The organism is Mixta sp. BE291, from assembly GCF_031457955.1.
GTDB lineage: Bacteria > Pseudomonadota > Gammaproteobacteria > Enterobacterales > Enterobacteriaceae > Mixta.
This window is the reverse complement of the sequence record NZ_JAVDXN010000003.1, coordinates 461373-556072: the sequence shown is the minus strand read 5'-3', so window position 1 is coordinate 556072 and position 94700 is coordinate 461373. Positions and strand designations below refer to the sequence as shown.

The following is a 94700-nucleotide window of genomic DNA, read 5'->3' as shown; positions in this document are numbered from 1 at the left end:
CATCAGGGTAAAAGATTCGTTTGAGCACAAAGAATTTGCCTGGCGGCAAGAGCGCGGTGGTCCCACCTGACCCCATGCCGAACTCAGAAGTGAAATGCCGCAGCGCCGATGGTAGTGTGGGGCCTCCCCATGCGAGAGTAGGGAACTGCCAGGCATCAAATTTAGTGTGCTGATATGGCTCAGTTGGTAGAGCGCACCCTTGGTAAGGGTGAGGTCCCCAGTTCGACTCTGGGTATCAGCACCAGTTTTATCAGGGCGCACGATTGTGGCCCATGCTTGAAAAAAGCAACAGTTTAAATAAGTCGTCTTAGACAACTTATAAAAAGATTTGCCTGGCGGCTAGAGCGCGGTGGTCCCACCTGACCCCATGCCGAACTCAGTAGTGAAACGCCGTAGCGCCGATGGTAGTGTGGGGTCTCCCCATGCGAGAGTAGGGAACTGCCAGGCATCAAACAAACGACAGAGCCTCAGCGAAAGCTGGGGCTTTTTCGTGTCTGCGGCCTGAAAATTTTTTATCTGCCCAGTCAGGGCAGATGTCATAACAGATTTAATGAATAACCTGCGATAAAAACATACGCGTCCGCTCAGATTTAGGATGAGCAAAAAACTCTTCAGGCGGTGCCTGCTCAACAATTTCTCCGCGATCCATAAAGATCACGCGATCGGCAACGGTACGCGCAAATCCCATCTCATGCGTTACGCAAAGCATAGTCATACCATCCTCAGCCAGACCAATCATCGTATCCAGCACCTCTTTCACCATTTCCGGATCCAGCGCGGAAGTTGGCTCATCAAACAGCATAATTTTTGGCTTCATGCACAGCGAACGGGCAATCGCTACGCGCTGCTGCTGCCCGCCAGAAATTTGCCCTGGAAACTTATGTGCATGTTCTGCGATACGCACCCGCTCCAGATAGTGCATAGCCAGCGCCTCAGCCTCTTTTTTAGGCGTTTTGCGCACCCAAATGGGTGCAAGCGTACAGTTCTGCAGCACGGTCAGATGAGGGAAAAGATTAAAGTGTTGAAATACCATACCCACTTCCGTGCGCACCTTTTCAATATTGCGCAGATCGTCATTCAGATGAATGCCATCAACAATGATGCGACCTTGCTGATGCTCCTCAAGGTGGTTAATACAGCGAATGGTCGTGGATTTGCCGGAGCCGGAAGGGCCGCATAGCACGATGCGTTCACGGGGTTTCACCGTCAGGTTAATATCTTTCAGAACGTGAAACTGCCCATACCACTTATTCACATTTTCGAGCGTAATCATCGTAGCGGCAGAATGAGTAACTGATTTCATTAGAGTATCCTTTAGTGTGCTTTACGCCCGGTGTTGAAACGACTCTCAAGGTGCTGACTGTAACGCGACATACTGAAACAAAAGATCCAGTAAACCAGCGCGGCAAAAACGTAGCCTTCAGTCGACATGCCAAGCCAGGCGGGATCGACCGTGGCCTGCTGTACGCTGCTGAACAGATCAAATAAACCAATAATGATCACCAGGCTGGTATCCTTGAACAGGGCAATAATGGTATTTACCAGACCGGGGATGGTCAGTTTGAGAGCCTGCGGAAGAATGACCAGCAGCTGCGTTTTCCAGTAGCCAAGCGCTAAAGACTCCGCAGCCTCAGTTTGTCCTTTCGGTAACGCCTGCAGGCCGCCGCGCACTACCTCCGCGACATAAGCCGACTGGAACAAAATGACCCCGACCAGCGCCCGCACCAGCTTATCTATCGAGGTTCCCTCTGCCATAAACAGCGGCAACATAACGGATGACATAAACAGAACGGTAATCAGTGGAACGCCACGCCAGAATTCAATAAAAATTACTGACAGCGCCCGTACCACCGGCATGGTTGAGCGACGTCCCAGCGCCAGTAAAATACCCAGCGGTAAAGCACCGGCAATACCCACCGCCGCAATAATCAGCGTCAACGTTAAACCGCCCCACTGGCGGGTTTCCACCCGTTCCAGACCGAACAAACCACCATAGAGCATCAACCAGACAAACAGCGGATACACCACTGCCCAGACGGCAATATAGCTGCCGCGACGCGGCATGCGGCTGATAAACATGGGGATCAGTGAAAGCAGCCCAACAATTAACGCAACATTAATACGCCAGCGCAGCTCGTGCGGATAAAGGCCATACATAAACTGGCCAAAACGCGCATGAATAAAGACCCAGCAGGCGCCCTCTTTAGTGCAGTCGGCCCGGCTGTCGCCAAACCAGTTAGCCTGAAAAATCAGCCAGTTCAGAGCAGGTGGAATAACGCTCCATATAATCCATAAACAGAGCAACGTCAGCAGCGTATTAAACCAGCTGGAAAAGAGGTTTTTGCGTGCCCAGCGTGACATACGCGTGATGACATTGGGCGTAACGGGAGAAGCATCGTGTGTAGTCACTGTCATGATATGCCGTACCTTTTAACGCTCAACCAGGGCGATCTTGCGGTTGTAAATGTTCATAAGCAGCGAGATCAGCAGACTGATGGTCAGATAAACCGCCATCGTCATGGCAATCGTCTCTATTGCCTGGCCGGTCTGATTAAGTACCGTACCGGCAAACAGCGAAACCATATCGGGATAGCCAATAGCCGCCGCCAGCGAGGAGTTTTTAACAATATTCAGATACTGACTGGTAAGCGGAGGAATAATCACCCGCATCGCCTGCGGAATAATCACCTGCCGCAAGGTCACCGGATTGGGTAAACCCAACGACATGGCGGCTTCATTCTGCCCATGCGGCACTGACTGAATGCCGGAACGGATCACTTCAGCGATAAATGAAGACGTATAAATAGAGAGCGCCAGCGTTAGCGCTGCCAGTTCCGGTATCAGGACAAAGCCGCCACGAAAGTTAAAGCCGCGCAGTGCGGGAATATCCCAGTGCATAGCGGCACCAAACAGCAGATGAGCAACCACAGGAAAGCCAATCAGCATAGCCAACGCGGCGGGCCAGGTGCGGCGTAGCCGACCGGTTTTCAGCTGATAAGTGCGATTAAAACGAAACAGGGCGATGGTAACAATCACGGCTAACAGCAGGGCGGCGAGAAAGGGCAGCGTGCCTGAGGTATAGACGGGCCAGGGGATATATAGCCCTCGATTACTAACAAAAGCCAGATCGAAAGCGCTCAACGCCTGGCGCGGGCCGGGCAAATTACGCAGCACGGCGAAGTACCAGAAAAATATCTGCAGCAACGGCGGAATATTGCGGAAGGTCTCAATATAGAACGTGGATATTTTACGCAGCAGCCAGTTATCAGACAGACGCGCCAGGCCCATAAAAAAACCCAGAATGGACGCAAACACAATACAGAGCGCAGAGACCAACAGCGTATTGGTTAAGCCAACCAGGAAAACGCGGGCATAGGTATCGCCGCCGGAGTAGTCGATAAGGTGCTGAACAATCCCGAAGCCTGCGCTGCGTTCGAGAAAGCCGAAGCCGGAGGTAATGCCTCGGTTGGCCAGATTAATCACGGTGTTATGGATGAGATAACCCACCACGGAAAAAACCGCGAGCACGGCGACAATCTGGTAGAGCCAGGCGCGAACCGCAGGATTAGAGAATGAAAAGTCCCTTTTCACGGTTGGGCGTTGAGACATGATTGACCTCAGAAGCGAGAAGGCTGGCGAGGGCGCCATTGACGGCGCCCGTAGTGACTGCAGGCATTAACGTACCGGAGGTGCGTACTGGATACCGCCATCTTTCCAAAGCGCATTTTGCCCACGGGCAATCTTAAGCGCGCTATCTTTACCTACGTTGCGATCGAAACTCTCCTGATAGTTACCGACCTGTTTGATAATGTTATACGCCCACTTATTATCCAGCTTCAGATCCTTACCAAAATCGCCTTCCGCGCCCAGTAAATGCGCCATATCCGGCGTGGTGGGGTTAGCGGCCATTTGATCAACATTCTTCGAACTGATGCCCATCTCTTCGGCATTCAGCATGGCGTAGAACGACCATTTAACAATGGTGAACCAGTCATCATCACCGCGACGAACCAGAGGCCCCAGCGGCTCTTTTGAAATCACTTCCGGCAGCACGATAAACTCATCGGGCGCGCCGAGCTTGATACGCAGGGCGTACAGCTGTGATTGATCGGAAGCCAGCGTATCGCAGCGGCCGCTGTCGAGCGCCTTGGCTGACTCATCGGAGCGGTCAAAGGTCACCGGCGTATACTGCATCTTATTGGCTTTAAAATAGTCCGCCACGTTTAACTCGGTATCGGTACCGGCCTGAATACATACGGTTGCACCATCAAGCTCTTTGGCACTTTTCAGTCCGGCTTTGTTATGGGTCAGAAAGCCGATGCCGTCATAGTAGTTAACGCCTGCAAACAGGAAGCCCATACCGCCATCGCGTGAGGAGGTCCAGGTGGTATTGCGCGATAAAATGTCCACTTCGCCCGATTGCAGGGCAGTAAAACGCTCTTTAGCGGTGAGCGGGGTGTACTTCACCTTAGTGGCGTCGCCGAATAGCGCGGCGGCGGTAGCGCGGCACACATCGACATCCAAACCGGTAAATTTACCGCTGGCGTCCGCGTAGGAAAAGCCAGGCAGGCCATCGCTGATCCCGCACTGAATAAACCCTTTCTTTTTAATCGCATCAAGCGTAGTGCCTGCATGGGCCTGGTTGGCAACAGCCAGCAGCGACGCGGTAGCAAACAGAGCGGAAAGCATCATTTTATTCATAAATAATCCTGTGTGGCGTGATCGTATTGTTATGGGGTGACGAGCGCTTTTGCTGCGCTTTTCCTGTCTGTGGCGGTCAGCCATCCACAACTCTGCAAGGAAAGTGCCAGAGTTGCAGAATCCTGATTTTTTGTAGGGACGGTATTAATAACTGAAGGTGATGAAAAAGTTTGGTTACTATCGCGCACCAGTATGAGGCGGCGTAAGTCGCCGCGATCACAAAGAGTGCAAAGAGTTAGAAAGGATTGGCGGATTGTGAAGTGACGCGCACATTACGTGCCGCAGCCGATTGGGCATAAAAAAGCCCGCTAGCGTTTCCACTAACGGGCTGGTAACTATGGAGAGGTTACTGGTAGAGCGACGTCGCGCCTGCCGGTCGGGTTTTGAAACGGCGGTGCAGCCATAAATATTGGCTTGGCGCGCGCAGAATTTCCCGCTCGATGATTTTGTTCATATAGGCAGCGGCGGCCTGCTCATCGTCCAGCGGATAATCTTCCAGCTGCGGCTGAATCACCAGTTCATATCCCTGACCGCGTTCTTTACGGATCAGCACCACGGTGATCATGGCCGGTTTCGCCATGCGGGCCAGCATAAAGGTGCCGTTAGTGGTCGCCGCCTGCGGAACGGCAAACAGCGGAGCGAACACGCTGCCTTTCGGGCCGTAATCCTGATCGGGCGCGAACCAAACTGCTTCGCCTTGTTTCAGCGCTTTCACCATGCCACGCAGATCGCGGCGATCGATCATCGCCTTATTAGAACGGGTACGACCTTTGGTTTGCACCCATTCCATCAGCTTATTGTTATGCGGGCGGTACATCGCCATCATCGGCTGACACAGCCCCATGGTGCGACCGCCCAGCTCCAGCGACATAAAATGTACGCCGATAATCAGCGCGCCGCGTTTATTTTGCTGCGCCGCCTGCAAATTATGCAAACCGTTAACGGTAAACCAGCGTTTTACACGCGCGTCTGGCCAGAACCACGCCATGCCGGTTTCCATCAGGCCCATGCCCAACGATTCGAAATTATGAATAATGCGCTGCTCTAATTCACACGCGCTAAGGTCGGGAAAGCAGAGCTCTAAGTTACGTCGCGTAATACGCACCCGGCGCGGCAAAAAGCGCATCGAGGTGCGACCCATCCAAACGCCGAGGCGTTCGATCATAGGAAAAGGAAGCTGGACCAGCAGAAACAGGACGCCAAGACCGAACCAGGTAAGCCAATAGCGGGGGTGCAGCATATTCAGGGTAAAACGTGGTGATGATTTCATGACGCTCTCATATGCATAAAAAAAGGTGTAACGCATAAAGATGCCAATCAGTCGCGATACAGTTTTTCAGACAACGATCGTACACAGAAGTTAGGCCGGGCGGCCAAGATTTACAAAAACCGGACAATTCTTGAGATCCGGGCATTAAAAAAGGCGCATCCGGATGGAGCGCCTTTTTTCACAGCGTAGAAATTAATTCATGCCGTATTTTTTCAGTTTCTTACGCAGCGTGCCGCGGTTGATGCCCATCATCAGGGCTGCACGGGTCTGGTTGCCACGGGTATATTGCATCACCATGTCCAACAGAGGCTGCTCTACTTCAGCCAGTACCAGCTCATACAGATCATTAACATCCTGACCATTCAGTTGAGCAAAATAGTTCTTCAGTGCCTGTTTTACCGAATCACGCAGCGGCTTTTGCGTCACCTGATCCTGTGAGTTAACGGTAGAAACGGTCAGTACGTCAGAATTTACGCGTTGTTCGAACATAGTTCTGTCAGCTCTTTATTTCGTTTACGCAAGTTTTTCGAAGTATGCCTCCAACGCCTCCAGCTGTTCGCTGGCATCCTCAATGGCGTTGAATGTGCGCCGAAACTGGTCGTTTGGGGCGTTCTCCTGGAGATACCAGGAAACGTGTTTTCGTGCAATACGGTATCCCTTGCCGTGACCGTAAAAGTCGTGCAGTTCCCGTATGTGCCCGATGAGCAAGCGCCTCACTTCTGCCAGCGGCATGGGTGGGAGCAACTCCCCAGTGTCCAGATAATGCTGGATTTCCCGGAAGATCCACGGTCTTCCCTGAGCGGCGCGTCCTATCATCAGAGCATCAGCTCCCGTATAGTCGAGCACCGCCCTGGCCTTGTGCGGGTCAGTAATGTCTCCGTTCGCGATAACCGGAATGGAAACGTTCTGCTTAACTGTCCGAATGCTGTCGTATTCAGCGTTACCGTTGAACAAACAGGCACGGGTACGGCCATGAATGGTCAGGGCCTGGATACCACAACGTTCAGCCAATTGGGCAATTTCAGTGCAATTACGATTATCTCTATCCCAGCCGGTACGAATCTTTAAGGTAACCGGCACCTCTACGGCATTAACCACAGCGGTAAGAATATTCTTCACCACTTCTGGGTATTGCAGCAGCGCGGAGCCTGCCATCTTACGATTAACTTTTTTGGCCGGGCAGCCCATATTGATATCAATAACCTGAGCGCCGGATGCCACATTAATCCGGGCCGCTTCAGCCATTTCTTCAGGATCGCAACCGGCAATCTGCACGGCGCGAATTCCGGGCTCGTCACTATGTACCATACGCAAACGGGACTTATCGCTGGCCCAAACCTCTGGGTTCGACGACATCATCTCGGAAACGGCCATACCGGCTCCCATCTGATAACAGAGCGTTCTGAAGGGCCTGTCTGTAATACCGGCCATCGGAGCGGCTATCAGTTGATTACGGAGCTGGTGTTGTCCAATGCGCATGAAAGAAGTGACCGTATCTACTCGCAAGGCGGCGTATATTACGCATTTTTTACCGAAGATGAAAGGCCAAACTTTGAACAATCAACGGGTAAAAATCATGGAAAAGTGCTTTATCGCCTCGGTTTTTAGATATTATCCTTAATAAACAGGGTATTAAGAATTGATGGCGAAATTGTGAACTAATTTTTTTCTTATTTTGTGAGCCAGATAACACCCTAAAAGATAGCCGAGCAGGCCGCACAGAAGCGCCGGAGCACGCAATATGATGCATTTAACGCCATATCTTAGTGACTATTCAGTAACAACCATGCGTCCATGCAGCGGATGCACGGGGCGATTATTGCGTATGCCCAATGCGGCGCTGAACGCGTTGATCTGGGCGGCGGAAAGCTCAACCGGCTGGCGCAGGATCAGCCAGCGTACGCCTTCTGTACAGGGCGGCGTGGTTAACGAGCCACTGAAGCGGTAATAGCTTTTATTTTTTGGTAGTAACGAGGCGAGCGAGAATGCTGCTGTCAGCGGCACGGCGACGTTTATCTGCCTGGGCAAGTTCCGCAGCAGATATGCAATCGCGGTGTTGGCCTCGCCTTTCACAAACATCACGCCAACCACCGCCAGCTGGTTCTGGTCGTTACGATAAACAAAATGCGCCTCCAGCGGATAGCTTTTACCGTCAATTAAATTTTCCGAGGGCATATGGAAATGGCACTGCTGTAGCGTGAAATCCTGGTTATCGAGCCTGAGCTTATCGCCATCCGCCACGTTAATTTGAAGGGTATGCCCATTATGAACGAGGGCATTCTTCTTGGCTGTGAAAGAGAGAGAAAGGGGAGGAAGCTTGCCTTTGATCGCGTTGCGGATATTGATCGGCGACTGGTAAACCCCTTTTTCGCAGGCGGCAAACGCGGGATCCAGTTTGCTCCAGTTTTCCGGCGCAGATTCACCTGAATAGCCCCAGCAGGAGGCCGCTGGAATCGCGGCAGTCGGCATACCTAACAAGGCGAAAGGTAAGAGTAAATGTTGGGTTTTCATCACGTTACTATCCTTGTACGGTTGATCAGTTAGTTATTGAACTAACCACGCAACCGGATAGTAAAGCAAGGTACGATAGCGCAACGCGTCTTTAACGATTGCTAAAGACGCGCTGGCAGAAGGCTACTTGCGCTGCCCTGTGATGCGACACCACTCTTCTTTTTCCGCTACTGGATCAAGCGTAAAGCGTTCCGCGTAAGCTTCACACACGCTGTCCGCCTGGCTGGCAAGAATGCCTGACAGACCTAAATAGCCGCCCTGTTTCGGCAGAACGCCGATCAGCGGGGCCAGTTCGCGCAGCGGCCCGGCGAGGATGTTCGCTACCACCACATCTGCGCTCAGGTTGTCTGGCTGCTGGTGGGGCAGATAAAGCGATAAGCGCTCGGATACGCCGTTACGCTCCGCGTTATCGCGGCTGGCCTGAATCGCCTGCGGGTCAATATCAATCCCGATCGCCTGCGCAGCGCCAAGCTTGAGAGCGGCGATAGCGAGAATACCGGAGCCGCAGCCGAAATCGATCACGGTCTTGCCCTGCAGATCGAGCCCGTCGAGCCAGCTCAGACACATGGCGGTGGTGGGGTGCGTGCCGGTGCCGAAAGCAAGGCCCGGATCGAGCATGACGTTCACCGCATTGGGATCGGGCACATCACGCCAGCTGGGGCAGATCCATAAACGTTCGCCAAAACGCATCGGATGGAAGTTTTCCATCCATTCGCGTTCCCAGTCCTTGTCTTCGATCTGCTCGATCTTATGGCGAAATTCCTGACCCAGCAGCGGATCCTGTTCCAGCAGGCTCACCACTTCTGCCATATCGGTTTCGGCATCAAACAGGCCGATAGCATCGGTATCGCCCCACAGGCGCGTCTCGCCCGGCAGCGGTTCAAACACCGGCGTATCGTGGGTATCCTGGAAGGTTACCGACACGGCTCCCTGTTCCATTAACAGGTCACCCAGCGCTTCTGCATCCGCGCCGGTTGTGTTGATCTTAATTTGTATCCAGGGCATAGCGATTCTCTTTATTCATACAGTGAAGAGGCATCCGACGCGGAAGTCGAACGACCAAACAGGTTACCGATAATAAATGCCAGCAGGCTTAGCAGCAGGGCGGGCACGATAGGATGAAAGCCCGCCGGCTGCATTTTCAGCGTCTCCAACAGGGTATAACAACCCGCGCCGACAATCATGGCGCTCAGGGCGCCGGCGGCATTCGCTTTTTCCCAATAGAGGCCTAACACCAGCGGCCAGAGGAAAACCGCCTCCAGCCCGCCGAACGCCAGCAGATTCAGCCAGATCAGCATATCAGGCGGATTCCACGCCGCCAGCAACAACAGGATCCCCAGCACCAGCGTCACCATACCGGAGAGACGACGCAGGCGCGGCTCATTTTCTATCTGTTGCGGATAGAGACGCAGGTAGAGATCTTTAACGATCGTCGCGGAAGATTGCAGCAGCTGCGCATTGATCGTCGACATGATCGCTGCCATCGGCGCGGCCAGAAAGATCCCGGCGGCGAACGGCGGCAGAACGGTCAGCATCAAAGTAGGAATCACGCGATCCGGGATGGTCAGATCGGGCAGAATCGCCCGGCCCAGCGCGCCCGCCAGGTGCATGCCAAACACCAGCAACGAAACCACAATCGTGCCAAAGATAATGCCGCGATGCACCGCTTTACTGTCTTTATAGGAGATACAGCGTACCGCAGTATGCGGCAAGCCGATCACGCCAAAGCAGACCAGGACAATAAAGGAGGAGAGGAAGGTAGGCGTAATAATATTATCCACGCCCTGCGGCGTCACCAAACGCGCATCGATATGCTGCAACTTGTCGACGGCGGCATGCATCCCGCCCGCCGCATGGATAACGGCGAACAGTAACAAAAAGGTGCCGATTAACATCACCAGCCCCTGCATCGCATCGTTCAGCACGCTGGCGCGAAAGCCGCCGAAAGCGGTATAGAGCGCGATGGTGCCGCCAAAGATCAGCAGGCCGGTGTCGTAGGGGATCCCTGCGGCGGTTTCCAGCAGCCGTGCGCCGCCGATAAACTGCACGGTCATGGCCCCGATAAACGCCACCAGCAGGCTAATGCTGGCCAGCCAGACCACCAGCGTGCTGCGATAGCGCGCATAGAGCATATCGTTGAGCGTAACGGCATTATAACGCCGCGCCAGAATCGCGAATTTTTTACCCAGCACGCCCAGCGATAACCAAACGGCGGGCACCTGAATCATTGATAACAGTACCCAGCCCAGCCCATATTTGTAGGCGGCGCCCGGCCCGCCAATAAACGAGCTGGCGCTAATATAGGTGGTGGTCAGCGTCATCGCCAGCACGAAGCCGCCCATGGAGCGACCGCCAAGAAAATATTCGTTAAGGAAGTTTCCCTGGCGGCGCTTGCGCATGGCATAAACCGAGAGCAGGGCGATCAACAACAGGTAACCAAGCAGAGGAAGAATGACTTCAGTTTGCATCATCGTCCTCCAGCGGAATATCACGGAAGCAGAAGCGAATCATCAGCCAGCACAGGAAAATAAACAGCAGCGGCGCAAACAGGCAGGAAAGTTCAAACCAGCGCGGCAGGCCGGTCACGCCGGGCTGCATACCGCCCAGCCAGGCAGATAGCGCCCAGACAACAAGATAAGCCACTGTCAGCCAGAAGGACCAACGGGCCTCACGGTGTGCCTGAATAAAGCGCGGATCGATAAAAGTGCTTTTCATCATCAGCAAAACCAAAAAGAAAAAAGGCCGGACAAGCCGGCCTCAGACAGGGCAACAGGAAATTACTTCTCTGCCAGACCCAGCTTTTTCTCCAGATAGTGGATATTAGTACCACCGTGCTGGAAGTTTTCGTCGCACATGATCTTCATCTGCAGCTCGACGTTGGTTTTAATGCCGTCGATAATCAGTTCAGCCAGCGCGTTTTTCATGCGGGCAATCGCCACATCACGGTTTTCGCCGTAGGTGATCAGCTTACCGATCATGGAGTCGTAGTACGGCGGTACGGTATAACCGGCATAAATATGCGATTCCCAACGCACGCCAAAACCACCCGGCGCATGGAAGCGGGTGATTTTGCCCGGACTCGGCAGGAAGGTGTTAGGATCTTCCGCGTTAATACGGCACTCCACCGCGTGGCCTTTCACCACCACTTCTTCCTGCTTGATCGACAGCGGCTGACCGGCAGCAATACGCAGCTGCTCTTTGATCAGATCCACGCCGGTGATCATCTCGGTAACCGGATGCTCAACCTGAATACGGGTGTTCATCTCAATAAAGTAGAACTCACCGTTTTCATACAGGAACTCGAAGGTGCCTGCGCCGCGATAGCCGATCTCAACGCACGCCTGGGTGCAGCGCTCGCCGATATAACGGCGCATTTCTGCGGTAATGCCTGGCGCTGGCGCTTCTTCCACCACTTTCTGGTGACGACGCTGCATAGAACAGTCACGCTCAGCCAGATAGATGGCGTTGCCCTGACCGTCAGCCAGTACCTGAATCTCGATATGGCGCGGATTCTCGAGGTACTTCTCCATGTAGACCATGTCGTTGTTGAAAGCCGCTTTCGCTTCCGCACGCGTCATGTTGATGGAGGTTTCCAGATCTTTATCGCCACGGACCACGCGCATACCGCGTCCGCCGCCGCCGCCGGAGGCTTTGATGATCACCGGATAGCCGATGCGTTTCGCAAACGCCCGGTTCTTTTCCATATCATCGCCCAGCGGGCCGTCAGAGCCAGGTACGCACGGCACGCCCGCTTTTTTCATCGCGCCGATAGCCGAAACTTTATCGCCCATCAGACGAATCGTTTCGGCACGCGGACCGATGAAAATAAAGCCGGAGCGCTCAACCTGCTCGGCAAAATCGGCATTCTCAGACAGGAAGCCGTAGCCTGGGTGGATCGCCACCGCGCCGGTGATCTCCGCTGCGGAAATTAGCGCCGGAATATTCAGGTAGCTTTTAACGGACGGTGCCGGACCGATACAGACGGTTTCGTCAGCCAGCAGCACATGTTTTAAATCACGATCGGCGGTGGAGTGAACCGCAACGGTTTTGATGCCCAGTTCTTTACAGGCACGCAAAATACGCAGGGCAATCTCACCACGGTTGGCAATAACAATTTTATCCAGCATGGTTCGCCTCGTTATTCGATGACGACCAGCGGCTCGTCAAACTCAACAGGTTGACCGCTCTCGACCAGGATAGCTTTAACCACGCCCGCCTTGTCTGCTTCGATCTGGTTCATCATTTTCATGGCTTCAACGATGCACAGGGTATCGCCGATATTGACCTTCTGGCCCACTTCAACAAACGCTTTTGCGTCCGGGCTTGGGGTGCGGTAGAAGGTGCCAACCATCGGTGAGCGAACAATATGACCACTCAGTTCAGCGGCGGCCGGCGCTTCAATCGCTGGCGCGCTGGCTGGGGCAACGGCGGTAGCCAGCGCCGGCTGCGGAGCCGGTACGGCGTAAGCCTGTTGCATCATGGGATAAGGAGCGGCTGCAGGTGCGCGGCTGATACGAACTGATTCTTCGCCTTCAGAAATTTCAAGTTCGGCGATACCGGATTCTTCAACCAGTTCGATCAGTTTTTTAATCTTACGAATATCCATGAGTGTGGTTCCGTACTCTGTTTAATTTGATTTTGACAGGCGTTTTACTGCCGTTTGTAAAGCCCAGGCGTAACCGTCGACGCCAAGTCCACAGATTACACCGGCAGCAATATCAGAAAGCCAGGAATGGTGGCGGAAAGACTCGCGGGCATGCACATTGGTGATATGCACCTCGATAAAGGGAATAGCCACCGCCAGCAACGCATCACGTAGCGCTACGCTGGTATGAGTAAACGCCGCCGGGTTGATAATAATGTAATCAACGTTGTCTTTCGCCTCGTGAATACGATCAATCAGAACGTGTTCTGCATTCGACTGTAAATGGCTTAATTTCACATTCAGCGCGCTGGCCTGCGATGTCAGATCGTCTACGATCCCGGACAGCGTGGCGTGCCCATATTTGTCTGGCTCACGCGTCCCCAATAAATTGAGGTTGGGGCCATTCAAGAGCAGAATATGAAAATCATGCGCCATTTTGCTGCTATCTCCTGCAATAAGTGAGGCATCGCGTAAAATACCTCGTGAAAAGCCATTTGTCACCTTTCTGAAGTGAAAAAGAGCCTTACACAACAACCGAAGCCGGACATTATATCTATTTCGTTACTTTTCGCAGCTAAATACTGGTCGTATCTGCGGAGATTATCAACGCGAGCGGGGAAACTTTCCGTGGAGTTAAACAGATATGTGGGATGCGGCACAAATTATGCCGCTATTTCGGCCACCAACGGCGAAATTTCTTATAACGCCAGACTAGCAGGATAATGGCCAGTAAGGCGTAAATCAGCGGCTGCGGCGAAATGACTTTAACTGACCAGATATAATGTATTGGCGCCAGTATCGCGACCAGATAAACAAAATTATGCAGCGTTTGCCAGCGCGGCCCCAGTTTGCGCTGAAATTTCTGCAACGAGGTCACCGCCAGCGCCAGCAGGATCGCCCAGCTGATAATGCCCAGGGTTAAATAAGGACGTGAAATTAACTCTTTTCCCAGCAGCGACAGATTATTGAGACCCAGTTCTAACAGCGCATAGCTCACCAGATGCAGCGTGGCCCAGGCGAAACACCACAATCCCAGCAGGCGACGCACGCGCATCAGCAACGGCTGACGGCCATAGCGGGCCAACGGCGTCACCAGCAGCGTCGCGAGCAGGAACTTTAACGCCGTGCGGCCGGTAAAGTGCTGAATATCTTTCGCCGGATCGGCGCTAAACCCCGTGCCCTGCAGCACGGAGAAGATTAGCCACAGCAGGGGCAACAATCCTGCCAGATGCAGCAGGATTTTCAGGCCGGTTATCTGTTTTAATGTCAGGCGCACTCAATAATTCTCCCTTAAATCCAGCCCACGGTAGAGCGAGGCGACCTGATCTGCATAGCCGTTAAATAACAGCGTCGGCTGGCGTTTCACATCCAGAATGCCGCCGTTGCTGATAACGCGCTCGCTGGCCTGCGACCAACGCGGATGATCCACATGCGGATTAACGTTAGCAAAGAAACCGTACTCATCGGGCGCCAGTTGATTCCAGGTGGTCGGCGGCCGATCGCGCGTGAGCTTGATATGAACAATGGATTTAATGTTTTTAAAGCCATATTTCCACGGCACCGTCAGGCGGATCGGGGCACCGTTTTGCGGCGGCAGCGCTTTGCCATAAACGCCCGTGGTAAGCAGCGTCAGAGGATGCATCGCTTCATCCAGGCGTAGCCCTTCAACATAGGGATAATCCAGCCCGCCGCCAATAAAGCGATCCTTTTGCCCCGGCATCTGATCGGGCGCGTAAAGCGTTTGAAACGCGACATAGCGCGCATTGCTGGTGGGCTCGGCCGCTTTTAGCAACGCGCCCAGCTCAAAACCAATCCACGGGACCACCATCGACCAGGCTTCAACGCAGCGCATACGATAAATCCGCTGCTGCTGGGGAAAGCGTTTAAAAATATCATCCATATCCAGCGTCAGCGGTTTTGCCACTTCGCCGTCGATACGGATTTTCCAGTTCTCTGTTTGCAGCGTACCGGCGTTGGCGGCGGGATCCGCTTTATCCAGGCCGAATTCATAAAAATTATTGTAACCGCTGACCTTCTCTTCCGGCGTGAGCGGCAGGTCTGCCTGCCAGGCGTCAGGCTTGCTGAAATCCAGCGGACGACCGGCGGGCGCGGGCGGGCGATCGTTGCCCTTGAACCAGGAAAGCACGTCGGCACGCGCGCCTCCCGGAACGCTGAGCGCCGCCGCGCTGATACCCAGCGCCTTCAGCACCTGACGACGCTGCTGGTGGAAAATCGTTTCGGGGGTTACATCCGCTTCGGTTAGCTTATTCACCGGCTTCATGGCTTTACTCCTGTGCAGGCTCCCCGCGATACTGGCGGGGAGCAGATAACTAAGCATGAAGCAAAACGTCAATCCGGCGCGCGTTTTTACGTGAAAATATGAAATTTCCTGGGACTGTTTAGGCCTGCGCGATTTTTACCAGCGTGCGGCCGGTCACTTTGTTTTCCAGCAGACGCTGCGCAGCATCGGCGGCTTCCGCTAAGGTCACTTCCGTGGTGGCCTGCTGATAGAAGTGGGCCGGTACGGTTTTCACCAGGCGTTTCCAGGCTTCGATACGGCGCGCGGTGGGCGTCTGTACGGAATCAACGCCCTGCAAACGCACATTACGCAGAATAAACGGCATCACTGAGGTTGGTAGCGCAAAGCCACCCGCTAAACCGCAGGCAGCCACCACGCCAGAGTAGTGCATTTGCGCCAGCACACTGGCCAGCACCTTGTCGCCAACGGTGTCGATCGCCCCGGCCCAGCGCTGTTTCTCCAGCGGACGGCTTTCGCCGTTAAACTCGCTGCGCGGCAGGACATTCACGGCGCCAAGCTGACGCAGGTAATCACTATTGCTTTCCCGGCCGCTGACGGCGGTGACCTGATAGCCCAGCGCGCTAAGCAGCGCCACTGCCGTACTGCCTACGCCGCCGCTCGCGCCGGTAACCAGCACATCGCCTTTATCCGGTGTGATGCCGCCATCTTCCAGCGCCATAACGCACAGCATTGCCGTAAAACCGGCGGTGCCCAAAATCATCGCCTGACGCCCCGTGAGGCCTTCCGGCAGCGGCACCAGCCAATCGCCGTTAACCCGCGCCTGTTGCGCCAGGCCGCCCCAGTGGGTTTCACCGACGCCAAAACCGGTCAACAGCACCTGCTGGCCAACGTGAAAACGCGGATCCTCGCTGTGATGCACGCTTCCGGCAAAATCGATGCCGGGCACCATCGGAAACTGACGAATAATTTTGCCTTTACCGGTAATGGCCAGCGCATCTTTATAGTTGATGCCCGACCAGCTAACATCTACCGTCACGTTGCCCGGCGGCAGCTGCTGCGGCGAAATATCACTCAACGCTGCGCGGGAAACGCCGTCAGTTTGCTCAATCAGTAAAGCCTGCATGAGATTCTCCTGAATTTTGTTATTCAATAGTCACGATAAAGTCTATGGCAACTATACTCGCCGAAGGGAAGCTAAGGCTGACCCGCCGCAAATAAATTGCAGGCTATTGATTATTTTCGCGCTGGCGGCGCATAAACCTTCCGCATGTTTACCATCTGGCATCCCTTGTTATCGGGGTGGCGTGGTCATAACCGCAGTGAAAAAGGCACAGGGATGCGATTAACCACCAAACTTTCAGCGTTTGTGACGCTGCTTATCACTCTGGCCCTGGTGTTAATGCTGGTGGGCTGCACGCTGAGCTTTTTCTGGCTCCATAGCGAATGGGCGGAACAGCAGGTAGAAGCGTTAAGGACGGAGGTCGATCAGGCGCTGCTCACGCAAAGCCCCGACGAGCTGAAACCGTGGCTACAACGCACCATGCCGCTAATGGATATTGAGCGGCTGCAAATCCTCGGCAAAGAAGAGGCTGTGGTGACGCTCTCCCGTCGCCAGTATCCTTTATTAGAGGATGAGCCTAATCATTTTCATCGTTACGATTTGCCGCTGCTGCATCAGCAGGGCTGGCTATTACGCGTCGAGCGGCTTGATCCCGCCAACACCTGGTTTCGCTCTTTCATCGGCTCCTCAATGATTATTGCCATTGTGCTGGCGGCGGCCTTGATGCTGTTGCTGCTGGTGCCAACCCATCGCTGGCTATGGCGACAGCTTAAGGGAATGGAAAGTCTGGAGACGCGCGCCGAACGAATTATCGATGGCGAACGGCGCGGCATCGGCCGTGGCAATGTCAATGAATGGCCTTCAAAAGCCTCTACCGCCATCGATCTGCTGCTGGACGATTTACAGGAAGCGGGCGAGCAGCGTACGCGCATTGATACCTTAATCCGCGCCTTCACCGCTCAGGATGCGGCGACCGGCCTGAATAACCGCCTGTTTTTTGATAATCAGCTGGCGACGCTGTTAGAGGATCAGGAAAAAGTCGGCACGCACGGCGTGGTGATGATGATTCGCCTGCCTGATTTCGACAGCCTGAGTGAAAAATGGGGCAGCGGCGCGGTACAGGATTATCTCTTTTCGCTGGTGAATATGCTGTCAACCTTTGTGATGCGCTATTCCGGCGCGCTGCTGGCGCGCTATTTCCGCAGCGACTTTATGGTGCTGCTGCCGCACCGCACCTTAAAAGAGGCGGATGGCATCGCCGCTCAGCTGATTAAAGCGGTGGATGCGCTGCCGCCGACGGCGATGATTGACCGGGAAAACATGATTCATATCGGCATCAGCGCCTGGCGCAGCGGACAAACCACCCAGCAGGTGGTGGAGAGCGTGGAACAGGCCACGCGCCATGCCTCTTTGCTGGGCGGTAACACCTGGGTCACGGCGGAGGGCGCAGATGCCGACGGCGGTCGCGGCAGCGTGAAATGGCGTACGCTGCTGGAACATACGCTGAAGCGCGGCGGGCCACGGCTCTATCAGAAGCCCGCCGTGTTACGCGATGGGCGCGTGCATCACCGTGAAATGCTGCCGCGTATTTTTGACGACGAAAAAGAGCTGCTGGCCGCCGAATTTATGCCGCTGGTACAGCAGATGGGGCTGGCAGAGGCTTACGATCGTCAGCTTATGCAGCGCATAGTGGCGCTCTCCGCCTGCTGGCCGGATGAGACGCTGGCTTTCCCGCTCACGGTTGATTCGTTATTACAGCCCGCTTTTCAACGCAGCTTGCGCGATATGCTGCTGCAATGTACAAAATCGCAGCGGCAGCGTTTTTTATTTGAACTTGCTGAGGCGGAAGTGTGTCAACACTTCAATCGCCTGCAACCCGCGCTGCGGTTGCTTAAAGGTTTCGGCTGCCGTTTAGCGGTCAGCCAGGCGGGATTAACGGTGGTCAGCACCGCTTATATTACCCAGGCGGGCGTTGAGCTGATTAAGCTGCATCCGGGCCTGGTGCGGCACATTGAACAACGCACGGAAAACCAGCTGTTTGTGAAAAGTTTACTGGAAGTCTGCTCTGGCACGCCCGCGCAGGTATTTGCCGCCGGTGTCAGAACCCGAGAGGAGTGGCAAACGCTAACGGCGCTTGGCGTCGCGGGCGGGCAGGGTGATTTCTTCTCTACTTCACAGCTGGTTAATAGCAACGTGAAAAAATATTCGCAAAGAGTTCGGGTTTAGCCGGATGATTTGACATAATGACGCGCGGTTATGGAGCCAGCGGCTGTTTGCGGCGGCCAACCGCCGTGGAATTTAAATGTTAGATTTTATAACTGTTATGTCCGCTTACCAGCCCGATTTCGTGGATATTTAGCTGGTTTTTAGGCCGAATATTGTTGCATCAATTTGATGCCTTGGTAACAAGCGCGAGATAGCGTGATTTTTCACCGAAGTAGGACGTTTTTGCGCCTTGTGGCGGCTTCGCGTGGTTGGTAAAGTAAGCGGATTTTATTTTCCGCCCCCAGCTTGCAGGATTATCCTTTAGTATGTTTAAAAAATTTCGTGGCATGTTTTCCAACGACTTGTCCATTGACCTGGGTACCGCGAATACCCTGATTTATGTCAAAGGCCAGGGTATCGTGCTGAATGAGCCCTCAGTCGTTGCTATCCGTCAGGATCGTGCTGGCTCCCCTAAGAGCGTCGCGGCTGTCGGTCATGATGCAAAACAGATGCTTGGTCGTACGCCGGGCAATATTGCCGCTATTCGCCCAATGAAAGATGGCGTTATCGCTGACTTCTTTGTTACTGAGAAAATGCTGCAGCACTTTATTAAGCAGGTGCATAGCAACAGTTTTATGCGTCCCAGCCCGCGCGTGCTGGTATGCGTGCCGGTCGGCGCAACGCAGGTTGAGCGCCGCGCCATCCGTGAATCTGCTCAGGGAGCAGGTGCGCGTGAAGTTTTCCTGATCGAAGAGCCAATGGCTGCCGCAATCGGCGCAGGCTTGCCGGTGTCTGAAGCAACCGGCTCAATGGTGGTGGATATTGGTGGCGGTACCACCGAGGTCGCGGTGATTTCTCTTAACGGCGTGGTTTACTCCTCTTCCGTGCGTATCGGCGGCGATCGTTTTGATGAAGCCATTATTAATTATGTGCGCCGTAACTACGGTTCACTGATTGGTGAAGCGACCGCAGAGCGTATCAAACATGAAATCGGTTCTGCCTATCCGGGCGATGAAGTGCGCGAAATCGAAGTGCGCGGACGTAATCTGGCTGAAGGCGTGCCGCGTGGCTTTACGCTGAATTCTAATGAAATTCTCGAAGCGCTGCAGGAACCGTTAACCGGCATCGTAAGCGCGGTGATGGTGGCGCTGGAGCAGTGTCCGCCGGAGCTGGCGTCTGACATTTCAGAGCGCGGCATGGTGCTGACCGGCGGCGGCGCGTTGCTGCGTAATCTGGATCGTCTGCTGATGGAAGAGACCGGCATTCCGGTGGTGGTGGCAGAAGATCCGTTGACCTGTGTCGCGCGTGGCGGCGGTAAAGCGTTGGAAATGATCGACATGCACGGCGGCGATTTGTTCAGCGAAGAATAATCTGCCAGAAGGGAGTGCGCCGCGAGGGCAACACTCCCTTCCTTTGATGTCGGGGAATACGCAGAGTTTATGAAGCCAATTTTCAGCAGGGGGCCCTCCCTGCAGCTCCGCCTTTTTCTGGCGGTTATTGTGGCCGTCGGCGTCATCGTTGCCGATAGTCGCGTGGGTTCGTTTACCCAAATCCGTAACTATATGGACACGGCGGTAAGTCCATTCTATTTTCTGGCCAACGGGCCACGACAAATTCTGGACAGCGTTGCTGATACGCTGGCCTCTCGCCAGCAGCTGGAACAGGAAAATAAAGCGCTACAGCGCGAACTCTTTCTGAAAAATAGCGAGCTGCTGATGCTGGGACAATACCGGCAGGAAAACGCGCGTCTGCGCGAGCTGTTAGGATCGCCGCTGCGTCAGGATGAGCACAAAATGGTGACGCAGGTGATCTCTACCGGCACCGATCCCTATACCGATCAGGTGGTGATTGATAAAGGCAGCGTCAACGGCGTCTATGAAGGTCAGCCGGTGATCAGCGATAAAGGCGTGGTCGGGCAGGTGATTGCCGTGGGGCAGGTAACCAGCCGCGTGCTGCTGATCTGCGATGCGTCTCATGCCTTACCGATTCAGGTGCTGCGTAACGATATCCGCGTTATCGCCGCTGGCAACGGCTGCACTGAAGATCTGCAGCTGGAGCATCTGCCGGGCAACACCGATATTCGCGTCGGCGATGTGCTGGTGACATCCGGCCTTGGCGGGCGCTTCCCGGAAGGGTATCCGGTGGCGGTCGTCTCCTCCGTGAAGGTGGATACGCAGCGCGCCTATACCGTGATCCAGGCGCGTCCGACGGCTGGGTTGCAGCGCCTGCGCTATTTGCTGCTGCTGTGGGGCGCGGATCGTAACGGCGATATGCCGATGGTGCCGGATGAGGTGCATCGGGTGGCGAATGAGCGTCTGATGCAGATGATGCCGCAGGTACTGCCGCCCGCCGGAGAGATGGGGCCGCCGTTACCGCCGGCTGCGATAGCGACGCCAACGCAGGCAAATCCCGCAACGGATAGCCGGGGCGCCGCGCCGGGCAGCCCGCCTGCCGCGCAGGGAGGCCGTCCTTGAGCCGCTATCGCAGCCATGGGCGCTGGGTTATCTGGCTCTCTTTTTTGGTCGCGCTGATACTGCAAATTATGCCGTGGCCGGACGATTTCTATATGTTTCGTCCCTCCTGGCTGCTGCTGATCCTGATTTACTGGCTGCTGGCGCTCCCGCATCGGGTTAGCGTCGGCACCGGTTTTATGATGGGCGGCATTATGGATCTGATCTCCGGCTCTACGCTAGGGGTGCGGGCGCTGGCGCTGAGCATCATCGCCTATCTGGTCGCGTTCAAATTTCAGCTTTTCCGTAACCTGGCGCTGTGGCAACAGGCGTTAATGGTGATGGTGCTGTCGCTGGCAACGGATGTCATTGTTTTCTGGGCCGAGTTTTTAGTCACCAATATTTCGTTCCGACCAGAAATTTTCTGGAGCAGCGTGGTGGACGGGATTTTGTGGCCCTGGCTATTCTTATTGATGAGAAAAATTCGTCGTCAATTCGCTGTTCAGTAAGGACAATTATGTTATCCCTATATCTTGCTTCCGGTTCACCGCGTCGTCGTGAACTGCTGACGCAGCTTGGCCTGCGTTTTGAGCGGGTGATCACCGACGTGGAAGAGCAGCGCCGCGAGGAAGAGAGCGCGCAGCACTATGTCCGTCGACTGGCGCGTGAAAAAGCCCAGGCGGGCGTGGCGGTCGCGCCGCAGGATCTGCCGGTGCTGGGTGCCGATACGATTGTGGTGCTGAACGGGGAAGTGTTGGAAAAGCCGCGCGATACGGTGCATGCTGCCGAGATGCTTGCGCGCCTTTCCGGCCAGACGCACCAGGTGCTGACGGCGGTGGCGCTGGCGGACCGACAGCATGAACTTGACTGTCTGGTGGTGACCGAGGTGACGTTCCGCCTGCTCACGGCGCAGGATATTGCTGACTACATCGCCAGCGGCGAACCGATGGATAAGGCGGGCGCGTATGGCATTCAGGGGCTTGGCGGCAATTTTGTCAGAAAAATTAACGGAAGCTATCACGCCGTGGTGGGCCTGCCGCTGGTGGAAACCGGCGAACTGCTCAGCCACTTTCAATCGTTGCGTGAGGTAAGTAAGGGGACATGATGACGGCTGAGCTACTGGTCAACGTCACGCCATCGGAAACGCGCGTGGCCTATATTGACGGCGGTATCCTGCAGGAAATCCATATTGAACGCGAAGCGAAGCGCGGCATCGTCGGCAATATCTATAAAGGCCGCGTAAGCCGGGTGCTGCCGGGAATGCAGGCCGCCTTTGTGGACATTGGTCTCGATAAAGCCGCGTTTTTGCACGCCTCCGATATTATGCCGCATACCGAATGCGTGGCGGGCGAAGAGCAGAAGAACTTCAGCGTCAGGGATATCGCCGAACTGGTCCGTCAGGGACAAGATTTGATGGTGCAGGTGGTGAAAGATCCGCTGGGCACCAAAGGCGCGCGCCTGACCACCGACATTACCCTGCCTTCGCGCTATCTGGTGTTTATGCCGGGCGCCTCGCACGTTGGCGTTTCGCAGCGCATCGAAAGCGAAGCGGAGCGCGATCGTCTGAAAGCGGTGGTCTCAAACTACTGCGATGAGCAGGGCGGCTTTATTATCCGCACCGCGGCGGAAGGCATCGGCTCGGAGGAGCTGGCGCAGGATGCCGCTTTCCTTAAGCGCTTATGGACCAAAGTTATCGAGCGCAAAAAGCGCAATAAAACGCGCTGCCGTCTGTATGGCGAGCTGGCGCTGGCGCAGCGCGTGCTGCGGGATTTCGCCGGTGCCGCGCTGGATCGTATTCGCGTCGATTCACGCCTGACCTATGAGCTGCTGCTGGAATTCACCTCTGAATATATGCCGGAGATGACCGCCAAGCTGGAGCATTACAGCGGTCGCCAGCCGATTTTCGATCTCTATGATGTGGAAAACGAAATTCAGCGTTCGCTCGATCGTAAAGTGGAATTGAAATCGGGCGGCTACCTGATTATCGACCAGACGGAAGCGATGACCACCATCGATATTAATACCGGCGCTTTCGTTGGGCATCGCAATCTGGATGAAACCATCTTTAACACCAACATCGAAGCGACGCAGGCGATTGCGCGCCAGCTGCGGCTGCGCAACCTCGGCGGCATTATCATTATCGACTTTATCGATATGAGCAACGAAGAGCATCGCCGCCGCGTCCTGCACTCGCTGGATAGCGCGCTGAGTAAAGATCGGGTGAAAACCAGCATCAACGGCTTCTCCGCGCTGGGGCTGGTGGAGATGACGCGCAAGCGTACCCGTGAAAGCATTGAACATGTGTTATGTCAGGATTGTCCGGTCTGTAAAGGACGCGGCACGCTGAAAACCGTGGAAACCGTCTGCTACGAAATCATGCGTGAGATCGTGCGCGTCCATCACGCCTACGATTCCGACCGCTTTCTGGTCTATGTTTCGCCCACCGTGGGGGAAGCGCTGAAAAGCGAAGAGTCGCATGCGCTGGCTGAAGTGGAGCTGTTTGTCAGCAAACAGGTGAAGGTGCAGATCGAGCCGCTCTATACCCAGGAACAGTTCGACGTCGTGATGATGTAAGATCTGGTTAATATTTTGGTCTGCCTTTGACGATTTCTCGCCAGTCAAGCGCTAAAAATGCGCGTCTGTTTCAGGTAAACTCTGCGCACCTGATTCTCCCTGGCTGCTGCAACCGCACGTTCGGGAATATGAACCAGCTTATTCATCCGTTCAGATTGCGCAAGACAAGGAGAGGTGTGTGAGGCAACTGCCCAGGATCCTGTTACTTACAGGCGCGGCGATCATCGTTATCGTTGCGCTACTGGTCAGCGGCCTGCGGCTGGTGATGCCGCAGCTCAATCATCATCGCAGCGCGCTGTTCAGCGCCGTTTCCTCCGCCACCGGTTTACCTGTCAATGCCGCCTCGTTGCACGGAAGTTGGGAAAACTTCGGTCCTACGCTGGATGTGCGCCAGCTGACGGTTTCCCTGGCCGACGGCGGTTCGCTGGATATTGGCCGCGTGACGCTGGCGCTGGATATCTGGCAGTCGCTGCTGCATGCCCGCTGGCAGTTCCGCGAGCTGACGTTCTGGCAGCTCGATCTCGATAGCCGCTCGCCGCTCATCAGCAACGATAAAAATAACCACACGCTGAAGGCGGGCCAAATCAACGATCTGTTCCTGCGTCAGTTCGATCATTTCGATCTGCGCGACAGCCGCATCCGTTTCCAGACTCTTTCCGGTCAGCGCGCCGAGCTGGCGATCCCGCGTTTAAGCTGGCTGAATGAAAAAGCGCGTCATCGGGCGGAAGGGGAAGTCAGCCTCTCCAGCTTTACCGGCCAGCATGGCGTGGTGCAGGTGCGGCTGGATCTGCATGATGAAAATGGTTTGTTGAACGACGGGCGAATCTGGCTACAGGCGAACGACGTGGACGTGAAGCCCTGGCTGGGGCAGTGGATGCGCGATAACACCACGCTGCAAAGCGCGCGCTTCAGTCTTGCCGCCTGGCTGAGCCTGAAAGAGGGCGAAGTTTATGATGGCGATGTCTGGTTAAAACAGGGTGGTGCGCACTGGCAGGGCGACAAGCGGCCGCATCGGCTGGAAGTGGATAACCTGACGATGCATCTGGCGCGCTGGCGCAGCGGCTGGACGGTAAGCGTGCCGCAAAACAGCTTACGTACCGATGGCGAAGCCTGGCCAAAAGGGCACTTTTCTCTGGCCTGGCTGCCACAGCACGCCATCGGCCCGGAGCCGCAGGCGGTGGAAGAGCTGCGCATACGCGCCACCGGTTTGCATCTCCAGCGGCTGGAGCCGTTGATTCCGTTATTCTCCCGCCTGTCGCCGCAGATGCTGGAAAACTGGCGCACCCTGCACCCGCAGGGGAAAATTGATGCGCTGGCGTTGGATATTCCACTGCAACAGCCAGAGCAAAGCCGCATCCAGGCGCGTTGGCACGATTTAAGCTGGCAGCACTGGCAGCTGCTGCCAGGGGCGCAGCACGTTACCGGCAACCTCAGCGGTAGCCTGACGGATGGCCGCCTGGATATTGCGGTTAACGATGCGGTAATGCCTTACGGCACCATGTTCCGTGCGCCGCTGGAAATCAGCAGCGCCACCGGTACGCTAAGCTGGCAGCAGAGTGAAAATGCGCTGGCGATCCAGGGCAGAAACCTGGATGTCCAGGCGCGTTCCCTGTGGGCCAAAGGGGATTTCAGCTATCGTCAGGGCAGCGGCCTGGCACCACGTCTGGATATTCTGGCGGGGATCAACGTTATCGATGCCGGTGACGCCTGGCGTTATTTCCCTGAGCCGCTGATGGGCACCCATTTAACCGACTACCTCAGCGGCGCGATTAAGGGCGGGCGGGCAGCTAACGCCACGCTGCTGTTTGCCGGTAACCCGAAACAGTTCCCTTTCCGTCATAACGAAGGCATGTTCGAAGTCGCGGTGCCGCTGCGCCAGGCGAGCTACGCCTTCCAGCCGGGCTGGCCAGCGCTGGCGAACATGGATATCGATCTCGACTTTGTTAATGACGGCCTGTGGATGAAGACGAAGCAGGCGATGCTGGGCAAGGTGCAGGCGAATAATGTCAGCGCGGTGATCCCGGATTACCTGAAAGAGAAGCTGATCATTAACGGCGATTTACGCGGCGAGGCGGCGGACATTCGCAGCTACTTTAACCAGACGCCGCTGCAACCGTCGCTGGGCGCGGCGCTGGATGAGTTGCAGCTGAGCGGGCAAACCGGCGGGCATCTGCAACTGGATATCCCGCTGGATGGCGAACTGGTTCATGCGCGCGGCGATGTGCAGCTTGCTGATAACACCCTGTTTATCGCCCCGCTGAACAGTAAGCTGACCGCGCTTAACGGCAGTTTCACCTACGATAACGGCAACCTGCGTAGCGATACGCTGCGGGCCAACTGGTTTGGGCAGCCGGTTAACGTTAATTTTCATACCGAAGAGCGCCCGCAGGATTATCAAATCGGCGTTAACCTGGCGGCAGACTGGCAGGTTAACAAGCTGTCACCGCTGCCCGCGGGCGTCAGCCAGCAACTAAAAGGCACGCTGCCCTGGCAAGGCGATGTCGCTATCACGCTGCCGCATCAGGGCGGCGCGAATTATACGATCAACCTCTCCGGCGATCTGAAGAATGTAAGCAGTAACTTACCTGCTCCGCTGGGCAAAAAGCGCGGCGAAGCGTTACCGCTGAAGGTAACGGCGAGCGGCGATCTGCAACATTTTGATTTGCAGGGCGCGCTGGAGCAGCAACGTTTCAACAGCCGCTGGCTGTTGGGTAAACAGCTGCGTCTCGATCGCGGTATCTGGCTGAACGAGGCGAAAAGCACGCCCGCCTTACCGGAGTCGCGCGGCATGACGCTACATCTGCCGCCGCTGGATGGCGACAGCTGGCTGAAGCTGCTGATGAGCGGTGGAAGTACGCAGCAATCCACATCGCAATTGGGCAGCGGCAGCGCGATGAGCGTTAACCGGCTACCGGGCGATATCACGCTGAGTACGCCTGCTCTGCAGCTGGCGGGCCAGCAGTGGCATCAGACGCAGATAACGTTGCGGAAGCTGATGGCTGGCGGCATGCAGGTTGAGGCGCAGAGCCGGGAAATCAACGGCAAACTGGATATCCCCACCAGCGGTGCGTGGCGCGCGCATTTGGGCTGGCTCTATTACAACCCGGAATGGCAAAGCGACGACGAGGCCGCCTCTGCGGGTGGGCCGCAGACAGGCAGCGTGATCAACTTTGCTGGCTGGCCGGCGTTGCAAATAGACTGTGACGACTGCTGGCTGCGCGGACAAAAGTTCGGCCGCATTCAGGCCAACCTGACGCCGCGCAATGATACCTTAACGCTGACCGACGGCCTGGTGGATACCGGCAGTTCGCGCCTGAGCGTTAACGGCGAATGGGTTAATCGCCCCGATGAGCAGCGCACCTCGCTGCAAGGCAAGCTGAGCGGCGACAATATCAACAATGCAACCAACTGGTTTGGCGTAAACACGCCGCTGCGCGATGCGCCTTTCAGGCTGGAATATGATCTGCACTGGCGTGCTGCGCCCTGGCAGCCGTCGGAATCCTCGCTCAGCGGCGTATTGAAAACCCACTTTGGCAAAGGCCAGGTGGCGGACGTCAGCAGCGGGCGCGCCGGGCAGCTGCTGCGGCTGTTGAGCTTTGATGCGCTGTTGCGCAAGCTGCGTTTTGATTTCAACGATACCTTTAGCGAAGGCTTCTGGTTTGACTCGATCAACGGCACGGCGTGGATCAAAGATGGCGTAGTGCAAACCGACAATCTGCTGGTGGATGGGCTGGAGGCGGATATCGCCATGCAGGGCAAGCTGGATCTGGTGCAGCGGCAGATTGATATGGAGGCGGTGGTCGCTCCAGAAATCTCCGCCTCGGTCGGCGTTGCCACGGCGTTTGCCATCAATCCGGTGGTGGGCGCGGCGGTGTTTGCCGCCAGCAAGGTGCTGGCGCCGCTGTGGAACAAAATTTCCCTGTTGCGTTATCACATCAGCGGACCGATAGATAAGCCGGAAATTAATGAAGTGTTGCGCAAACCGCGTGAAAAGAGCGCGAAGTGAATTTGACGCCGCAGGGGAATTACCGCAGGCTATAGCAATAATGTCACATAATGAGTGAGAAACGATGAGTCTGAATCTGGTAAGTGAGCAATTGCTAACTGCGAACAACATCAATCAGCAGGATTTGTTCACCCTGCTTGGGCAGCTTTCAGAACGTCGCCTGGATTATGCCGATCTCTATTTCCAGTCCAGCTACCATGAATCCTGGGTGCTGGAAGATCGCATCATTAAAGATGGCTCCTGGAATATCGATCAGGGCGTTGGGGTACGCGCCGTAAGCGGCGAAAAAACCGGCTTCGCCTATGCTGACCAAATCACCCTGAACGCGCTGCAGCTGAGCGCGCAGGCGGCACGCAGCATTGTGCGTGAGCAGGGCAACGGCAAGGCGCAGGCGCTGGCGGCGGTATCGCATCCGGCGCTCTATCCGGCTTTCGATCCTTTACAGAGCCTGTCGCGCGAAGAGAAAATCGCGCTGCTGCACCGTGTTGATAGCGCGGCGCGCAGCGCAGACAAACGCGTACAGGAAGTCAGCGCCAGCCTGACCGGCGTCTATGAACTGGTACTGGTGGCGGCCACCGACGGCACGCTGGCGGCCGATGTGCGTCCGCTGGTGCGTCTTTCTGTTAGCGTGCTGGTGGAAGAAGATGGCAAACGCGAACGCGGTTCCAGCGGCGGCGGCGGACGTACCGGTTACGATTTCTTCCTGGCTGACGAAGCAGGCGAAGTGCGGGCGGAACGCTGGGCGCGCGAAGCGGTACGTATGGCGCTGGTTAATCTCTCCGCCGTGGCGGCGCCTGCGGGTTCGGTGCCAGTGGTGCTGGGCGCGGGCTGGCCTGGCGTGCTGCTGCATGAAGCGGTCGGACATGGGCTGGAAGGCGATTTCAACCGTCGCGGCACCTCGATGTTCAGCGGACAAATGGGTCAGCTGGTCGCCTCTGAGCTTTGTACGGTGGTGGATGACGGCACGCTGAACGGTCTGCGCGGTTCGCTGGCGATCGATGATGAAGGCGTACCGGGCCAGTACAACGTGCTGATCGAAAACGGCGTGCTGAAAGGCTATATGCAGGACAAGCTGAACGCGCGTCTGATGGGCGTGAAGCCCACCGGCAACGGCCGCCGCGAATCCTACGCGCATCTGCCGATGCCGCGCATGACCAATACCTATATGCTGGACGGCAAATCAACGCCGCAGGAAATTATCGAAAGCGTGGAGTATGGCCTTTACGCGCCTAACTTCGGCGGCGGTCAGGTGGATATCACCTCCGGCAAGTTTGTTTTCTCGACGTCAGAAGCCTATCTGATCGAGAAAGGGAAAGTTACGCGGCCGGTAAAAGGCGCCACCTTGATCGGTTCCGGTATCGAAGCGATGCAGCAGATCTCCATGGTCGGCAACGACCTCGCGCTGGATAAAGGCGTGGGCGTATGCGGTAAAGAAGGGCAAAGCCTGCCGGTTGGCGTCGGTCAGCCGACGCTGAAGCTGGATCGGTTAACCGTCGGCGGCACCGCCTGATGGATCTCCCCTGGCAGCCCGCTGCCAGGGGATTAACCGCTTTGACGATGTTCCTGATAGATCTGCGCCACCTTTTTAAACCAGGCGCTGAGGTAATCAATACAGACCTGCACCTTTAACGGCAGCTTATCTTTCTGCGTATACAGGGCGTAAACCGGTCGCGGATCTGACTGATAGCGGCTAAACAGGATCTCTATCTCGCCCGCTTTGATCTCTTCAATCACCCACATCAACGGTACATAGGCGATGCCGCAGCCCGCCTTCAGCCAGCGTGTCAGCGTTTGTGAATCGTTAGTCACAAAGCGTCCCTGCGGCGAAAGATGCGTGCTGATCCCTTCCGGCGCGATCAGTTCGAAATCGTTGTCCGGGCGCACGCTATATTCCAGCCAGGAAAAATTAGCGATATCGGCGGGCTTGTCGGGCGTGCCGTGCTGCTCAAGATAGTGTTTTGCCGCGCAGACCACCATCGGCATCGAACCGAGCCGCCGCGAAAACAGACTGGAATCCTGTAACGCGCCTACGCGAATCACCACATCCAGTCCGTCAGCGATCAGGTCGGGGGCTGGAATGCCGGTCACCAGATTCACCGTCAGGCCAGGGTATTCCTGCAACATTTCCGCCGTCATCGTTGCCAGTACGTTTTGCGCCATGGTCGATGAGCTGCCAATGCGCAACGTGCCGATCGGCGAGTTATTAAAGGCGTAAAGCTGCTCATGCACCTGATGCGCCTCCGCCAGCATACGGCGGCAGCCCTGATAGTAGATGCGGCCCGCCTCGGTCAGCCCGATGCTGCGGGTGCTGCGGTTCAGCAGCTTCACCTGCAGTTCATCTTCCAGTTTCGAGACAGTTTGGCTTATGGACGAGACGCTCATATGCAGCTGACGCGCAGCGGCAGTAAATGACCCCAATTCAACAACTTTGGCAAAAACCGACATACCCTTGAGTCGTTCCATTATTCACTCTGGCTTAAAAGTGATTTAGATCACATTATGTAGATAACTTATAGTCAGGCACGTTACTATATGCCGCCGGGTTGCCGTCTGGTAACTCACCTTTTGTGCCAGGACACTTAAGTACACGCTATGCTTTAGGTGCTGATATTCGTCTGACAGTGTACCTGTCGTCCGATCATCATCAACCCGTAATATGAAACTTCCTGTCTTCACAGGCCGTTTGGTGCTGGCACAACGGTATGACCCGGTTACGTATTAATAAGGATGAAAGATGAGTGTGTTACCGGTTATCGTCATATTTGGGCTCTCTTTTCCGCCCATATTTTTTGAAATCATTGTTTCGCTCTTGCTGTTCTGGCTGGTGCGCCGCGTGCTGCTGCCGGTCGGCCTGTATGATTTTGTCTGGCATCCGGCGCTGTTTAATACCGCACTCTACTGCTGCCTGTTCTATTTAGTCTCCTGTCTGTTTGTCTGAGGTTTTAAGTGAAAACTCTAATAAGAAAAATTACACGCTATGCCATTACCCTGATTCTGGTTGCTATCGCCGTGGTGGTTATTTTCCGCGCCTGGGCGTTTTATACCGAATCGCCCTGGACAAGAGACGCCAAATTTGCGGCTGACGTGGTCGCTATCGCGCCTGACGTCACCGGCCTGATTACCGATGTGCGCGTGCATGACAACCAGCTGGTGAAAAAGGGAGAGGTGCTGTTTACCATCGATCAGCCGCGCTTTGAGAAGGCGCTGGCGGAAGCGGAAGCGGATGTGCAGTATTACCAGGCGCTGGTGAATGAAAAGCGTCGCGAAGCGGCCCGCCGCAATCAGCTGGGCGCGATCGCCATGTCGCGTGAAGCGATCGAGCAATCTAATAACGATCTGCAAACCGCCGAACATCAGTTGGCGAAGTCCCAGGCCTCACGCGATCTGGCGAAGCTGGATCTGGAACGTACGGTTATCCGCGCACCGGCCAACGGCTGGGTCACCAACCTTAACGTGTTTACCGGCGAGTTTATTACGCGCGGCACCACCTCGGTCGCGCTGGTAAAACAGAACTCCTACTACGTGATGGCCTATATGGAAGAGACCAAGCTGGAAGGCGTGCGCCCCGGCTTCCGGGCAGAGATCACGCCGCTGGGCAGCGATCGCGTCCTGCGCGGCACGGTTGATTCCGTGGCCGCTGGCGTCACCAACAGCAGCAGCAGCGTTGACAGCAAAGGGATGGCCACCATCGATTCGAATCTGGAATGGGTGCGTCTGGCGCAGCGCGTGCCGGTGAAGATCCTGCTCGATCATCAGCCGGGCAATCTCTATCCAGCGGGCACTACCGCCACTATTGTCGTCACCGGTGAGAAAGATCGTGAGCAAAAACCGGCATCGCCGCTGGCCCGGCTGCTGCATCGCCTGCGTGAGTTCGGTTAAGCGGGGGGCGTGATGCAACTCGAACGGTTACGTTTTCCGGTTAAGCTGACGTTTGCCGTGCTGACGGCGCTGCTGATTGGCTTTCACTTTAATCTGGAAACGCCGCGCTGGGCGGTGATGACCGCGGGCATCGTCGCCGGCGGCACCGCGTTCGCGGCGGGCGGCGATCCTTACTCCGGCGCGTTGCGCCATCGCGGCATGCTGCGTATTATCGGCACCTTTCTTGGCTGCCTGGCGGCGCTGGTGATTATGATCGCCACCATTCGCGCGCCGGTGGTGATGATGCTGCTCTGCTGTATCTGGGCGGGTTTTTGCGTCTGGCTTTCCTCATTAATGCGGGTAGAAAACTCCTATGCGCTGGGGCTGGCAGGCTATACCGCGTTGATTATCGTGGTCAGCGTGGATTTAACCGCCGGAACGCCGACGCTGGCGCCGCAGTTTGCGGTGGAACGCTGTAGCGAAATCATCATTGGCATCGTCTCGGCGATTCTGGCGGATATGGTTTTCTCGCCGCGCTCGATCAAGAAGGTGATAGATAAAGAGATCGAAACGCTGCTGCTGGAGCAGTATCGTCTGCTGCAGCTCTGCGTCGCCCACGGCGATAAAGACGAAGTGGATAAGGCATGGAGCAATCTGGTACGGCGCACCACCACGCTTAACGGCATGCGCAGCCAGCTGAATATGGAATCATCACGCTGGCAGCGGGCGAACCGCCGTCTGAAAGGCATGCATACGCTTTCGCTGACGCTGATTACCCAGGCTGCGGAAACCTTTCTGATTCAAAACTCCCGCCCGGAATATATTCCGCCGCAGTACCGCCTTCTGCTGGAAAAAGAGGTCACCAGCCTCAGCGAGTTGCACAAACATCTGAAAAATCTGCGCCGCGTAATCAGCGCGTCGGGCAGCAAAAGCACGCCGATTACTCTGGTCAGTTGGACAGGCGCCGCCACGCAATATTTGATGCTGTTAAAAGGGGTGCAGACCAACTGTAGCATGAGCCAGCAGGAAGAGGCGCTGCTGAGCCATGAAGTGGATGTGGTGCGCGCGCGCTCGGCGGAAACCCATCATGCGATGATTAACGGCATCCGTACCTTTGTGGCGACGGCGCTGGGTACGCTGTTCTGGCTTTACAGCGGCTGGACCTCCGGCAGCGGCTGTATGCTGATGCTGGCGGTGATTACCGCGCTGGCGATGCGCGCGCCGAATCCGCTGATGATGGCGAAAGATTTCCTTTACGGCATGACGGTAGCGGTGCCGTTGGGGGCGCTCTACTTTATGGTGATTATGCCCTCGACCCAGCAGAGTATGCTGCTGCTCTGTATCGCTATCGGCACGCTGGCGTTTGTCGCCGGGATCTTTATTCAGCGACGGCAGTTAGGCACGCTCGGCGCGTTTGTCGGTACGCTGAATATTCTGGTGCTGGATAACCCGATGACCTTTTCGGTCAATGCGTTTCTGGATAGCGCGCTGGGCCAAGTCATCGGCTGTTTTGTCGCGCTGATGGTGATTTTGATTATTCGCGACAAATCGCGCGCGCGCACCGGCCGCACATTGCTGAATCGCTTTATGTACGCGGCGGTCTCCGCTCTGACCACCAATCCGGCGCGCCGCAATGAAAACCATCTGCCCGCGCTCTATCAGCAGCTGTTTTTACTGTTGAATCTGTTTCCTGGCGATATCGATAAGTACCGCCTGGCGCTGACGTTGATTATCGGGCATCAGCGGTTGCGTAATGCGGAGATTCCGGTGAATGCCGATCTTTCCGCGTTTCATAAACAGCTGCGCTATACCGCCGATCGGGTTATCGCTTCACGCAGCGATGACAAGCGGCGCTATTACTACCAAAAGCTGCTGCGCGAGTTTGATACCTACCAGGAAAAGCTACAGCACTATCAGGCGCCACTCAACGTTACCGAACCGGTGAGGCGTCTGGCCGATATGCTGAAAAAATATCAGAACACCCTGATCAATATTTAATCCTGCCATCGGTGCCTTTCTGGCACCGGCTTTTCCGCCTGTTTTCCTTTTTTCCTGCCGCGCGGCAACCAAAGAGCCGCGCTTTGCCAACTATACTTGGCACAACAGGATGATAAAAACAGGAGCGCAACATGTCCCATTCCCTACAAGATCATGAACTCTTTCAGACCGGTTGTCTGATTAATGGCCAGTGGCAAACCCTGAGTGAAACCTTTGAGGTGCTGAATCCAGCGACCGGAGAGGTGATTGCCCGCGTGGCGAAAGGCGGGAAGCAGGAGACGGAACAGGCGATTGCCGCCGCTGAACGCGCCTTTCCGGCCTGGCGCGCTCTGACGGCGAAGCAGCGCTCGGAAATCCTCTATCGCTGGTATCAGCTTATCATCGAGCATAAAAGCTGGCTGGGTCAGCTGATGACGGCGGAGCAGGGCAAGCCGCTGAAAGAGGCGGAAGGTGAAGTGGAGTATGCCGCCAGCTTTATTCAGTGGTTTGCCGAGCAGGCCAAGCGCGTTAACGGCGAGATTATTCCGCCAGCGAAAAATGGGTCACGCATTCTGGCGACGCGCGAACCGGTTGGCGTAGTGGCCGCCATCACGCCGTGGAATTTCCCAATGGCGATGCTGACGCGCAAACTCGGCCCGGCGTTGGCCGCAGGCTGCACCGGTATCATTAAACCCGCGAATAACACCCCGCTTTCCGCCTTTGCGCTGCTGGCGCTGGCGCAAAAAGCGGGCGTGCCTGATGGCGTGCTGAACGGCGTTGCCGGTGATACCCATGCCATCAGCGATGCGATCATGGCCAGCGGCGCAGTGCGTAAAATCTCGTTTACCGGCTCAACGGCGGTGGGCAAAACGCTGATGCGTAACGCTGCGGACACCATGAAAAAGCTTTCAATGGAGCTGGGCGGCAACGCGCCCTATATCGTGTTTGACGATGCGGATATTGATGCCGCGGTGAAAGGGGCGATCGCCAATAAATTCCGCAATGCCGGACAGGTTTGCGTCAGCGTAAATCGCTTTTTCATTCAGGATGCGGTTTACGATCGTTTCGTCAATCAGCTGGCTGCAGAGGTCAATAAGCTGAAGGTCGGCAATGGCATGGAAGAGGGCGTGGTAGTCGGCCCGTTAATCAATCACGCAGCGCTGGAAAAAGTTGAGGAGCATGTAAAGGATGCGCAGGCAAAAGGCGGACGTATCCTGGCCGGTGGCGCACCGCACGCCCTGGGCGGCAATTTCTGGCAGCCGACGGTGATTGCCGACGCCAGTGAAGAGATGAAGCTGGCGCAGGAAGAGACTTTTGGTCCGGTGGCGGCCTGTTTCCGCTTCAGCGATGAGGATGAGGTTATCCGCCGGGCGAACGCTACGGAATATGGTCTGGCAGCCTATTTTTATACGCAAAACCTGCAACGGGTATTCCGCGTCTCCTCGGCGCTGGAAAGCGGCATGATTGGCATTAACGAATGTGCGGTATCCACTGAACTGGCGCCTTTTGGCGGCGTAAAAGAGTCCGGGCTGGGACGTGAAGGCTCAGTATTAGGTATGGAAGAATATCTGGAAGTAAAAGCCCTGCATATTGGTGGCCTGTAAGCAGATTGGGCGCGCAAGCGCCCAATTGCGTATTAAGGAGCAGCCGACATGAAGAAAGAGATTTTTGACTTTAATGAGATCGTCGATCAGGCGCACTTCTATCGCCAGTTCAGCGAACGCTTTGCGCTTGACGATCGGTTAATTGTTGATCTGGATTCATTATGGGATGCCATTACCCAACCGCAGCTGCCGTTACCGGTGGAAATTGAATTTATTCACCTGGGCGCCGGGCAAAAGCGCCGCTATGGCGCGCTGATACTGCTGTTTGATGAGGCCGAAGAGGAGCTGGAAGGTCAGCTGCGCTTTAACGTGCGCCAGGCACGCAAAAGCCCATAAAAAAAGGCCCTAAACAGCAGGGCCAAGGGGTTCGTCAATACGCTGACGAGGAATTCTGGTTATGGCTTATTTATAGATTTCAGCGGTTGCGTGATAGTTACCGTTGGCATAAGCCTCAACAACACGGTAGGCGGAAGCGCCTTGTTTATCCGCTTTTTCGGCCAGGTGCTGGCGAATAGCGCTTGGGCTGGCATCAATGCCGCTCACGGAAATGGTACCGATCGGCTGGAGATTTTGGCTGGCAACGTCTTGTTGGGTCACCAGGTCGGCCGCTGCTGCGCCGAAAGAAAGTACGGAAGCCAGGCCTAAAGCCGCAAAGGTAAATGTCGTTTTCATTTCTTACTCCTGAATAGTGTGGTGACGGCGGCCGTGATGGCTTGATAGCGATTATTATTTCTGGGGCCGCGTCGTTATTACGTGAAAGTCGTTATTAGATGACACCGGTATACACCCGGCGATGATGTTGCGCTTATTTATACAGCTCTGCCGTTACGTGATAGGTGTCTTTGTTACGCGCTTCGATAATGCGATACGCGCTGGCACCCTGACGATCCGCTTTTGCCTGCAGCGCCTGATGGATATCCATTGGCGTACCTGCTACACCGCTGACGCTGATAACGCCCACAGACTGCAGATTTTTCGCCTGATCGGCGTTAATGGATTCTGCTGCAAATGCGCCGAATGACAGGGCAGAAAGCAGGCCTGCGGTTGCGATAGTAGTTTTAATATTCATTGATCTGTTCCTCGTCTTCTGTTTTTGTCTTTATTTTGTTTGTGATCTTCATCACGAAAACAAGTATAGATCTAATCACGTGCGAAATTAATATTACGCTAATAATGTTTTGTTGTGACACTTTAGCTAATGTCGCTTTTTTAATAACCATTAGTTATAAAAAATGGTTATATTTTGTACTTTATGCGTTATTTTTTAGGCAAAACAAAAGCATAAGCGGCTTTATCTATTTGTGCTTTGTTTACTGGTTAAATGCTCCATCAGAGGCTGAAAAGCAGTTTTATGACCTGCCTGGTCGCTTTAAAGGCAGCATATTGTGCGACATGGACGTGATGTGGGGAAAGAGTGAACTGCCTGCTTATTCCATTTGGCAATGAAAGCCGCAGACGAAGGGATGCATAAAAAAGCGCTAACAGCAGCGTGCTGAAGCTGCGGGGCAGCAGCAGAGAGAGGCATAACGGAAGTGAATAAGGAAGGCTGCGGGATCGTTAATGCTGAGGCCAACGATCCCGCCAGGCTTACAGCTCCTGCTCAAACAGATTCAGGATAGCTTCGTAGAGTTGTTTCACCGTGAAGGCGCGCGCCGGGGTGATAAAAATCGTGTCGTCACCGGCGATGGTGCCAAGGATGCCTTCCGCTTTCCCTAACGAGTCCAGCAGGCGAGCAATCAGCTGCGCGGCGCCTGGGCTGGTATGGATCACCACCAGCGCATCATTGTAATCAATATCCAGCACCAGGTTTTTCAGCGGAGACGTAGTGGTGGGAACGCCGAGCTCTGCGGGCAGGCAGTAGACCATTTCCATTTTCGCGTTACGGGTACGCACCGCACCAAACTTGGTCAGCATACGAGAGACTTTCGACTGGTTGATGTTGTCGAAGCCTTCTTCCTGCAGCGCTGTCACGATCTCGCCCTGCGAGCTGAACTTTTCTTCTTTCAGTAAAGCTTTGAACGCTTTAATCAGATCTTCTTGTTTCGATGGGTTACGCATAGGCTACCGATAATATAAAAATGCTGTGAAGCCCGGCCAGCAGGCGATACATTATTATGCATTTATATGAATGTTTATGCAAATTCGCGGCGGCGAGTAACGGCTTTACCGCGCAGTGGGCGCGCATTTTACCAGACTTTCGGCGCAGAGAGAATTTACCCGAAGCGCATAGCTATGACAGATGAAGTGAAGAAATTGTTATAAAATTGATGTTGTTCTGCTAAGCGCGGACGGTGTAAGGTAGGGCTGATTACTCTGTCTGTATCCGGTTACGCTCAGTGTCGGTCCTGTACGTAATGCGGTCATGTTCACCCGTTTTGGCTGGCGCTTAAGGGCGTTATGCAAAACAGTGACAACATCCTCGCTATACTTCTCAGGTCGTCCAGCATCTGTTCCGCGCTGGCTGCCGGCATTTTAATGATCACAATAATAAGGAGTTTAGGATGAAAGTTGCAGTTCTCGGTGCGGCTGGTGGTATCGGCCAGGCGCTCGCACTTCTGCTGAAAACCCAGTTACCCGCGGGTTCAGAACTCTCTCTGTATGATATTGCTCCCGTAACACCCGGTGTGGCCGTTGATTTAAGCCACATTCCTACGCCGGTTAAAATCAAAGGGTTCAGCGGTGAAGATGCAACGCCTGCGCTGCAGGGCGCCGATGTGGTATTGATCTCTGCGGGCGTAGCGCGTAAGCCCGGTATGGATCGCTCCGATCTGTTTAACGTCAACGCCGGTATCGTACGCAACCTGATCGAGCAGGTGGCGAAAACCGCGCCGAAAGCGCTGATCGGGATCATCACCAACCCGGTTAACACCACCGTGGCTATTGCCGCAGAGGTGCTGAAAAAAGCGGGCGTTTACGATAAAAATCGTCTGTTCGGCGTCACCACGCTGGATATTATTCGCTCTAATACCTTTGTTGCCGAACTGAAAGGTAAACAGCCGACCGAATTAAACGTACCGGTAGTGGGTGGCCACTCCGGCGTGACGATTCTGCCGCTGCTGTCTCAGATCCCTGGCGTTTCCTTCAGCGAGCAGGAAGCGGCCGACCTGACCAAACGTATCCAGAACGCCGGTACCGAAGTGGTGGAAGCCAAAGCGGGCGGCGGATCGGCTACGCTGTCGATGGGGCAGGCTGCTGCGCGCTTTGGTCTGTCGCTGGTGCGTGCGCTGCAGGGCGAAAGCAACGTAGTGGAGTGCGCCTATGTGGAAGGCGATGGCGAATATGCGCGCTTCTTCTCGCAGCCGCTGCTGCTGGGCAAAGAGGGCGTGGCCGAACGTCGTCCGATTGGTCAACTGAGCGATTTTGAGCAACAAGCGCTGGAAGGCATGCTGGATACGCTGAAGAAAGATATTCAGCTGGGCGAAGAGTTCGTTAAGTAACAAGCCTTTCGTGAAAAAGGAGCCGCAAGGCTCCTTTTTTATTGTCCCGGATATCGACGCGCGGCGGCATACCCAGCGGGTTATAAGGCGCGCCTGGTATCAGCTACTGCGCAGGGTATTCCTGAATGGTGACCGGCAGCGTCAGCTTGTTGTCGTTGCGAATCACCTGGACATCAATCACCGAGCCGGGACGCACCTCAGCCACCTGATCCATGGTTTCCTGGGCAGATACCGCAGGCTTGCCGTTGACGCTGATAATCAGATCGTTGGCGCGAATCCCCGCCTTGGCAGCCGGGCCTTCTGGCGCAACGCCATTAACCACAATTCCCTGAATATGATCGACCCCGGCATTCTGCCCATGCAGCGGAGGAACGTCGCTGCCGGTGATGCCGATATAGCCGCGAATCACACGTCCGTCACGGATCAGCTTGTCCATGATTTTAGTCGCCAGCGCGGTAGGAATCGCAAAGCCAATGCCTTCGGGCGTCTCGCCATCGTTACTTTTATCGAAAGAGAGCGTGTTGATGCCCATCAGCTCGCCCAGCGAGTTGATCAGCGCGCCGCCGGAGTTGCCTTTGTTAATCGAGGCGTCGGTTTGCAAAAAGTTTTGTCGTCCGGACGGGCTTAAGCCGACGCGGCCGGTGGCGCTGATAATCCCCTGGGTTACGGTTTGCCCAAGGTTATAGGGGTTACCAATTGCCATCACGATATCGCCGACGTGCGCGATACGCTCACGGTTAATCGGAATAACCGGCAAATTCGTCGCGGTAATTTTCAGCACCGCCAGATCGGTCAGGCTATCTGAGCCAACCAGCATCGCTTCGATAAAACGCCCATCCTGTAACGCGACAATAATCTGATCGGCACCGTTGATGACGTGGCGGTTGGTGAGAATATAACCTTTGTTGTTCATTATCACGCCGGAGCCAAGCGTAGTAATCCCTCGCCCGTTACTGCTCGACGCGCTGCGGTTATAGACGTTTACCACCGCTGGAACGGCGCGGCGTACTCCCTGATTAAAGCTGAATGGCGTTTGATCGGCGCTGCTTTCCGGGGCGGAAAACAAACTGTTGCCGACGCGCAACGCGGGCATCACCGCCAGTAACATACCTGCGACGATCAGCCCCAAAACTACCGAGCGCAAGAGTTTAAGAAACATGATGTTAAGCTATATCGGAAAAGAACGGGGGCAGAATATCATGAGTTACGCGGACACACACGGTGTTGTGCCCGCAATATCACAGACTCTTTTAGCGCAGCAGCAGATAAAGGCTTTCACCGCCGCGGATGACATTCAACGCCAGGAACGGCGGCTTGCTGGCTAAGGCTTTACGCATCTCATCCAGATTCTGCACGCGCGTGCGGTTAACGCCGATGATGATATCCTCTTTTTGCAAACCGATTTGCTCAGCGGCCGTGCCTTTCTCTACGCTATCGACCTTAACGCCTTTATTGCCATCCGGCAGCTGACCATCGCTGAGCGATGCGCCCTGTAACGCTGGCGTCATCAGTTCATCGCTTTTCATGCTACGCGCGCTGGCATCCAGTTTCACCGTCACGCTAAGCGGCTTCCCTTCGCGCAGCAGGCCGATTTTGACCTCTTTGCCCGGCGGGGTGGTGCCGATTTTTACCCGTAGCTCGGCAAAGCTGGTAATGGCTTTATCATCCACGGAGGTAATGATGTCGCCAGCTTTAATACCGGCGGTCGCCGCCGCTGATTTAGGCAGCACTTCCGAGACAAAGGCGCCGCGCTGCGCATCAACGTTAAAGGCGCGCGCCATATCGGCGGTCATTTCCGTGCCTTTGATGCCCAGCTGGCCGCGTTTGACTTCGCCGGTTGCAATCAACTGTTTCGCCAGCTCCATCGCCATATTGCCGGGGATGGCGAAGCCGATACCAATGTTGCCGCCGCTGGAGGCAAGAATCGCCGTATTGATGCCGATCAGCTCGCCGTTCAGGTTGACCAGCGCGCCGCCGGAGTTGCCGCGGTTAATGGCGGCATCGGTTTGAATAAAGTTTTCCAGGCCTTCCAGATTCAGGCCGCTGCGGCCCAGCGCAGAGATAATGCCTGAGGTGGCAGTCTGGCCCAGGCCAAAGGGGTTGCCGATGGCGATAGCGAAATCGCCGACGCGTAGCTGGTCGGAATCGGCGATTTTCACCTGCGTCAGGTTTTTCGCGTTCTGAATCTGAATCAGCGCAATATCGGTCTGATCGTCGCGGCCCAACAGTTTGGCATCATACTCACGGCCGTCGCTCAACTGAACGCTGATTTTATCAGCACCGTTAACCACATGGTTGTTGGTTAAGATATAGCCTTTTTCCGCATTGATAATCACGCCTGAACCCAGGCCTTCAAAAGGTTGCGGCTGCGCCTCGCCCTGGCCCTGTCCGAAAAAGCGTTTTAACGGCTCCGGCAGATCCTGCGCCGCCTCTTCAGACGAGGTGCCTTCAACATGCACGCTGACCACGGCTGGTAAGACTTTTTCCAGCATCGGGGCCAGGCTGGGCAGCGCCTGATTTTGTACCTGCGCAGGCAGCGACGCCATGGCGGCAGGCGTCAGGGTCAGATTCAAACCAACGGCCAGGGCTACCGCGCTCAACAATAATGTTTTTTTCTTCATCGTTACGACGCTCTCGCTGCTCAACAGGGGGAAAATAGCGTTGCTTATCAGCTCAGATTGCTGGCTTCATCAAGCATAAGAAACAGGGCGCTGGCGCGCCCTGTGGATTAAGTGCGCGGCGTACGTTCGCCACCGCGCAGCAGGCCGGATGCACTTTCTGAATAATCGCGCGGGATCTGCACCGGCGCCTGATCGTTATCCGCTTCCGCTTCGGTCAGCTGATAAGCGAACGGGTTTTTCTCGCCCGGCAAATTAGGCAGCAGATCGTTCGATCCTTTTGCCATGTGCTGGTACAGCTGGCGATAATCACGCGCCATGTTATCCAGTAGCTCTGCGCTATGGGCAAAGTGGTTGGTCAGCTCTTCGCGATAATCTGACAGCTCTGCTTTGGATTTCTCCAGTTCATATTGCAGGCTGCGCTGCTCGCGCAATTTTTTGTTACCAAAACGCATGGCGACAGCGCCGATAATAATACCCACGACTAAACCAATTAGCCCGTATTCCCAGGTCATAATGACTCCCGTATTGTCCTCGTTGTTCCGTAGGGCGTTCCACTTCAATAGTAGCCACTATAACCGTTAATCTTGCGGAAGTGGAATCCTGCGGCAGCATCGCTTAGTGTAGAACGAACTTTTTTTCAGCAAACAGGCAGTTGCCTGTGATTTTCAGGAAAGCAGGATCACCCATGCAAACGATGTCTCCGCTGGCGCATTATCAACAGGCACTGGATAAAGGTGAGTATCAGCCTGATGAGGTCCAGCACGCTGCAATAAGCCGTTTAGATGCCATTCAACAGGCGCTTATCGCCCGTCATCCCTCAGAAACAGCGCCTGCCTCAGGCTGGCGCGGCAAGCTTAATAAGCTGCTGGGTAAGGAAAAAAACAGCCAGCCGCCGCAGGTGCGTGGGCTCTATATGTGGGGCGGCGTCGGGCGCGGCAAGACCTGGGTAATGGACCTCTTTTTTCAGTCAATTCCTGGGGAGCGCAAGCTGCGGCTGCATTTTCACCGCTTTATGCTGCGCGTGCATGAAGAGTTAACCGCGCTGCAAGGAGAAAGCGACCCGCTGGAGATCGTGGCGGACCGCTTTAAAGCGCAGACGGATGTGCTGTGCTTCGATGAATTTTTTGTGTCCGATATTACCGACGCCATGCTGCTGGGCACGCTGATGGAAGCGCTGTTTGCGCGCGGCATTACCCTGGTGGCGACCTCAAATATTCCACCCGATGAGCTTTACCGCAACGGGCTACAGCGCGCGCGCTTTTTACCCGCCATCGAACAGATCAAACAGCATTGCGAAATCATGAATGTCGATGCGGGCATCGATTATCGTCTGCGCACGCTTACCTCGGCGCATCTCTGGATGTCGCCGTTAAACGCGGAAACGCAGCAGGCGATGAGCCGGATGTTTATCGCGCTGGCAGGCCAGGCGGCGGAAGAGAAACCGGTGCTGGAAATTAACCATCGTCAGCTGCCGACGCAGGGCGTGGAGAAGGGCGTATTGGCGATCGACTTCGCCACGCTGTGCGGCGAAGGGCGTAGCCAGCACGATTATATTGAGCTGTCGCGGCGGTTTCATAGCGTGCTGCTGCTGGATGTGCCGGTGATGCGCGCGCGCAGCGAAGATCGGGCGCGCCGCTTTCTGGCGTTAGTGGATGAATTTTACGAACGGCACGTTAAGCTGGTGGTGTCCGCCGAGGCGTCGCTGTTTGAGATTTATCAGGGCGAGCGGCTGAAATTTGAATATCAGCGCTGTCTGTCGCGTTTGCAGGAGATGCAGAGCGAAGAATATTTGCGCTCAACGCATCTCACCTGAGGACGTCACTTTTTTGTCGAAAAGTGATCGATCTTTGGCGATGACTTCTCTATAATCTTGCGACCCCACGTTACGGCAAAGTTTTTTTTCCCAGAAACTTTGTAGCACCGGCAAAACTGTCCGAGGGGGTGGCTTGCTGGTCGATAAGGTCGTGTGAGCCTCAACCGTTTATTCAAGCGTTTGGGATTTCACCAACGTGTAACTTAATTTGGGTAAGCTTTTAGATGAAAACTTTTACAGCTAAGCCAGAAACCGTCCAACGTGACTGGTATGTCGTTGACGCGACGGGCAAAACTTTAGGTCGTTTAGCGACTGAACTCGCTCGCCGTCTGCGTGGCAAGCATAAAGCGGAATATACTCCGCACGTTGATACTGGTGATTACATCATCGTTCTGAACGCAGAAAAAGTTGCCGTAACCGGTAACAAGCGTAGCGATAAGATCTATTACCATCACACCGGTCACATCGGTGGTATCAAGCAAGCGACCTTCGAAGAGATGATTGCTCGCCGTCCTGAGCGCGTAATTGAAATCGCGGTTAAAGGTATGCTGCCGAAGGGCCCGCTGGGTCGTGCTATGTACCGTAAACTGAAAGTTTACGCGGGCAACGAGCACAACCATGCGGCACAGCAACCGCAAGTTCTTGACATTTAATCGGGATTACAGGCAATGGCTGAGAATCAAAACTACGGCACTGGTCGCCGCAAAAGCTCTTCCGCTCGCGTCTTTATCAAGCCGGGTAGCGGTAACATCGTTATCAACCAGCGTTCTCTGGAACAGTACTTCGGTCGCGAAACTGCCCGCATGGTAGTTCGTCAGCCGCTGGAACTGCTGGATCTGGTTGGTAAATTCGATCTCTACATCACCGTTAAAGGTGGTGGTATCTCTGGTCAGGCTGGTGCGATCCGTCACGGTATCACCCGCGCTCTGATGGAGTACGACGAGTCCCTGCGTGGCGAACTGCGTAAAGCAGGCTTCGTTACTCGTGATGCTCGTGAAGTTGAACGTAAGAAAGTCGGCCTGCGTAAAGCACGTCGTCGTCCGCAGTTCTCCAAGCGTTAATTGTTTCTGCCTTCAGGCAGCAGCAGTTACAAAAAACCCGGCGCCTTGCGCTGGGTTTTTTTATGCCTGAAAAACGCGAAAACAGCAGGAAATCCCGTGTTTTTACCGGCAATTCTTTCTCCCCATCCCCACAAGCGGCCTAAAATCTGGTAAACTGACAGTCACTTTGCGCCCGTTAAACGGAGAGCGTCCTGACAGCAAAAGGATGACGTTGCTTCGGCTGGCGGGTGGTTTCGTCAAGCAGGTTAGTCGCCGCGCGGTTGGCTATTCGCACTGTATTCTGGATAAACTTGGAGGTTTTCATGGCTGTCGCTGCCAACAAACGTTCGGTAATGACGCTGTTTTCTGGTCCGACTGACATTTTCAGCCATCAGGTGCGTATCGTACTGGCAGAAAAAGGTGTCAGCGTAGAGATCGAGCAGGTTGAAATGGATAATCTGCCGCAGGATCTGATTGACCTCAACCCGTATCGTACCGTGCCTACGCTGGTCGATCGTGAACTGACGCTGTATCAATCACGCATCATTATGGAATACCTCGACGAGCGCTTCCCGCACCCGCCGCTGATGCCTGTTTATCCGGTTGCCCGTGGCGAAAGCCGTCTGATGATGCATCGTATCGAGCAGGACTGGTACAGCCTGATGCGCACCATTGAAACCGGCACCGCCCAGCAGGCGGAAACCGCGCGTAAGCAGCTGCGTGAAGAACTGCTGGCGATTGCGCCGCTGTTCACCCGTACGCCGTTCTTCATGAGTGAAGAGTTCAGCCTGGTCGATTGCTATCTGGCTCCGCTGCTGTGGCGTTTGCCGCTGCTTGGCGTGGAACTGGTCGGCAGCGGAACTAAAGAGCTGAAAGGCTACATGACGCGCGTCTTTGAGCGTGACTCTTTCCTCGCTTCGCTGACCGAAGCAGAACGCGAAATGCGCCTGCAAGCCCGGGGCTAACGGCTATGGAAATGTCTCAGCTTACCGCTCGCCGTCCTTATCTGCTGCGCGCTTTCTATGAGTGGCTGTTGGACAACCAGCTTACGCCGCATTTAGTGGTGGATATTAATCTGCCTGGCGTACTGGTGCCGCTGGAATATGCTCGCGATGGACAGATTGTGTTAAACATTGCGCCGCGCGCCGTGGGCAATCTGGAGCTGGGCAATGATGAAGTGCGCTTTAATGCGCGCTTCGGCGGCGTTCCTCGTCAGGTTACCGTGCCGATCGCGGCGGTAATGGCTATCTACGCGCGTGAGAACGGCGCAGGCACCATGTTTGAGCCTGAACCCGCTTATGAGCTACAGGATACCAATGAGCTGTCACAGGCGCCGGAAGAAACGGTGATGTCGGTGATTGACGGCGATCGTCCGGATGATGCCGAACCCGATAGCGATAATCCTGATGACGATCCGCCGCCGCGCGGTGGGCGTCCTGCATTACGCGTCGTGAAATAGAAAAAACGGGCCTGAAGGCCCGTTTTTTTATGGCAGATAGCGGCGGATTTTGATCCGCCAGCAGCATAATCAGACTTCCAGGTAATTCATAATCCCTTCAGCGGCTTTACGCCCTTCAGCGATCGCGGTAACCACTAAATCAGAGCCGCGTACCGCATCGCCACCGGCAAAGATTTTCGGGTTAGTGGTCTGGAAGGCGTTATCGTGCCCCTCCGGCGCAATAATGCGGCCCTGCGCGTCCAGCTCAACGCTAAACTGCTCCAGCCAGTCCATTTTGTGCGGACGGAAGCCAAAGGCAATGACCAGCGCATCCGCAGGCAGAATATGCTCAGAACCTGCGACGATTTCAGCACGACGGCGGCCTTGCGCGTCGGGCTGGCCCATTTCAGTACGGGCAACCCTGACGCCGCAGACGCGGCCGTTACCGTTTATTTCCACGCCTAACGGCTGTAGATTAAACTGGAATTCCACGCCTTCTTCACGCGCGTTTTTCACTTCGCGGCGCGAGCCTGGCATGTTCTCTTCGTCACGGCGATAGGCGCAGGTCACGTGCGTTGCGCCCTGACGAATAGAGGTACGGACGCAGTCCATCGCCGTATCGCCACCGCCCAACACCACCACGCGCTTGCCTTGCATATTAATGTAAGGCTGCTCGGTCAGCTCGCCAAATCCCATGATTTGGCGTGTGTTGGCGATCAGGAACGGCAGCGCATCATAGACGCCCGGCGCATCTTCATTTTCAAGCCCGCCGCGCATGGACTGATAGGTGCCGACGCCAAGGAACACCGCATCGAACTCACCGATCAGATCGCTTAACTGTACATCGCGACCGACTTCGGTATTCAGCTGGAACTCGATGCCCATCTCAGTGAACATAGCGCGACGACGCGTCATCACCTCTTTTTCCAGCTTGAAAGCGGGAATACCGAAGGTCAGCAGACCGCCGATTTCAGGATGACGATCGTACACCACCGCTTTAACACCGTTACGGGTCAGCACGTCAGCGCAGGCCAGGCCCGCCGGGCCGGCACCGATAATCGCGACGCGTTTCCCGGTCGGCTTAACGTGCGACAGATCGGGACGCCAACCCATTTCCATCGCTTTATCATTGATATAACGCTCAATGTTGCCGATGGTGACCGCGCCAAACTCATCGTTCAGCGTACAGGAGCCTTCGCACAAGCGATCCTGCGGGCAAACGCGCCCGCATACCTCCGGCAAACTGTTGGTCTGATGCGACAGCTCCGCCGCTTCGATAATCCTTCCCTCATTCGCCAGTTTCAGCCAGTTCGGGATGTAGTTATGTACCGGACACTTCCATTCGCAGTAGGGGTTACCGCATGACAAACAGCGATCCGCCTGAGCTTTCGCCTGGCTTCCCGAAAAAGGTTCGTAGATCTCTACAAACTCAATTTTACGGATCTTGAGCGGTTTTTTCGGCGGATCAACGCGCTGCAAGTCGATAAACTGATAAACGTTTTGACTCATGGTGACCTCTTACTGCGCCTGCACCCGCAGCTCGGCTGCGGAACGACTACGATGCCCCAACAATGCTTTGACATCACTGGATTTTGGTTTGACCAGCGCAAAGCGCGACGACCATTCTGGCCAGTTAGCCAGTATCTCTTCGCCACGTGCCGATCCGGTATGCTGCACATGTTCGGTGATTAAGCCGCGCAGATGCTCTTCATGAATCGCCAGTTCATCCACGCTCAGCACTTCAACCAGCTCCGGGTTAACGCGCTTGCGGAACTCGCCATCTTCATCCAGCACATAGGCAAAACCGCCGGTCATGCCTGCGCCAAAGTTAACGCCGGTTTTACCCAGAACACAGACAATGCCGCCGGTCATATACTCACAACCGTTATCGCCAATGCCTTCTACCACGGTAATCGCACCGGAGTTACGCACGGCGAAACGCTCGCCTGCGCGGCCAGCCGCAAACAATTTTCCGCCGGTAGCGCCATACAGACAGGTGTTGCCCGCGATCGTCGCTTCGTGGCTACGGAACGCTGAACCCACCGGCGGTCGGATAGCCAGTATGCCGCCCGCCATGCCTTTACCGACGTAATCATTGGCGTCGCCGGTCAGAGTTTGCTCGACGCCACCGGCGTTCCAGACGCCAAAGCTCTGTCCTGCGGTGCCGCTGTAATGCACTTTAATCGGATCGGCCGCCAGCCCCTGATCGCCGTGGATCGCGGCGATAGCGCCGGAGAGCGTCGCGCCGACGGAACGATCGGTATTGCGAATATCAAACCAGAACGTTTTGCTCTGCTTCGCTTCCACATAAGGCATCGCCTGCTGTAGCAGCGCTTTGTTCAGATCGCCGTTATCAAACGGCGGGTTGCTGCTTTCGGTGCAGTACACCGCTTTACCCGGCATCGGCGTGGCCGTGACCAGCAGTGAGGAGAGATCCAGGTTCTGCTGTTTGGCGGTAAAGCCCTCAAGCACGGCTAACAGCTCGGTGCGGCCAATCAGATCCACCAGCCGTTTTACGCCCAGCTCCGCCATGATTTCCCGCGTTTCCTGCGCGATAAACTGGAAGTAGTTGGTTACGCGATACGGCAGCCCGTGGTAATGATTTTTACGCAGCTTTTCATCCTGGGTTGCTACACCGGTAGCGCAGTTGTTCAGATGGCAAATTCGCAGGTATTTACAGCCCAGCGCCACCATCGGTCCGGTACCGAAGCCAAAGCTCTCTGCACCCAGAATCGCGGCTTTAATGATATCGCGTCCGGTTTTCAGGCCGCCGTCGACCTGCAGGCGGATCTTATGACGCAGGCCGTTGGCCACCAGCGCCTGCTGCGTTTCGACCAGCCCCAGCTCCCACGGACAACCGGCATATTTCACCGAGCTGAGCGGGCTGGCGCCGGTGCCGCCATCATAGCCAGCGATAGTAATCAAATCGGCATAGGCTTTTGCCACGCCGGTGGCGATGGTTCCCACACCCGGTTCGGAAACCAGCTTCACGGAAATCATCGCTTTGGGGTTAACCTGCTTCAGGTCAAAAATCAGCTGCGCCAGATCTTCAATCGAGTAGATATCATGATGCGGCGGCGGCGAAATCAGCGTCACGCCCGGCACGGAATAACGCAGCTTGGCGATATAAGGGGTAACCTTATCGCCCGGCAGCTGACCGCCTTCGCCAGGCTTCGCGCCCTGCGCCACTTTAATCTGAATCACGTCGGCGTTAACCAGATAAGCGGGCGTCACGCCAAAGCGGCCGGACGCCACCTGCTTAATTCGTGAGACTTTATTGGTGCCGTAGCGAGCCGGATCTTCACCGCCTTCGCCGGAGTTAGAATAACCGCCCAGGCTGTTCATCGCTTCAGCCAGCGATTCGTGCGCTTCCGGACTGAGCGCGCCGATAGACATCGCGGCGGTATCAAAGCGTTTATAGAGTTCGCTGGCAGGTTCAACCTCATCCAGCCTTACCGCCTCGCAACCCGGCTGGATCGCCAGCAGATCGCGCAGCGTTGCGACCGGACGTTCATTCACTTCGCGGGCATAGTGCTGATAATCGCTATATTCACCGCTCTGTACCGCTTTCTGCAGCGTTGCCACCACGTCCGGGTTATAGGCGTGATATTCCCCGCCATGCACATACTTCAGCAGCCCGCCCTGATCGAGCGGCTTACGCTGCAGCCAGGCGCGTTTCGCCAGGTTGACCAGGTCCTGCTGGAAATCAGCAAAGTTAGCGCCATTAATCCGGCTGACCACGCCCTGGAAACAGAGCGAGGAGACATCTTTATGCAGGCCAACCGCTTCGAACAGCTTAGAGCAGCGGTAAGAGGCGATGGTGGAGATGCCCATTTTGGACATGATTTTGTACAGACCTTTGTTGATGCCGTTACGGTAGTTCAGCATCAGCGTACGGTAATCTTTTTCAATCACGCCGCTGTCGGCCATTTTCGCCAGGGATTCATAGGCGAGATAAGGGTAGATAGCGGTCGCGCCGAAGCCTAACAGCACGGCGAAATGGTGCGGGTCGCGCGCGCTGGCGGTTTCAACAATGATGTTGGCGTCACAACGCAGGTTTTTCTCCACCAGACGCGCCTGGATTGCGCCCACCGCCATCGGCGCCGGAACCGGCAGACGATGTTCAGCAATGGCGCGGTCAGAAAGCACCAGCAGCACCGTACCGTTACGCACCATGCTTTCCGCCCGATCGCACAACTGATGCATGGTCGCTTCCAGCGTCTGTTCCGCCGGGTTGAAGGTGCAGTCCAGCGTGTCGGCGCGGTAGTATTCCCCTTCCAGCGTGGTCAACTGACGGAAGTCAGAATAGAGCAGAATCGGCGATTTAAACGAGACGCGATGCGCCTGGCCTTCCGCTTCGCAGAAGACATTCATTTCACGACCGATGCTGGTCGCCAGCGACATAACATGGTTTTCGCGCAGCGGATCGATCGGCGGGTTCGTCACCTGGGCGAACTGCTGGCGGAAATAGTCATAAATAATGCGTGGACGGCTGGAGAGCACGGCGAACGGCGTATCATCGCCCATGGAGCCAACCGCTTCCTGGCCGTTTTCACCCAGCACGCGGATGATCTGATCCAGCTCTTCGCTGCTGTAGGCGAACTGTTTCTGATAGGTCGCCAGCGTGACATCGTCCAGTTCGCGGCTGCCAACCTGATCGCCGGAAAGATCCTCGAACGGCACCAGGCGCTTAACGTTTTTCTCCATCCATGACTGATAGGGATGACGACTTTTCAGATCGTTATCCGTCTCAGCGGAATGCAGAATGCGGCCCGCGCGGGTATCGATAACCATCAGTTCGCCAGGCCCGACGCGACCTTTTTCCAGCACTTCATCGGGCTGGTAATCCCAGATACCGACTTCAGACGCGCAGGTGATCAGCTTGTCTTTAGTAATGACATAGCGCGCCGGACGCAGGCCGTTACGGTCGAGGTTACAGGCGGCGTAGCGACCATCAGACATCACGATGCCCGCCGGGCCGTCCCACGGTTCCATATGCATGGAGTTAAAGTCAAAGAAGGCGCGCAGCTCAGGATCCATATTCGGATTGTTTTGCCAGGCTGGCGGCACCAGCAGACGCATCGCACGGATCAAATCCATTCCGCCGCTGAGAAACAGCTCCAGCATGTTATCCATTGAGCTGGAGTCGGAGCCGGTTTCATTGACAAACGGAGCGGCATCCTGCAAGTCAGGGATCAGCGGCGTCTGGAATTTATAGGCGCGGGCGCGTGCCCACTGACGGTTGCCCGCGATGGTATTAATTTCACCGTTGTGCGCCATATAGCGGAACGGCTGAGCCAGCGGCCAGCGCGGCACGGTATTGGTGGAGAAGCGCTGATGGAACAGGCAAATGGCCGATTCCAGACGCAGGTCCGCCAGGTCAAGGTAGAAGCGCGGCAGGTCAGCCGGCATACAGAGACCTTTATAAATATTGACCTGATTAGAGAAGCTACAGACGTAGAACTCTTTATCGCCCAGCGCTTCAATGCGTTTTTCAATGCGGCGACGCGCCATATACAGGCGACGTTCCATATCACGTGGACGCCAGCCAGCAGGGGCGTTGATAAAAATTTGTTCAATACGCGGCAGAGAGGAGAGGGCGATTTCGCCCAGCACATCCTGATTGGTCGGCACATCGCGCCAGCCCACCACGGAGAGGGTTTCGCGCAGCACTTCTTCTTCGACAATGCGACGGCTGACGCGGGCTTGCTCATCATCCTGGCTCAGGAATAGCATACCGACCGCGTAGTTTTTCGCTAAACGCCAGTTTTGTTCCTGGGCAACGATACGGAAAAAACGATCGGGTTTTTGTAACAGCAGGCCGCAGCCGTCGCCGGTTTTACCATCGGCGAGAATAGCGCCACGATGCTGCATACGAGCCAGGGCGTGAATCGCGGTGCGCACTACTTTATGGCTGGGTTCGCCTTCAATATGAGCGATCAGGCCGAAACCACAGTTATCCTTTTCAAGGGATTTATCGTACAACATTTCAGTGAACCTCCCCAGGCTCTGCGGATTCCCGTCGCCGATGGCAGGCGTAGAAAGGGCTGGCGGCAGGATTGCGTCTGTACGCGCACGTGTCGCTTGCTCCCATTCATAGCCTCAGGCATCGGTGTCACAAGTATTGCGGACTTGTTTCAGAGGGAATCTCAATTACTGCATAAATATGATGAGTGGAACACCCATCCGAAAAGCTTCCAGCGGATTTCCAACTTATCGGGAAAGCGTAAAGAGGTCAAATAGCGTTCTTACTTATGCTTTTTCAGGCTTTGTTTAGTTAATTTATTGTTTTTAAAGAAATTTAACGGTTTTTTTGTGCCGGGAAGCGATGGCCTGCCTCATTATGGAATGTGAGCTGTCTCACTATAGTGCAGCGGTCAAATCGCTGCACCATGCTAGAGCTGGCGCGTATTACAGTATTATCTGCTATTAAAATCCTGTGGAGTGCCGAATGCATCTGTTTTTCTTATGTTGGTTTTTTTACCGGAATCAACGCGACAACATAAGGAAAATTAATTAAGCCAATAATGACTAAAAATCTTCTTAATCTGAATGATTATTCGTTGCGATAAAAGAAAGCGGAAGACATTGCACGGGCATTGCCTTGAAAAGCAGCGGAGTGAGAAAAAGCAGCGTGTGGAAACAGGGTCTTTCAATGTATGCGACTCCATAAAATAGTCAACGTTTTTAAATTGCTAACATTGATTAGCGATGAAAACAGGCTTTGTTTGCACTTTAATCGTGCAGTCCCGACTATTTTTCTGGTGAACGTGAGTTTGAGCTTGCCACGTCCCGCTGGCGGTAAAGTGGGTTATGATGGAAAAAGAGACTCGGAAGGAAGCTGATATGAAACAAATTCGTCTGTTGGCGCAATATTATGTCGATTTAATGGTAAAGCTGGGGTTGATACGCTTTTCACTGCTGTTGGCGTCGGCGCTGGTTGTGCTGGCGATGGTGGTGCAGATGGCGGTCACCATGCTGCTGCGCGGTCATGTGGAAAGCATTGATATGGTGCGCTCCGTTTTTTTTGGGCTGTTGATTACCCCCTGGGCGGTCTACTTCTTGTCGGTGGTCGTGGAGCAGCTGGAAGAGTCGCGCCAGCGGCTGGCCCGGCTGGTGGATAAGCTGGGAGAGATGCGTCACCGCGACCTGGAACTGAACCAGCAGATGAAGCAAACCATCAGCCAGCTTAACCAGGAGATCGCCGACCGTATCAAAGCGGAAGAGGCGCGTTTACTGGTGGTGGATAAGCTAAAAGAGGAAATGGCGCGCCGTGAACAGGCGCAAATCGAACTGGAGCAGCAATCCTCTTTCCTGCGATCTTTCCTTGATGCTTCGCCGGATCTGGTGTTTTACCGCAATATCGATCAGCAGTTTTCCGGCTGCAACCGGGCAATGGAGCTGCTGACCGGAAAAAGCGAAAAACAGCTGATCGGCCTGACGCCAAAAGATGTTTACGATGAAGACGCAGCGACCAAGGTATTGGAAACCGATGAGAAGGTGTTCCGCCATAACGTTTCCCTGACCTATGAACAGTGGCTGCAATATCCCGATGGGCGCAAGGCCTGCTTTGAAATTCGTAAAGTGCCCTATTATGACCGCGTGGGCAAACGCAGCGGCCTGATGGGCTTTGGACGCGATATTACGGAGCGTAAGCGCTATCAGGATGCGCTGGAGAGCGCCAGCCGTGAGAAGACCACCTTTATCTCAACCATCAGCCATGAGCTGCGTACGCCGCTGAACGGTATCGTTGGGCTTAGCCGTATTCTGCTGGATACTGACCTTAATCAGGAACAGCTGAAATACCTTAAAACCATTCATGTCTCCGCCATCACCCTGGGCAATATTTTTAATGATGTCATTGAGATGGATAAAATCGAACGCCGCAAGGTACAGCTTGATAACCAGCCGCTCGACTTTACCGGTTTCCTTGCCGATCTCGAAAACCTCTCCGGCCTGCTGGCCCAGCCGAAAGGATTGAAATTTGTCCTGCAACCGCGGCTTCCGCTGCCGCATAAAATCATCGCCGACGGCACGCGCCTGCGGCAGATTTTGTGGAACCTGATTGGCAACGCGGTGAAGTTTACGCAACAGGGTGAAATCATCGTGCGCGTGGCCTACGAAGCGGAAACGCTGCGCTTTGAAGTGGAAGACTCAGGGATGGGCATCCCGCTGGATGAGCAGGACAAAATCTTTGCAATGTACTATCAGGTGAAAGATCAGCACGGCGGTAAACCGGCGACCGGCACCGGCATTGGCCTGGCGGTGTCGCGCCGTCTGGCTCAGGCGATGGGAGGCGATATCACTGTGCGCAGCCAGCCGGGTGAGGGCGCCTGCTTTACGGTAACGCTGAGCGCGCCGCAAATTGCAGAAGAAGTAGAAGATGAGATGCCAGCGGATGAGATGCCGCTGCCTGCGCTGCATGTGCTGCTGGTGGAGGATATTGAGTTAAACGTTATTGTCGCGCGTTCGGTGTTAGAGAAGCTGGGAAACAGCGTTGAGGTCGCGATGACTGGCCAGGCGGCGCTGGATATGTTCGATCCTGATGAGTTTGATCTGGTGCTGCTGGATATTCAGCTGCCGGATATGACCGGCCTGGACGTGGCGCGCGCGATCCATCAACGTTTTAGCGGGCAGCGGTTACCGCCGCTGGTGGCGCTGACGGCAAACGTTCTGAAAGATAAAAAAGAGTATCTGGATGTCGGCATGGATGATGTGCTCAGTAAACCGCTGGCGGTGCCAGCCTTAACCGCGATGATCAAAAAGTTTTGGGACTATCAGGAGAGCGCGCTAAGCGAACCGCACGCGCAGCTGGATGATAAGAAGCTGTCGTTACTTGATCTGCCGATGCTGGAGCAATATATCGATCTGGTGGGTCCCTCCCTGATTACCCGTAGCCTGGATATGTTTGAACAGCTAATGCCGGGTTATCTGGCGGTGCTGGATTCCAACATGATGGCGCGCGATCAAAAGGGCATCGCTGAAGAAGGGCACAAAATCAAAGGTGCGGCGGGTTCGGTTGGTTTACAGCATCTGCAACAGTTAGCGAAACAGATCCAAAGTCCGGAATTGCCTGCATGGTGGGATAACGTTCAGGAATGGATTGACGAACTCAACCAGGAGTGGCGGCACGATGTAGCCGTATTACGTGAATGGATTGAACAACAGGAAGCGGGACGTTGAAAAAAATGACCCCGGCTTGTGCCGGGGTGCGCGAATACTGCGCCAACACCAGGGAAAAGGTTTGCTCAGGCCATTTCTTAAAAGAGTTAACAAGCGGCACAAGCATGGTATTGGGTAACGCTTTGTCACACCTTAGCAAATCTCAACGTATCTGTTAAATGATTCATTAAAATATGTGATGTGCGCCAGCGTCTGCATACAGAAAACATTAATTTGCTAACACAGTCAAGTAAGGAATTAACTGAGGCCCTATCTTGGCGTCAATTCGAGTTTTTGTAAAGGATTTCATTGCAAAAATCTTTGCATCTTAAGAAGCCAGGCTTAAGTTATCCCTTTTTATCAGGAACCCCTGATTTAGTTTGTGCTGTTATCTATTTAAGTAACTAGATTTAAAGGTTTTATCCCGCTGGGGTAATAGTGGAGAAACGGAGGTAAATAGCGCCGCCATGGGGCTTAAGGTGTATTATTTACTTGCCAGTAATGACTTGTAAACAAAGGCACAAAAAAGATCAATTAAAAGAGCGAAAAGGAGATCTTAGCGCTGGTTATAGCGTAATTTACTTCAGTTAATTTTGTGTTTTTGCCCTTTCTGATGTTGGTTTATCACCCTAATTATAAATTATTTAAATGTTTTTTCTGATGATTCACCAGCGCATTTTTTGGCCTATTCGCCATAAAGTAGCAAAGGGGTTAAACTTTGGAACCGATTCCTTCGAGGCGGAACTCTTTGATGTAACAAGAATTTTACAAGCTCTGAACTTATGAATCAGAAAATAAAGAGAGAAAAAACCGTTTTTTAGCGACGTTTACGCCTGCGGCTGACCGGGCAAAAGAAAGCAATAACAACCGTGATTAATAAGTGAAAAAAACAGTAATGGAAGAGAGAAAATGAAGAAAAATAAAGGGGGGATCCTAAGCATAACCCGGCGCTGGCTGGCGCGCGTGGTGATCGCTATCGTTGGCGTCTGGCTGGCAGGCATTGCACTTTTTGCCTTTTTGCCGGTGCCGTTTTCCGCCGTTATGGCAGAACGTCAGGTTTCGGCGTGGCTAAGCGGTGATTTTTCCTGGGTTGCGCATTCTGACTGGGTCGCCAGAGATAAGATTTCGCCATGGATGCCGCTGGCGGTGATTGCCGCTGAAGATCAAAAATTTCCGTCTCATTGGGGTTTTGATGTCGAAGCGATTGAATCGGTGCTCGATAATCAGAACGGCCGTATGCGTGGCGCTTCCACATTATCGCAGCAAACGGCGAAAAATTTGTTTCTGTGGGATGGGCGCAGCTGGCTGCGTAAAGGGCTGGAGGCGGGACTCACGCTGGGGCTGGAGAGCGTGTGGAGCAAAAAGCGTATTATTACCGTCTATTTAAATATTGCTGAATTTGGCGATGGCATCTATGGCGTGGAAGCCGCTTCACAGCGCTATTTTCATAAATCCGCCAGCCAGCTAACGCTATCAGAGGCGGCGCTGCTGGCGGCGGTGCTGCCGAACCCGCTGCGCTTTCGCGCCGATGCGCCTTCAGGCTATGTGCGTCAGCGTCAGGCGTGGATTATGCGGCAGATGCGTCAGCTGGGCGGCGTGAGATTTATCCAACAGCATAAACTGTAACGTTACTCTTCGTCGAAACCCGCCTCAAACAGTTCGATCACGGCGGCCAGCGCCTGTTGCTCCTGCGGGCCGCTGGCTTCAATCTCAATATGACCGCCTTTAGCCGAATCGAGCATCAACAGGGCGATAACGCTGCTGGCTTCAGCTTCGGTGCCCGCCTCATTGCGTAGCAGCACTTCAGCATCAAAACTTTGTACCAGCTCAAACAGCTTCATGGCCGGGCGCGCATGCATGCCCAACTTATTTTTGATTTCAACGGTTTGCCTGACGGTCATGATTTGCGTTTTTCCAGCGTACGATGGCGGGACTGAACATTTTTCCCGCGTGAGCGGAAGTAATCCGCTAACTGTTCGGCAATATAAACAGAACGATGCTTACCGCCAGTACAGCCAATGGCGACGGTTAAGTAGCTGCGATTATTGGTTTCCAGCATTGGCAGCCAGAGTTCCAGATAACTGCGCGTCTGATAGATAAAGTTATGTACTTCCGTATGGCGATCGAGGAAGGCGGCCACGGGACGATCAAGGCCGGTCATCGGGCGCAGCTTTGGATCCCAATGGGGGTTCGGCAGAAAGCGCACGTCAAACACGTAATCGGCATCGATAGGAATACCGTGCTTGTAGCCAAACGACTCGAACACCATGGTCAGTTCACGCTCGCGTTTGCCGAGCAGGCGGGTACGCAACATTTCCGCTAATTCATGCACCGACATTTCCGAGGTATCAACAATCAGATCGGCGCGTGAGCGTAACGGCTCTAACAGATCGTTCTCTTCATCAATGGCGCTTTCCAGCGAAAGATTTTTACTGGAGAGCGGATGCAGACGACGCGTGTCGCTGTAGCGGCGGATCAAGGTATTGCGATCGGCATCCAGAAACAGCAGCTGAGGTGAAAAGCTATTGGGCAGGCTGGTTAACGCTTTTTCCAGCACGTCTGGCGATTCCGGCATATTGCGGACATCAATACTGACCGCCGCAGAAATATTGCGTTCGACCAGCGAGCTTGCCAGCTCCGGCAATAACGTGACCGGCAGGTTATCGACACAATAAAAACCCATATCTTCCAGCGCGCGTAACGCGACGGATTTCCCTGAGCCTGAACGACCGCTGACGATCATCAGCACCATTAAGTTATCTCCCCATTCAACCCGTGATAACCAGGCAACCCGGCACGGGCAAAAGTGCAAGCTGACTAATTAGTGATTTTCTTCTGGCGGCGCCGTGATGATTTCATACAGCTCTTCATCGCTTTGCGCAGCCCGCAAACGACGGCAAACGGTTTTGTCAGCCAGTCGTTTTGCTACCAGTGAAAGGGTATGTAGATGTGTTTTACATTGATCCGCCGGTACCAGCAAGGCAAACAGCAAATCCACCGGCTGGTTATCAATGGCGTCAAAAGCAATAGGTTGATCGAGGCGGATAAACACGCCAACGGCACGCAGCGTATCCTCTTCCAGCTTGCCATGAGGGATAGCAATACCGTTACCGATGCCGGTACTGCCCATGCGTTCGCGCGTCAGAATAGCTTCAAAAACTGTCTGATGGGGCAGGTTGAGCTGTTTGGCGGCCAGTTCACTGATGATTTCCAGTGCCCGCTTTTTACTCTGGCAATGCACGCCGCTGCGGGTACAGTCAAGACTAAGTACAGAGCTGAGTTCCAGTGAGAGTTCGTTATTCATCATAGTTTCACTTGCGTGTTCACATTTACTGGCATATCGCGCTACTTTACGCGTCTTGCAACGAGAAAAGCAGCAAAAACTTCGCCAGCCTGCGTGAATGGAAAAACGGGGCGAAAAAGCTCGCCCCCGGTCTGCGCATGTTACCGTATCCGGCAACGTAACGACCTGTTTTTCCTTCAGCGGTGTGAAGATTAGTGTTGTTTTAACTTGTCTTTATGTTTGGTTAGCTGGCGCGCCAACTTATCAATTAAGCCATCAATCGCCGCGTACATATCATCAGCTTCCGACGTTGCGTGCAGCTCGCCGCCGCTGACATGCACCGTCGCCTCCGCTATTTGCTGCACTCTTTCTACCTTTAGCACAATATGAACCTGGGTTATTCGGTCGGAATATTGCGCCAGCTTGGCAAATTTGGTGTTCACAAAATCACGTAAAGCGGTCGTGATTTCAACGTGTTGCCCGGTAATATTGAGTTGCATAGCGTCTTCCTTCTCAGTGATGATCAAACCAATTGTTTGCGCTGGTTTGATGGCGGGATGGATAAAGACTCGCGGTACTTCGCGACGGTGCGGCGCGCCACCATAATGCCTTGTTCAGACAACATGCTGGTCAGCTTACTGTCGCTTAGCGGTTTGGCGGGGTTTTCCGCCGAGATCAGCTTTTTCACCAGCGCACGAATGGCGGTGGACGACGCTTCGCCGCCGCCTTCGGTATTCACATGGCTGGAGAAAAAGTATTTCAGTTCGAAAATGCCGCGTGGGCTGTGCAGATATTTTTGCGTGGTAACGCGGGAAATGGTGGATTCATGCATATCAACGGCCTGCGCAATATCGGCCAGCACCATCGGACGCATAAATTCTTCGCCCTGTTCAAAAAAAGCCTGCTGCTGCTCAACAATGCAGCGCGTGACTTTTAACAGCGTATCGTTGCGGCTTTCCAGACTTTTAATCAGCCATTTCGCATCCTGCAAATTGGTGCGGATAAACTGACTATCGCTGTCGCTACGCGCTGAGCTGCCCAGCGCGGCATATTGCTGATTGATTTGCAGGCGGGGCACGCTGTCGCCGTTTAACTCAACCGTCCAGCGGTTGCCCGCTTTACGCACCAGCACATCAGGAATGACATATTCTGGCTCGCGGGTGTTAACTGACTGACCAGGGCGTGGATCCAGCGACTGAATCAGCGCCAGCGCGGCTTTCAGCACCTCTTCTTTCAGGCGCGTCACGCGCATCAGGCTGCGGAAGTCATGGTTCGCCAGCAGATCGAGATAGTGATCGACAATCAGCTGCGCCTCAGCAAGAAAAGGCGTATCGCGCGTGAATTGCGAAAGCTGCACCAGCAGGCAGTCACGCAGGTTACGCGCGCCGACGCCAACCGGATCGAAACGCTGAACGCGCTTCAGCACCGCTTCGACCTCATCCAGCGCCACATCCTCATCGCCGATGCTGTCGCGGATCTCATCCAGCGTCACGGTCAAATAGCCAGTATCGTCAATGGCATCGACAATTGAGGTGGCAATCGCGCGATCGGTATCGCTAAACGGCGTCAGCTCCACCTGCCACATCAGGTAATCCTGCAAGGTTTGCGTGGTCTCGCCCTGATAAACCGGTAGCTCATCATCACGATAATCATTGCCGGTGCCTGACGGCGTCCCGGCGGTATAGATTTCGTCCCAGGTGGCATCCAGCGGCAACTCTTCCGGCATATCCTTCTGCTCAAGCGCCTCACGCGTATCGAGCGCTTCGCTCTCGGCATACTCGCGTGTGTCGACTTCCTCATGGATATCGGTCTGCTCAAGCAACGGATTACTCTCCAGCGCCAGCTGTATCTCCTGTTGCAGTTCCAGCGTAGAAAGCTGCAGCAAACGAATCGCCTGCTGTAGCTGCGGCGTCATCGCCAGCTGTTGACTGAGCCTGAGTTGCAAACCTTGCTTCATATTCAGAATAAAGATTCCTGATAAAACACCGTGATAACTGACACCATATCAGAGTCTGAACTCTTCACCCAAGTAGACACGTTTCACTTGTTCGTCGGCGAGGATCGCTTCCGGCGTCCCATGGGCGATTAAACGCCCCTGACTGACGATGTAGGCGCGTTCGCACACCGCCAGCGTTTCACGCACGTTATGGTCGGTGATCAGTACGCCCAGCCCGCTGTCGCGCAGATGCTCGATAATCTTTTTGATATCGATAACGGAAATGGGGTCAACACCGGCAAAGGGCTCATCCAGCAGGATAAATTTAGGATTCGCCGCCAGCGCACGCGCGATTTCAACACGACGGCGCTCGCCGCCCGACAGCGCCTGGCCGAGACTATTGCGCAGATGCTCAATATGGAACTCTTCCATCAGCTCTTTGGCGCGATCTTCACGCTGCTCGGTGGTGAGATCGTCACGGATCTGCAGCACGGCCATCAGGTTGTCATAGACGCTCAGACGACGAAAGATCGAGGCTTCCTGCGGCAGGTAGCCAATGCCGCGTCGGGCGCGGGCGTGCAGCGGCAGAATACTGATATCTTCTTCATCGATAACGATACGCCCCGCATCACGCGGCACAATCCCCACCACCATATAAAACGTGGTAGTTTTGCCCGCCCCGTTCGGGCCGAGCAGGCCGACGATTTCGCCTGATTTAACCTGCAGACTGACATCTTCGACGACGCGACGGCCTTTATAAGCTTTTGCCAGATTTTCAGCGATAAGTGTTGCCATAGGGATCAGCGGCTCTTCTGTTGGCTGGGGGAGGAAGCGGGTTTGTCCTGCAACTGCGAAGGCACCAGCACCGTTGTGACACGCTTGTTATTGCCCTGGCTAAAGGCCTGCATTTTCTGCTCTTTAACCAGATAAGTGATGCGGTCGCCTTTGACATTGCTGTCCAGCTGCTCGATATAGGCATTGCCGGTAAGCTCAACGAAATCTTTCGCCAGCTCATAACGCATTTTTGCCGCATGGCCTTTTACCGGTTTGCCATCATCCTGTAGCTGATAAAAGGTAGCCGGGTTGCCATAGGCATCCACAATGGTTTTTTGGCTGTCGCCGCCGGGACGCGTGACCACCACCTTATCGGCGGTAATTTTAATCGAACCCTGGGTCACGATTACGTTGCCGGTAAAGGTGGCGACATTGCCCTGCATATCCAGCGCCTGATTGGCTGAGTCGATGTTAACCGGCTTTTCCGAGTCGCCGGTTAAGGCAAAGGCCGGAATGCTGGCGGCCAGCAGCGTGCCGAGTAGCAACAATTTAAGGCTTTGGTTGTTCATTGATTTCATAATTTGTTTTGACCTTTTCAATCAGCTCGGCCGTTTTCGTCCGTAAATTACCGCGCATCTTCATACCAGTGGAATTAAAGCTGCGGCCATAAAGAGTGACCTGGTCGTTGGACATCACATCCTGCGTCACCAGGTTTACCTGCGCATTATCGGTCTTGATTCGCTCAAGCTGGGCATCTTTAGCCAGGCTGTTCACTTCAACGTGACCATAGAGATAGAGCATGCGATCTTTTGTCAGTTTGGCCTTGTCGGCGCGTACTGACCAGGCCGGGATCTTATTTTCGTCGTAGGTGGTCATCAGCGGATTATCAAACCAGCTGATCTCATCGGCGGAAAAGTAGGTCACCTTATCCGACACCAGCTTATAGCTCAGGCTGCCGGTGGGGTTATAAACCACGGTACTGGAATTCGCGCTGGTATAGGTGGGTTCCTGGCCGTTTGTTTCCACCTGACCGCGATCGTCGTCGTTACCGGTAAGGTTCCAGCCGATCAAGATAATGGCAATCAACGTCAATAATAGCGTTATCCAACGCCTGGTTTTACTCATACCGATTGCCCTTTGGCATCATCAAACTTATCCTGGGCGATCAAAATAAGATCGCAGATTTCGCGTACGGCGCCGCGTCCACCGGCGATGCGGGTGACATAGCGGGCGCGCGCTAACAGCAGCGGATGGGCATCAACGACGGCAACGCTTAAGCCGACCTGCGCCATCACCGGCCAGTCAATTAAATCGTCGCCAATATAGGCAACCTGATCGGGCGTTAACGACAGTTTATCCAGAAGTTCCCGGAAGGCCAAAAGCTTATCGGACTGTCCCTGGTAAAGATGTGTAATGCCCAGCGTCTGGCAGCGATCTTCCAGCAGCTTAGCCCGACGGCCGGTAATAATGGCTACTTCGATATCGGAGGTCAGCAGGCAGCGGATGCCATAACCGTCGCGCACGTTAAACGCTTTTAGCTCTTCGCCGCTGTTGCCCATATAGATCAGGCCATCGGACATGACGCCATCAACATCACAGATCAGCAGGCGGATCGCACCAGCGCGTGTGATGACATCCTGGCTTACCGCGCCGTAGCAGGTTTCCACAACGTCTGTTTCTTGCCTCATTCTTGTTTCCATCCGGTTTATACTACGCCTGCGCGCAGCATGTCATGCATATGTACAATACCGATCAACCGATCGCCATCGGCGACCATCACGGCAGTGATATGCTTATTTTGCATCAGGTTTAGCGCATCCACGGCCAGCATGCCGGGTTTTACGCGGATGCCGCCCGGCGTCATGACGCTGGCGATTGAGGCATTTTGAAAATCGATGCCCATATCAAAGACGCGGCGTAAATCGCCATCGGTAAAAATCCCCTGGATATGCATCAGATCGTCGACAATCGCCGTCATACCGAGGTTTTTGCGCGTGATTTCCAGTAGCGCATCACGCAGTGAGGCTTCCTGGGTGACATGGGGAATCTCATCGCCGCCGTGCATAATATCACTGACGCGCAGTAACAGCTTACGGCCCAGCGCGCCGCCAGGGTGAGAAAGAGCAAAATCTTCGGCAGTAAAGCCGCGCGCCTTCAGCAGGGCTACCGCCAGCGCATCGCCCATGACCAGCGTCGCCGTGGTGCTGGAGGTCGGCGCCAGGCCCAGCGGACACGCTTCGTGCGGTACTTTAACACACAGATGCAGATCCGCGGCACGCGCCATGCTGCTGTCCGGGCGGCTGGTGATGCAAATCAGCGCCACTTTCAGCCGTTTCAGCACCGGGATCAGCGCCTGGATTTCGTTTGATTCGCCGGAGTTGGAAATCGCGATCACAATGTCGCTGCTGCTGACCATTCCCAGGTCGCCGTGGCTGGCTTCGGCGGGATGCACAAAAAAAGCGGGGGTGCCGGTGCTGGCAAAGGTTGCCGCCATTTTCTTGCCGATATGCCCCGATTTGCCCATGCCCATCACCACCACTTTTCCCTGGCAATAAAACATCATTTCGCAGGCGCGGGTAAAATCATCATTGATGTATTGATCGAGCTGTTCCAGCCCCTGGCGTTCAATTTCCAGCACTTCTTTACCGGCCTGCTGGAAATCAAATCCCGGCTCGAGCATGATGTGAGTCATTGATATTCAGTCCTTTATCCGTTGAGACTAAATGGCTGCAGGTAGAGTAGCGCTACCCAGGCAATAAAGCCGGCCAGTAAAATTGCCCCGGCGCGACGGCCAATACGACGGCTGCGCTGCAGGCAAATAAGCATAAACAGGGCGCTGACGCCCAGCATCACCCAGTAATCGCGCTCAAAAGCAGCGCTATCGAACGCGCCGGGCTGAATCAATGCCGGGAGCCCGAGCACAATAGCCAGATTATAAATGTTGGAGCCGATAAGGTTGCCGATGGCAATATCATCTTCCCCTTTTAATGCGCCCGCGATCACGGTTGCCAGCTCCGGCAGGCTGGTGCCAACTGAAATAATGGTTAAGCCAATCACCAGCTCGCTGACGCCAAAATAGTCGGCAATCACCGTGGCGTTATCGATCACCATGCGGGTCGACATTGGTAAAATAATCAACGCCACCGCCAGCCATAAAAAAGCCACCGTATTGCCTGAATCATCACGCGGTAGCTCAGCCAGCTGCTCCCGCGTCAGCGTATCGCTGTTATTGCGTTCCGCACGGCGGGCAATACGAATAATAAACAGCAGATAAAACAGGGCAAACGCCAGCAGCGCGACGCCGTCAATACGGCTGAGCTGGCTATCACACAGCATAAGGCCGCCCAGTAACGTTACCAGCAGCATCAGCGGCAGCTCGCGTCGCACCAGATTGGAATGCACCGTTAAAGGATGCAGCAGCGCCGCGCCGCCAAGAATAAGCAGGATATTGGTGATATTCGATCCCATCGCCGTGCCAACGGCCATATCCATCTGCCCATGCGTGGCGGCCGTAACGGAGACAATCAGCTCAGGCAGCGAGGTGCCGATGCCGACAATAGTCATACCGATAATCAGCGGAGGGATACCCAGCGAGCGACAGAGAATGGCGGCACTAAACACTAAACGATCGGCTCCATAGACCAGTAAAACTAAACCGATAACTAACAGTGCAGCGGCTAAAAGCATGAAAAATCCTTGGATCGGTTATACTCGTCGGTTTGCCAGACTCGTCATTTTGCAGGCGACAGAATGAATGGTGATGATTTTGACCGTCTGCGAGCAAAAAGTAAAACATATGCCGGTTTTCGCTATGATGAAGCGTCTGATTTCTGCAAAACTCGCGACTATTGTTAGTAGGGTGTGATTAACATAAATGATTTGCATCGCCTAAAATGGATAACAGAGGTATCAATGCAACAGCCATCCACGAATCTGGTTGAGGTCGACGGGGTAAGCTTTACCCGTGGTAATCGCACCATTTTCGACAATATCTCGTTAACGGTGCCCAAAGGGAAGGTTACCGCCATCATGGGTCCTTCCGGTATCGGTAAAACGACGTTACTGCGCCTGATTGGCGGCCAGCTGCAGCCTGATAGCGGTGATATCTGGTTCGACGGCGAAAATATTCCCCGGCTTTCCCGCTCGCGTTTGTATGAAACGCGCAAACGCATGAGCATGCTGTTTCAGTCCGGGGCGCTGTTTACCGACCTTAACGTTTATGAAAACGTTGCCTGGCCGCTGCGGGAGCATACGCGCTTGCCCGCGCCGCTGCTGCACAGCACGGTTATGATGAAGCTGGAAGCCGTAGGGCTGCGCGGCGCGGCCAAATTAATGCCTTCTGAGCTTTCCGGCGGTATGGCGCGCCGCGCCGCGCTGGCGCGCGCGATTGCGCTGGAGCCGGATCTGATCATGTTCGACGAGCCGTTTGTCGGCCAGGATCCGATCACCATGGGGGTGCTGGTGAAGCTGATAGATGAACTGAATCATTCACTGGGCATGACCTGCATTGTGGTTTCACATGATGTGCCTGAAGTCTTGAGCATCGCCGATTACGCCTATATTGTTGCAGGGCAAAAAATTATTGCTCAGGGAACCACGCAGGGGCTGCGGGAGAATCCTGACGCACGCGTACGCCAGTTCATCGATGGGATTGCTGATGGGCCGGTGCCTTTCCGCTATCCGGCCGGTGACTATTTTGCCGATTTGACCGGTTCAGGGAGTTAATAAGCTGATGTTTTTAAATGCGCTGGCGCTGCTGGGTCGCCAGGGGATCCAAACCTGTGCCTCGTTTGGCCGCGCCGGTCTGATGCTGTTTCACGCGCTGGCCGGCAAACCGCAATTTCGTAAACACGCTCCGCTGCTGGTAAAGCAGCTGTACAGCGTAGGCGTGCGCTCGTTACTGATTATTCTGGTGTCAGGGCTATTTATTGGCATGGTGCTGGGGTTGCAGGGCTTTCTGGTGCTAACTACCTACGGCGCGGAAACCAGTCTCGGTATGCTGGTGGCGCTGTCGCTTCTGCGCGAGCTGGGGCCGGTAGTGACGGCGCTGCTGTTTGCCGGACGCGCCGGATCGGCGTTAACCGCCGAAATTGGCCTGATGAAAGCCACGGAGCAGCTTTCCAGTATGGAGATGATGGCGGTCGATCCGCTGCGGCGGGTGATCTCGCCGCGCTTTTGGGCTGGCTTTATCAGTATGCCGCTGCTGGCGCTGATTTTTACCGCCGTGGGTATCTGGGGCGGGGCGCTGGTAGGCGTGAGCTGGAAAGGCATCGATACTGGATTTTTCTGGTCGGCGATGCAGAACGCGGTAGATTTCCGCACCGATATTATTAACTGCCTGATCAAGAGCGCGGTGTTTGCCCTTACGGTCACCTGGATCGCGTTGTTTAATGGCTATGATGCGATTCCGACCTCAGAAGGGATCAGCCGGGCCACCACGCGTACGGTAGTACACTCCTCACTGGCAGTACTTGGATTAGATTTTGTGCTGACGGCACTGATGTTTGGGAACTAAGACAATGCAAACGAAAAAAAGTGAAATTGGCGTTGGGGCGTTCATGCTGTTGGCGTTGATCGCGGTTCTGTTTCTCTGCCTGCGCGTCGCGGATGTGAAATCGCTGGGCACTGAGCCCACCTGGAAGCTTTATGCCACCTTCGACAATATCGGCGGGTTGAAAACCAGCTCTCCGGTTAAAATCGGCGGCGTGGTGATCGGCCGCGTGACGGAAATTTCGCTGGACGAGAAATCGCTGTTGCCGCGTGTCACCATGCAAATTGAAGATAAATACAATCACCTGCCCGATACCAGCTCGCTGGCGATTCGCACCCAGGGGCTGCTGGGTGAGCAGTATCTGGCGTTAAACGTAGGTTTTGACGATCCTGATATGGGCACCGCCATTCTTAAGGATGGCGATACGCTACAGGATACCAAGTCAGCGCTGGTGCTGGAGGACCTGATTGGTCAGTTCCTGTATAAGAGCGGCGACGATAAATCCACTAACCAACAGGAACCCAACGCGCCTGCGGCTCCTGTTTCGGATAACCCGGTACAACCTTAAGAGGCTATACGTATGTTTAAACGTTTACTGATGGTCGCGATGCTGGTGATCGCACCGCTGGCGGCAACGGCGGCAGACCAAACCAACCCTTACAAGCTGATGGATGAGGCGGCGGCAAAAACCTTTACCCGTTTGAAAAACGAGCAGCCGAAAATCAAGCAGGATCCTAACTATCTGCGCGACATCGTACGTCAGGAGCTGCTGCCTTATGTACAGGTAAAATATGCCGGCGCGCTGGTGCTGGGCCGCTACTATCGTGAAGCGACACCGGCGCAGCGTGAAGCCTATTTCGCCGCGTTTGGCGACTATCTCGCCCAGGCCTACGGCCAGGCGCTGGCGCTCTATCATGGACAAACCTATCAAATCGCGCCGGAACAGCCGCTGAACGATGCGAAGATCGTGGCGATTCGCGTCAGCATTATCGATCCCAACGGTCGTCCTCCGGTTCGTCTGGATTTCCAGTGGCGTAAAAACAGCCGCACCGGCGAATGGCAGGCGTATGACATGATCGCCGAAGGGATCAGCATGATCACCACCAAACAGAATGAGTGGAGCGACATTCTGCGTACCAAAGGCATCGATGGACTGACGCAGCAGCTGAAAAAATATGCCGCGCAGCCTATCACGCTGGATCAGAACCAAAATGGCTGATCTTCTGAGTTGGCAGGTGGAGGCAACAACGCTCTATCTGCGCGGTGAGCTTGATCGCGAGACGCTACTCAGCCTGTGGCAACAGCGGGAAACCACCATGCAAAACATTGCGGTGATCGACGTTTCCGGGCTGCAGCGCGTGGATTCCGCCGGGTTAGCGCTGCTGGTGCATCTGCGTCAGATTGCGCAACAGCAGGGCGCCAGCCCGGTTTTCAGCGGCGTGACAGATAAATTACGCTCTCTGATTACGCTCTATAATCTACAGCAGATTATTGTTTCTGCTGAAAATCCTGCCTGAATGCGTTAGATATTCCCGTAAGCCCCTGCAATGTCAGGGGCTTTTTGTTTGTTTAAGATAAATGCGCTTTCAACTAATATGACAGCCTGTTTATCATCAACCGAATGTAAAAAAATCATGGAAAATAGCGAAATTCAGACAGTGCTAATGAACGCACTGCCATTAAAAGAAGTGCATGTGAGCGGTGACGGCAGCCATTTTCAGGTTATCGCCGTTGGCGAATTATTCGCTGAGCTGAGCCGCGTGAAAAAACAGCAAACGGTCTACGCGCCGTTGATGGAATATATCGCTGATAACCGTATTCATGCCGTATCCATCAAAACCTACACGCCCGAAGAGTGGGAACGCGATCGTAAGCTAAACGGTTTTTAAGCCGTTGAGGCGGCTTATGGTCCGCCGCTCAATGGCCTTTTCAGTTCTGACAACAGAGAGCAGTTGCAATGGATAAATTTCGTGTACAGGGTCCAACCCGGCTAAGCGGTGAAGTCACCATCTCCGGCGCTAAAAATGCCGCGCTGCCGATCCTGTTCGCCGCTCTGCTGGCTGAAGAGCCGGTAGAGATTCAGAATGTCCCGAAGCTGAAGGACATTGATACCACCATGAAGCTGCTCAGCCAGCTTGGGGTGAAAGCAGAGCGTAATGGCTCGGTGCATCTCGATGCCAGTAAGGTTGATATCTATTGCGCCCCTTATGAGCTGGTGAAAACCATGCGCGCCTCGATTTGGGCGCTGGGGCCGCTGGTGGCGCGTTTTGGTCAGGGACAGGTTTCTCTGCCTGGCGGCTGCGCTATCGGCGCGCGTCCGGTTGATTTGCATATCACCGGCCTGGAGCAGCTGGGCGCGGAAATCAAGCTGGAAGAGGGCTATGTAAAAGCGTCAGTGAATGGGCGGCTGAAAGGCGCGCATATTGTCATGGACAAAGTCAGCGTCGGCGCGACCGTCACCATTATGTCTGCGGCAACCCTGGCGACCGGCACCACCGTGATCGAAAACGCCGCCCGCGAGCCGGAAATCGTCGATACGGCGAACTTCCTGAATACGCTGGGCGCGAAAATCAGCGGTGCGGGCAGCGATCGCATTACGATTGAAGGCGTTGAGCGTTTAGGCGGCGGCGTCTATCGCGTCCTGCCCGATCGCATTGAAACGGGCACCTTCCTGGTTGCTGCGGCGATTTCCGGCGGCAAGGTGGTTTGTCATAAAACGCAGCCTGATACGCTGGATGCGGTACTGGCGAAGCTGCGTGAGGCCGGTGCGGAAATCCAAACCGGCGAAGACTGGATCAGTCTGGATATGCACGGCAAGCGCCCTAAAGCGGTGAACGTGCGTACCGCGCCGCATCCGGGTTTCCCAACCGATATGCAGGCGCAGTTTACGCTGTTGAACCTGGTGGCGGAAGGAACCGGCGTGATTATCGAAACCATTTTCGAAAACCGGTTTATGCATATCCCTGAGCTGATTCGTATGGGCGCCCATGCGGAAATTGAAAGCAATACGGCGATTTGCTACGGCGTCGATAAGCTGTCTGGTGCGCAGGTGATGGCAACGGATTTACGTGCTTCCGCCAGCCTGGTATTGGCCGGTTGTATCGCTGAAGGCACCACCATTGTCGATCGTATTTATCATATTGATCGCGGCTATGAGCACATCGAAGACAAGCTGATCGCCATGGGCGCAAATATTGAGCGTGTGAAAGGCGAGTAAGCAGCGGTTCTGAAGTGTGGCATTGCATAAAACAGCTCCCGTATTCGGGGGCTGTTTTTTTTTGGGGCTTAATGGATTCAGGAGCGTGAACGGATCAGCTTTTTGCGGTCAATCAGCTTATTGGTCAGGGGATCGTAATAGCGACTGGGCCAGATCTCTGCCGGATGAACCGCAATCGCCTCAGCAATTAACCACTCCCCCTTGGGCCAGGGGCGATTGAGCGCGTTAGCCAGCGTTGATGAACTCAGGCCAGCCTTGCGTGAAACGGCGGCAAGAGAGGTTCCTCTGCGGTGCAGGGCAGCGATAATATCCGCAGTATGCCAGTCTTGTCTGGACTTGGCCTTATTCACATTACTCATAGCGCACTTCTCCCTATGCTGGTTTCGCGTGACGAAAAAATTCGGCGTTTTTTAGAAACTTTACGGTAAATGAATCAGAGGAAAGAGTATATTTAGTTTTGTTAATCAGACTCCTGCTTACCGTTGGGTGGTTTTTTATAGCAAACAGCATCCGCTTATTTCCAGTAAATTCCAAATGTCGCAAGAGAAATGTGTCTCTCTTCGCAAAAGCCAGGCGGAGATTGCAAACGGGAAGGGGAAAAGAGAGAGCGGGAGCCTGATATAGCGCTCCCTTGACCTGTCAGGAGTCGCGCTGTACGGCCATATGCGCAAGCGCTTCCAGCGCGCTGCGCCAGGGGGATTCTGGCAGCGCCTGCAGGGCGGCGATCGCTTTATCCGCTTCTTCCTCAGCCCGCACGCGTGTCCACTCCAGCGAGCCGCACTGACGCATCGCTTCCAGCACCGGATCCAGCAGATGACGGCCATTGCCCTGTTCGATCGCTTCGCGGATCATTGCGGTCTGTTGCGGATCGCCGTGGCGCATGGCGTGCAGCAGCGGCAGGGTCGGCTTGCCTTCGCTTAGATCGTCGCCAACATTTTTGCCCAGCGTTTGTCCATCAGCGCTGTAATCAAGCAGATCGTCAATCAGCTGAAACGCGGTGCCCAGATAGCGACCATAATCCTGTAAGCCCTGCTCCTGCGCCTCGGTAGCGCCCGCCAGGATACCGGAAGATTGCGCCGCCGCCTCGAACAGGCGCGCCGTTTTGCTGTAAATCACCCGCATATAGCTCTCTTCGGTAATATCCGGGTCATTACAGTTCATCAGCTGCAACACTTCGCCTTCGGCGATAACGTTTACCGCTTCCGACATCAGCCCCAGAATGCGCAGCGAGCCGAGGCTGGTCATCATTTGGAAAGCGCGGGTATAGATAAAATCCCCCACCAGCACGCTGGCCGCGTTGCCAAACGCCGCATTGGCGGTCGCTTTCCCACGGCGCATATCGGATTCATCAACCACATCATCATGCAGCAGCGTCGCAGTATGAATAAATTCAATCAGCGCGGCGATGGTCACATGCTGTTTGCCCTGATAATCGAGCGCGCGTGCCGCGAGAATGGCAATCATTGGACGAATACGCTTTCCGCCGCCGCTGATAATGTAGTAACCCAACTGATTGATGAGCGAAACATCTGAATTCAGCTGTGAGAGGATGGTCTCGTTGACGGCCGCCATGTCTTGTGCGGTTAATTCATTAATTTGTTCTAAATTCATCAGTCTGTTCAGCTATTGCTCTGTTCAGCGCCATGTTAAGCGACTTTGCCCATGTCTGTGCCACGTAATGTATTACAGATTGTACTTGAAAAACGAGGCTCTTGAATCCTGAGTATGGCGCTGCGTTTTTTTTCTGCAATCCTTTGCTATGTCCTCTTGTCAACGCAGGGATTTTTGCGTAGAATTCGCGCCCTATTGTGAATATTTATCGCGCCGCCTGACAATTGAAGAAGGTAAGCGCAGAAGCGGAGTTTTATATGTACGCGGTTTTCCAAAGTGGTGGCAAACAACACCGAGTAAGCGAAGGTCAAACCGTTCGCCTGGAAAAGCTGGACATCGCAACCGGCGAAACTATTGAGTTCGATCAGGTTCTGATGATTGCAAACGGTGACGACGTTACAATCGGCGCACCGCTGGTTTCAGGTGGCGTGATCAAAGCAGAAGTTGTTGCTCATGGTCGTGGCGAGAAAATTAAGATCGTTAAGTTTCGTCGTCGTAAACACCATCGTAAGCAGCAGGGCCACCGTCAGTGGTTCACTGATGTGAAAATCACTGGCATCAGCGCCTGAGAGGAGATCTGACAAATGGCACACAAAAAGGCTGGCGGCTCAACACGTAACGGTCGCGACTCTAATGCACAGCGCCTGGGCGTAAAACGTTTCGGCGGTGAATCTGTACTGGCTGGCAACATCATCGTTCGTCAGCGTGGCACCAAGTTCCACGCAGGCACCAACGTTGGTCTGGGCCGTGACCACACTCTGTTTGCAACTGCAGACGGTAAAGTGAAATTTGAAGTTAAAGGCCCGAACAACCGTAAATACGTCAGCATCGTTGCTGAGTAAGGTTGTCGTGCTGCAGGCTGATTAATCTGCCTGCCAGAGAATGAAAGCCCCGCAGAATATTGCGGGGCTTTTTACATTTTAGGCTTGCCTGATTTGCTGTACAATTTACGTACAGTCTTTCCGCAACGGGTCATCGCTTATGGCCTCGGCGGAATAAAGCCGCACCGGTTTTCCGGTCGCCAGGTGAATGATTTACGGAGAAGGTAAATGAAGTTTGTTGATGAAGCGACGATTCTGGTCGTTGCAGGTGACGGCGGTAATGGTTGCGTCAGCTTCCGTCGCGAAAAATATATTCCGAAAGGTGGCCCGGACGGCGGCGACGGCGGCGACGGCGGCGATGTCTATCTGCTGGCCGATGAAAACTTGAACACGCTGATCGACTACCGCTTTGAAAAATCTTTCCGCGCAGAACGCGGGCAGAACGGACAGAGCCGTGACTGTACCGGTAAACGCGGTAAAGATATCGTGATTAAAGTGCCGGTCGGCACACGCATTATCGATCAGGGCACCGGTGAAACGTTGGGCGATCTGACGCGTCATGAGCAAAAGCTGATGGTAGCGAAGGGCGGCTGGCACGGCCTGGGCAACACGCGCTTTAAATCCTCGGTTAACCGTACCCCGCGACAGAAAACCATGGGTACGCCGGGCGAGAAGCGCGATCTGCAGCTGGAGCTGATGCTGCTGGCCGATGTGGGCATGTTAGGCCTGCCGAACGCCGGTAAATCGACCTTTATCCGTGCGGTTTCTGCCGCCAAGCCGAAAGTGGCCGATTATCCCTTTACCACCCTGGTGCCAAGCCTGGGCGTGGTACGAATGGATAACGAACAGAGCTTTGTGGTTGCCGATATTCCCGGCCTGATTGAAGGTGCTGCCGACGGCGCGGGCCTGGGTATTCGCTTCCTGAAGCATCTGGAGCGCTGTCGCGTTCTGCTGCACCTGATCGACCTGGCGCCCATTGATGAATCCGATCCGGTAGAAAACGCCCGCATCATTCTTGGCGAGCTGCAGAAATACAGCGAAAAACTGTATAACAAGCCGCGCTGGCTGGTCTTCAACAAAGTTGATTTGTTGAGTAAAGAAGAAGCGGAAACGCGCGCGCAAGCGATTGTCGAAGCGCTTGGCTGGGATGAGAAACATTATCTTATCTCTGCCGCTAGTCAGACCGGCGTGAACGCGCTGTGCTGGGATGTGATGTCCTTCCTGAACGCCAACCCTAAAGAGGCGGAAGAGGAAGAGAAGAAACCTGAGAAAGCCGAGTTCATGTGGGACGATTACCACCGTGAAACGCTGGAACAGGCGGAAGAAGAAGTGGATGAAGATTGGGATGATGACTGGGATGAAGATGACGACGAAGGCGTCGAAATCATCTATCAGCATTAATCTACTCCGTCAACGCAGCCCGGCTTATCGCCGGGCTTTTTTTTATGCTTTTTTCACCATGGACAGCAAGCAGTAGCGCAACGGTAAAGAAAATGATTATCATTACCCTTTGATTGTTTATCGGGATCGATCATGCCTCATCGTCGTCTTTGTTCTCTGTTTACTGTGCTGATGGCTTTCGCCTTTGGTGCCTGTGCCGCGCCTGCCGACTGGCCGCGCCAGCTGGGCAGCGGTGAACACACGCTTACCCTGAAGCAGCCGCCACAGCGGATTGTCTCAACCAGCGTGACCTTAACCGGCTCATTACTGGCGCTCGACGCCCCGGTGGTTGCCAGCGCTGCCGCCATGCCCGGCAAGCGCTTCACCGACCAGCAGGGATTTTTCCGCCAGTGGGGAGATATTGCGCGTCAACGTCACGTTCAACGGCTGTATAGCGGAGAGCCCGCAGTTGAAATGGTGGCTGCCGCCCAGCCCGATCTGATTGTTGTTAGCGCCACCGGAAATGATTCGGCGCTGGCGCTCTATCCGCAGCTGTCCGCTATCGCGCCGACGCTGGTAATTAATTATGACGATAAAAGCTGGCAGCAGGTGATGATGGATTTAGGCCAGGCGACGGGCCATGAAAAGCAGGCGGAGCAGCGCGTTGCCGATTTTGATCGGCGCTTGCAGCAGGTACGTAAAGCAATAACGTTGCCGCCACAGCCGGTATCGGCTTTTGTCTATAACCGACACGGCCCTGTAATCAATCTCTGGACCAGCGCTTCCGCGCAGGGGCAGCTGTTGCAGCAGCTTGGTTTTACTCTGGCCGTACCCTTGCCCGGCGGGTTTAACCTGATGGCGCTGCAAAAGCGCCGGGACAAGGTGCCGTTAAGCGGGGAAACGCTGGTTAATGGCTTAACCGGCAAAACCTTTCTGTTGTTTGCCGCTGATGAAAACGATGCTGCCGCGTTAATGCGTGAACCGCTGCTGGCGGGAACAGCGGCCGTCGGGCAGCGGCGCGTTTTTGCGCTGGGTGAAGAGAGTTTCCGCCTCGATTACTATAGCGCCGGGCAGCTACTTACCCGCATCGGGCAGCTGTTTAGCACAGTCCCGCCCACAACGCCTGTAGACCATCGGTAAGGCCACCGCGCCAGCACAGCGCATCATGGCCACCTTCAAATTCACGATAGTGAACATCGTGACCAGATGCCTGAAGCAGCGGCAGCAGCGTGCGGTTGGATTGCAGAATGATTTTTTCATGTAATCCTGCCTCAAGCCACAGCCGCTGAGGATGAGCCGCTCCGGCACCTTGCCCGATCAGTTCTCCCAGCCTGCCGCCGCTGCTGGCGGTCTGGCGGTCGGGCCACCAGAAAGAACCCGACAGGCTAATGGCGCCGTTAAACCATTGGGGCCAGCTCAACGCGGCATACAGCGCGGCCAGTCCGCCATAGCTCTGGCCAGCTACCAGCGTCGGCAGCCTGTTATCCCATGCAGGTAACCACTCCTTCACCTGCGGAAGCAGCTCCTCCTGCAGCGCCAGCCAGAATTCAGGGTTACAGGGCAGCTCGTGGCTGCGCTGCGCGGTGCCAATAGCATCAATAAACAGATAACAGGCGGGAGGGAGCTCCCCGCGCTGCGTCAACGTCTCCAGCGGCGTGGCAAGGGGCATGCCATTCACCCAAAACTGACCGTCCAGCACAATCGCCAGCGGGCGCGGCGTGCTGCGGGTTTCCCCGGTTTGCAGCAGCCAGACCGAACGACGGTTAGCCAGACGGGAGCTGTACCACAGACGCGTTGTCAACGGATGGCTGGCGCAAGCGGAAAGCCCACGATCCAGCGCCTGCCAGGCGGGCTGCGGCGGCGCGTCGGGCATATGCAGCGGCGAAACCGCATGGCCGCGCCCGTTGCGCCAGCTGCGTAAAGGATTAAGCGGATCGGCAATCGCCGCAGGCAAATGGTTTTTCCACCAGCCGCGCAGTTTGTCAGCCGCCAGATGATCGGCTGGGAAATCAGCATCGTCCCGGCTGGGGATCAGACAATAACTGCCACGCCACCGGCTGCTGAGCGTCACTTCACCTTGCCAGATATTGGTTCCTGCCACGCGCTGTAGTGAAAAAGGGCGCTGTTGGCGATGATGATCGGTGATACCGGCAATGTTCAGCCATACGCGACGTGTCGTCGAATGATGTTCATCGCCCTCTGGATCGCGCCAGTAAAACACCATTCGGCAGCGATCCTGCTGTACTTCAGCCATGGCCGGAATGCCAGCCTGCATTTTTGCCTGCCACCAGGCGTCGCTACCCATTTTCACCACGCGCTTCCTCAACGGTAAAAAAACATAAAGTTAATTGATAACCATATTGATAATCATTTGCATTTTCAATAATCTGTTTCCGCTTGTTAACAGGACGAATAACCTGAGCCAATAACGGATATAAAATGAAAAAAGCACATTACTTAGCTTACCAGCTTCTGGTGCCGCTCACGCTGGCCGGTGGGCTGGTAAGCATCAACAGCAGGGCGGCAGAAACGTTAACGGAAAACAGCGCGGACGAAGGCGCGATGGTCGTGACGGCAGAGCAACAAACGTTACAGGCGCCGGGCGTCTCGACGATTTCCGCTGACGCGATCAAAAAACATGCGCCAGCACGAGACGTTGCTGAAATTATTCGTACTATGCCAGGCGTTAACCTGACCGGCAACTCGACCAGCGGTCAGCGCGGCAATAACCGACAAATTGATATTCGCGGCATGGGCCCGGAAAACACCCTGATAATGGTGGATGGCAGGCCGGTAACCAGCCGTAACGCCGTGCGCCTTGGCTGGCGCGGCGAACGCGATACCCGTGGCGACACCAGCTGGGTACCGGCGGAAATGATCGAGCGTATCGATGTGATTCGTGGACCGGCGGCGGCGCGCTACGGCAACGGTGCCGCAGGCGGCGTGGTGAATATTATCACCAAAAAAGAGAACGACGGCTGGCACGGCGCATGGAACACTTATTACAACGTGCCGCAGCATGATGAAGAGGGCAGCACCCGCCGCACCAATTTCAGCCTGAGCGGCCCGCTGAATGAGGATCTGAGCTTTCGTCTGTATGGCGGCCTGAGCAAAACCCAGGCGGATGCGCAGTTTATCAACCAGGGACATCAATCTTTACGTACCGGCACCTATGCCGATACGGTGCCTGCCGGACGGGAAGGGGTGGAAAACAAGGATATCAATGCGCTGTTGCGCTGGGCTTTCGCGCCGATGCAGGCGGTGGAGTTTGAGGCCGGTTACAGCCGTCAGGGCAATCTTTATGCAGGCGACACGCAGAACACCAATAGTAACGCACTGGTGAACGAAAATTACGGCAAAGAAACCAACCGCCTCTATCGGCAGAATTTTGCCGTCACCTGGACCGGGGCCTGGGATAACGGCATCAGCACCAAAAGCTTTGCGCAGTATGAAAACACGCGCAATTCACGCCTGCAGGAAGGCCTGGCGGGCGGTACGGAAGGGATTTTCGCCAGCAACAATTTCTCTACCATTGAACTGAACGATGTGCTGCTGCACAGCGAAATCAGCGTGCCTTTTGCGCTGTGGGTTAATCAAACGGCAACGCTGGGTACCGAGTGGAATCAGCAGCGCATGAAAGATCCTTCTTCCACCAAGCAGGCGCTGAGCGGCGGTGATATTGACGGGATCGCTACCGGCAGCCGCAGCCCTTACTCGCAGGCGGAGATTTTCTCGCTGTTTGCTGAGGATAACGTTGAGCTGACCGACAGCACCATGCTGGTGCCGGGGCTGCGCTTTGATCACCATTCCATCGCCGGTAATAACTGGAGCCCTTCGCTTAACCTTTCGCAGGCGCTGGGCGAAGAGGTTACGCTGAAGCTGGGTATTGCCCGCGCTTACAAAGCGCCCAGCCTCTATCAGACCAACCCCAACTACGTGCTTTACAGCCGCGGCCAGGGCTGTCCGGCCAGCGGCGGCGCCTGTTACCTAATCGGTAACGACGATCTGAAGGCTGAAACCAGCATCAATAAAGAAATCGGGCTGGAGTGGAAGCGTGACGGCTATCAGACAGGGCTGACCTGGTTCCGTAATGATTACCGTAACAAGATTGAGTCAGGCTATCTGCCAGAGGGCACCTCAACCAACGGCAAGACGGACGTTTATAAGTGGGAAAACGTGCCGAAAGCGGTAGTGGAAGGGCTGGAAGGTACGGTGAATCTTCCGCTTAGCGATACGGTAAGCTGGAATAACAATCTCACCTGGATGCTGCAAAGCAAAAACAAAGAGACCGGCGATCGTTTATCGATTATTCCGCAATACACGCTGAACTCGATACTCAGCTGGCAGGCAACGCAAAATCTGTCGCTGCAAACCTCATTCACCTGGTACGGCAGACAAACGCCGAAAAAATATAATTACAAAGGTGAGACGGTTACCGGCAGCGAAAGGGATGAGGTAAGCCCTTACTCTGTGCTTGGCCTTAGCGGAACCATGGAGGTCAATAAATATGTCAGCGTCACGCTGGGGGTGGATAACCTGCTGGATAAGCGTCACTTCCGCGCCGGGAATGCGCAAACCACCGGCAACGACAACACCAATTCCTATATGTATGGCGCGGGCGCCAATACCTATAACGAATCGGGGCGCACCTGGTATCTCAGTCTGGATACGCACTTCTGATAGTTTGCTCGCCGTTCAGGCTGGTCTGCTGGCCTGAACCGGTCGTGCTGCTGGCTTACCCGTCACGCTGATTCAGGGTGGCGGGTAACCAGCATTGCGCCTGCAGGCCGGAACGCGTCTGGCGATTGCTTAACTGCATCCTTCCGCCATGCAGCTGCACAATGCGTAGCACAATGTTTAATCCCAGCCCGCTGCCGCCATAGCGGCGATCGCGGCGATGAAACGCCTGCGTCAGTTCGTTGGCGCTCGCTTCATCAATACCTGGACCTTCATCGCAAATCGTCAACAGGCTGCCGTTTTCCTGTGCCTGTAGCTGCAAGGTAACCTGGGAATGCTCCGGGCTGTAGCGTGAGGCGTTTTCCAGCAGGTTGCGCACCATCAAACGCAGTAACACCGCATCGCCCTGTACGCTGAGATCCTGCTGCGTCCACGTTAGCTGCTGCTGACGCTGCTGTAACAGCTCGCCCATTTCAGCCTGTAAAGGCAACAAAATATCCTGCTGCCAGCTCAACGTTTGGTAATGACCGCTGGCCAGCGCTTGCCCGGCGCGGGAAAGCATCAGCAGCTGCTCAATAACATGCATCAGCTGGTCGATACGGGCGACCAGCATCGGCGCCTGTTTGATCTCCTGCTGCGCCATGAGTTCAAGATGCAAACGCAGCCCGGCCAGCGGCGTGCGCAGCTCATGCGCCGCATCGGCGGTAAATAATCTCTCCTGCTGTAGCGTTTGATCGAGACGGGCAAGCAGCTGATTGATCGCTCGGGTTACCGCCGCCACCTCTTCCATCTCTGAATAGACAGGAAGCGGCGAGAGGTTATCGGCGGAGCGTTGCGCCAGGCTGGTCTGTAAGGCATTTAGCGGACGGATAACCCAGCTGATCGCCCAGAAAGAGAGGATCAACGTAAAGCCGACCATCACTAGCGATGGCAGCAGAAGCGAGGCGACCGCTTCGCGGATTTCGTTTTCAACATGCTGATTACGCGATTTTGCGGTAAGCGTCTCGTTAACCAGAAAACCGATCTGCTCACGGCTTTCATGCCATAGCCAGATCACGCTCATCAGCTGGCAGGTCAGCAGAATCAGCGCCAGCATTATCAACAAACGCCGACGCATACTGTTCACGGACGCGCTTCCAGACGATAGCCGACGCCACGCACCGTTTTGATACGATCTTTACCCAACTTGCGCCGCAAATTATGGATATGGACTTCCAGCGTGTTGGAGCTGTTGTCATCCTGCCAGCTATAGATATCCTGCTGTAGCGTTTCACGATGCACCGTTTGTCCGATGCGCATCAGCAGGCGCGAGAGCAACGCAAACTCTTTCGGCGTGACCTCGACCGGCCGATCGTCCACTGAAACCTGTAGGGAAGAGAGATTAAGCGCCAGATCGCCGTGCCGTATCTGGTTATCACTGTGGCCCTGATAACGCCGGATCAATGCCCGAACGCGCGCTTTCAGCTCGGCCAGCGCAAAAGGCTTGATCAGATAGTCGTCCGCACCGGCATCCAGCCCGCTAACCCGATCTTCCAGCGCATCGCGCGCTGTTAAAATCAGCACCGGCAGGTCGATCTGCTGGCGACGCCAACGCCGCAGCAGATCGGTGCCGTCGGCATCGGGCAGGCCAAGATCCAACACCACCAGACTATATTGCCCGCTGTGCAGCAGGGCATCCGCCTGCGCCGCTTTACCGGCACAATCGATGGCGTAGCCCTCACTGCTCAGCGCAAGGGCAATGCCCTCCTGTAACAGCAGATCATCTTCCACAATGAGAATTTTCATGCGCCTCAGTTATTTTGGTAGATGTCCTTGTATAACCGGCTTTCAAAGCGCACCAGCGGCACGCGACGGGTGCGTTTATCCTCAGGCGGAACAGCATAACCCGACAGGAACTGCACAAAGGCCACGCGCTGACCGCTGGCAGTGGTAATAAAGCCAGCCAGATTATAAACGCCTGACAGCGAACCGGTTTTAGCGGAAACTTTCCCATCTACGCCCGCTTCATGCAGGCCGCCGCGATAGCGCAATGTCCCATCGTAGCCTGCCAGCGGCAGCATTGAGATAAAGTTCAGCTGTTGATCGTTCTGTGCAATGTATTGTAGCACCTGCATCATGGTCGCCGGAGAGATCAGGTCATGGCGCGAGAGGCCGGAACCATCGACCTGAATGCTGTTATCAAGATCGATATTCGCTTTCTGGCGCAGGATGCGGCGCACAGCGTCTGAACCTGCACGCCAGGTGCCGGGAACGTTAAAATAGTGTGCGCCAATGGTGCGGAACACCGTATCAGCAATCATATTGTCCGATTTTTTCAGCATGATTTTCAGCAGATCATGCAGCGGCGCGGATTGGGTCTCCGCCAGCAGGGTGCCTCGTTCAGTCACGCGCGTTTGACGCACCAGATGCCCGGTATAATCAATTCCGGCGTCGCGCAGCATCGCTTTTAAAATCGCGCCCGACCAGGCGGCGCCATCCTGAATAGCGAAAGCCAGCGGCAGCGGCTCGCTGCGCTGCGTCATACAGCCGGTGAGCGTAAAGCGATTTAGCTCGCCTGGCACCACATCCAGTTCGCAGTAGGGCGCATCGGGCGAGCCTTTGGCCAAGGTACGCACCTGACTGAACATGGTCACAGGATAATAAGAGGCCACGCGAATAAAGGCGTTATCATCCGCACGCTCGGCGCTGTAGAGCGAAACGGAAAAACAGTTTTTATCGACGATCGCGGCGGCGGGCGGCGCGCTAAAACATTGGGTGTTATCGTTCCACGGCCAGCCGGGCGCTTTATCGTGACTGGCGAAAACCGAGGTGTCCACCACCAGATTACCCTGAATATGGGTAATGCCCTGTTTGCTCAGCGCGCTGACCATATTGCGGAGATCCTGACGCGATAGCGTGGGATCGCCGCCAAAGCGGGCGATCAGGTCACCTTGCAGCGTCCCGTTATCCACTTTGCCCTGGGTTTCCAGCGTGGTACGAAAGCGGAAGTCCGGGCCTAACTCCAGCAGCGCTGCGAGGGCCGTCACTACTTTCATGGTGCTGGCTGGCAAAGCCATTTGTTTACTGTGATAATCGACCAGCGGCGTTGATGAACCCACTTTTTGTGCCATCAGCGCCAGGTTTGCGCCATCCGGTAAATATTGTGTGTATTCTTCCACAGGTGCTGCCTGAGCTTGCAGCATAAACGCACAGGTTAGTCCGGTAACAAGTCGTGAAAATCGCATAATCTCGCGGTAACTGACGGGTGAAGCCGTCATACTACGGTGCATCGCGGTAGAAAGTAAACGATGACCCATAGGGAACTCTGGGTTAAAATACGTATCAAAATGCAAACCCGAATCCTGACCTGGAGCCTGCTCCGGGTCAGGTTTCTTTTGTTTGCGAATCAGCCGGTAGCGTTGCACAACGCGTCAGGCCGACGACCCACTGGTCAGGACGACAACAAGCAAACAGGACCGATGACGAGGTATTAAAATGAATCAGATTCCGATGACGTTAAGGGGCGCAGAGAAGCTGCGTGAAGAACTCGAAGAGCTGAAGACCGTCAGACGCCCCCGTATTATTGCCTCAATAGCGGAAGCGCGTGAGCATGGCGATCTGAAAGAGAACGCCGAGTATCACGCCGCACGTGAAGAACAGGGCTTTTGTGAAGGGCGTATTCAGGAGATCGAAGCCAAACTGTCGAATGCGCAGGTGATCGATGTCACAAAGATCGCTAATAACGGTCGGGTAATTTTTGGCGCGACGGTCTCGGTGCTTAATCTCGATAGCGACGAAGAGTCAACCTATCGTATCGTAGGCGACGATGAGGCAGATTTTAAGCAGAACCTGATTTCCGTAAACTCGCCGATGGCGCGCGGGTTGATTGGTAAAGAAGCGGATGACGTCGTGGTGATTAAAACACCGGGCGGTGACGTTGAGTATGAAATTCTGAAGGTAGAATATCTTTAATCACGCCTGATATCCCGCATGATTGTAAAGAAAGGAAAAAGGCCGCGTTGCGGCCTTTTATCCTGTGCAGGAGCATGGCAATTTCTTCCGGCTGAATATAATCCGCATCTTTCAGGCCATATGTGCATTGGCGCTTTGCGCTCACTCCGCCCGCTTATTGATCTAAGCTTTCGGAATTTGCTGCCTTGCCCGCGTCATACAACCCGAATGATTTAGCGTATAATCAGCTCGCCCGATTAGCGCGGCAGGGAGATTTTACGTTCTTCTGTCGGTCGGTACAGCACCAGCGTCTTGCCGATAACCTGTACGTTACAGGCTCCCGTTTCACGAACGATGGCTTCTACCATCAGGTTTTTCGTTTCCCGATCTTCGGTAGCGATTTTCACCTTAATCAGTTCGTGATGCGCAAGCGCCTGTTCGATTTCGGCCAGTACACCTTCAGTCAGGCCGTGGTTACCCAGCATAACAACGGGTTTCAGCGGATGGGCCAGACCTTTCAGGTGCTGTTTTTGTTTGGTACTCAGATTCATCGTATATTTTTACTTACATTGGGATTGAAAACGGTACATTCTACCGCCATCTCTGGTATATCACCAAACAGGACATCATTATGTTTGGTTATTTATCGCTACGATGAAGAATAGTTGGAAAAAGTATGACAGGTAAAAAGCGTTCGGCCAGTTCCAGCCGCTGGCTTCAGGAACACTTTAGCGATAAATATGTGCAACAGGCACAGAAAAAAGGGTTGCGTTCGCGCGCCTGGTTTAAACTTGATGAGATACAGCAGGGCGATAAGCTGTTTAAGCCTGGGATGACCGTGGTCGATCTTGGCGCGGCGCCTGGTGGCTGGTCGCAATATGTCGCTACCCAGATTGGCGCGAAGGGACGTATTATCGCCTGTGACCTTTTGCCGATGGATCCTATCGTTGGTGTCGATTTCCTTCAGGGCGATTTTCGTGAAGAATCCGTAGTGAAAGCGCTACTGGATCGCGTTGGCGAAGAGAAAGTCCAGGTGGTCATGTCCGATATGGCGCCCAATATGAGCGGCACGCCAGCTGTTGATATTCCCCGGTCGATGTATTTAGTTGAACTGGCACTGGAAATGTGTCGCGATGTACTGGCACCTGGTGGCAGTTTTGTAGTGAAAGTATTTCAGGGAGATGGCTTCGATGAATACCTGCGGGAAATTCGCTCCCTGTTTACGAAAGTGAAAATTCGTAAGCCGGACGCTTCGCGCTCACGTTCACGCGAAGTGTACATTGTAGCGACAGGGCGCAAACTATAGTACCCTACGCTGTCTGTTAACACAGTTGTAATAAGAGGTTAATCCCTTGAGTGACATGGCGAAAAACCTGATTCTCTGGTTGGTCATCGCAGTTGTGCTGATGTCTGTTTTCCAGAGCTTTGGGCCCAGCGAGTCGAATGGCCGTAGGGTTGATTATTCAACCTTCCTGTCGGAAGTGAACCAGGATCAGGTCCGCGAGGCACGTATTAACGGGCGTGAAATCAACGTTACCAAAAAAGACAGTAATCGATATACGACCTACATTCCCGTCAACGATCCCAAGTTACTCGATAACCTGTTGACTAAAAATGTAAAAGTTGTCGGTGAACCACCAGAAGAACCAAGCCTGCTGGCTTCTATCTTCATCTCATGGTTCCCGATGCTGCTGCTGATTGGTGTCTGGATCTTCTTTATGCGCCAGATGCAGGGCGGGGGCGGCAAAGGCGCGATGTCCTTTGGTAAAAGCAAAGCCCGCATGCTGACGGAAGATCAGATCAAAACCACTTTTGCCGATGTCGCAGGCTGCGATGAAGCCAAAGAGGAAGTGGGCGAGCTGGTGGAATACCTGCGCGAACCCAGCCGTTTCCAGAAGCTGGGCGGTAAAATTCCGAAAGGCGTATTGATGGTTGGCCCGCCGGGTACCGGTAAAACGCTGCTGGCGAAAGCGATCGCTGGTGAAGCGAAAGTGCCTTTCTTTACTATCTCCGGTTCTGACTTCGTTGAGATGTTTGTCGGTGTGGGTGCGTCTCGCGTGCGTGATATGTTTGAGCAAGCGAAGAAAGCGGCACCGTGCATTATCTTTATCGATGAGATCGATGCGGTAGGCCGTCAACGCGGCGCCGGTTTAGGCGGTGGTCACGATGAACGTGAGCAGACGCTGAACCAGATGCTGGTTGAAATGGATGGGTTTGAAGGTAATGAAGGCATCATCGTGATTGCCGCAACCAACCGTCCTGACGTGCTTGACCCTGCACTGCTGCGTCCGGGCCGCTTCGACCGTCAGGTTGTAGTTGGTCTGCCGGATGTGCGTGGCCGTGAGCAGATTCTGAAAGTGCATATGCGTCGCGTGCCGTTGGCGACTGATATCGATGCTGCGATTATCGCGCGTGGTACGCCTGGCTTCTCCGGTGCCGATCTGGCTAACCTGGTGAACGAAGCTGCGCTGTTTGCCGCACGTGGCAACAAGCGCGTGGTATCGATGGTGGAATTCGAGAAAGCGAAAGACAAAATTATGATGGGTGCGGAACGTCGCTCCATGGTAATGACGGAAGCGCAGAAAGAATCTACCGCGTATCACGAAGCAGGCCACGCCATTATTGGTCGTCTGGTGCCGGAACACGATCCGGTGCATAAAGTGACGATTATTCCGCGTGGACGTGCGCTTGGCGTGACCTTCTTCCTGCCGGAAGGGGATGCGATCAGCGCCAGCCGTCAGAAACTGGAAAGTCAGATTTCCACCCTCTACGGCGGCCGTCTGGCGGAAGAGATTATCTACGGTTCAGAACATGTTTCTACCGGCGCCTCCAACGACATCAAAGTGGCCACTAACCTGGCGCGCAACATGGTGACGCAGTGGGGCTTCTCTGAAAAGCTGGGTCCGTTGCTGTATGCGGAAGAAGAGGGCGAGGTGTTCCTTGGCCGTTCTGTCGCGAAAGCGAAGCATATGTCTGATGAAACGGCGCGTCTGATCGATCAGGAAGTGAAGCTGCTGATTGATAATAACTATCAGCGTGCGCGTGTCATTCTTAATGAGAACATGGATATTCTGCATGCGATGAAAGACGCGTTGATGAAGTATGAAACCATCGATGCGCCGCAAATCGACGATCTGATGGCACGCCGTGAAGTGCGTCCGCCAGCAGGTTGGGAAGATCCGGGTTCTTCTGGTCATTCAGACAACAATGGTTCGCCGAAGGCGCCGCGTCCGGTTGATGAACCGCGTACGCCGAACCCAGGCAATACGATGTCTGAGCAGTACAATAAATAACTGCTAACAGACGACGAAAACCCCGGCTGGTCCGGGGTTTTTTACATCTGTCACATGAGTAAACCCGCAAGGAAAAATAAAGATGAAGCTGTACGCAAGGGATTCCCTACTGGACCTGTCTCATCCCCATGTTATGGGCATTCTTAACGTCACGCCTGACTCTTTCTCCGATGGTGGCCAGCACAATTCGCTGGTTGCCGCGCTAACGCATGCCAATGAAATGGTGAATGCTGGCGCGACAATTATTGATATTGGCGGCGAATCCACGCGTCCGGGCGCGGATGAGGTCAGCACGGAACAGGAACTGGAGCGCGTTATTCCTGTGGTTGAGGCGATCGCGCAGCGATTTGAAGTCTGGATCTCCGTTGATACCTCAAAGCCTGAAGTGATCCGCGAGTCCGCGCGAGTGGGCGCTCACATTATTAATGACGTCCGCTCGCTACAGCTGCCTGGCGCGCTTGAAGCGGCGGCGGAAACCGGCTTGCCGGTCTGCCTGATGCATATGCAGGGCGAGCCGGGCACCATGCAGTCGGCACCGCACTACACCAATTTGCTGCAGGAAATTGGCGACTTTTTTGTCCAGCATATTGCACGCTGTGAAGCCGCAGGCATTAAAAAATCACAGTTGCTACTCGACCCAGGCTTCGGATTCGGTAAAAATCTCAGCCACAATTATCAGCTTCTGGCGCATCTGGCCGATTTTCACCATTTTGGTCTGCCGCTATTGGTGGGCATGTCGCGTAAATCGATGATTGGGCAACTGCTAAACGTGGGGCCTTCTCAGCGTTTAACCGGTAGCCTCGCCTGTGCGGTGATTGCCGCGATGCAGGGCGCGCAGATTATCCGTGCGCACGATGTCAAAGAGACCGTAGAGGCCATGCGCGTCGTCGAAGCGACCCGTTCAGCGAAGGAATAATAACGCTATGAGTAACCATAAATATTTTGGCACCGACGGCATTCGCGGAAAAGTAGGCGAAATGCCGATTACGCCTGATTTTGTGTTGAAGCTCGGCTGGGCCGCAGGAAAGGTTCTGGCGCGCCATGGTTCAAAGAAAATCATTATCGGTAAAGATACGCGTATTTCCGGTTATATGCTGGAATCAGCACTGGAAGCGGGCCTGGCTGCCGCCGGTCTTGCCGCCTCGTTCACCGGCCCAATGCCAACGCCAGCCATTGCCTATTTAACCCGTACCTTTCGCGCTGAGGCGGGCATCGTCATTTCCGCTTCGCATAATCCGTTTGAAGATAACGGCATCAAATTCTTCTCTTCCGAAGGCACCAAACTGCCGGATGAAGTCGAGGAGGCGATCGAGCTGGAGATGGAAAAGCCGTTAACCTGCGTGGAATCTGCCGAATTGGGACGCGCGAGCCGTATCGTTGATGCCGCCGGACGTTATATCGAGTTTTGCAAAGGCACCTTCCCCAGCGAACTGAGCCTCAGTGGGTTGAAAATCGTGGTTGACTGCGCCAATGGCGCGACCTATCACATTGCGCCTAACGTCTTGCGTGAACTGGGCGCAACGGTAATCACGATTGGCGTGCAGCCTGACGGCATGAACATCAACAAAGAGTGCGGCGCAACCGACGTGCGTGCGTTGCAGCAGCGTGTGATTGAGAACAAAGCCGACGTGGGTCTGGCATTTGACGGCGACGGCGATCGCGTGATGATGGTTGACCACCTCGGTAATAAAGTCGATGGCGATCAGATCCTGTATATCATCGCGCGCGAAGGCCTGCGTCAGGGGCAGCTGCGCGGCGGCGTGGTCGGTACGCTGATGAGCAATATGGGGCTTGAGCTGGCGCTAAAACAGCTGGGCATTCCTTTTGCGCGTGCAAAAGTTGGCGATCGTTACGTACTGGAAAAGCTGCAGGAAAAAGGCTGGCGCCTGGGCGCCGAAAATTCCGGTCATGTTATCCTGTTGGATAAGACAACCACCGGCGACGGCATCGTTGCAGGTTTGCAAGTGCTTACCGCAATGGTGCGTAACCACATGACGTTGCACGATCTGTGCAGCGGAATGAAGCTGCTGCCGCAGATTCTGGTCAACGTGCGCTTTAGCGGCGCTACCGACCCGCTGGAGAACGCTGAGGTCAAAGCCGTGACAGCGGACGTCGAGAAAGCGTTAGCGGGGCGTGGACGCGTGCTGTTGCGTAAATCCGGCACGGAGCCGCTGATTCGCGTGATGGTTGAAGGCGAAGAGGAAACGCAGGTCAGCGCGCTGGCGCATCGTATTGCCGATGCGGTAAAAGCGGTCTGAGCCAGATTTCTGCCAACGCAACGCAGGTTAACCGCCTGCGTTGCAACAGGGAGATTCATTCGTTCCCTTGCTGCGACAGGACGTTGCTCCGTTGGTAAATCCGGTTTTCGGCGTAAAAAACAGCAGGATGGCGCTTTTTTCCGCAATCAGTGCGGCGGCGGAAAATTGCACTTGCAGACAGGCAAGCCTTTGGTTAGTATTCACACCCGCTTCTGATGGGTAATCACAATTATCCCGTCAATTGGTTTGAAGCTTTTGATGTGCGGTGACCGCGCAAGGAAACAGGTTGATTATGTACGAAGCTCTGTTAGTCGTTTTTCTGTTAGTGGCAATTGGCCTTGTTGGTCTGATCATGCTGCAGCAGGGTAAAGGCGCTGATATGGGAGCCTCCTTTGGTGCAGGCGCTTCCGGCACGCTGTTTGGATCTGCAGGTTCTGGTAACTTCATGACCCGTATGACTGCAGTGTTGGCGACCCTGTTCTTCGTTATCAGTCTGATTCTGGGTAACCTGAACAGCAATAAAACAGCCAAGGGAAGCGAGTGGGAAAACCTGACTCAGCCGGCACAGTCGCAGACTGCACCAGCTAAACCGGCAGCGCCGGGCAGCGATATCCCGCAATAAGTATCAAGCTTTCGACGCGACTCAGGACAAGGTCGCAGTCTTAAAGTGCCGAGGTGGTGGAATTGGTAGACACGCTACCTTGAGGTGGTAGTGCCCGATTGGGCTTACGGGTTCAAGTCCCGTCCTCGGTACCAAATCTCAGTTTTACTTGCATTTAGTGCATGTTCGGCGTAATATTCGCCACGTTTTCGGACGCGGGGTGGAGCAGCCTGGTAGCTCGTCGGGCTCATAACCCGAAGGTCGTCGGTTCAAATCCGGCCCCCGCAACCACTTTCCCTTAGAGTTATTTTTCAAATATACTGTATGTATCTTCGGACGCATCCGCAGCCAATTTTGAAAAAAATTCTTTGGATGGTGTGCCGAGCCGCAATCGCGGCATACAGGGTCCAGTCGCATTAAGCCCCGATTTTTCGGGGTTTTTTGTTATCAGGAATCGCAATACTGGGCTATATGCCCTTTTTTTATGTCTTGGGGGTGGGCTTGTCCACATTAGAGCAGAAATTAACAGAGATGATTTCAGCACCGGTAGAAGCGCTTGGCTACGAACTGGTCGGTATCGAGTTCATTCGTGGTCGCACTTCAACGTTGCGCATCTATATTGATAGTGAAGATGGCATCAATGTTGATGATTGTGCTGATGTCAGCCACCAGGTAAGCGCAGTCATGGATGTGGAAGATCCCATCACCGTGCCTTACAACCTTGAAGTTTCCTCGCCGGGCCTTGAGCGTCCACTATTCACTGCTGAACACTATGTACGATTCACCGGTGAGGAAGTCAGCCTGGTGCTGCGTATGGCCGTCCAGAACCGCCGCAAATGGCAGGGCATCATTAAAGCCGTCGAAGGTGAAATGATTACGGTAACCGTCGAGGGTAAAGATGAAGTGTTCGCGCTGAGCAATATTCAGAAAGCGAACCTGGTCCCCCACTTTTAAAAGTCCGGATTGAGGCTAACCAGGATGAATAAAGAGATCTTAGCTGTTGTAGAAGCCGTTTCTAACGAAAAAGCCCTGCCGCGTGAGAAAATCTTCGAGGCGCTGGAGAGCGCACTGGCCACTGCAACCAAGAAAAAATATGAGCAGGAAATCGATGTTCGCGTTAGCATCGATCGTAAAAGCGGCGATTTCGATACCTTCCGTCGCTGGCAGGCGGTAGAAGAAGTGACGCAGCCGACGCGCGAAATCACGCTGGAAGCCGCCCGTTACGAAGACGAAACGGTAAACCTGGGCGACTTCGTTGAAGATCAGATTGAGTCAGTTAAATTTGACCGCATCACCACGCAGACCGCCAAGCAGGTTATCGTACAGAAAGTACGTGAAGCAGAGCGCGCGATGGTGGTGGATCAGTTCCGCGAGCAGGAAGGCGAAATCATCACCGGCGTGGTGAAGAAAGTTAACCGCGACAATATTACGCTGGATTTAGGCAACAATGCTGAAGCCGTTATCCTGCGTGAAGATATGCTGCCGCGTGAAAACTTCCGCCCAGGCGACCGTATCCGCGGCGTGCTGTATGCTGTACGTCCGGAAGCGCGTGGCGCTCAGCTGTTTGTCAGCCGTTCCAAACCGGAAATGCTGATTGAGCTGTTCCGCATTGAAGTGCCGGAAATCGGCGAAGAAGTGCTTGAAATTAAAGCGGCGGCACGCGATCCAGGTTCTCGCGCTAAAATTGCGGTGAAAACCAACGATAAGCGTATCGATCCGGTTGGTGCCTGCGTCGGTATGCGCGGCGCGCGCGTTCAGGCCGTATCCAGCGAGCTGGGCGGTGAGCGTATCGATATCGTGCTGTGGGATGATAATCCGGCACAGTTCGTGATTAACGCGATGGCGCCTGCCGATGTCGCTTCCATCGTGGTTGATGAAGATAATCACACCATGGATATCGCTGTAGAAGCCGGAAATCTGGCTCAGGCGATTGGCCGTAACGGCCAAAACGTACGTTTGGCTTCGCAACTGAGCGGTTGGGTGCTGAACGTAATGACGGTCGATGATCTGCAGGCGAAGCATCAGGCAGAAGCGCATGCTGCTATTGGTGTCTTTACGAAGCACCTGGATATCGACGAAGAGTTCGCCACCGTGCTGGTCGAGGAAGGTTTCTCCTCTCTGGAAGAGTTGGCCTACGTGCCGATGAATGAGCTGCTGGAAATCGACGGCCTGGATGAAGCGACTGTAGAAGCACTACGCGAACGTGCGAAAAATGCGTTAACGACCCTGGCGCTGGAAAAGGCGGAGAGCCTTGGCAACGGCGTACCTGCTGACGATCTGCTAAACCTTGAAGGTATGGATCGCAATCTGGCCATTAAACTGGCGGCAAGAGGTGTTTGCACGCTGGAAGATCTGGCCGAGCAGGGTGTTGACGATCTGACAGATATTGAAGGCCTGGATGATGAGAAGGCCGGCGCTCTGATTATGGCGGCGCGTAATATCTGCTGGTTCGGCGATGACGCGTAATAACAGGAAGGAACAGCATGACAGATGTAACCGTAAAATCGCTGGCCGCAGAGATACAGACTTCGGTGGAACGCCTGGTACAGCAGTTTGCTGATGCAGGGATCCGTAAGTCTGAAAATGACTCTGTAACCCAGCACGAAAAAGAAACCTTACTGACGCACCTGAACCGCGATAATGGCAGCCCGTCAGGTAAGTTAACGCTGCAGCGTAAAACGCGTAGCACCTTGAATATTCCTGGCACCGGGGGTAAAAGTAAGTCGGTGCAAATCGAAGTCCGCAAAAAGCGCACCTATGTAACAGAGGATGCTGAGGCTGAAAAAGCTAAGGCTGAAGCAGAAGCGCAGGCGCAGCGTGAAGCGGAAGAACAGGCTCGTCGTGAGGCGGAAGAAAAAGCCACGCGCGAAGCAGCGGAAAAAGCGAAGCGTGAAGCCGAAGAGCAAGCCAAACGCGAAGCCGCGGAAAAGGCTAAGCGTGAAGCAGCGGAAAGTGAAAAAGTGACGAACCAACAAACCGACGAAATGACCCGGGCCGGACAGTCTGATAAAGCCCGCCGCGAAGCTGAAGCTGCAGAGCTGAAGCGTAAAGTGGAAGAAGAAGCCCGCCGCAAGCTGGAAGAAGATGCGCGCCGTGTCGCTGAAGAAGCGCGCAAACTGGCCGAGCAGAAAGCAGGCGACTGGGAAGCAAAACCAACCGAGAGCGATGACGCTGATTATCACGTCACCACTTCTCAACACGCTCGCCAGGCGGAAGACGAAAACGATCGCGAAGTAGAAGGCGGTCGTAGCCGTACTCGCACCACGGCGAAACCGCCGCGCCCGCGCAAAGGTAATAAACATGCCGAAGCGAAAACCGACCGTGAAGAAGCCCGTGCGGCGATTCGTGGCGGTAAAGGCGGTAAGCATCGTAAAGGCAGTGCGCTGCAACAGGGCTTTAACCGCCCGGCGCAGGCCGTTAACCGTGACGTTATCATCGGTGAAACCATCACCGTAGCGGAACTGGCTAACAAAATGGCGGTGAAAGGCTCCCAGGTCATCAAAGCGATGATGAAAATGGGCGCGATGGCCACCATCAACCAGGTTATCGATCAGGAAACGGCCCAGCTGGTCGCGGAAGAGATGGGACACAAAGTGATCCTGCGCCGCGAGAACGAGCTGGAAGAAGCGGTAATGAGCGATCGTGATACCGGCGCTGCTGCTGAATCCCGTGCGCCAGTCGTCACCATCATGGGTCACGTTGACCACGGTAAAACCTCTCTGCTGGACTATATTCGCTCCACCAAAATCGCCTCTGGCGAAGCGGGCGGCATTACTCAGCACATCGGTGCTTACCACGTTGAAACCGACAACGGCATGATCACCTTCCTTGACACCCCGGGCCACGCCGCGTTTACCGCGATGCGTGCACGTGGTGCGCAGGCGACGGATATCGTGGTGCTGGTTGTTGCTGCCGACGATGGCGTGATGCCGCAGACCGTTGAAGCCGTTCAGCATGCGAAAGCCGCTGGCGTGCCGGTGGTGGTTGCCGTCAACAAGATCGATAAGCCTGACGCCGATCCGGATCGCGTGAAGAACGAACTGACTCAGTACGGTATCATTCCGGAAGAGTGGGGCGGCGAAAACATGTTCGTTAACGTTTCTGCGAAAGCGGGTACCGGCGTTGACGACCTGCTGAATGCGATTCTGCTGCAGTCTGAAGTGCTTGAACTGAACGCGGTACGTGCCGGTATGGCCAGCGGCGTGGTGATCGAATCCTTCCTGGATAAAGGTCGTGGTCCGGTTGCAACCGTTCTGGTTCGCGAAGGTACGCTGAGTAAAGGCGATATCGTTCTGTGCGGCTTCGAGTATGGCCGTGTACGTGCGATGCGTGATGAGATGGGCCGCGAAGTGACCGAAGCGGGTCCTTCTATTCCGGTGGAAATCCTTGGCCTTTCTGGCGTTCCGGCAGCGGGCGACGAAGCGACCGTAGTACGTGACGAGAAAAAAGCGCGTGAAGTTGCGCTGTATCGTCAGGGCAAATTCCGCGAAGTTAAGCTGGCGCGTCAGCAGAAATCTAAGCTGGAAAACATGTTTGCCAACATGACCGAAGGCGACGTTTCCGAGCTGAACATCGTACTGAAAGCGGACGTACAGGGTTCTGCCGAAGCGATTTCCGACTCCCTGCTGAAGCTTTCTACCGACGAAGTGAAAGTGAAGATCGTGGGTTCAGGCGTGGGCGGTATCACCGAAACCGACGCAACGCTGGCTGCGGCATCCAACGCTATCATCCTGGGCTTTAACGTTCGTGCCGATGCGTCAGCGCGTCGTGTTATCGAAGCGGAAAGTTTGGACCTGCGTTACTACTCGGTCATCTATAATCTGATCGATGAAGTGAAAGCAGCGATGAGCGGTATGCTTGCGCCGGAATACAAACAGCAGATCATCGGCCTGGCCGAAGTGCGCGACGTGTTCAAATCACCGAAGTTTGGCGCGATTGCTGGTTGTATGGTTACCGAAGGCGTGGTTAAACGTCATAACCCAATCCGTGTACTGCGTGACAACGTGGTTATCTATGAAGGCGAGCTGGAATCCCTGCGTCGCTTTAAAGATGACGTTAACGAAGTCCGTAACGGCATGGAGTGTGGTATCGGCGTTAAGAACTATAACGACGTTCGCACCGGCGATATGATCGAAGTCTTCGAAGTGATCGAAATCCAGCGTACCATCGAATAACGATCGCATCGCAAGTGGCATTTGGGAAGCCGAGCGCTTCCCCGGACTGAGCCCCGCCATTTCATGGTCGGGGCTCAGCCATTATCAGGAGAAATAATGATGGCGAAAGAATTTGGTCGCCCACAGCGTGTCGCACAGGAACTGCAAAAAGAGATCGCCATGATCATCCAGCGGGAAATTAAAGATCCGCGTGTTGGTTTGATGGTGACCGTTTCCGGCGTAGAAGTTTCGCGCGATCTGGCCTATGCCAAAGTGTTTGTTACCTTTTTAAACGACGATGATGCGGATTCCATTAAGGGCGGCATCAAAGCGTTGCAGGATGCCTCTGGCTATATCCGTTCGCTGCTCGGCAAGGCGATGCGTCTGCGTATCGTGCCTGAGCTGACCTTCTTTTATGACAACTCGTTGGTGGAAGGGATGCGCATGTCCAACCTGGTGACCAACGTAGTGAAAAATGATGCGCAGCGCCGGGGTCCGGCAGAAGAAGACGACAAGGGGGAGTAATGAGTCGTCCTCGTCGTCGCGGCCGTGATATTCATGGCGTGCTGCTGCTCGATAAGCCTCAGGGGCTCTCTTCCAACGATGCGCTGCAAAAAGTGAAGCGTATTTTCCGCGCCAATAAAGCAGGCCATACCGGCGCGCTGGATCCGTTAGCCACCGGTATGCTGCCGATCTGTCTGGGCGAAGCGACTAAGTTTTCGCAATATCTGCTGGATGCGGATAAACGCTATCGCGTGATTGCGCGGCTGGGCCAGCGCACTGATACCTCTGACGCCGACGGTCAGGTTATCAGCGAGCGCGACGTAACCTTTACGCAGGCGCAGCTGGATGAAGCGCTGGAAAGCTTTCGTGGCGAGACGCAGCAGGTGCCTTCCATGTACTCCGCCCTGAAATATCAGGGCCGTCCGCTGTATGAATATGCGCGTCAGGGTGTTGAAGTGCCGCGTGAAGCGCGCTCCATCATCGTGCATGAATTGCAGTTTATTCGCTGGCAGGAGAACGAGCTGGAGCTGGAAATTCACTGCTCCAAAGGCACCTACATTCGTACCATCATTGATGATTTGGGTGAGAAGCTGGGCTGTGGCGCGCACGTTATTATGCTGCGTCGGCTACAGGTGGCGCGTTATCCCATTGAGAAAATGATTACGCTGGAGCAGCTCAATGCCTTACAGGGCGAGCTAGGCGACCTAAGCGAAGAAGCACAAACCCAGCTGGATGCCCTGCTGATGCCGATGGATAGCCCGGCATCGGATTACCCGGAAGTGAATCTCAGCGAGATCGCGGCGGGTTACTTTAAGCAGGGGCAGCCGGTGCAGGCGTCAGTCACGCCTGCTGATGGCCTGGTGCGCGTAACCGAAGGGGAAGCGCGTAAGTTTATCGGCATGGCGGAAATCGCTGACGATGGACGCGTAGCGCCGCGCCGTTTGGTGGTAGAATATTCTGCCTGAGCCATTTGCACTCGTCTCAGCCTGAGAGTAGAATAATGCGGCTTTACATGGGGTCGCTGAATTAGAGATTGGCACCCTGACATTTATCATTTAACCGGAGTTCATTATGTCTCTAAGTACCGAAGCTAAAGCAGAGATCGTTGCTAAATACGGTCGTGGCACTAACGACAGCGG

General features: G+C 54.7%; 89 protein-coding genes, 3 tRNA genes and 2 rRNA genes (1 of these 94 only partly in view). 50 read left to right on the top strand and 44 right to left on the bottom strand.

Translation table 11 applies throughout. The features are described 5' to 3' along the window. The first annotated feature begins 38 nt into the window (after positions 1 to 38). From rrf (J2X14_RS10150) to rrf (J2X14_RS10140), 3 genes are all read left to right on the top strand, one after another. Positions 39 to 154, top strand: a 5S ribosomal RNA gene (rrf, locus tag J2X14_RS10150). Between the two features lie 14 nt (positions 155 to 168). Beyond that, positions 169 to 244 (top strand) — tRNA-Thr (locus tag J2X14_RS10145). A gap of 87 nt (positions 245 to 331) precedes the next feature. Next, a 5S ribosomal RNA gene (gene rrf / locus J2X14_RS10140) occupies positions 332 to 447 on the top strand. Positions 448 to 547: 100 nt separating this feature from the next. Here the strand turns inward: rrf (J2X14_RS10140) and J2X14_RS10135 are convergent. From J2X14_RS10135 to acuI, 17 genes are all read right to left on the bottom strand, one after another. After that, a complete protein-coding gene (locus tag J2X14_RS10135) occupies positions 548 to 1303 on the bottom strand; it encodes an amino acid ABC transporter ATP-binding protein (protein ID WP_352411066.1) in 756 nt (251 codons plus the stop codon). 11 nt (positions 1304 to 1314) lie between these two features. Next, positions 1315 to 2415 (bottom strand): amino acid ABC transporter permease, encoded by a 1101-nt coding sequence (locus J2X14_RS10130; RefSeq protein ID WP_352411065.1) that lies wholly within the window; start codon positions 2413 to 2415, stop codon positions 1315 to 1317. Positions 2416 to 2430: 15 nt separating this feature from the next. Beyond that, on the bottom strand, positions 2431 to 3609 hold the full coding sequence (locus J2X14_RS10125) for an amino acid ABC transporter permease (protein WP_502889988.1): 1179 nt from the start codon (positions 3607 to 3609) through the stop codon (positions 2431 to 2433). Between the two features lie 66 nt (positions 3610 to 3675). Continuing rightward, positions 3676 to 4701: an amino acid ABC transporter substrate-binding protein gene (locus tag J2X14_RS10120; RefSeq protein WP_352411064.1), complete on the bottom strand. Its 1026-nt coding sequence runs from the start codon at positions 4699 to 4701 to the stop codon at positions 3676 to 3678. A 346-nt stretch (positions 4702 to 5047) separates the two neighbouring features. Continuing rightward, a complete protein-coding gene (gene lpxP, locus J2X14_RS10115) occupies positions 5048 to 5971 on the bottom strand; it encodes a kdo(2)-lipid IV(A) palmitoleoyltransferase (RefSeq protein ID WP_352411063.1) in 924 nt (307 codons plus the stop codon). A 192-nt stretch (positions 5972 to 6163) separates the two neighbouring features. Beyond that, positions 6164 to 6460, bottom strand: a complete 297-nt coding sequence (fis, locus tag J2X14_RS10110; protein ID WP_000462905.1) for a DNA-binding transcriptional regulator Fis — start codon at positions 6458 to 6460, stop codon at positions 6164 to 6166. A gap of 24 nt (positions 6461 to 6484) precedes the next feature. Beyond that, a complete protein-coding gene (gene dusB / locus J2X14_RS10105; protein WP_352411062.1) occupies positions 6485 to 7450 on the bottom strand; it encodes a tRNA dihydrouridine synthase DusB in 966 nt (321 codons plus the stop codon). A 291-nt stretch (positions 7451 to 7741) separates the two neighbouring features. Further along, a complete protein-coding gene (locus J2X14_RS10100) occupies positions 7742 to 8482 on the bottom strand; it encodes a carbonic anhydrase (RefSeq protein ID WP_352411099.1) in 741 nt (246 codons plus the stop codon). A 123-nt stretch (positions 8483 to 8605) separates the two neighbouring features. After that, a complete protein-coding gene (gene prmA, locus J2X14_RS10095; protein ID WP_352411061.1) occupies positions 8606 to 9487 on the bottom strand; it encodes a 50S ribosomal protein L11 methyltransferase in 882 nt (293 codons plus the stop codon). An 11-nt stretch (positions 9488 to 9498) separates the two neighbouring features. After that, on the bottom strand, positions 9499 to 10950 hold the full coding sequence (panF, locus tag J2X14_RS10090; protein WP_352411098.1) for a sodium/pantothenate symporter: 1452 nt from the start codon (positions 10948 to 10950) through the stop codon (positions 9499 to 9501). Beyond that, positions 10940 to 11182, bottom strand: coding sequence for a YhdT family protein (locus J2X14_RS10085; RefSeq protein ID WP_352411097.1), 243 nt, complete (start codon positions 11180 to 11182; stop codon positions 10940 to 10942). Before J2X14_RS10085 ends, panF begins: the two co-directional genes overlap by 11 nt. A 77-nt stretch (positions 11183 to 11259) precedes the next feature. Continuing rightward, on the bottom strand, positions 11260 to 12609 hold the full coding sequence (gene accC / locus J2X14_RS10080) for an acetyl-CoA carboxylase biotin carboxylase subunit (protein ID WP_352411060.1): 1350 nt from the start codon (positions 12607 to 12609) through the stop codon (positions 11260 to 11262). Between the two features lie 11 nt (positions 12610 to 12620). Then, positions 12621 to 13088, bottom strand: a complete 468-nt coding sequence (accB, locus tag J2X14_RS10075) for an acetyl-CoA carboxylase biotin carboxyl carrier protein (RefSeq protein WP_085068405.1) — start codon at positions 13086 to 13088, stop codon at positions 12621 to 12623. Between the two features lie 21 nt (positions 13089 to 13109). Next, the gene (gene aroQ / locus J2X14_RS10070; RefSeq protein ID WP_352411059.1) at positions 13110 to 13562 is read right to left on the bottom strand and encodes a type II 3-dehydroquinate dehydratase; all 453 of its coding nucleotides are present in this window, start codon (positions 13560 to 13562) and stop codon (positions 13110 to 13112) included. A 235-nt stretch (positions 13563 to 13797) separates the two neighbouring features. Next, the gene (gene msrQ / locus J2X14_RS10065) at positions 13798 to 14403 is read right to left on the bottom strand and encodes a protein-methionine-sulfoxide reductase heme-binding subunit MsrQ (protein ID WP_352411058.1); all 606 of its coding nucleotides are present in this window, start codon (positions 14401 to 14403) and stop codon (positions 13798 to 13800) included. After that, entirely contained in the window at positions 14404 to 15408 is a 1005-nt protein-coding gene (gene msrP, locus J2X14_RS10060; RefSeq protein ID WP_352411057.1) for a protein-methionine-sulfoxide reductase catalytic subunit MsrP, read from the bottom strand. A gap of 118 nt (positions 15409 to 15526) precedes the next feature. Continuing rightward, complete coding sequence (gene acuI / locus J2X14_RS10055) at positions 15527 to 16510, bottom strand: acrylyl-CoA reductase (NADPH) (RefSeq protein WP_352411056.1); 984 nt, start codon at positions 16508 to 16510, stop codon at positions 15527 to 15529. Between the two features lie 213 nt (positions 16511 to 16723). On the opposite strand from acuI, the gene csrD reads away from it, so the two are divergent. From csrD to tldD, 8 genes are all read left to right on the top strand, one after another. Further along, positions 16724 to 18673, top strand: coding sequence for an RNase E specificity factor CsrD (gene csrD / locus J2X14_RS10050; protein ID WP_352411055.1), 1950 nt, complete (start codon positions 16724 to 16726; stop codon positions 18671 to 18673). A 305-nt stretch (positions 18674 to 18978) separates the two neighbouring features. Then, a complete protein-coding gene (gene mreB, locus J2X14_RS10045; protein WP_003855260.1) occupies positions 18979 to 20022 on the top strand; it encodes a rod shape-determining protein MreB in 1044 nt (347 codons plus the stop codon). A 69-nt stretch (positions 20023 to 20091) separates the two neighbouring features. Continuing rightward, the gene (mreC, locus tag J2X14_RS10040) at positions 20092 to 21126 is read left to right on the top strand and encodes a rod shape-determining protein MreC (protein ID WP_352411054.1); all 1035 of its coding nucleotides are present in this window, start codon (positions 20092 to 20094) and stop codon (positions 21124 to 21126) included. Then, complete coding sequence (gene mreD, locus J2X14_RS10035) at positions 21123 to 21611, top strand: rod shape-determining protein MreD (protein WP_352411053.1); 489 nt, start codon at positions 21123 to 21125, stop codon at positions 21609 to 21611. Before mreC ends, mreD begins: the two co-directional genes overlap by 4 nt. 8 nt (positions 21612 to 21619) lie before the next feature. Further along, a complete protein-coding gene (locus J2X14_RS10030; protein WP_352411052.1) occupies positions 21620 to 22207 on the top strand; it encodes a Maf family protein in 588 nt (195 codons plus the stop codon). Continuing rightward, positions 22207 to 23676 (top strand): ribonuclease G, encoded by a 1470-nt coding sequence (rng, locus tag J2X14_RS10025; protein ID WP_352411096.1) that lies wholly within the window; start codon positions 22207 to 22209, stop codon positions 23674 to 23676. Before J2X14_RS10030 ends, rng begins: the two co-directional genes overlap by 1 nt. 178 nt (positions 23677 to 23854) lie before the next feature. Further along, positions 23855 to 27682, top strand: a complete 3828-nt coding sequence (yhdP, locus tag J2X14_RS10020; protein WP_352411051.1) for an AsmA2 domain-containing protein YhdP — start codon at positions 23855 to 23857, stop codon at positions 27680 to 27682. Positions 27683 to 27746: 64 nt separating this feature from the next. Next, complete coding sequence (gene tldD, locus J2X14_RS10015) at positions 27747 to 29192, top strand: metalloprotease TldD (protein ID WP_352411050.1); 1446 nt, start codon at positions 27747 to 27749, stop codon at positions 29190 to 29192. A gap of 32 nt (positions 29193 to 29224) precedes the next feature. On the opposite strand, the gene aaeR is transcribed toward tldD, so the two are convergent. Continuing rightward, positions 29225 to 30145 carry an HTH-type transcriptional activator AaeR gene (aaeR, locus tag J2X14_RS10010; protein WP_352411049.1) on the bottom strand — a complete coding sequence of 307 codons (921 nt, stop codon included), beginning with the start codon at positions 30143 to 30145 and terminating at the stop codon, positions 29225 to 29227. Positions 30146 to 30416: 271 nt separating this feature from the next. On the opposite strand from aaeR, the gene aaeX reads away from it, so the two are divergent. The 5 genes from aaeX to J2X14_RS09985 all read left to right on the top strand — a co-directional run bounded on the left by aaeX (position 30417) and on the right by J2X14_RS09985 (position 35457). Further along, positions 30417 to 30620, top strand: coding sequence for a p-hydroxybenzoic acid efflux pump operon protein AaeX (aaeX, locus tag J2X14_RS10005; RefSeq protein ID WP_249893162.1), 204 nt, complete (start codon positions 30417 to 30419; stop codon positions 30618 to 30620). A gap of 8 nt (positions 30621 to 30628) precedes the next feature. Continuing rightward, on the top strand, positions 30629 to 31561 hold the full coding sequence (gene aaeA, locus J2X14_RS10000) for a p-hydroxybenzoic acid efflux pump subunit AaeA (RefSeq protein ID WP_352411048.1): 933 nt from the start codon (positions 30629 to 30631) through the stop codon (positions 31559 to 31561). Between the two features lie 12 nt (positions 31562 to 31573). Further along, complete coding sequence (aaeB, locus tag J2X14_RS09995) at positions 31574 to 33538, top strand: p-hydroxybenzoic acid efflux pump subunit AaeB (protein WP_352411047.1); 1965 nt, start codon at positions 31574 to 31576, stop codon at positions 33536 to 33538. 131 nt (positions 33539 to 33669) lie between these two features. After that, entirely contained in the window at positions 33670 to 35121 is a 1452-nt protein-coding gene (locus J2X14_RS09990) for an NAD-dependent succinate-semialdehyde dehydrogenase (protein ID WP_352411046.1), read from the top strand. Positions 35122 to 35169: 48 nt separating this feature from the next. Further along, positions 35170 to 35457 carry a barstar family protein gene (locus tag J2X14_RS09985; protein WP_352411045.1) on the top strand — a complete coding sequence of 96 codons (288 nt, stop codon included), beginning with the start codon at positions 35170 to 35172 and terminating at the stop codon, positions 35455 to 35457. A 66-nt stretch (positions 35458 to 35523) separates the two neighbouring features. Here the strand turns inward: J2X14_RS09985 and yhcN (J2X14_RS09980) are convergent, their stop codons facing one another. The 3 genes from yhcN (J2X14_RS09980) to argR form a co-directional block, all read right to left on the bottom strand. Continuing rightward, positions 35524 to 35793 (bottom strand): peroxide/acid stress response protein YhcN, encoded by a 270-nt coding sequence (yhcN, locus tag J2X14_RS09980; protein ID WP_352411044.1) that lies wholly within the window; start codon positions 35791 to 35793, stop codon positions 35524 to 35526. Between the two features lie 133 nt (positions 35794 to 35926). Beyond that, entirely contained in the window at positions 35927 to 36190 is a 264-nt protein-coding gene (gene yhcN, locus J2X14_RS09975; protein ID WP_352411043.1) for a peroxide/acid stress response protein YhcN, read from the bottom strand. Between the two features lie 518 nt (positions 36191 to 36708). Then, positions 36709 to 37179, bottom strand: a complete 471-nt coding sequence (gene argR, locus J2X14_RS09970; RefSeq protein ID WP_038628827.1) for a transcriptional regulator ArgR — start codon at positions 37177 to 37179, stop codon at positions 36709 to 36711. Positions 37180 to 37622: 443 nt separating this feature from the next. Here argR and mdh point away from each other — a divergent pair, with 443 nt between their 5' ends. After that, entirely contained in the window at positions 37623 to 38558 is a 936-nt protein-coding gene (mdh, locus tag J2X14_RS09965) for a malate dehydrogenase (RefSeq protein ID WP_352411042.1), read from the top strand. Between the two features lie 103 nt (positions 38559 to 38661). Here the strand turns inward: mdh and degS are convergent, their stop codons facing one another. The 3 genes from degS to zapG form a co-directional block, all read right to left on the bottom strand. Further along, positions 38662 to 39717, bottom strand: a complete 1056-nt coding sequence (gene degS / locus J2X14_RS09960; RefSeq protein WP_352411041.1) for an outer membrane-stress sensor serine endopeptidase DegS — start codon at positions 39715 to 39717, stop codon at positions 38662 to 38664. 91 nt (positions 39718 to 39808) lie between these two features. Next, positions 39809 to 41179 (bottom strand): serine endoprotease DegQ, encoded by a 1371-nt coding sequence (degQ, locus tag J2X14_RS09955; RefSeq protein WP_352411040.1) that lies wholly within the window; start codon positions 41177 to 41179, stop codon positions 39809 to 39811. Between the two features lie 107 nt (positions 41180 to 41286). Further along, complete coding sequence (zapG, locus tag J2X14_RS09950) at positions 41287 to 41691, bottom strand: Z-ring associated protein ZapG (RefSeq protein ID WP_352411039.1); 405 nt, start codon at positions 41689 to 41691, stop codon at positions 41287 to 41289. Between the two features lie 173 nt (positions 41692 to 41864). On the opposite strand from zapG, the gene zapE reads away from it, so the two are divergent. The 5 genes from zapE (at position 41865) to sspB (ending at position 45491) form a co-directional block, all read left to right on the top strand. Then, entirely contained in the window at positions 41865 to 42992 is a 1128-nt protein-coding gene (gene zapE, locus J2X14_RS09945; RefSeq protein WP_352411038.1) for a cell division protein ZapE, read from the top strand. Positions 42993 to 43216: 224 nt separating this feature from the next. Next, positions 43217 to 43645 (top strand): 50S ribosomal protein L13, encoded by a 429-nt coding sequence (gene rplM, locus J2X14_RS09940; protein WP_006121722.1) that lies wholly within the window; start codon positions 43217 to 43219, stop codon positions 43643 to 43645. 15 nt (positions 43646 to 43660) lie between these two features. Further along, on the top strand, positions 43661 to 44053 hold the full coding sequence (gene rpsI, locus J2X14_RS09935; RefSeq protein ID WP_085068355.1) for a 30S ribosomal protein S9: 393 nt from the start codon (positions 43661 to 43663) through the stop codon (positions 44051 to 44053). A gap of 302 nt (positions 44054 to 44355) precedes the next feature. Next, positions 44356 to 44997: a stringent starvation protein SspA gene (sspA, locus tag J2X14_RS09930; protein ID WP_352411037.1), complete on the top strand. Its 642-nt coding sequence runs from the start codon at positions 44356 to 44358 to the stop codon at positions 44995 to 44997. Positions 44998 to 45002: 5 nt separating this feature from the next. Next, positions 45003 to 45491: a ClpXP protease specificity-enhancing factor gene (sspB, locus tag J2X14_RS09925; RefSeq protein ID WP_352411036.1), complete on the top strand. Its 489-nt coding sequence runs from the start codon at positions 45003 to 45005 to the stop codon at positions 45489 to 45491. A gap of 69 nt (positions 45492 to 45560) precedes the next feature. Here sspB and J2X14_RS09920 read toward each other — a convergent pair whose 3' ends face one another. Beyond that, complete coding sequence (locus J2X14_RS09920) at positions 45561 to 46979, bottom strand: glutamate synthase small subunit (RefSeq protein WP_352411035.1); 1419 nt, start codon at positions 46977 to 46979, stop codon at positions 45561 to 45563. Between the two features lie 9 nt (positions 46980 to 46988). Continuing rightward, positions 46989 to 51458: a glutamate synthase large subunit gene (gene gltB, locus J2X14_RS09915; protein WP_352411034.1), complete on the bottom strand. Its 4470-nt coding sequence runs from the start codon at positions 51456 to 51458 to the stop codon at positions 46989 to 46991. Positions 51459 to 52316: 858 nt separating this feature from the next. Between gltB and arcB the strand changes: the two genes are divergently transcribed. After that, positions 52317 to 54653 carry an aerobic respiration two-component sensor histidine kinase ArcB gene (arcB, locus tag J2X14_RS09910; protein WP_352411033.1) on the top strand — a complete coding sequence of 779 codons (2337 nt, stop codon included), beginning with the start codon at positions 52317 to 52319 and terminating at the stop codon, positions 54651 to 54653. Between the two features lie 888 nt (positions 54654 to 55541). Next, positions 55542 to 56258, top strand: a complete 717-nt coding sequence (mtgA, locus tag J2X14_RS09905) for a monofunctional biosynthetic peptidoglycan transglycosylase (RefSeq protein ID WP_352411032.1) — start codon at positions 55542 to 55544, stop codon at positions 56256 to 56258. A gap of 2 nt (positions 56259 to 56260) precedes the next feature. Here mtgA and npr read toward each other — a convergent pair whose 3' ends face one another. The 11 genes from npr to J2X14_RS09850 form a co-directional block, all read right to left on the bottom strand. Beyond that, a complete protein-coding gene (npr, locus tag J2X14_RS09900; RefSeq protein WP_249893180.1) occupies positions 56261 to 56533 on the bottom strand; it encodes a PTS phosphocarrier protein NPr in 273 nt (90 codons plus the stop codon). Further along, on the bottom strand, positions 56530 to 57384 hold the full coding sequence (rapZ, locus tag J2X14_RS09895) for an RNase adapter RapZ (RefSeq protein WP_352411031.1): 855 nt from the start codon (positions 57382 to 57384) through the stop codon (positions 56530 to 56532). The genes npr and rapZ overlap by 4 nt, the downstream gene beginning before the upstream one ends. A gap of 69 nt (positions 57385 to 57453) precedes the next feature. Further along, a complete protein-coding gene (gene ptsN, locus J2X14_RS09890) occupies positions 57454 to 57936 on the bottom strand; it encodes a PTS IIA-like nitrogen regulatory protein PtsN (RefSeq protein ID WP_352411095.1) in 483 nt (160 codons plus the stop codon). Positions 57937 to 58127: 191 nt separating this feature from the next. Further along, on the bottom strand, positions 58128 to 58415 hold the full coding sequence (hpf, locus tag J2X14_RS09885) for a ribosome hibernation promoting factor (RefSeq protein ID WP_352411030.1): 288 nt from the start codon (positions 58413 to 58415) through the stop codon (positions 58128 to 58130). A gap of 23 nt (positions 58416 to 58438) precedes the next feature. Beyond that, positions 58439 to 59872 carry an RNA polymerase factor sigma-54 gene (gene rpoN / locus J2X14_RS09880; protein ID WP_352411029.1) on the bottom strand — a complete coding sequence of 478 codons (1434 nt, stop codon included), beginning with the start codon at positions 59870 to 59872 and terminating at the stop codon, positions 58439 to 58441. 48 nt (positions 59873 to 59920) lie between these two features. Then, positions 59921 to 60646, bottom strand: a complete 726-nt coding sequence (gene lptB / locus J2X14_RS09875; protein WP_352411028.1) for an LPS export ABC transporter ATP-binding protein — start codon at positions 60644 to 60646, stop codon at positions 59921 to 59923. A gap of 5 nt (positions 60647 to 60651) precedes the next feature. Beyond that, positions 60652 to 61203, bottom strand: coding sequence for a lipopolysaccharide ABC transporter substrate-binding protein LptA (lptA, locus tag J2X14_RS09870; RefSeq protein WP_352411027.1), 552 nt, complete (start codon positions 61201 to 61203; stop codon positions 60652 to 60654). Further along, positions 61175 to 61750, bottom strand: a complete 576-nt coding sequence (lptC, locus tag J2X14_RS09865; protein WP_352411026.1) for an LPS export ABC transporter periplasmic protein LptC — start codon at positions 61748 to 61750, stop codon at positions 61175 to 61177. The genes lptA and lptC overlap by 29 nt, the downstream gene beginning before the upstream one ends. Beyond that, positions 61747 to 62313 (bottom strand): 3-deoxy-manno-octulosonate-8-phosphatase KdsC, encoded by a 567-nt coding sequence (kdsC, locus tag J2X14_RS09860; RefSeq protein ID WP_352411025.1) that lies wholly within the window; start codon positions 62311 to 62313, stop codon positions 61747 to 61749. Before kdsC ends, lptC begins: the two co-directional genes overlap by 4 nt. Before the next feature lie 17 nt (positions 62314 to 62330). Further along, positions 62331 to 63317, bottom strand: a complete 987-nt coding sequence (gene kdsD, locus J2X14_RS09855) for an arabinose-5-phosphate isomerase KdsD (RefSeq protein WP_352411024.1) — start codon at positions 63315 to 63317, stop codon at positions 62331 to 62333. A gap of 14 nt (positions 63318 to 63331) precedes the next feature. Beyond that, positions 63332 to 64312, bottom strand: coding sequence for a calcium/sodium antiporter (locus J2X14_RS09850; RefSeq protein WP_352411023.1), 981 nt, complete (start codon positions 64310 to 64312; stop codon positions 63332 to 63334). Positions 64313 to 64537: 225 nt separating this feature from the next. Here J2X14_RS09850 and mlaF point away from each other — a divergent pair, with 225 nt between their 5' ends. The 7 genes from mlaF to murA all read left to right on the top strand — a co-directional run bounded on the left by mlaF (position 64538) and on the right by murA (position 69333). Beyond that, the gene (gene mlaF, locus J2X14_RS09845) at positions 64538 to 65350 is read left to right on the top strand and encodes a phospholipid ABC transporter ATP-binding protein MlaF (protein ID WP_352411022.1); all 813 of its coding nucleotides are present in this window, start codon (positions 64538 to 64540) and stop codon (positions 65348 to 65350) included. Positions 65351 to 65357: 7 nt separating this feature from the next. After that, complete coding sequence (gene mlaE, locus J2X14_RS09840; protein ID WP_352411021.1) at positions 65358 to 66140, top strand: lipid asymmetry maintenance ABC transporter permease subunit MlaE; 783 nt, start codon at positions 65358 to 65360, stop codon at positions 66138 to 66140. Positions 66141 to 66144: 4 nt separating this feature from the next. Next, positions 66145 to 66684 carry an outer membrane lipid asymmetry maintenance protein MlaD gene (gene mlaD, locus J2X14_RS09835; protein ID WP_352411020.1) on the top strand — a complete coding sequence of 180 codons (540 nt, stop codon included), beginning with the start codon at positions 66145 to 66147 and terminating at the stop codon, positions 66682 to 66684. Between the two features lie 12 nt (positions 66685 to 66696). Beyond that, positions 66697 to 67335, top strand: coding sequence for a phospholipid-binding protein MlaC (mlaC, locus tag J2X14_RS09830; RefSeq protein ID WP_352411019.1), 639 nt, complete (start codon positions 66697 to 66699; stop codon positions 67333 to 67335). After that, positions 67328 to 67633, top strand: a complete 306-nt coding sequence (gene mlaB, locus J2X14_RS09825) for a lipid asymmetry maintenance protein MlaB (RefSeq protein ID WP_352411018.1) — start codon at positions 67328 to 67330, stop codon at positions 67631 to 67633. Before mlaC ends, mlaB begins: the two co-directional genes overlap by 8 nt. Before the next feature lie 117 nt (positions 67634 to 67750). Continuing rightward, entirely contained in the window at positions 67751 to 68005 is a 255-nt protein-coding gene (ibaG, locus tag J2X14_RS09820) for a BolA family iron metabolism protein IbaG (RefSeq protein WP_103060619.1), read from the top strand. Between the two features lie 68 nt (positions 68006 to 68073). Next, a complete protein-coding gene (murA, locus tag J2X14_RS09815; RefSeq protein ID WP_352411017.1) occupies positions 68074 to 69333 on the top strand; it encodes a UDP-N-acetylglucosamine 1-carboxyvinyltransferase in 1260 nt (419 codons plus the stop codon). Between the two features lie 77 nt (positions 69334 to 69410). Here the strand turns inward: murA and J2X14_RS09810 are convergent, their stop codons facing one another. Then, the gene (locus J2X14_RS09810) at positions 69411 to 69692 is read right to left on the bottom strand and encodes a helix-turn-helix domain-containing protein (RefSeq protein ID WP_352411016.1); all 282 of its coding nucleotides are present in this window, start codon (positions 69690 to 69692) and stop codon (positions 69411 to 69413) included. A gap of 280 nt (positions 69693 to 69972) precedes the next feature. Then, a complete protein-coding gene (gene ispB / locus J2X14_RS09805) occupies positions 69973 to 70944 on the bottom strand; it encodes an octaprenyl diphosphate synthase (RefSeq protein WP_352411015.1) in 972 nt (323 codons plus the stop codon). A 257-nt stretch (positions 70945 to 71201) separates the two neighbouring features. On the opposite strand from ispB, the gene rplU reads away from it, so the two are divergent. The 4 genes from rplU to fepB all read left to right on the top strand — a co-directional run bounded on the left by rplU (position 71202) and on the right by fepB (position 74285). Next, positions 71202 to 71513: a 50S ribosomal protein L21 gene (gene rplU / locus J2X14_RS09800; protein ID WP_085068300.1), complete on the top strand. Its 312-nt coding sequence runs from the start codon at positions 71202 to 71204 to the stop codon at positions 71511 to 71513. Between the two features lie 15 nt (positions 71514 to 71528). After that, on the top strand, positions 71529 to 71786 hold the full coding sequence (gene rpmA / locus J2X14_RS09795; RefSeq protein WP_249893197.1) for a 50S ribosomal protein L27: 258 nt from the start codon (positions 71529 to 71531) through the stop codon (positions 71784 to 71786). A gap of 207 nt (positions 71787 to 71993) precedes the next feature. Continuing rightward, positions 71994 to 73166, top strand: a complete 1173-nt coding sequence (gene cgtA, locus J2X14_RS09790; protein ID WP_352411014.1) for an Obg family GTPase CgtA — start codon at positions 71994 to 71996, stop codon at positions 73164 to 73166. A 132-nt stretch (positions 73167 to 73298) separates the two neighbouring features. Then, positions 73299 to 74285 carry a Fe2+-enterobactin ABC transporter substrate-binding protein gene (fepB, locus tag J2X14_RS09785; RefSeq protein WP_352411013.1) on the top strand — a complete coding sequence of 329 codons (987 nt, stop codon included), beginning with the start codon at positions 73299 to 73301 and terminating at the stop codon, positions 74283 to 74285. Here the strand turns inward: fepB and fes are convergent. After that, a complete protein-coding gene (gene fes / locus J2X14_RS09780) occupies positions 74245 to 75450 on the bottom strand; it encodes an enterochelin esterase (protein WP_352411094.1) in 1206 nt (401 codons plus the stop codon). The genes fepB and fes overlap by 41 nt on opposite strands. A 134-nt stretch (positions 75451 to 75584) precedes the next feature. Between fes and J2X14_RS09775 the strand changes: the two genes are divergently transcribed. Further along, complete coding sequence (locus J2X14_RS09775) at positions 75585 to 77825, top strand: TonB-dependent siderophore receptor (protein WP_352411012.1); 2241 nt, start codon at positions 75585 to 75587, stop codon at positions 77823 to 77825. 55 nt (positions 77826 to 77880) lie between these two features. Here the strand turns inward: J2X14_RS09775 and pmrB are convergent, their stop codons facing one another. Genes pmrB through dacB form a run of 3 tightly spaced genes read right to left on the bottom strand, consistent with a single transcriptional unit; the run spans position 77881 to position 81046 of the window. Continuing rightward, on the bottom strand, positions 77881 to 78948 hold the full coding sequence (pmrB, locus tag J2X14_RS09770) for a two-component system sensor histidine kinase PmrB (protein ID WP_352411011.1): 1068 nt from the start codon (positions 78946 to 78948) through the stop codon (positions 77881 to 77883). After that, complete coding sequence (pmrA, locus tag J2X14_RS09765) at positions 78945 to 79607, bottom strand: two-component system response regulator PmrA (protein WP_352411010.1); 663 nt, start codon at positions 79605 to 79607, stop codon at positions 78945 to 78947. The genes pmrB and pmrA overlap by 4 nt, the downstream gene beginning before the upstream one ends. A 5-nt stretch (positions 79608 to 79612) precedes the next feature. Continuing rightward, a complete protein-coding gene (gene dacB / locus J2X14_RS09760; RefSeq protein WP_352411093.1) occupies positions 79613 to 81046 on the bottom strand; it encodes a serine-type D-Ala-D-Ala carboxypeptidase in 1434 nt (477 codons plus the stop codon). Between the two features lie 250 nt (positions 81047 to 81296). On the opposite strand from dacB, the gene greA reads away from it, so the two are divergent. Next, the gene (gene greA / locus J2X14_RS09755; RefSeq protein WP_352411009.1) at positions 81297 to 81773 is read left to right on the top strand and encodes a transcription elongation factor GreA; all 477 of its coding nucleotides are present in this window, start codon (positions 81297 to 81299) and stop codon (positions 81771 to 81773) included. Positions 81774 to 82009: 236 nt separating this feature from the next. On the opposite strand, the gene yhbY is transcribed toward greA, so the two are convergent. Beyond that, complete coding sequence (gene yhbY / locus J2X14_RS09750; RefSeq protein WP_250651611.1) at positions 82010 to 82303, bottom strand: ribosome assembly RNA-binding protein YhbY; 294 nt, start codon at positions 82301 to 82303, stop codon at positions 82010 to 82012. Between the two features lie 125 nt (positions 82304 to 82428). Here yhbY and rlmE point away from each other — a divergent pair, with 125 nt between their 5' ends. From rlmE to rpsO, 13 genes are all read left to right on the top strand, one after another. After that, a complete protein-coding gene (rlmE, locus tag J2X14_RS09745; protein ID WP_352411008.1) occupies positions 82429 to 83058 on the top strand; it encodes a 23S rRNA (uridine(2552)-2'-O)-methyltransferase RlmE in 630 nt (209 codons plus the stop codon). A gap of 55 nt (positions 83059 to 83113) precedes the next feature. Next, the gene (gene ftsH / locus J2X14_RS09740) at positions 83114 to 85045 is read left to right on the top strand and encodes an ATP-dependent zinc metalloprotease FtsH (RefSeq protein ID WP_352411007.1); all 1932 of its coding nucleotides are present in this window, start codon (positions 83114 to 83116) and stop codon (positions 85043 to 85045) included. Positions 85046 to 85127: 82 nt separating this feature from the next. Then, on the top strand, positions 85128 to 85961 hold the full coding sequence (folP, locus tag J2X14_RS09735) for a dihydropteroate synthase (RefSeq protein WP_352411006.1): 834 nt from the start codon (positions 85128 to 85130) through the stop codon (positions 85959 to 85961). Positions 85962 to 85968: 7 nt separating this feature from the next. Next, positions 85969 to 87303 (top strand): phosphoglucosamine mutase, encoded by a 1335-nt coding sequence (gene glmM, locus J2X14_RS09730; RefSeq protein WP_352411005.1) that lies wholly within the window; start codon positions 85969 to 85971, stop codon positions 87301 to 87303. Positions 87304 to 87595: 292 nt separating this feature from the next. Continuing rightward, positions 87596 to 87925: a preprotein translocase subunit SecG gene (gene secG, locus J2X14_RS09725; protein WP_249893208.1), complete on the top strand. Its 330-nt coding sequence runs from the start codon at positions 87596 to 87598 to the stop codon at positions 87923 to 87925. 47 nt (positions 87926 to 87972) lie between these two features. Continuing rightward, positions 87973 to 88059: transfer RNA gene (locus J2X14_RS09720), tRNA-Leu, on the top strand. A 59-nt stretch (positions 88060 to 88118) separates the two neighbouring features. Continuing rightward, positions 88119 to 88195, top strand: a tRNA-Met gene (locus J2X14_RS09715). Positions 88196 to 88405: 210 nt separating this feature from the next. Then, positions 88406 to 88858 (top strand): ribosome maturation factor RimP, encoded by a 453-nt coding sequence (gene rimP, locus J2X14_RS09710; protein ID WP_249894577.1) that lies wholly within the window; start codon positions 88406 to 88408, stop codon positions 88856 to 88858. Positions 88859 to 88882: 24 nt separating this feature from the next. Further along, positions 88883 to 90370, top strand: coding sequence for a transcription termination factor NusA (gene nusA, locus J2X14_RS09705; RefSeq protein ID WP_352411004.1), 1488 nt, complete (start codon positions 88883 to 88885; stop codon positions 90368 to 90370). Between the two features lie 17 nt (positions 90371 to 90387). Then, positions 90388 to 93078: a translation initiation factor IF-2 gene (infB, locus tag J2X14_RS09700; protein WP_352411003.1), complete on the top strand. Its 2691-nt coding sequence runs from the start codon at positions 90388 to 90390 to the stop codon at positions 93076 to 93078. Between the two features lie 99 nt (positions 93079 to 93177). Next, positions 93178 to 93582, top strand: coding sequence for a 30S ribosome-binding factor RbfA (gene rbfA / locus J2X14_RS09695; protein WP_352411092.1), 405 nt, complete (start codon positions 93178 to 93180; stop codon positions 93580 to 93582). Beyond that, positions 93582 to 94526 (top strand): tRNA pseudouridine(55) synthase TruB, encoded by a 945-nt coding sequence (truB, locus tag J2X14_RS09690; RefSeq protein ID WP_352411002.1) that lies wholly within the window; start codon positions 93582 to 93584, stop codon positions 94524 to 94526. Before rbfA ends, truB begins: the two co-directional genes overlap by 1 nt. Positions 94527 to 94632: 106 nt before the next feature. Beyond that, positions 94633 to 94700, top strand: partial view of a 30S ribosomal protein S15 gene (gene rpsO, locus J2X14_RS09685; RefSeq protein ID WP_085068276.1) — the 5' end (the start) only. 202 nt of this gene lie beyond the right edge of the window; the window shows 68 of its 270 coding nt (coding positions 1-68); its start codon is at positions 94633 to 94635; its stop codon lies off the right edge, out of view.

Bases quoted from the DNA above. Each gene is read 5' to 3' on its own strand.
- J2X14_RS10135 (WP_352411066.1), bottom strand. From the start codon at position 1,303: ATGAAATCAGTTACTCATTCTGCCGCTACGATGATTACGCTCGAAAAT.
- J2X14_RS10130 (WP_352411065.1), bottom strand. From the start codon at position 2,415: ATGACAGTGACTACACACGATGCTTCTCCCGTTACGCCCAATGTCATC.
- J2X14_RS10125 (WP_502889988.1), bottom strand. From the start codon at position 3,609: ATGTCTCAACGCCCAACCGTGAAAAGGGACTTTTCATTCTCTAATCCT.
- J2X14_RS10120 (WP_352411064.1), bottom strand. From the start codon at position 4,701: ATGAATAAAATGATGCTTTCCGCTCTGTTTGCTACCGCGTCGCTGCTG.
- lpxP (WP_352411063.1), bottom strand. From the start codon at position 5,971: ATGAAATCATCACCACGTTTTACCCTGAATATGCTGCACCCCCGCTAT.
- fis (WP_000462905.1), bottom strand. From the start codon at position 6,460: ATGTTCGAACAACGCGTAAATTCTGACGTACTGACCGTTTCTACCGTT.
- dusB (WP_352411062.1), bottom strand. From the start codon at position 7,450: ATGCGCATTGGACAACACCAGCTCCGTAATCAACTGATAGCCGCTCCG.
- J2X14_RS10100 (WP_352411099.1), bottom strand. From the start codon at position 8,482: ATGAAAACCCAACATTTACTCTTACCTTTCGCCTTGTTAGGTATGCCG.
- prmA (WP_352411061.1), bottom strand. From the start codon at position 9,487: ATGCCCTGGATACAAATTAAGATCAACACAACCGGCGCGGATGCAGAA.
- panF (WP_352411098.1), bottom strand. From the start codon at position 10,950: ATGCAAACTGAAGTCATTCTTCCTCTGCTTGGTTACCTGTTGTTGATC.
- accC (WP_352411060.1), bottom strand. From the start codon at position 12,609: ATGCTGGATAAAATTGTTATTGCCAACCGTGGTGAGATTGCCCTGCGT.
- accB (WP_085068405.1), bottom strand. From the start codon at position 13,088: ATGGATATTCGTAAGATTAAAAAACTGATCGAACTGGTTGAAGAATCC.
- aroQ (WP_352411059.1), bottom strand. From the start codon at position 13,562: ATGGCGCATGATTTTCATATTCTGCTCTTGAATGGCCCCAACCTCAAT.
- msrP (WP_352411057.1), bottom strand. From the start codon at position 15,408: ATGAAGCCGGTGAATAAGCTAACCGAAGCGGATGTAACCCCCGAAACG.
- acuI (WP_352411056.1), bottom strand. From the start codon at position 16,510: ATGCAGGCTTTACTGATTGAGCAAACTGACGGCGTTTCCCGCGCAGCG.
- csrD (WP_352411055.1), top strand. From the start codon at position 16,724: ATGCGATTAACCACCAAACTTTCAGCGTTTGTGACGCTGCTTATCACT.
- mreB (WP_003855260.1), top strand. From the start codon at position 18,979: ATGTTTAAAAAATTTCGTGGCATGTTTTCCAACGACTTGTCCATTGAC.
- mreC (WP_352411054.1), top strand. From the start codon at position 20,092: ATGAAGCCAATTTTCAGCAGGGGGCCCTCCCTGCAGCTCCGCCTTTTT.
- J2X14_RS10030 (WP_352411052.1), top strand. From the start codon at position 21,620: ATGTTATCCCTATATCTTGCTTCCGGTTCACCGCGTCGTCGTGAACTG.
- rng (WP_352411096.1), top strand. From the start codon at position 22,207: ATGACGGCTGAGCTACTGGTCAACGTCACGCCATCGGAAACGCGCGTG.
- tldD (WP_352411050.1), top strand. From the start codon at position 27,747: ATGAGTCTGAATCTGGTAAGTGAGCAATTGCTAACTGCGAACAACATC.
- aaeR (WP_352411049.1), bottom strand. From the start codon at position 30,145: ATGGAACGACTCAAGGGTATGTCGGTTTTTGCCAAAGTTGTTGAATTG.
- aaeX (WP_249893162.1), top strand. From the start codon at position 30,417: ATGAGTGTGTTACCGGTTATCGTCATATTTGGGCTCTCTTTTCCGCCC.
- aaeB (WP_352411047.1), top strand. From the start codon at position 31,574: ATGCAACTCGAACGGTTACGTTTTCCGGTTAAGCTGACGTTTGCCGTG.
- J2X14_RS09990 (WP_352411046.1), top strand. From the start codon at position 33,670: ATGTCCCATTCCCTACAAGATCATGAACTCTTTCAGACCGGTTGTCTG.
- J2X14_RS09985 (WP_352411045.1), top strand. From the start codon at position 35,170: ATGAAGAAAGAGATTTTTGACTTTAATGAGATCGTCGATCAGGCGCAC.
- yhcN (WP_352411044.1), bottom strand. From the start codon at position 35,793: ATGAAAACGACATTTACCTTTGCGGCTTTAGGCCTGGCTTCCGTACTT.
- yhcN (WP_352411043.1), bottom strand. From the start codon at position 36,190: ATGAATATTAAAACTACTATCGCAACCGCAGGCCTGCTTTCTGCCCTG.
- argR (WP_038628827.1), bottom strand. From the start codon at position 37,179: ATGCGTAACCCATCGAAACAAGAAGATCTGATTAAAGCGTTCAAAGCT.
- mdh (WP_352411042.1), top strand. From the start codon at position 37,623: ATGAAAGTTGCAGTTCTCGGTGCGGCTGGTGGTATCGGCCAGGCGCTC.
- degS (WP_352411041.1), bottom strand. From the start codon at position 39,717: ATGTTTCTTAAACTCTTGCGCTCGGTAGTTTTGGGGCTGATCGTCGCA.
- degQ (WP_352411040.1), bottom strand. From the start codon at position 41,179: ATGAAGAAAAAAACATTATTGTTGAGCGCGGTAGCCCTGGCCGTTGGT.
- zapG (WP_352411039.1), bottom strand. From the start codon at position 41,691: ATGACCTGGGAATACGGGCTAATTGGTTTAGTCGTGGGTATTATTATC.
- zapE (WP_352411038.1), top strand. From the start codon at position 41,865: ATGCAAACGATGTCTCCGCTGGCGCATTATCAACAGGCACTGGATAAA.
- rplM (WP_006121722.1), top strand. From the start codon at position 43,217: ATGAAAACTTTTACAGCTAAGCCAGAAACCGTCCAACGTGACTGGTAT.
- rpsI (WP_085068355.1), top strand. From the start codon at position 43,661: ATGGCTGAGAATCAAAACTACGGCACTGGTCGCCGCAAAAGCTCTTCC.
- sspA (WP_352411037.1), top strand. From the start codon at position 44,356: ATGGCTGTCGCTGCCAACAAACGTTCGGTAATGACGCTGTTTTCTGGT.
- sspB (WP_352411036.1), top strand. From the start codon at position 45,003: ATGGAAATGTCTCAGCTTACCGCTCGCCGTCCTTATCTGCTGCGCGCT.
- J2X14_RS09920 (WP_352411035.1), bottom strand. From the start codon at position 46,979: ATGAGTCAAAACGTTTATCAGTTTATCGACTTGCAGCGCGTTGATCCG.
- gltB (WP_352411034.1), bottom strand. From the start codon at position 51,458: ATGTTGTACGATAAATCCCTTGAAAAGGATAACTGTGGTTTCGGCCTG.
- arcB (WP_352411033.1), top strand. From the start codon at position 52,317: ATGAAACAAATTCGTCTGTTGGCGCAATATTATGTCGATTTAATGGTA.
- mtgA (WP_352411032.1), top strand. From the start codon at position 55,542: ATGAAGAAAAATAAAGGGGGGATCCTAAGCATAACCCGGCGCTGGCTG.
- npr (WP_249893180.1), bottom strand. From the start codon at position 56,533: ATGACCGTCAGGCAAACCGTTGAAATCAAAAATAAGTTGGGCATGCAT.
- rapZ (WP_352411031.1), bottom strand. From the start codon at position 57,384: ATGGTGCTGATGATCGTCAGCGGTCGTTCAGGCTCAGGGAAATCCGTC.
- ptsN (WP_352411095.1), bottom strand. From the start codon at position 57,936: ATGAATAACGAACTCTCACTGGAACTCAGCTCTGTACTTAGTCTTGAC.
- hpf (WP_352411030.1), bottom strand. From the start codon at position 58,415: ATGCAACTCAATATTACCGGGCAACACGTTGAAATCACGACCGCTTTA.
- rpoN (WP_352411029.1), bottom strand. From the start codon at position 59,872: ATGAAGCAAGGTTTGCAACTCAGGCTCAGTCAACAGCTGGCGATGACG.
- lptB (WP_352411028.1), bottom strand. From the start codon at position 60,646: ATGGCAACACTTATCGCTGAAAATCTGGCAAAAGCTTATAAAGGCCGT.
- lptA (WP_352411027.1), bottom strand. From the start codon at position 61,203: ATGAAATCAATGAACAACCAAAGCCTTAAATTGTTGCTACTCGGCACG.
- lptC (WP_352411026.1), bottom strand. From the start codon at position 61,750: ATGAGTAAAACCAGGCGTTGGATAACGCTATTATTGACGTTGATTGCC.
- kdsC (WP_352411025.1), bottom strand. From the start codon at position 62,313: ATGAGGCAAGAAACAGACGTTGTGGAAACCTGCTACGGCGCGGTAAGC.
- kdsD (WP_352411024.1), bottom strand. From the start codon at position 63,317: ATGACTCACATCATGCTCGAGCCGGGATTTGATTTCCAGCAGGCCGGT.
- J2X14_RS09850 (WP_352411023.1), bottom strand. From the start codon at position 64,312: ATGCTTTTAGCCGCTGCACTGTTAGTTATCGGTTTAGTTTTACTGGTC.
- mlaF (WP_352411022.1), top strand. From the start codon at position 64,538: ATGCAACAGCCATCCACGAATCTGGTTGAGGTCGACGGGGTAAGCTTT.
- mlaE (WP_352411021.1), top strand. From the start codon at position 65,358: ATGTTTTTAAATGCGCTGGCGCTGCTGGGTCGCCAGGGGATCCAAACC.
- mlaD (WP_352411020.1), top strand. From the start codon at position 66,145: ATGCAAACGAAAAAAAGTGAAATTGGCGTTGGGGCGTTCATGCTGTTG.
- mlaC (WP_352411019.1), top strand. From the start codon at position 66,697: ATGTTTAAACGTTTACTGATGGTCGCGATGCTGGTGATCGCACCGCTG.
- mlaB (WP_352411018.1), top strand. From the start codon at position 67,328: ATGGCTGATCTTCTGAGTTGGCAGGTGGAGGCAACAACGCTCTATCTG.
- ibaG (WP_103060619.1), top strand. From the start codon at position 67,751: ATGGAAAATAGCGAAATTCAGACAGTGCTAATGAACGCACTGCCATTA.
- murA (WP_352411017.1), top strand. From the start codon at position 68,074: ATGGATAAATTTCGTGTACAGGGTCCAACCCGGCTAAGCGGTGAAGTC.
- J2X14_RS09810 (WP_352411016.1), bottom strand. From the start codon at position 69,692: ATGAGTAATGTGAATAAGGCCAAGTCCAGACAAGACTGGCATACTGCG.
- ispB (WP_352411015.1), bottom strand. From the start codon at position 70,944: ATGAATTTAGAACAAATTAATGAATTAACCGCACAAGACATGGCGGCC.
- rplU (WP_085068300.1), top strand. From the start codon at position 71,202: ATGTACGCGGTTTTCCAAAGTGGTGGCAAACAACACCGAGTAAGCGAA.
- rpmA (WP_249893197.1), top strand. From the start codon at position 71,529: ATGGCACACAAAAAGGCTGGCGGCTCAACACGTAACGGTCGCGACTCT.
- cgtA (WP_352411014.1), top strand. From the start codon at position 71,994: ATGAAGTTTGTTGATGAAGCGACGATTCTGGTCGTTGCAGGTGACGGC.
- fepB (WP_352411013.1), top strand. From the start codon at position 73,299: ATGCCTCATCGTCGTCTTTGTTCTCTGTTTACTGTGCTGATGGCTTTC.
- fes (WP_352411094.1), bottom strand. From the start codon at position 75,450: ATGGGTAGCGACGCCTGGTGGCAGGCAAAAATGCAGGCTGGCATTCCG.
- J2X14_RS09775 (WP_352411012.1), top strand. From the start codon at position 75,585: ATGAAAAAAGCACATTACTTAGCTTACCAGCTTCTGGTGCCGCTCACG.
- pmrA (WP_352411010.1), bottom strand. From the start codon at position 79,607: ATGAAAATTCTCATTGTGGAAGATGATCTGCTGTTACAGGAGGGCATT.
- dacB (WP_352411093.1), bottom strand. From the start codon at position 81,046: ATGCGATTTTCACGACTTGTTACCGGACTAACCTGTGCGTTTATGCTG.
- greA (WP_352411009.1), top strand. From the start codon at position 81,297: ATGAATCAGATTCCGATGACGTTAAGGGGCGCAGAGAAGCTGCGTGAA.
- yhbY (WP_250651611.1), bottom strand. From the start codon at position 82,303: ATGAATCTGAGTACCAAACAAAAACAGCACCTGAAAGGTCTGGCCCAT.
- rlmE (WP_352411008.1), top strand. From the start codon at position 82,429: ATGACAGGTAAAAAGCGTTCGGCCAGTTCCAGCCGCTGGCTTCAGGAA.
- ftsH (WP_352411007.1), top strand. From the start codon at position 83,114: ATGGCGAAAAACCTGATTCTCTGGTTGGTCATCGCAGTTGTGCTGATG.
- folP (WP_352411006.1), top strand. From the start codon at position 85,128: ATGAAGCTGTACGCAAGGGATTCCCTACTGGACCTGTCTCATCCCCAT.
- glmM (WP_352411005.1), top strand. From the start codon at position 85,969: ATGAGTAACCATAAATATTTTGGCACCGACGGCATTCGCGGAAAAGTA.
- secG (WP_249893208.1), top strand. From the start codon at position 87,596: ATGTACGAAGCTCTGTTAGTCGTTTTTCTGTTAGTGGCAATTGGCCTT.
- nusA (WP_352411004.1), top strand. From the start codon at position 88,883: ATGAATAAAGAGATCTTAGCTGTTGTAGAAGCCGTTTCTAACGAAAAA.
- infB (WP_352411003.1), top strand. From the start codon at position 90,388: ATGACAGATGTAACCGTAAAATCGCTGGCCGCAGAGATACAGACTTCG.
- rbfA (WP_352411092.1), top strand. From the start codon at position 93,178: ATGGCGAAAGAATTTGGTCGCCCACAGCGTGTCGCACAGGAACTGCAA.
- truB (WP_352411002.1), top strand. From the start codon at position 93,582: ATGAGTCGTCCTCGTCGTCGCGGCCGTGATATTCATGGCGTGCTGCTG.